Source organism: Rhodoferax mekongensis, assembly GCF_032191775.1.
GTDB classification, from domain to species: domain Bacteria; phylum Pseudomonadota; class Gammaproteobacteria; order Burkholderiales; family Burkholderiaceae_C; genus Allorhodoferax; species Allorhodoferax mekongensis.
This window is the reverse complement of the sequence record NZ_CP132507.1, coordinates 306523-416404: the sequence shown is the minus strand read 5'-3', so window position 1 is coordinate 416404 and position 109882 is coordinate 306523. Positions and strand designations below refer to the sequence as shown.

Annotated in this window: 116 protein-coding genes and 2 pseudogenes (2 of these 118 running past the window's edge); 87 read left to right on the top strand and 31 right to left on the bottom strand. The window is 60.4% G+C overall.

Annotated elements, in window-relative coordinates:
• Window positions 1-29, top strand: partial view of a hypothetical protein gene (locus tag RAN89_RS02030; RefSeq protein WP_313868008.1) — the 3' end only. Its footprint begins 493 nt before the window's first position; the window shows 29 of its 522 coding nt (coding positions 494-522); its start codon lies beyond the left edge, outside the window; it ends in the stop codon at window positions 27-29.
• 189 nt (window positions 30-218) lie between these two features.
• Window positions 219-518, top strand: coding sequence for a pilin (locus RAN89_RS02025; protein WP_313868007.1), 300 nt, complete (start codon window positions 219-221; stop codon window positions 516-518).
• A gap of 166 nt (window positions 519-684) precedes the next feature.
• On the opposite strand, the gene RAN89_RS02020 is transcribed toward RAN89_RS02025, so the two are convergent.
• Together RAN89_RS02020 and RAN89_RS02015 are read right to left on the bottom strand one after the other, a co-directional pair.
• A complete protein-coding gene (locus RAN89_RS02020) occupies window positions 685-1596 on the bottom strand; it encodes a tetratricopeptide repeat protein (protein ID WP_313868006.1) in 912 nt (303 codons plus the stop codon).
• 20 nt (window positions 1597-1616) lie between these two features.
• Complete coding sequence (locus RAN89_RS02015) at window positions 1617-2795, bottom strand: O-antigen ligase family protein (RefSeq protein WP_313868005.1); 1179 nt, start codon at window positions 2793-2795, stop codon at window positions 1617-1619.
• 167 nt (window positions 2796-2962) lie between these two features.
• Here RAN89_RS02015 and RAN89_RS02010 point away from each other — a divergent pair, with 167 nt between their 5' ends.
• The 12 genes from RAN89_RS02010 to RAN89_RS01955 all read left to right on the top strand — a co-directional run bounded on the left by RAN89_RS02010 (window position 2963) and on the right by RAN89_RS01955 (window position 14902).
• Window positions 2963-3445: a pilus assembly FimT family protein gene (locus RAN89_RS02010; RefSeq protein WP_313868004.1), complete on the top strand. Its 483-nt coding sequence runs from the start codon at window positions 2963-2965 to the stop codon at window positions 3443-3445.
• Window positions 3438-3872, top strand: a complete 435-nt coding sequence (locus RAN89_RS02005) for a type IV pilus modification PilV family protein (protein WP_313868003.1) — start codon at window positions 3438-3440, stop codon at window positions 3870-3872. Before RAN89_RS02010 ends, RAN89_RS02005 begins: the two co-directional genes overlap by 8 nt.
• 2 nt (window positions 3873-3874) lie before the next feature.
• Window positions 3875-4789 carry a PulJ/GspJ family protein gene (locus tag RAN89_RS02000; protein ID WP_313868002.1) on the top strand — a complete coding sequence of 305 codons (915 nt, stop codon included), beginning with the start codon at window positions 3875-3877 and terminating at the stop codon, window positions 4787-4789.
• Window positions 4786-5181, top strand: coding sequence for a hypothetical protein (locus RAN89_RS01995; protein ID WP_313868001.1), 396 nt, complete (start codon window positions 4786-4788; stop codon window positions 5179-5181). Before RAN89_RS02000 ends, RAN89_RS01995 begins: the two co-directional genes overlap by 4 nt.
• A gap of 29 nt (window positions 5182-5210) precedes the next feature.
• Entirely contained in the window at window positions 5211-8171 is a 2961-nt protein-coding gene (locus tag RAN89_RS01990; protein WP_313868000.1) for a DUF6701 domain-containing protein, read from the top strand.
• Between the two features lie 163 nt (window positions 8172-8334).
• Window positions 8335-9390 carry a hypothetical protein gene (locus RAN89_RS01985; protein ID WP_313867999.1) on the top strand — a complete coding sequence of 352 codons (1056 nt, stop codon included), beginning with the start codon at window positions 8335-8337 and terminating at the stop codon, window positions 9388-9390.
• A gap of 12 nt (window positions 9391-9402) precedes the next feature.
• The gene (locus RAN89_RS01980) at window positions 9403-10074 is read left to right on the top strand and encodes a PilN domain-containing protein (RefSeq protein WP_313867998.1); all 672 of its coding nucleotides are present in this window, start codon (window positions 9403-9405) and stop codon (window positions 10072-10074) included.
• Window positions 10071-10694 (top strand): hypothetical protein, encoded by a 624-nt coding sequence (locus RAN89_RS01975; RefSeq protein WP_313867997.1) that lies wholly within the window; start codon window positions 10071-10073, stop codon window positions 10692-10694. Before RAN89_RS01980 ends, RAN89_RS01975 begins: the two co-directional genes overlap by 4 nt.
• Window positions 10691-11149, top strand: a complete 459-nt coding sequence (locus RAN89_RS01970; RefSeq protein ID WP_313867996.1) for a hypothetical protein — start codon at window positions 10691-10693, stop codon at window positions 11147-11149. Before RAN89_RS01975 ends, RAN89_RS01970 begins: the two co-directional genes overlap by 4 nt.
• An 11-nt stretch (window positions 11150-11160) precedes the next feature.
• Complete coding sequence (locus RAN89_RS01965; RefSeq protein ID WP_313867995.1) at window positions 11161-12909, top strand: secretin N-terminal domain-containing protein; 1749 nt, start codon at window positions 11161-11163, stop codon at window positions 12907-12909.
• Complete coding sequence (locus RAN89_RS01960) at window positions 12909-13826, top strand: ExeA family protein (RefSeq protein ID WP_313867994.1); 918 nt, start codon at window positions 12909-12911, stop codon at window positions 13824-13826. The genes RAN89_RS01965 and RAN89_RS01960 overlap by 1 nt, the downstream gene beginning before the upstream one ends.
• On the top strand, window positions 13823-14902 hold the full coding sequence (locus RAN89_RS01955) for a tetratricopeptide repeat protein (RefSeq protein WP_313867993.1): 1080 nt from the start codon (window positions 13823-13825) through the stop codon (window positions 14900-14902). Before RAN89_RS01960 ends, RAN89_RS01955 begins: the two co-directional genes overlap by 4 nt.
• A 91-nt stretch (window positions 14903-14993) precedes the next feature.
• On the opposite strand, the gene RAN89_RS01950 is transcribed toward RAN89_RS01955, so the two are convergent.
• Window positions 14994-16547 (bottom strand): YifB family Mg chelatase-like AAA ATPase, encoded by a 1554-nt coding sequence (locus tag RAN89_RS01950; RefSeq protein WP_313867992.1) that lies wholly within the window; start codon window positions 16545-16547, stop codon window positions 14994-14996.
• A 248-nt stretch (window positions 16548-16795) separates the two neighbouring features.
• Between RAN89_RS01950 and glnK the strand changes: the two genes are divergently transcribed.
• From glnK to RAN89_RS01915, 7 genes are all read left to right on the top strand, one after another.
• The gene (gene glnK, locus RAN89_RS01945; protein WP_087495551.1) at window positions 16796-17134 is read left to right on the top strand and encodes a P-II family nitrogen regulator; all 339 of its coding nucleotides are present in this window, start codon (window positions 16796-16798) and stop codon (window positions 17132-17134) included.
• A 13-nt stretch (window positions 17135-17147) separates the two neighbouring features.
• The gene (locus RAN89_RS01940; protein ID WP_313867991.1) at window positions 17148-18662 is read left to right on the top strand and encodes an ammonium transporter; all 1515 of its coding nucleotides are present in this window, start codon (window positions 17148-17150) and stop codon (window positions 18660-18662) included.
• 149 nt (window positions 18663-18811) lie between these two features.
• A complete protein-coding gene (locus RAN89_RS01935; protein WP_313867990.1) occupies window positions 18812-19690 on the top strand; it encodes an aldose 1-epimerase in 879 nt (292 codons plus the stop codon).
• Entirely contained in the window at window positions 19687-20598 is a 912-nt protein-coding gene (locus tag RAN89_RS01930; RefSeq protein ID WP_313867989.1) for an SMP-30/gluconolactonase/LRE family protein, read from the top strand. The genes RAN89_RS01935 and RAN89_RS01930 overlap by 4 nt, the downstream gene beginning before the upstream one ends.
• A gap of 105 nt (window positions 20599-20703) precedes the next feature.
• Window positions 20704-21858 (top strand): glycolate oxidase subunit GlcE, encoded by a 1155-nt coding sequence (glcE, locus tag RAN89_RS01925; protein ID WP_313867988.1) that lies wholly within the window; start codon window positions 20704-20706, stop codon window positions 21856-21858.
• A gap of 1 nt (window position 21859) precedes the next feature.
• The gene (glcF, locus tag RAN89_RS01920; RefSeq protein ID WP_313867987.1) at window positions 21860-23095 is read left to right on the top strand and encodes a glycolate oxidase subunit GlcF; all 1236 of its coding nucleotides are present in this window, start codon (window positions 21860-21862) and stop codon (window positions 23093-23095) included.
• Between the two features lie 70 nt (window positions 23096-23165).
• Window positions 23166-23915, top strand: a complete 750-nt coding sequence (locus RAN89_RS01915) for a FecR family protein (protein ID WP_313867986.1) — start codon at window positions 23166-23168, stop codon at window positions 23913-23915.
• A gap of 72 nt (window positions 23916-23987) precedes the next feature.
• Here the strand turns inward: RAN89_RS01915 and RAN89_RS01910 are convergent, their stop codons facing one another.
• The 3 genes from RAN89_RS01910 to RAN89_RS01900 form a co-directional block, all read right to left on the bottom strand.
• A complete protein-coding gene (locus tag RAN89_RS01910; protein ID WP_313867985.1) occupies window positions 23988-25826 on the bottom strand; it encodes a hypothetical protein in 1839 nt (612 codons plus the stop codon).
• Between the two features lie 161 nt (window positions 25827-25987).
• Window positions 25988-29281 carry an autotransporter family protein gene (locus RAN89_RS01905; RefSeq protein ID WP_313867984.1) on the bottom strand — a complete coding sequence of 1098 codons (3294 nt, stop codon included), beginning with the start codon at window positions 29279-29281 and terminating at the stop codon, window positions 25988-25990.
• Window positions 29282-29441: 160 nt separating this feature from the next.
• Complete coding sequence (locus RAN89_RS01900; protein WP_313867983.1) at window positions 29442-29927, bottom strand: glutathione peroxidase; 486 nt, start codon at window positions 29925-29927, stop codon at window positions 29442-29444.
• Between the two features lie 108 nt (window positions 29928-30035).
• Here RAN89_RS01900 and RAN89_RS01895 point away from each other — a divergent pair, with 108 nt between their 5' ends.
• The gene (locus tag RAN89_RS01895; protein ID WP_313867982.1) at window positions 30036-31262 is read left to right on the top strand and encodes a GGDEF domain-containing protein; all 1227 of its coding nucleotides are present in this window, start codon (window positions 30036-30038) and stop codon (window positions 31260-31262) included.
• A 19-nt stretch (window positions 31263-31281) separates the two neighbouring features.
• Here the strand turns inward: RAN89_RS01895 and lplT are convergent, their stop codons facing one another.
• Window positions 31282-32565 (bottom strand): lysophospholipid transporter LplT, encoded by a 1284-nt coding sequence (gene lplT, locus RAN89_RS01890; protein ID WP_313867981.1) that lies wholly within the window; start codon window positions 32563-32565, stop codon window positions 31282-31284.
• Window positions 32566-32691: 126 nt separating this feature from the next.
• Here lplT and alr point away from each other — a divergent pair, with 126 nt between their 5' ends.
• The gene (alr, locus tag RAN89_RS01885) at window positions 32692-33786 is read left to right on the top strand and encodes an alanine racemase (RefSeq protein ID WP_313867980.1); all 1095 of its coding nucleotides are present in this window, start codon (window positions 32692-32694) and stop codon (window positions 33784-33786) included.
• Window positions 33787-33792: 6 nt separating this feature from the next.
• Window positions 33793-35004: an HD-GYP domain-containing protein gene (locus RAN89_RS01880; protein WP_313867979.1), complete on the top strand. Its 1212-nt coding sequence runs from the start codon at window positions 33793-33795 to the stop codon at window positions 35002-35004.
• Here RAN89_RS01880 and RAN89_RS01875 read toward each other — a convergent pair whose 3' ends face one another.
• Window positions 35005-37584 carry a cation-translocating P-type ATPase gene (locus RAN89_RS01875; RefSeq protein WP_313867978.1) on the bottom strand — a complete coding sequence of 860 codons (2580 nt, stop codon included), beginning with the start codon at window positions 37582-37584 and terminating at the stop codon, window positions 35005-35007.
• 178 nt (window positions 37585-37762) lie between these two features.
• Here RAN89_RS01875 and radA point away from each other — a divergent pair, with 178 nt between their 5' ends.
• From radA to RAN89_RS01815, 12 genes are all read left to right on the top strand, one after another.
• A complete protein-coding gene (gene radA, locus RAN89_RS01870) occupies window positions 37763-39214 on the top strand; it encodes a DNA repair protein RadA (RefSeq protein WP_313867977.1) in 1452 nt (483 codons plus the stop codon).
• A gap of 39 nt (window positions 39215-39253) precedes the next feature.
• Window positions 39254-39589 carry a hypothetical protein gene (locus RAN89_RS01865; RefSeq protein WP_313867976.1) on the top strand — a complete coding sequence of 112 codons (336 nt, stop codon included), beginning with the start codon at window positions 39254-39256 and terminating at the stop codon, window positions 39587-39589.
• 69 nt (window positions 39590-39658) lie between these two features.
• Window positions 39659-40090, top strand: a complete 432-nt coding sequence (locus RAN89_RS01860; protein WP_313867975.1) for a DUF1924 domain-containing protein — start codon at window positions 39659-39661, stop codon at window positions 40088-40090.
• A 27-nt stretch (window positions 40091-40117) separates the two neighbouring features.
• Entirely contained in the window at window positions 40118-40645 is a 528-nt protein-coding gene (locus tag RAN89_RS01855) for a diheme cytochrome c (protein WP_313867974.1), read from the top strand.
• 15 nt (window positions 40646-40660) lie between these two features.
• Complete coding sequence (locus RAN89_RS01850) at window positions 40661-41422, top strand: cytochrome b/b6 domain-containing protein (protein WP_313867973.1); 762 nt, start codon at window positions 40661-40663, stop codon at window positions 41420-41422.
• 89 nt (window positions 41423-41511) lie between these two features.
• Entirely contained in the window at window positions 41512-42180 is a 669-nt protein-coding gene (locus RAN89_RS01845) for a winged helix-turn-helix domain-containing protein (RefSeq protein WP_313867972.1), read from the top strand.
• A gap of 2 nt (window positions 42181-42182) precedes the next feature.
• Window positions 42183-43532: an ATP-binding protein gene (locus tag RAN89_RS01840; protein ID WP_313867971.1), complete on the top strand. Its 1350-nt coding sequence runs from the start codon at window positions 42183-42185 to the stop codon at window positions 43530-43532.
• A gap of 58 nt (window positions 43533-43590) precedes the next feature.
• The gene (locus tag RAN89_RS01835) at window positions 43591-44049 is read left to right on the top strand and encodes a glycerate kinase (protein ID WP_313867970.1); all 459 of its coding nucleotides are present in this window, start codon (window positions 43591-43593) and stop codon (window positions 44047-44049) included.
• Window positions 44050-44099: 50 nt separating this feature from the next.
• Complete coding sequence (locus RAN89_RS01830; RefSeq protein ID WP_087495534.1) at window positions 44100-45050, top strand: branched-chain amino acid transaminase; 951 nt, start codon at window positions 44100-44102, stop codon at window positions 45048-45050.
• A 2-nt stretch (window positions 45051-45052) separates the two neighbouring features.
• Window positions 45053-45259 (top strand): zinc-finger domain-containing protein, encoded by a 207-nt coding sequence (locus RAN89_RS01825; protein ID WP_087495533.1) that lies wholly within the window; start codon window positions 45053-45055, stop codon window positions 45257-45259.
• Complete coding sequence (gene waaF / locus RAN89_RS01820; RefSeq protein ID WP_313869328.1) at window positions 45252-46253, top strand: lipopolysaccharide heptosyltransferase II; 1002 nt, start codon at window positions 45252-45254, stop codon at window positions 46251-46253. Before RAN89_RS01825 ends, waaF begins: the two co-directional genes overlap by 8 nt.
• 120 nt (window positions 46254-46373) lie before the next feature.
• A complete protein-coding gene (locus tag RAN89_RS01815; RefSeq protein WP_313867969.1) occupies window positions 46374-46541 on the top strand; it encodes a hypothetical protein in 168 nt (55 codons plus the stop codon).
• Here the strand turns inward: RAN89_RS01815 and RAN89_RS01810 are convergent.
• Entirely contained in the window at window positions 46538-47167 is a 630-nt protein-coding gene (locus RAN89_RS01810) for a nucleoside/nucleotide kinase family protein (RefSeq protein ID WP_313867968.1), read from the bottom strand. The genes RAN89_RS01815 and RAN89_RS01810 overlap by 4 nt on opposite strands.
• Window positions 47168-47349: 182 nt before the next feature.
• Here RAN89_RS01810 and RAN89_RS01805 point away from each other — a divergent pair, with 182 nt between their 5' ends.
• The 5 genes from RAN89_RS01805 to RAN89_RS01785 all read left to right on the top strand — a co-directional run bounded on the left by RAN89_RS01805 (window position 47350) and on the right by RAN89_RS01785 (window position 51983).
• A complete protein-coding gene (locus RAN89_RS01805; protein ID WP_313867967.1) occupies window positions 47350-48342 on the top strand; it encodes a substrate-binding domain-containing protein in 993 nt (330 codons plus the stop codon).
• Window positions 48343-48511: 169 nt separating this feature from the next.
• Window positions 48512-49471, top strand: a complete 960-nt coding sequence (locus tag RAN89_RS01800; protein WP_313867966.1) for an ABC transporter permease — start codon at window positions 48512-48514, stop codon at window positions 49469-49471.
• On the top strand, window positions 49471-50259 hold the full coding sequence (locus tag RAN89_RS01795) for an ATP-binding cassette domain-containing protein (RefSeq protein ID WP_313867965.1): 789 nt from the start codon (window positions 49471-49473) through the stop codon (window positions 50257-50259). The genes RAN89_RS01800 and RAN89_RS01795 overlap by 1 nt, the downstream gene beginning before the upstream one ends.
• Before the next feature lie 15 nt (window positions 50260-50274).
• On the top strand, window positions 50275-50727 hold the full coding sequence (locus RAN89_RS01790; RefSeq protein ID WP_313867964.1) for an RbsD/FucU family protein: 453 nt from the start codon (window positions 50275-50277) through the stop codon (window positions 50725-50727).
• 101 nt (window positions 50728-50828) lie between these two features.
• A complete protein-coding gene (locus tag RAN89_RS01785) occupies window positions 50829-51983 on the top strand; it encodes an ROK family transcriptional regulator (protein ID WP_313869327.1) in 1155 nt (384 codons plus the stop codon).
• A gap of 5 nt (window positions 51984-51988) precedes the next feature.
• Here the strand turns inward: RAN89_RS01785 and RAN89_RS01780 are convergent, their stop codons facing one another.
• The 3 genes from RAN89_RS01780 to RAN89_RS01770 form a co-directional block, all read right to left on the bottom strand.
• Entirely contained in the window at window positions 51989-53233 is a 1245-nt protein-coding gene (locus RAN89_RS01780; protein ID WP_313867963.1) for a HAMP domain-containing sensor histidine kinase, read from the bottom strand.
• 2 nt (window positions 53234-53235) lie between these two features.
• Window positions 53236-53952, bottom strand: coding sequence for a response regulator (locus RAN89_RS01775; protein ID WP_313867962.1), 717 nt, complete (start codon window positions 53950-53952; stop codon window positions 53236-53238).
• A gap of 104 nt (window positions 53953-54056) precedes the next feature.
• Window positions 54057-55400: an AmpG family muropeptide MFS transporter gene (locus RAN89_RS01770; RefSeq protein WP_313867961.1), complete on the bottom strand. Its 1344-nt coding sequence runs from the start codon at window positions 55398-55400 to the stop codon at window positions 54057-54059.
• A gap of 40 nt (window positions 55401-55440) precedes the next feature.
• On the opposite strand from RAN89_RS01770, the gene RAN89_RS01765 reads away from it, so the two are divergent.
• Window positions 55441-56298 (top strand): M48 family metallopeptidase, encoded by an 858-nt coding sequence (locus RAN89_RS01765; RefSeq protein WP_313867960.1) that lies wholly within the window; start codon window positions 55441-55443, stop codon window positions 56296-56298.
• Here RAN89_RS01765 and RAN89_RS01760 read toward each other — a convergent pair.
• Window positions 56288-57079 (bottom strand): exodeoxyribonuclease III, encoded by a 792-nt coding sequence (locus RAN89_RS01760; RefSeq protein WP_313867959.1) that lies wholly within the window; start codon window positions 57077-57079, stop codon window positions 56288-56290. The genes RAN89_RS01765 and RAN89_RS01760 overlap by 11 nt on opposite strands.
• A gap of 10 nt (window positions 57080-57089) precedes the next feature.
• Between RAN89_RS01760 and pyrE the strand changes: the two genes are divergently transcribed.
• Window positions 57090-57761, top strand: a complete 672-nt coding sequence (pyrE, locus tag RAN89_RS01755) for an orotate phosphoribosyltransferase (protein ID WP_313867958.1) — start codon at window positions 57090-57092, stop codon at window positions 57759-57761.
• A gap of 3 nt (window positions 57762-57764) precedes the next feature.
• Window positions 57765-58427 (top strand): DUF4124 domain-containing protein, encoded by a 663-nt coding sequence (locus tag RAN89_RS01750; RefSeq protein ID WP_313867957.1) that lies wholly within the window; start codon window positions 57765-57767, stop codon window positions 58425-58427.
• A gap of 3 nt (window positions 58428-58430) precedes the next feature.
• Here the strand turns inward: RAN89_RS01750 and gatB are convergent, their stop codons facing one another.
• Genes gatB through gatC form a run of 3 tightly spaced genes read right to left on the bottom strand, consistent with a single transcriptional unit; the run spans window position 58431 to window position 61755 of the window.
• The gene (gene gatB / locus RAN89_RS01745) at window positions 58431-59921 is read right to left on the bottom strand and encodes an Asp-tRNA(Asn)/Glu-tRNA(Gln) amidotransferase subunit GatB (RefSeq protein ID WP_313867956.1); all 1491 of its coding nucleotides are present in this window, start codon (window positions 59919-59921) and stop codon (window positions 58431-58433) included.
• 2 nt (window positions 59922-59923) lie between these two features.
• Window positions 59924-61441 carry an Asp-tRNA(Asn)/Glu-tRNA(Gln) amidotransferase subunit GatA gene (gene gatA, locus RAN89_RS01740; protein ID WP_313867955.1) on the bottom strand — a complete coding sequence of 506 codons (1518 nt, stop codon included), beginning with the start codon at window positions 61439-61441 and terminating at the stop codon, window positions 59924-59926.
• 14 nt (window positions 61442-61455) lie between these two features.
• Window positions 61456-61755, bottom strand: a complete 300-nt coding sequence (gene gatC / locus RAN89_RS01735) for an Asp-tRNA(Asn)/Glu-tRNA(Gln) amidotransferase subunit GatC (protein WP_313867954.1) — start codon at window positions 61753-61755, stop codon at window positions 61456-61458.
• Between the two features lie 201 nt (window positions 61756-61956).
• On the opposite strand from gatC, the gene RAN89_RS01730 reads away from it, so the two are divergent.
• The 4 genes and pseudogenes from RAN89_RS01730 (at window position 61957) to mrdA (ending at window position 66441) form a co-directional block, all read left to right on the top strand.
• Window positions 61957-63000: a rod shape-determining protein gene (locus RAN89_RS01730; protein WP_313867953.1), complete on the top strand. Its 1044-nt coding sequence runs from the start codon at window positions 61957-61959 to the stop codon at window positions 62998-63000.
• A 32-nt stretch (window positions 63001-63032) separates the two neighbouring features.
• A pseudogene (gene mreC / locus RAN89_RS01725) lies at window positions 63033-63955 on the top strand (rod shape-determining protein MreC).
• A complete protein-coding gene (gene mreD / locus RAN89_RS01720) occupies window positions 63952-64482 on the top strand; it encodes a rod shape-determining protein MreD (RefSeq protein ID WP_313867952.1) in 531 nt (176 codons plus the stop codon). The pseudogene mreC and the gene mreD overlap by 4 nt, the downstream one beginning before the upstream one ends.
• A 12-nt stretch (window positions 64483-64494) precedes the next feature.
• Window positions 64495-66441, top strand: coding sequence for a penicillin-binding protein 2 (mrdA, locus tag RAN89_RS01715; protein WP_313867951.1), 1947 nt, complete (start codon window positions 64495-64497; stop codon window positions 66439-66441).
• Here the strand turns inward: mrdA and RAN89_RS01710 are convergent.
• The 4 genes from RAN89_RS01710 to RAN89_RS01695 form a co-directional block, all read right to left on the bottom strand.
• Entirely contained in the window at window positions 66438-67202 is a 765-nt protein-coding gene (locus tag RAN89_RS01710) for a sulfite exporter TauE/SafE family protein (RefSeq protein ID WP_313867950.1), read from the bottom strand. The genes mrdA and RAN89_RS01710 overlap by 4 nt on opposite strands.
• Window positions 67203-67493: 291 nt before the next feature.
• Window positions 67494-69233, bottom strand: coding sequence for a GMC family oxidoreductase (locus tag RAN89_RS01705; RefSeq protein ID WP_313867949.1), 1740 nt, complete (start codon window positions 69231-69233; stop codon window positions 67494-67496).
• A complete protein-coding gene (locus RAN89_RS01700) occupies window positions 69230-70495 on the bottom strand; it encodes a putative Na+/H+ antiporter (protein ID WP_313867948.1) in 1266 nt (421 codons plus the stop codon). The genes RAN89_RS01705 and RAN89_RS01700 overlap by 4 nt, the downstream gene beginning before the upstream one ends.
• 5 nt (window positions 70496-70500) lie before the next feature.
• The gene (locus RAN89_RS01695) at window positions 70501-71286 is read right to left on the bottom strand and encodes an enoyl-CoA hydratase/isomerase family protein (RefSeq protein ID WP_313867947.1); all 786 of its coding nucleotides are present in this window, start codon (window positions 71284-71286) and stop codon (window positions 70501-70503) included.
• 62 nt (window positions 71287-71348) lie between these two features.
• On the opposite strand from RAN89_RS01695, the gene RAN89_RS01690 reads away from it, so the two are divergent.
• Genes RAN89_RS01690 through RAN89_RS01670 form a run of 5 tightly spaced genes read left to right on the top strand, consistent with a single transcriptional unit; the run spans window position 71349 to window position 75714 of the window.
• The gene (locus tag RAN89_RS01690; protein WP_313867946.1) at window positions 71349-72512 is read left to right on the top strand and encodes an MlaE family ABC transporter permease; all 1164 of its coding nucleotides are present in this window, start codon (window positions 71349-71351) and stop codon (window positions 72510-72512) included.
• Entirely contained in the window at window positions 72509-73306 is a 798-nt protein-coding gene (locus RAN89_RS01685; protein ID WP_313867945.1) for an ABC transporter ATP-binding protein, read from the top strand. The genes RAN89_RS01690 and RAN89_RS01685 overlap by 4 nt, the downstream gene beginning before the upstream one ends.
• Before the next feature lie 12 nt (window positions 73307-73318).
• Window positions 73319-74326, top strand: a complete 1008-nt coding sequence (locus RAN89_RS01680) for an MlaD family protein (RefSeq protein WP_313867944.1) — start codon at window positions 73319-73321, stop codon at window positions 74324-74326.
• 56 nt (window positions 74327-74382) lie between these two features.
• On the top strand, window positions 74383-75048 hold the full coding sequence (locus RAN89_RS01675) for an ABC-type transport auxiliary lipoprotein family protein (protein WP_313867943.1): 666 nt from the start codon (window positions 74383-74385) through the stop codon (window positions 75046-75048).
• Between the two features lie 15 nt (window positions 75049-75063).
• A complete protein-coding gene (locus tag RAN89_RS01670; RefSeq protein ID WP_313867942.1) occupies window positions 75064-75714 on the top strand; it encodes an LON peptidase substrate-binding domain-containing protein in 651 nt (216 codons plus the stop codon).
• 17 nt (window positions 75715-75731) lie between these two features.
• Here the strand turns inward: RAN89_RS01670 and RAN89_RS01665 are convergent, their stop codons facing one another.
• Window positions 75732-76367, bottom strand: coding sequence for a MarC family protein (locus RAN89_RS01665; RefSeq protein WP_313867941.1), 636 nt, complete (start codon window positions 76365-76367; stop codon window positions 75732-75734).
• Between the two features lie 119 nt (window positions 76368-76486).
• On the opposite strand from RAN89_RS01665, the gene RAN89_RS01660 reads away from it, so the two are divergent.
• Window positions 76487-77392, top strand: coding sequence for an amidohydrolase family protein (locus RAN89_RS01660; RefSeq protein ID WP_313867940.1), 906 nt, complete (start codon window positions 76487-76489; stop codon window positions 77390-77392).
• A gap of 13 nt (window positions 77393-77405) precedes the next feature.
• On the opposite strand, the gene RAN89_RS01655 is transcribed toward RAN89_RS01660, so the two are convergent.
• Complete coding sequence (locus RAN89_RS01655) at window positions 77406-78152, bottom strand: SDR family oxidoreductase (RefSeq protein WP_313867939.1); 747 nt, start codon at window positions 78150-78152, stop codon at window positions 77406-77408.
• 93 nt (window positions 78153-78245) lie between these two features.
• Between RAN89_RS01655 and RAN89_RS01650 the strand changes: the two genes are divergently transcribed.
• Together RAN89_RS01650 and RAN89_RS01645 are read left to right on the top strand one after the other, a co-directional pair.
• Window positions 78246-79265 carry a Bug family tripartite tricarboxylate transporter substrate binding protein gene (locus tag RAN89_RS01650; protein WP_428984471.1) on the top strand — a complete coding sequence of 340 codons (1020 nt, stop codon included), beginning with the start codon at window positions 78246-78248 and terminating at the stop codon, window positions 79263-79265.
• A 28-nt stretch (window positions 79266-79293) separates the two neighbouring features.
• Window positions 79294-79977 (top strand): dienelactone hydrolase family protein, encoded by a 684-nt coding sequence (locus RAN89_RS01645; protein WP_313869325.1) that lies wholly within the window; start codon window positions 79294-79296, stop codon window positions 79975-79977.
• Between the two features lie 31 nt (window positions 79978-80008).
• On the opposite strand, the gene RAN89_RS01640 is transcribed toward RAN89_RS01645, so the two are convergent.
• A complete protein-coding gene (locus RAN89_RS01640) occupies window positions 80009-81127 on the bottom strand; it encodes a magnesium transporter CorA family protein (protein WP_313867938.1) in 1119 nt (372 codons plus the stop codon).
• Between the two features lie 72 nt (window positions 81128-81199).
• Window positions 81200-82213, bottom strand: coding sequence for a porphobilinogen synthase (gene hemB, locus RAN89_RS01635; protein WP_313867937.1), 1014 nt, complete (start codon window positions 82211-82213; stop codon window positions 81200-81202).
• Between the two features lie 416 nt (window positions 82214-82629).
• On the opposite strand from hemB, the gene RAN89_RS01630 reads away from it, so the two are divergent.
• From RAN89_RS01630 to RAN89_RS01530, 21 genes are all read left to right on the top strand, one after another.
• Window positions 82630-83058 (top strand): CopD family protein, encoded by a 429-nt coding sequence (locus tag RAN89_RS01630; RefSeq protein WP_313867936.1) that lies wholly within the window; start codon window positions 82630-82632, stop codon window positions 83056-83058.
• A 12-nt stretch (window positions 83059-83070) separates the two neighbouring features.
• Window positions 83071-84165, top strand: a complete 1095-nt coding sequence (locus RAN89_RS01625) for a VanZ family protein (RefSeq protein WP_313867935.1) — start codon at window positions 83071-83073, stop codon at window positions 84163-84165.
• Between the two features lie 9 nt (window positions 84166-84174).
• Window positions 84175-84525 (top strand): (2Fe-2S) ferredoxin domain-containing protein, encoded by a 351-nt coding sequence (locus RAN89_RS01620; RefSeq protein WP_313867934.1) that lies wholly within the window; start codon window positions 84175-84177, stop codon window positions 84523-84525.
• Window positions 84526-84589: 64 nt separating this feature from the next.
• On the top strand, window positions 84590-85222 hold the full coding sequence (locus RAN89_RS01615; protein WP_313867933.1) for an alpha/beta hydrolase: 633 nt from the start codon (window positions 84590-84592) through the stop codon (window positions 85220-85222).
• A gap of 62 nt (window positions 85223-85284) precedes the next feature.
• Entirely contained in the window at window positions 85285-86469 is a 1185-nt protein-coding gene (locus RAN89_RS01610; protein WP_313867932.1) for a D-alanyl-D-alanine carboxypeptidase family protein, read from the top strand.
• Window positions 86470-86582: 113 nt separating this feature from the next.
• Window positions 86583-86960 carry a 30S ribosomal protein S12 gene (gene rpsL / locus RAN89_RS01605; RefSeq protein WP_076196147.1) on the top strand — a complete coding sequence of 126 codons (378 nt, stop codon included), beginning with the start codon at window positions 86583-86585 and terminating at the stop codon, window positions 86958-86960.
• A 162-nt stretch (window positions 86961-87122) separates the two neighbouring features.
• Entirely contained in the window at window positions 87123-87596 is a 474-nt protein-coding gene (rpsG, locus tag RAN89_RS01600) for a 30S ribosomal protein S7 (RefSeq protein WP_293662282.1), read from the top strand.
• Window positions 87597-87742: 146 nt separating this feature from the next.
• A complete protein-coding gene (gene fusA, locus RAN89_RS01595) occupies window positions 87743-89845 on the top strand; it encodes an elongation factor G (protein WP_313867931.1) in 2103 nt (700 codons plus the stop codon).
• A 109-nt stretch (window positions 89846-89954) separates the two neighbouring features.
• Complete coding sequence (tuf, locus tag RAN89_RS01590; protein WP_313867780.1) at window positions 89955-91145, top strand: elongation factor Tu; 1191 nt, start codon at window positions 89955-89957, stop codon at window positions 91143-91145.
• Window positions 91146-91166: 21 nt separating this feature from the next.
• Window positions 91167-91481: a 30S ribosomal protein S10 gene (rpsJ, locus tag RAN89_RS01585; RefSeq protein ID WP_068674876.1), complete on the top strand. Its 315-nt coding sequence runs from the start codon at window positions 91167-91169 to the stop codon at window positions 91479-91481.
• Window positions 91482-91678: 197 nt separating this feature from the next.
• The gene (rplC, locus tag RAN89_RS01580; RefSeq protein WP_313867930.1) at window positions 91679-92353 is read left to right on the top strand and encodes a 50S ribosomal protein L3; all 675 of its coding nucleotides are present in this window, start codon (window positions 91679-91681) and stop codon (window positions 92351-92353) included.
• On the top strand, window positions 92353-92973 hold the full coding sequence (gene rplD, locus RAN89_RS01575) for a 50S ribosomal protein L4 (protein WP_087495492.1): 621 nt from the start codon (window positions 92353-92355) through the stop codon (window positions 92971-92973). Before rplC ends, rplD begins: the two co-directional genes overlap by 1 nt.
• The gene (gene rplW, locus RAN89_RS01570) at window positions 92970-93296 is read left to right on the top strand and encodes a 50S ribosomal protein L23 (RefSeq protein WP_087495491.1); all 327 of its coding nucleotides are present in this window, start codon (window positions 92970-92972) and stop codon (window positions 93294-93296) included. The genes rplD and rplW overlap by 4 nt, the downstream gene beginning before the upstream one ends.
• Window positions 93297-93298: 2 nt before the next feature.
• Window positions 93299-94123 carry a 50S ribosomal protein L2 gene (gene rplB / locus RAN89_RS01565; protein WP_087495490.1) on the top strand — a complete coding sequence of 275 codons (825 nt, stop codon included), beginning with the start codon at window positions 93299-93301 and terminating at the stop codon, window positions 94121-94123.
• 11 nt (window positions 94124-94134) lie between these two features.
• A complete protein-coding gene (gene rpsS, locus RAN89_RS01560; RefSeq protein ID WP_087495489.1) occupies window positions 94135-94413 on the top strand; it encodes a 30S ribosomal protein S19 in 279 nt (92 codons plus the stop codon).
• A gap of 10 nt (window positions 94414-94423) precedes the next feature.
• On the top strand, window positions 94424-94753 hold the full coding sequence (gene rplV, locus RAN89_RS01555) for a 50S ribosomal protein L22 (RefSeq protein WP_075585605.1): 330 nt from the start codon (window positions 94424-94426) through the stop codon (window positions 94751-94753).
• A gap of 16 nt (window positions 94754-94769) precedes the next feature.
• Window positions 94770-95651 (top strand): 30S ribosomal protein S3, encoded by an 882-nt coding sequence (rpsC, locus tag RAN89_RS01550; RefSeq protein ID WP_087495488.1) that lies wholly within the window; start codon window positions 94770-94772, stop codon window positions 95649-95651.
• Between the two features lie 2 nt (window positions 95652-95653).
• Window positions 95654-96070, top strand: coding sequence for a 50S ribosomal protein L16 (gene rplP, locus RAN89_RS01545; protein WP_087495487.1), 417 nt, complete (start codon window positions 95654-95656; stop codon window positions 96068-96070).
• A gap of 16 nt (window positions 96071-96086) precedes the next feature.
• Window positions 96087-96296 (top strand): 50S ribosomal protein L29, encoded by a 210-nt coding sequence (gene rpmC / locus RAN89_RS01540; protein ID WP_087495486.1) that lies wholly within the window; start codon window positions 96087-96089, stop codon window positions 96294-96296.
• A gap of 10 nt (window positions 96297-96306) precedes the next feature.
• Window positions 96307-96576, top strand: a complete 270-nt coding sequence (gene rpsQ / locus RAN89_RS01535) for a 30S ribosomal protein S17 (RefSeq protein ID WP_313867929.1) — start codon at window positions 96307-96309, stop codon at window positions 96574-96576.
• Between the two features lie 92 nt (window positions 96577-96668).
• Window positions 96669-97175, top strand: coding sequence for a peroxiredoxin (locus RAN89_RS01530; RefSeq protein ID WP_313867928.1), 507 nt, complete (start codon window positions 96669-96671; stop codon window positions 97173-97175).
• 16 nt (window positions 97176-97191) lie between these two features.
• Here the strand turns inward: RAN89_RS01530 and RAN89_RS01525 are convergent, their stop codons facing one another.
• Window positions 97192-97686, bottom strand: a complete 495-nt coding sequence (locus RAN89_RS01525) for a GNAT family N-acetyltransferase (RefSeq protein WP_313867927.1) — start codon at window positions 97684-97686, stop codon at window positions 97192-97194.
• 122 nt (window positions 97687-97808) lie between these two features.
• Entirely contained in the window at window positions 97809-98306 is a 498-nt protein-coding gene (locus RAN89_RS01520; RefSeq protein WP_313867926.1) for a TlpA disulfide reductase family protein, read from the bottom strand.
• Between the two features lie 15 nt (window positions 98307-98321).
• Between RAN89_RS01520 and RAN89_RS01515 the strand changes: the two genes are divergently transcribed.
• From RAN89_RS01515 to ptsP, 6 genes are all read left to right on the top strand, one after another.
• A complete protein-coding gene (locus RAN89_RS01515) occupies window positions 98322-99026 on the top strand; it encodes a DUF4197 domain-containing protein (protein ID WP_313867925.1) in 705 nt (234 codons plus the stop codon).
• Window positions 99023-99544, top strand: a complete 522-nt coding sequence (locus RAN89_RS01510) for a hypothetical protein (RefSeq protein ID WP_313867924.1) — start codon at window positions 99023-99025, stop codon at window positions 99542-99544. The genes RAN89_RS01515 and RAN89_RS01510 overlap by 4 nt, the downstream gene beginning before the upstream one ends.
• Complete coding sequence (locus RAN89_RS01505) at window positions 99541-100764, top strand: MFS transporter (protein WP_313867923.1); 1224 nt, start codon at window positions 99541-99543, stop codon at window positions 100762-100764. Before RAN89_RS01510 ends, RAN89_RS01505 begins: the two co-directional genes overlap by 4 nt.
• 22 nt (window positions 100765-100786) lie before the next feature.
• A complete protein-coding gene (locus tag RAN89_RS01500; RefSeq protein WP_313867922.1) occupies window positions 100787-101233 on the top strand; it encodes a PTS sugar transporter subunit IIA in 447 nt (148 codons plus the stop codon).
• A complete protein-coding gene (locus RAN89_RS01495; protein ID WP_313867921.1) occupies window positions 101202-101471 on the top strand; it encodes an HPr family phosphocarrier protein in 270 nt (89 codons plus the stop codon). The genes RAN89_RS01500 and RAN89_RS01495 overlap by 32 nt, the downstream gene beginning before the upstream one ends.
• 85 nt (window positions 101472-101556) lie before the next feature.
• Entirely contained in the window at window positions 101557-103338 is a 1782-nt protein-coding gene (ptsP, locus tag RAN89_RS01490) for a phosphoenolpyruvate--protein phosphotransferase (RefSeq protein WP_313867920.1), read from the top strand.
• A gap of 75 nt (window positions 103339-103413) precedes the next feature.
• Here ptsP and RAN89_RS01485 read toward each other — a convergent pair whose 3' ends face one another.
• Together RAN89_RS01485 and mgrA are read right to left on the bottom strand one after the other, a co-directional pair.
• Window positions 103414-104259, bottom strand: a complete 846-nt coding sequence (locus tag RAN89_RS01485) for a DMT family transporter (RefSeq protein WP_313867919.1) — start codon at window positions 104257-104259, stop codon at window positions 103414-103416.
• Between the two features lie 46 nt (window positions 104260-104305).
• Entirely contained in the window at window positions 104306-105352 is a 1047-nt protein-coding gene (mgrA, locus tag RAN89_RS01480; protein ID WP_313867918.1) for an L-glyceraldehyde 3-phosphate reductase, read from the bottom strand.
• A gap of 140 nt (window positions 105353-105492) precedes the next feature.
• Here mgrA and RAN89_RS01475 point away from each other — a divergent pair, with 140 nt between their 5' ends.
• Complete coding sequence (locus RAN89_RS01475) at window positions 105493-105987, top strand: hypothetical protein (RefSeq protein WP_313867917.1); 495 nt, start codon at window positions 105493-105495, stop codon at window positions 105985-105987.
• 67 nt (window positions 105988-106054) lie between these two features.
• Here the strand turns inward: RAN89_RS01475 and lipA are convergent, their stop codons facing one another.
• The 3 genes from lipA to RAN89_RS01460 form a co-directional block, all read right to left on the bottom strand.
• A complete protein-coding gene (gene lipA, locus RAN89_RS01470) occupies window positions 106055-107161 on the bottom strand; it encodes a lipoyl synthase (protein ID WP_346432728.1) in 1107 nt (368 codons plus the stop codon).
• On the bottom strand, window positions 107121-107768 hold the full coding sequence (gene lipB / locus RAN89_RS01465) for a lipoyl(octanoyl) transferase LipB (RefSeq protein ID WP_313869324.1): 648 nt from the start codon (window positions 107766-107768) through the stop codon (window positions 107121-107123). The genes lipA and lipB overlap by 41 nt, the downstream gene beginning before the upstream one ends.
• A 61-nt stretch (window positions 107769-107829) precedes the next feature.
• A complete protein-coding gene (locus RAN89_RS01460) occupies window positions 107830-108132 on the bottom strand; it encodes a YbeD family protein (RefSeq protein WP_313869323.1) in 303 nt (100 codons plus the stop codon).
• Between the two features lie 252 nt (window positions 108133-108384).
• On the opposite strand from RAN89_RS01460, the gene RAN89_RS01455 reads away from it, so the two are divergent.
• The 3 genes and pseudogenes from RAN89_RS01455 to atpE all read left to right on the top strand — a co-directional run.
• Window positions 108385-108885, top strand: coding sequence for an ATP synthase subunit I (locus RAN89_RS01455; RefSeq protein ID WP_313867915.1), 501 nt, complete (start codon window positions 108385-108387; stop codon window positions 108883-108885).
• A gap of 13 nt (window positions 108886-108898) precedes the next feature.
• Window positions 108899-109778, top strand: a pseudogene (gene atpB, locus RAN89_RS01450) (F0F1 ATP synthase subunit A).
• A 60-nt stretch (window positions 109779-109838) separates the two neighbouring features.
• On the top strand, window positions 109839-109882 hold the 5' end (the start) of the coding sequence (gene atpE, locus RAN89_RS01445) for a F0F1 ATP synthase subunit C (protein ID WP_019429175.1). Its footprint extends 205 nt past the window's final position; the window shows 44 of its 249 coding nt (coding positions 1-44); its start codon is at window positions 109839-109841; the stop codon falls past the right edge of the window.

Genomic DNA, 109882 nt, shown 5'->3' with positions numbered 1-109882 from the left:
ACATGTGGGCGGGAATGCCCCTTGAATAGCCCGGTGCGCGCGTTAACGCGAGGAATACAAATTTGTGAAAAGCTTTGAAAAGACTTGCACTTATTGCATAAACCTCATGCACAGAATTACATCATTGGCCTAGAATTAGTCACGAAGCGAAGTCGGAACCGGTTCTTTTGACGGGCACCCGATCTCAGACTCACATATTTCCCTGAAAGGTGGACTCCATGAAACAAGTACAACGCGGCTTTACATTGATTGAGTTGGTGATGGTGATCGTGATTCTGGGCATCCTGGCCGCAGTTGCGATTCCGAAGTTTGTGGATTTGTCATCCGACGCGCGAGCAGCTTCTGTGGCCGGCGTTGCGGGTGCATTGTCGTCCGGCTCGGCAATTAACTATGCGGCCTATTCCGCCAAAGGCACCGCTACTGGCGGTGGCGTAACGGTGTCTTCTTGCGATGGGGCAAAGGCCACATTGCAGGGGGGGCCTATCCTACGAGCGGTGGCACCTATTCTGCCGCCATGACAACCGGCTCGTTTGTCACTACTGCAGGTACTTCCAATGGTTGCACCTTGACTCTGACACCAACCAGTGGTTCCGCTGTGACAGCAGCGTTTACAGCAATCGCAGTTCCTTGAGCATGGGCGGTCTTGACCGCTGAAAGCCATCAGAAAAGCCAGTGCGGGCGACCTCACTGGCTTTTTGTTTTCAGCTGCTCATTGCGACTGCGCATGCGCTCACGCCAAGGTTCGGGCGCTAACTTGACGGCATCTGCTTGGGCGCTCGTTTCAGCCGGCCAGCCTTGAACCCACAGCCGGAACGCCTGAACGGTCAAAGCTTCATCATTGTTTTCCAAGCCGATGGCCAGCGCGAACCGGACCAGGTCGTATTCCACTTTGCCTTGGGCAAAATAGGCGCGAAGTTGTTGGGCGGCTTGAGCATCTTGGCCAGCACGTCGCATCAGCAGAATGCCCAGCGCACGGGTACGTGGCGCATCGGGTTGCAGCGCTTCAAGCGCTTTCAATGCAGCTTGCGCTTCGCTGGGCCTCCTTAAGCCCGAATACAGCAGAACGCGGTTCGCGTGTACGTCTGGAATGTAGGGGCGCGATGCTGCAACGGAATTTTGGGCCCACAAGGCTGCTTCCAAATCGCCGGTCGCGGCAAACTGATCTGCAGCCAGGGAGGTGAGTTTGCGGTAGTGGGGATTGATGGCGACTCCTTCTTTCAACAAGGCAAACGCGTCTTGTTGTAGGGCACGACGTTGCGCCTCGGGTAATGGGGATGTCGCCATCAGCAGATTGAGTGTCTGCACACTGCGTACGATGCAGCTTTCTGCCTGCATCGCCTTGCCTCCGATCCACAAGGCCGCGAGCAAGACCAGCGCGAATCCTGCGATGGCAGCGCGGCAAACATTCCGCGGCACGGGCGCGGAGTCATGGGCATAGTTGCCCGCCACGAGCGCCAGGGCGACCATGAACAGAGCCCCCGTACTGGCCAGCCGCCACGGGAACCCCGCGTTGCTCACGATGAACAAAGCCAGCAAACTGCACAAGGCGACCGCCTGCAAGGCGCCCTGTTCCCCGGACGAGCCCGCTACCGGCAACTGCCATGTGCGTTGAGCGCTCAGGAGCAGGTAGGCCAGGAGTACCGCCAGGGCTCCCCCCCTACCGGCAGACCGTACTCCCCCATCAGTTGCAGGAACTCGTTGTGGGCATAGAAGTCGGTTTCCAGTGAGTTGTTCCAGCCCTGGTACAAGGGAATGTGGACCTCCCACGCACCGGCGCCCACACCCGTCCGGGGATTCGCCATCATCATGCGGGCGGTGGAGCGCCACATGCTGGAGCGGATGGAAAAAGAACCCACCGTGTATTCCGTCGTTTTGGCCATGGAGCCCGCGCGCAGCACGCTGCGCTCCAGCGGGGTGGTGCCGAAACTATCGGCCAAGAGCACCGGATGCCGAGTGGGCAGGGCACCCAGACTGAGCACGCCCGCCACCAGCACCAGGAGACAGGACCATCGCGAGCCCGTGCTCCACCCGGACACCGCCAAGGCATTCCGGAAGCGCCAGATCGCAAAAAGCAGTGCAGGACCCACCAGGCACGCCGCCACCAGCGCTGAGCGCGTGCCGCTCATCATGAGCGCCACGATGTTGAACGCCAGCGAGAGCGCCATGAGCTGCCGCCACCGTGGGGATTTGAGCTGTACCAGCAGGTAAGCCGAAAAAGGCAAGGTGCAGACCAGGTATTCCGCGAAGAAGTTGCGGTTGGCAAAGGTGGAGGCCGGCACTGCGGCTTGCGGAAACCAGTCCAGATTGCCCCAGAACTGTGCCGCCACCCAGGCTGACGCACCTACCGCCCCGATATGAATGCCGACCACGATGGAGAGCACGGTTTCCTTGCATACAACCTGCAAGGTCACCCACAGCAGCACACCCAGCAAGGCCCAGCGGCAGGCCTCCACGCCTGCAAGGTAGGTGTGGGACCATGCCATGCTTCCTAACGCGTAGGCACACAGCACGGTTGGAAAGAGCAGTATGCCGTGCAGCTTGAACCGGGGGGCGTCTTCGCCACGGAGCGCCATCCACCCCCATGCGATGGCGGCATACAGCACGCCCAATGCCAGCAATGTGGACTTCAGGGTGTCCTGGAGTACCCATTCCCCCGGGGCGCCAGCCATGGGCACCAGGGCCAGCGTCACCGCCAGAATTCTTGCCGCCAGTCGGGAACTTGCGGGTGCCAGCGGTCTCTCATCGCCGGAAAAGCGGTGGTTTTTGAGGGACTGGAGGGCCGGTGTTTCGGGCATAGTGCGAATAAGCTTGCGCAAGGACTACCGGTGCATGGCGTCAACGGCATTTGATGGTTAAATCTGCCTCTGGCGCCCATAAACATTGCGCAAAAAGCTCCTAAAAACATAGCGACTCTAAACCATCCATGGCACCAGAATGGACCGAAACACTTCCCAGGTTGAGGATGGCCGCCCGTTGCCGGAGCGGTCAGGCCGGTTTCACGCTGGTGGAGCTGGTGATGGTGATCGTCTTGCTGGGAATTCTGGCGGTTTACGCTGTGCCGCGCATTCTGAACTCTGGGGACTTTTATGCGCGGGGTTTTCATGACCAGTCGCTGGCCTTTTTGCGCTATGCCCAAAAAACGGCCATCGCGCAGCGTCGCACGGTGTGCGTGATTTTGAGCAGCAACGCCATCAATTTGCGGATTGCGAATGCTGCCGGTAGCAACACCTGCAGCGCAGCCCTGGCAGGCCCCGCTGGTGAGGCCGGCTTGAGTGCCCGCAGCGGTGTTGCGTTCAATGGCACGCCGCTCAGCTTCAACTTTGATGCATTGGGTCAGCCGGTCCAGACTAGCACCGGTGTGTCTGCCGCAACCCAGACCCTGCAGGTGGCAAACGTCAGCCCATCCATCACGATTGAAGCTGCCACGGGGTATGTGCATGAATAGCGCATCGCGTCATTCCGGCTTCACGCTGATCGAACTCATCATCTTTATTGTGGTCGTGAGTGCCGGTTTGGCGGGTATCTTGTCAGTGATGAATACCAGTGTGAAGTCCAGTGCCGATCCCATGGTGCGCAAGCAGGCCATTGCGATTGCGGAGTCCGTCCTGGAGGAGGTGTTGCAAAAAGCCTATGCCGACCCCGATGGCACCAACACCGGCGAGACAGGCCGTACGAATTGGGACAACGTGGACGACTACAACGGAAAGACCCAGGCCGATCTGGCGCTGCCTGCCGCTTTGTCGGCGTATGCCGTCACCATCGCAGTGAGCGACGGGAGCGCGGCGCTTGGCATTGCAGCCAGAAAGGTCACGGTGACGGTAAGCAGGGGCCCGGAGTCCATCACCCTGACCGGATACCGGACCAACTACTGACCATGACAGCGGTGACCATGCCCCCCCGTCAGCGCGGCTTCACTTTGGTGGAGCTGGTGATGGTGATCGTCATCCTCGGCATCGTGGGCGGCATGGTCGCGGTATTCATGCGCGCTCCAATTGAGGCCTACTTTGCCAGCGGACGGAGGGCGGCGTTGACGGACGTAGCCGATACCGCGGTACGTCGCATGTCCCGGGACCTGCGCAAAGCGCTGCCGAACAGTATCCGCACGTCAACCGTCAATGGTTCGGATAGTTGTCTGGAATTCATACCTACGCGCAACGGTGGGCGTTACCGTGAGCAGAACAGGGGGAGTTCTGACACCGCAGGCTTGGGGCTGAACTTTGCCGCAGCTGACGACAAATTCAATATGCTGGGCCGCAATGCCGATTGGAGCGCGGACCAGCAAATCAAGACCAACGACTTGATTGCCATCTACAACCTGGGCATCACCGGTGCCACCGCCTACAACGGCGACAACGTGGCCCGCGTCAGCATTTTGGCGTCTGACAACAGTAGCGGTTCGGAGGAAACAACCATTACCTTCGCTGCGGCGAAGCAGTTCCCTCTAGAGTCTGGCACCAAACGCTTCCATGTCATCCCGGTGGAAGAAAACGTGGTGGCCTATGTGTGCACCGGCGGCACATTGCGGCGCTTGGCGACACCGGGCCTCACCACGGGGAGTTCCCCCCTGTTCACGAGCAGCGCCACCAGCTACTGCGGCACCTCCGCCCAGCTTGCCAATGCCCCTGTGATTGCCTCCAATGTGGTTTGTGGCAGCAGTGGCTTTACCTATACGCCCGATACCGACTTGCAACGCAATGGCTTGGTGCAAATGACGCTGGTTATTTCTGACGTGAGCAACAATGAGTCTGTCAGCCTTTATCACCAAGTCAATGTGAACAACACGCCATGATTAACAGAGATGGAGCTCAACACGGTTTCGCTGCCATTGCCGCCATTTTTCTGGTGGTGATACTGGCTGCGTTGGGCGGATTCATGGTGACGTTCTCCAATACCCAGCAACTTACTGCAGCACAGGACTTGCAGGGGTCACGTGCTTACTGGGCCGCGCGGGCTGGACTGGGTTGGGGGATCGCGCAAGTCACGGCCAGCCCTGCGAACTGTCCCTCCGGTGCGCCAGCCAGTGTGGAGGGCTTTGCGCTTACTGTGACCTGCAGCCGGTCCAGTTACGCCGATGGGGCCAGTACTGTGGTGGTGTACCGGTTTGAGTCCAGGGCCAGCGCAGGTACCGCGGGCAGTGCCAATTATGTGGAACGCAGCGTCAGTGCTGCGGTGGAAATGTAATGTTCAATGTCCGATGCGGAGTGGGAAAGATGTCAGGCCGTGTGGTGTACTTGGTGCTTGGTTTTCTGTCGCTCCTGTGGTGCTCGTCGGCATGGGCGGTAACCATTGAGTTCAACAACACAGGCGGAACCTCGGCAAGCAACGGGCTTCGGTTTTTTATCGACGAAGACACCCAGATTCAGGTCAGGAGGCTTAACGGTACGGGTCAGGTCTATGAACCGAATACCACGCCACCGAGCAACTTGTTGGACAACGGCGTGTATTTGAGAGCCAACGGACTGGTGTACGGTCCTTCCCATTTTGCGCTAACGCCCAGCGGTGGGGCTTACGCTACCAGCACCATCACGGCCACGTCGCCTGCCAATCCGTCTTCATCGGGCGTGCAGCAAACGGCGACCTCCGCGTTGGGTATCAACTCCGGACCCCAAGTTTCGATTGTGTGGAAATACACAACGCCCCTGGATTTTCTTACCGCGGAGGTGACGGTCACCATTCCTTCGGGGTATCCCATCAGCGGGAGCAATCCGGTGCGCTACTACCACGTGTTCGACACCTATTTGGGGGGCAGTGATAACGGGTGTGGCGTGTCCTTTGTGGACGGCAATGGCAAGCGCGTCATCGGCACCTATCCCCCCGCCTCGGGAACCACCTGCCCGTCCAATACGGCCATCCCCACGGGGGTGAGCATTGTGGAGTCATTCCGAGAACGCTCTGGTTTGCCCTTTACCAAATATTGCGCCAGTGTCTGGTCCAATTTCTTCAACACGTCGACCTGCTCGGTTTCACAAGCGACCCAGATGTCGAATCAGGTGATCACTACCTATTCGGATACCGGCATCGGGATTGAGTACGACTTCACAGCGTCCGGTACCTACACCTTCAGTTACGATTTTGTAGTGGGGTCTCCGACCGTGCCCGCCTATGACCATCTGGAAATCCAGCATGACGGTAGCGCTACGCTGTGCCCCGAGACTATCAAGGTATTGGCCTGCACTTCTTCCACAGTTCCGTGTCCCGCTGCGAATATTGTGAGCACCGGCACGCTCACGGGCTCTATCACCACCACCCCCGGTACGCCCACAGTGACCAAAACGCCTGCCACATTCTCGGTGGGATCCGGCAACAACACGGCCAATGTGGTGCTGCAGGCATCCTCTGCCGGTTCGGTAGTGTTAGGCTCATCGGGCTTGAGCACGACCCCACTCAATGGCACCAAATGCTGGAACACCGCCACCTCCCTCCAGAGCTGTGCCATGACCTTCCTCGGCACGCCCTGCGTAGGCGGGTACGAGTGCATGGAGACCGGGGTAGGCTATACCAATCTGACAGCCACCCCATCAGGCCGCAATCCGCTTTACACCGAAATCAGCGGGCAGCCTTTCCGCTTTGATGTGGTGGCCTTGCAGGCTGACGGCAGTCAGTCAACCACCTACACCGCATCTTCCGGCGTAACGGTGGAGTTGTTTGACGATACGGCCAGCCCTGCGCCTTCATGCAGCAGCCGAACGGGGGCCATCGCCAGCCAGGCGCTGACACTGGCGACCACCGATTTGGGGCGCAAAACTCTTCCTACAGCGGTGACGGTGGCCAATGCCAGCCGCCAAGTCGTGTGTCGTGTCACCGATACCAATGTGACGCCCACGCTGTACAGTTGTTCGTCGGACCGGTTTGCGGTACGTCCTGCCCAACTTGCAGTGTCGACGCCAACGTTGAATAACACGGCGCAAACGGGGAGCCCCAGCGCGGTGGCTGGTACCACTTTTGTATTGAATGCATCTGCCGGCGTGACGACCGGTTACACCGGAACTCCAGCCATCGATGTCAGCAAGGTGGTGGATCACAATGGAGCCACCATTGCTGTGACAGCCTTGAGCGGCACATTTGCTGCAGGCACGGGAGCGCAAGCCACAGGCTCTTCCTTCAAATACCTGGATGTGGGAAACATCCAGTTCCAGGCGGATGCGGTGTCGGATTCCGGGTTTACGTCGGTCGACCAGGCCAACGGGGATTGCATTGTTGGCAGTACCTCCAATACGCTGAGCGGCGGCAAGTACGGTTGCAATATCGGGAGCCCGGCTTCCACCCGGTTCGGGCGTTGGTACCCCAGCCATTATTCATTTGCAGGCAGCCTCACCCCCAGTTGCGCAGCCGGCGGCTTTACTTATATGGATGAAGACGCTTTGGGTGTGCTGATGACTATCAAGGCCCACGCTTTCAGCGGGAGCGCTGCATCAGCCGCTGATCCCGTGACGAGTCGATATACCGCAGGCTACGGCACACTCGCTTCGCTGACACTCAGCGGCGACAACGCAGGCGCCAACGTGGCTGTATCGAGGCTTAGCAGCCCTGATTTTCCGATAATGCCTAACACGGCACTTTGGAGTTCCGGGCAGTGGGTCATCAATAACAGCTATGCCTTCAGCAAGCTGGTATCGCCGGACGGTCCCTATGACAGTTTCAAACTCAAAGCAACCATCGCAGACCCCGATGGGGGCACGTTCGTCAGTGCGACCAATGAGACCAATACGACCCGGATTCGTTCCGGGCAATTACGCATGTTCAATGCGTATGGTTCGGAACTGCTGTCTTTGCCCGTTCCCCTCGAGGCGCGGTATTGGAACGGTACCGCGTATGTAACCAACACGCTGGACAGTTGCACCACATTGAATCTCTCCAGCATTGCCATGTCCAACTACACCGGCAATCTCGCTGCGTGTGAAACCCAGATTTCGCCCACCACCACGCAAACCTTGTCAGCCGGCAAGTTGCCCGGCAACGGGCTGGTTTTGAGCAAGCCCGGACAGGGAAACAGCGGCAGTGTTCAACTGAGTATGAACGTGGGAAGCACGGCATCAGGTTCAACATGCGTGTCCAGCACATCCAGTGCGGCGACAGCAGCCAATCGCCCGTGGTTCGGCAGCAACCCCAGCGCCAGAGCGACTTTCGGGGTCTACAAGAGCCCCTTGATTTACCTGCGTGAAAATTACTGACGAAACCACAATTCGTACATTGACTTGAAAAACCTGCCAAATCGATGTCATCATTGCGCGACAAGCTATTAAAATGAGAGCAAGCGGTTCCGACTTTCAACAGATTCATGATTGAAGCCACGCACACACTGTCCAGCATTCACCCGTCCGGAGGCAGCTAAGCATGCGCTTGCCTTGGCGTCGTGCCTCCAGTGGAGAGCGATTGGTGGTTTCCTGGTCGGGCCAGGCCTTGGTCTACGTGCTGGCCACCGGCGCAGGCAACGATTTCACGATTGTCCGTTCCGGTGTGGAGTTGCAGGGGGCAGACAGCTTGGAGGACTTTTCGCGCCGATTGGTGCAACTGGGTCTCAAGGGCTACGTCACTGATGTGATGTTGCGGCCTGAGCAATACCAGTTGCTACAAATCGAAGCCCCTGCAGTTGCACCCGAGGAGCTACGCTCCGCCGCCCGTTACCAGATCAAGGAGATGGTCGATGTTCATCTGGACGATTTGACCATTGACGTACTGAAAGTGGGTGACGGACAAGGCCGGGCCGCATCCCAGTTGTTTGTGGTCGCAGCCAACAATGCCGTGGTGCGCGACGTCATGTCGCTGGCCAGCGTGCTGCAATGGGACGTTCGTGTGATCGATGTGCAAGACATGGCCCAGCGCAATTTGCAAAGCATCGAAGAGCCCGAGCGTGCCACCTGCGCACTGATGATTTCGGAGGGCCGACAGACCCTGCTGACCATCAGCGCCGGCACAGAGCTCTACTACAGCCGTCGTCTCGACTTGCCAGAAGGCTTTATGGGCATGACCTGGACGGCAGGCAGTTTGGCGCAACAGGCTCCTGTAGATGCCTACACGCCGGTCGAAGAATACGTACCCGGGTACGCCGCCGTTGGCTACGGGGGGGAGTTTTCGACGTCTGGCGCCACCCCCGCCAGTGCGGAGCAGTCAGATATTGACCGGGCGCAGCGTTTGTTGGTGGAAGTGCAGCGCTCCATTGATCTGTGGGAACGTACATGGACCAACCTTCCGCTGGCCGGAGTCAGGGTGGCTGCCGGTGAGCGCAGTGAGGAGTTGGCGCAATGGTTGAGCCGCGATACCGGGCAAGCGGTTGGGGTTCTTCATACTGGAGCGTCCTTCAAGGGCTTGGATCAGATATCAGTAGCGGACATGCCCTTGTGCCTTCCCTTGTTGGGCGTGTTGTTGCGTAACGAAGTGCGAAAGGCATGAGGAACTGAGACCATGCCTCAACAGATTAACCTTTGCTCTCCCACTCTGCAGGCGCCACGGCTGCCGTTTTCGGCCAATACTGTGGCGATGGCCCTCGGGGTGTTCGTCGTCTTGGGCGGAGGGCTGTGCGCGGCTTGGGTCTGGAACCTTCAAAACGCCAGTCAGGGTTTTGTAGCGGCCATGCAAACCCAGGCGCAGGAAATGCAAAGTCTGCAACTGGCCATAGACCGCAGCAGAGCCATGGCGCAGCCTCCATCTCCAGAGCTCGTTAAAGAGGCGCAAGACAAACGTGCAGAGATCGAAAGCAAAGAGCAGATCCTGCAGGCTCTGCAACAAGGCAATTGGAAGCCAGGCTACGGTCATTCCGACCGATTGGCTTTGGTCGCCCGCAGCATTCCGGCCCCGGTCTGGATCACCGAGGTCAAAGCAGACAGTGGGCGCATGGAAGTCAGCGGCTTCACACTGGAGCCTTCCGCCTTGAATGATTGGGTCGGTCGACTTTCCGGAAGTCCCTTGATGCAAGGCCTGCGCCTGGCTACCGTCAAGGTCCAGAGCACTGCAATCGCCAATGCGCCTGTGGCCGGCAACGCCCCGGTCACAGTGGGTCGTGAAGCCTGGTCCTTCAATTTGGTTAGCGCGCAGCCACAGTTGGCCGAATCGCCGACGTCAGGAGTCAAGCCATGACAGCATGGTGGGCCGCGCAGGCCGGGCGCATCAATGCCTTGAGTTTGCGCGAGCGTCTGTTTTTGTTCCTGTCGCTACTGGTCGTCATTCTGGCTATTGCGGATGTGCTCTGGCTCACGCCGGCACAAACGGCCTACAAGCAAACTCAACAGCGGTTTCTCAGTCAGAGTGCAGAAGTCAACCGCCTCCGTGCCGAATTGGCGGCGGTGTCCAAACCTGTGGACGGTAGTGCGGACTTGCGCGCTGAAGTAGCGCAGTCGCAGGCGCGCATTGAAGCTTTGCGCGCCGAGATTGCAGCCATCGCTCCGGGCACCTCTGCGGGTAGCGAAGCATTGGAACAGGTGCTGGTGCAGTTTCTCAAGCGAAGTCCGGGCCTGCGGCTGGTGTCGTCGGGTACGGTGCCTGCAGAGGCTGGTGCCAACGACGCTACGAACACTCCCGGAATCCAGCGCAGGGGTCTGGAGCTCAAGGTCGCCGGTCCGTATGCCGACCTGACACGCTATGTCCAGAGCCTGGAGCAGGCGCTGCCGCGCTTGCGCTGGGGAAGTATGCAACTGGCTGTCGATAAGCAAACCCCGGAACTGACATTGCGCGTGTATGTGCTGGAGGTGCAGCCATGAAGCGCATTCTCTCGTGCCTGTGTCTTGGCGCAGCAGCCTGGGCGGCGGCCGCAGACCGGGATCCGACCGCACCGCCGGCGGAAGCAGGAGTAGTTATGCCCTCGCAAGCAGCAGGCGGTGGCAGTGCTGCACCCCAAGGCAGTAGCGTGATCATGCAAAACGGGCGCCTCTATCTGGTGGTGGGAACACGGCTCTATGCCGTGGGCCAGAAAGTCGGCAATGCCAAGCTCGAGCGCATTACCGAAACCGAAATCTGGCTGCGTGAAGGCAGTCAACTCAACAAAATACAGCGTTTCGCCGGGATCCAGCGCTCTGTAGCCAAGCCTGCAGCTGCGTGCACGTCCCAACCCGCCGCATCGTCCGCGCGCGCCAAACGCAAAGCGTCCCCTACGCAATCTTCAGACTCCCCCCAAGCCGTGACCCCTGTGGCTCCTTGTGAAGGTGCACAACCGTGAAGTCCCGACCCATGAACTCTTCTGCTTCCATGTCTGTATTTCTGTTGGGGCGCTACGCGCCTCTTGTAGTTTCCCTGCTAGGGGGCGCGCTGCTCAGTGGATGCGGCGCGTTGGATCGACCCTTGCGTACCCCCGATGTCAGCGCGGCCATCAAGGCCGATTTACCTCCGGCGGTGGCACCCAAACCCAGCGCGGTAGTGCCGGCCAAGGTCAGCGAGGCACTGGCGGAGCCTCCCCCACCCGTGGTGGCCCCTGCGCCTGAGCCTCGCTTGGACCTGCTGGTGAACAACGCGCAGGCGCGGGAAGTGTTCCTCGCCATCGTGGCGGACACCCGTTACAGCATGCTCATGCATCCTGATGTCAGCGGCACATTGTCGGTGACCCTGCGCGGCGTTACCGTCTTGGAGGCGCTGGAGGCCATTCGCGATGTGTACGGTTATGACTTCAAGATAGAGGGGCGGCGCATCACCGTCTATGCCCCGACCCTGCAGACGCGTGTCTTTAGCCTGAATTACCCCACCTCACAGCGGCAAGGCAGCAGTGAGCTGCGGGTGTCTTCGGGCGCGGCGTTGCAGCAATCCTCATCGGGGGGTACGACAAACAACACCGCCAATGCGACCAATGGGACGTCTTCACAACCCGAAAACAGCCGGGTGTCGACCACCTCCAAATCTGATTTCTGGGGTGAGCTGACCGGGGCCATCAAAAGTTTGGTCGGCAACGGGGAGGGACGTAGTGTTGTCGCCAGTCCGCAAGCCGGAATTCTGGCCGTGCGCGCCATGCCGGAAGAATTGCGACAGGTGGACAAGTTCCTCAAAGCCACACAGGCCTCGGTGGAGCGTCAGGTCATGCTGGAAGCCAAAGTGGTGGAGGTCGAATTGCGTGACGGCTACCAGAGTGGTGTCAACTGGGGTGCATTCAACAACGATGGCAGCACCCAAGTGGCAGCCGGAGTAATCGGTAGTGGCGTGACCAGTACCAATGCATTTGTGCAAGGCACCACCACCATCAATGGCGCAGTGGCATTCCCCTCTGTCGCCACCGGTGGCGGCCTGTTCGGTCTCGCCTTGGCGACCAGCCAATTCGGTGCCGTGTTGGGCTTTCTCGAAACGCAGGGTGATGTACAAACTCTCTCCAGCCCGCGTGTAGCGACCTTGAACAACCAGAAAGCGGTCTTGAAGGTGGGCACGGATGAGTTCTTTGTGACCAATGTTTCAGGTGGCACCAACTCCACCAACGGAACTTCCAGCACCACCACGACCAGCACCTTGCCCACCGTGACACTAACCCCGTTCTTTTCGGGCATTTCTCTGGACGTGACACCGCAAATCGATGACGGCGTCAATGTCACGCTGCACGTGCACCCCTCGCTGACCACGGTCACTGAAAAGTCCAAGCAGATCGATCTGGGCAGCGCCGGCAACTTCAAGTTGCCCTTGGCTTCCAGCGCCGTGAATGAAACAGATACTTTGGTCCGGATCCAGGACGGTTCCATCGTGGCGATTGGTGGTTTGATGCAGTTGGAGTCCAGCCGCAACGCATCCGGCATTCCCGGCACGACCAGCATGCCCGGCTTGGGCGCGCTGTTCGGCAACCGTGCCACCCAGGGCCGCAAAAAGGAAGTGATTGTGCTGATCAAGCCTACCATCATCCGGTCTTCGGCGGACTGGGAGGCACAAGGCCGCCGGGCCCGTGCGGCCATCGATGACATGGACGCTACCCGCGCCCGCGTCATCCAGCTTGACGGCTCGGCGAAGTAATGTACCTGGGGCACTTTTCGCTGCGTGAGGCCCCGTTTTCCATCACGCCGGATACTGATTTCTACTTTGCTCACGAAGGCGCCCAAGCCACACTGAACACGCTCCTGGTGGCGCTGCGCAGCGGCGAGGGTTTCCTGAAGGTGGTCGGCGAGCTGGGCTGTGGCAAGACCGTGCTTTGCCGCCAATTGCTCAAAACGCTGCAGGACGAGTGCGTGACGGCCTACATACCGAACCCGGATATGGGCCCTGACGATTTGCTTCTGGCACTTGCAGCGGAACTGGGCCTGAAAGTGAGCCACCGCCAACACCGGCATCAGGTGATGACCACCATCGGTCGCTGTTTGTTGGAGCACGCTGTGCATGGCCGGCGCGTGGTGGTGTGCATTGACGAGGCACAGGCCATTCCGGTCCGGACCGTGGAGAGCCTTCGACTCCTGTCCAATCTTGAAACCGAGAAACGCAAACTGATTCAGCTAGTACTGCTGGGGCAGCCGGACCTGGACACCAAACTGGCGCGGCCGGAGATCCGGCAGTTGCTGCAACGCATTACCTTTAGCGAATACTTGGGCCCCATGGCCTCAGGGACGGTGGGCGACTATTTGCGTCATCGCTTGGCCCGTGCGGCATTGAGTGAACATACGGATCTGGATGTTTTTGAGGTGGATGCTGTGCAGCACATGGCCGCAATCAGCGCCGGCGTGCCTCGACTGGTCAATATTCTGGCCCATAAATGCCTGATGTTGGCATATGGGGAGGGTGTGCACCGGGTGAGCATGGCGCATGTGAAGTTGGCGGCAGTGGATACACCCGGGCTGACAAAGCCCTTTCGGGGACCTGCCCGCTGGTGGCGATGGTTACGTAGCGGTAGTTCTCGCCAAAGCACGGCGGTACGGACGGCAGGCGAGGTGTACGAATGAGTGTGATCAACAAAATGCTGCGTGACTTGGACCAGCGTACCGCCTCCACCCTCGATCCCGCCTTGCGGGCCGGAGTCCGCGCTGCCGCTGTGCCCCATATCACTACATCTGTGAAGGCCCGCCACCATCGGGCCCTGCTGTGGGGGGGCGGCTGCGCTGCATTGCTAGTGCTCGGGCTGGCAGCGTGGTGGTTGTGGCTCCGTCCATCGACGTCATTGCCTGAAATCGTGCCGGGCGTTGCGGGTCGTGCGCAAGTTGTGCAGCCGGAACTGCAGTCGGCGGTGCAGGCTCCGCCTGCGCAGCCGCCCGCCATGGCAACTTCGGTGCCTGTGAAAGAGTCTTCTGCACTTTCACACACAGACACAGCAGCGCCTGCCAAGCCGGCAGCTCTTGCGCCAGTGGTGACTGCGGAAAAGCCGCGGCCAATGGCTCCTTCGCCGGAGTCCGGGGGATTGAAGCTTGCTTCCTCCGCCAGTTTGGTGTCTTCTTCTTCGCCTGCTACAACCGCGCCAGTGGCGGTGGCGGTGGCGGCCGCAGCTTCTGGTCCTGATCCGGTTGTCGTTGCGCAGCGTCAACAAAATGCGACCCGCGATGTGCTTGCTCAAGCCCAGGCGCTCAGCAGCAGCGGATCTCAGGATACGGCCATCCAGCTTTTGCAAGACACACTGCACACGGCCGAACGTGCCAGCCCACCAGCTCCTGCCGCGACCCAGCTGCAACTGCTGCGCGAATTGGCGCGCATGGAACTGGCGCAAGGCAGGGCTGCGGCGGTTCTGGAATTGTTGGGCCGCTACGAGCCACTCATGGTCGCCCAGCCGGACCTGTGGGCCGTACGTGCCAATGCCGCACAGCGTTTGGGCCGGCATCAGGATGCGCTGCAGTTTTATGCCACTGCCTTGCAGGCCCGTCCTGCCGAGCAGCGCTGGTTGCTGGGGAGTGCAGTGTCCCAGGCAGCTTTGGGCCAGTTGGTTGCGGCGGCAGAGTTGGCAGAGAAAGCACGCGCCATTGCGCCGGTCAGCAAAGAGGTGCTTACCTACCTGCGACAGCAGGGGGTCACACTCAACGACAAACCTTGATCGTGTGCTGCCTACCTCGCGGCGGCAAGAAAATCAGGCTCTGGCGCTCGCTGATTGTGCGCAAGCAGCTATTAAAAATGTAGCGATTGCCTCAGCCTGCTGCCTTCAGGACGCGACGGTATTGCATGGCTTCGGCCACATGGGCCAGCTGGGTGGATTCCGCACCTGAGAGGTCCGCAATAGTGCGCGCAATCTTCAGGGTCCGGTGGGTGCTGCGGGCGGACCACCCCAATTGCGCTGCGGCAGTTTGCAAAAACTTGGAGGCTGCCGGATCCAGCGCCACAAACTGGTCAATGGCCTGGCCTGCGAGCGCCTGGTTGCTGCTGCCTTGGCGCTGGACAGCGCGCGCCCTTGCAATTTGGCTGCGTTCGCGGATGGCAGCACTGCCCTCGCCGGGTGTGCTGTTCAGCAGGTCTTCCGCAGCTAAAGCCGGTACTTCGACATGCAGGTCGATGCGGTCCATCAAGGGGCCGCTGAGTTTGCCCTGATAGCGCGAAACCTGGTCCGGCGTGCAGCGACAGGCCCGGATGCTGGAGCCCAGATAACCGCAAGGGCAGGGGTTCATGGCCGCAATCAACTGGAATCGTGCCGGAAACTCGGCACGCCGGGCGGCCCGAGCAATGGTAATGGTGCCGGTCTCCAGCGGCTCCCGCAGCGCCTCCAGGGCAGGGCGTGGAAACTCCGGGAGTTCATCCAGAAACAAGACACCGTGGTGCGCCAACGAGATTTCACCGGGGCGTGGAGGTGAGCCCCCGCCCACCAAGGCCACGGCGCTCGCAGAGTGGTGCGGGCTGCAGGTGGGGCGCTGCCCCCATCGTTGCATATCAAACCGTCCGCACAAGCTACCAATGGCTGCACTTTCCAAGGCCTCATCGGTATCCAGATCCGGCAACAAATGAGCAAACCGCTGCGCCAACATGGACTTTCCGGAGCCTGGCGGGCCGACCAACAGGAGACTATGGCCTCCGGCGGCAGCAATCTCCAAGGCACGTTTGGCGGCTACCTGCCCTTTGACATCAGCGAGGTCCGGGCCGATGCTGGCGCGCTGAGGAGCTGCAGCTTCTACCCGTACCCATCCGTCGGGGTCCTGTTCCAAGGGAGTGCCATCGGCATCCTTGGCTTGGCCTCCCGGTGCAAAGTGGTGCACCACATCCAGCAAATGCCTCGCACGGATGACCCTGGAGTCGGGTACCAGCGCTGCCTCCTCAGCGTTGCCGGGCGGTAATACCAATTGCGGGCGGGCGCTGGTCTTGCGCAAAGCCAGAGCCATGGCCAAAGCGCCTCGCACAGAACGCAATTCACCGGACAGTGACAACTCCCCCGCAAATTCAAATCCGGCCAATGCACCGGCATCGATCTGCCCGCTGGCCGCCAGAATGCCCAGCGCAATCGGCAAATCCAGTCGCCCGGAATCTTTGGGCAGGTCGGCCGGGGCAAGGTTTACGGTGATCCGCTTGTTGTTCGGGAACTCCAGACCACTGTTCTGGATGGCACAGCGCACCCGCTCGCGGGCTTCTTTGACTTCCACATCCGCCAGACCGACCAGGGTGAAGCTCGGCAAACCGTTTGCCAGATGCACCTCCACCGTCACTTGCACCGCTTCCAGCCCCAATAAGGCGCGACTTTGCACCAAAGACAAGCTCATAACCCTGACTTCCCAAAAAGGTGCGCAATAACTCGGTGCATTGCGCGACTCTGCACTAAAGCAGTGCATGCTGTGGTTTTATACAGGTATCTTAGCGTAAGCCCGCCTAATCGATGGGGATTTTTGCTAATGCAAGCTTTCAGACAACTTGGCACGGCTTCTGCTTTATCGACCCTAGCTCCAAAAACCTGGCAAGACCTGAGACCAGGCCCGGACTCTGTAATCAACTATCAAGCTGAGGTGAACACATGAAACTCGTGACGGCCATCATTAAACCGTTCAAGCTCGATGAGGTGCGCGAAGCCTTGTCCGGCATGGGTGTGCAAGGCATTACCGTGACCGAAGTCAAAGGCTTCGGCCGTCAAAAGGGCCACACAGAGCTGTACCGCGGTGCAGAGTACGTGGTGGACTTTCTTCCCAAGGTCAAGATTGAAGCAGCGATTGACGACGCTCTGGTGGAGCGCGTGATCGAGGCTGTTGAGGGTGCAGCCCGTACCGGCAAGATCGGTGACGGCAAGATTTTTGTCTACGACTTGGAACAAGTGGTGCGTATCCGTACCGGTGAAACCGGCAAAGAAGCGCTGTAAAAAGAAAGAGAGCATGAACATGAAAAAACTTCTCGCCACGCTGGCGCTCGGCATGAGCCTGCTGACAGCAGGAACATTCGCCCTGGCCCAAACCGCCGCTCCCGCCGCTGATGCGCCCGCGGCCACTGCCTCCGCTCCTGAAGCCGCTGCACCTGCAGCAGCCCCCGCAGCTGCTCCTGCCGCTGCTGAAGCGGCACCTGCTGCTGCACCTGCTCCCGTTCCCAACAAGGGCGACACCGCCTGGATGACTATCTCCACTGCGCTGGTTCTGTTCATGACAGTTCCCGGCTTGGCGTTGTTCTACGGCGGTCTGGTCCGCAGCAAGAACATGCTGTCCGTGCTGATGCAGGTGTTCGTAGTGACCGCACTGATCTATGTGCTGTGGGCTGTCTACGGATACACCTTGGCATTCGGCGGTGACGGTGCCTTCTTCGGTACTTTCGACAAGCTGTTCTTGAAGGGCATCACCGTGGACTCGGTGGCAGCTACCTTCAGCAAAGGTGTGGTGATTCCTGAGCTGACATTCGTCGCCTTCCAAGCCACATTTGCTGCCATCACCTGCGCTCTGATCGTGGGTGCATTCGCCGAGCGCATCAAGTTCTCTGCCGTGCTGGCTTTCTGCGTGCTCTGGTTCACCTTCAGCTACCTGCCCATGGCTCACATGGTCTGGTACTGGGCCGGCCCTGATGCGATCACTGACGCTGCTTCCCTGGAAAAAGTGGTGGCTGCTGCGGGTTACCTGTGGGCCAAGGGCGCACTGGACTTCGCTGGTGGCACTGTGGTGCACATCAACGCCGCGGTTGCCGGCTTGGTCGGTGCTTACGTAGTGGGCAAGCGTATCGGTTACGGCAAGGAACCCATGGCTCCTCACAGCCTGACATTGACCATGGTGGGCGCTGCCATGCTGTGGTTCGGCTGGTTCGGATTCAACGCCGGCTCCAACCTCGAAGCCAACGGCCTGACTGCTCTGGCCTTCATCAACACCTTGTTGGCAACTGCTGCTGCTACCTTGGCCTGGATTACCGGTGAAGCTTTGTCCCGCGGCAAGGCTTCCATGTTGGGTGCTGCCTCCGGTGCAGTGGCTGGCCTGGTTGCTATCACTCCTGCTTGCGGTTTCGTGGGCCCCATGGGTTCCATCGCCATCGGCCTGATCGGCGGCTTTGCCTGCCTGTGGGGTGTGAACGGTCTGAAGCGCCTGCTGGGTGCTGATGACTCTCTGGACGTGTTCGGTGTGCACGGTGTTGGCGGTATCGTCGGCGCTTTGTTGACCGGTGTGTTCGCATCGCCTTCCCTGGGTGGCACCGGCGTGTACGACTACGTGGCCAACAAGGTTGCTGATGGTTACTCCATCGGCGGCCAAGTGTGGATCCAGTTGCAAGGCGTGCTGGTGACCCTGGTGTGGTCCGGTGTGGTGGCATTCATTGCCTTCAAATTGGTGGACCTGGTGATCGGTCTGCGCGTCTCTGAAGAAGAAGAGCGCGAAGGTCTGGACATCTCCAGCCACGGTGAAACTGCTTACAACCGCTAAGCACTGAACGCAGCGCACTGCGCTGCAGTTTCAAAGTAGTTTCTTCTTGAGACTTGAGCCCGGTAACCGTGAGGTTGCCGGGCTTTTTTGTGCCCGGGCGGTGCACAATGCCACGCTGTTGCATTCACTCTTCTAAACGGAATCCCTCTATGAGTACGCCCCTGACCCTGCGCCATGGACCCTTGCGCTGCGACATCTGCCCCGAACTCGGCGGCTCCATTGCCGGCATGTGGATGAATGAGGTTCCGGTGATGCGGTCTACCCAGGGCACAGAGCTCACGAGCGTGCGCCAATCAGCGAGCTTTCCGCTCGTGCCATTTTCCAACCGCATCGGCTATGGGCAGCTGCAATGGTCCGGCACCAGCCACCCGTTGGTGAAAAACTTTGACCCCGAACCCCATACCATCCACGGCATCGGCTGGGAGCGGCCCTGGACGGTGTTGGAGAGCACGGAGAGCTTCGCTTTGCTGGCTATGGAGCACAAGGCAGACGCCGCCTGGCCGTTTGACTTTGATTGCTCGCAAGTATTCAAACTCGAAGGCGACGCCCTGGACATGAGTCTGAGCGTGACCAACCAGAGCCGGACCCCCGCACCAGTGGGACTGGGCTGGCACCCCTACTTCGTTAAGCGTCCCGACGCGACAGTGCAGTTCGCAGCCAGTGGCCGCTGGGAAATGGCGGCCGACAAACTACCTACCCATCGCGAGCCCCATGCCGGGCTGAGTCAAGCGACCGCCGCCTTAACGGTGGACCATTGTTTTGACGGCTGGGATGGTGTGCTCACGCTCAAGGACAGCCAACTGCAGGTCACCGTGCGCTCTGCGCTCAGCCGCCTGGTGGTGTTCACCACGCCAGAGCGCGACAACATCGCCGTGGAGCCGGTAAGCCATGTGAACAACGCGCTGAACCTGATGGGTGCCACCGGCGCCAGCGCAGAGAGCCTGGGGGTCGTCATCTTGCAGCCGGGTGAAAGCTTCAGTTGCAGCATGCGGGTGGAAGTGCGTTCTACCCAAGAGGTGCAGGCATGAGCTGGCAGGCCCTGAGCGACGACGTGTTCGAACTGGGTGAATCCCCGTTCTGGCATCCGAGTGAGCAGCAACTGTATTGGGTGGATATTCCCGGCAAGGCAATCTTGCGTGCCAATATTTACATGGGCTTTGTGCAGCGTTGGGACATGCCCAGCGAGCCCGGTTGCATTGCACCGGCTGCCAAGGGTGGTTTGGTCATCGCCCTGCGCGACGGGGTGTTCCGCGCGCAGGAGTGGGGCGGCGAGCTTGAGCGCATTGCCACCTTGCCCTACGACACCGCAGTGATTCGTGCCAACGATGGCAAGTGCGATGCACTGGGGCGTTTCTGGGTAGGCACCATTGATGAACCCAAGGCCGGCCGTGCAGCAGAGCTCTTTTCGGTGGACTGCCGCTCCGGCAGCCCCATAGTGCAGCGCCATGCCGGTGACGCGTTGACCGCCAACGGCTTGGCATGGAGCCCCGACAACGGCGCCGTCTACTGGTCGGATACGCCCAACCACCTCACCCACGCCTGGGACTATGACCTCGCGTCCAACCTCCTGAGCGCGCACCGGGTTTGGCGCACTTATGAGCCCAAACCCGCGGGATGGACGTTCGAAAACACGGCCTACGCCGGCCGGCCCGACGGTGCCGCCGTGGATGTAGAGGGTAACTATTACGCCGCGATGTTCGAGGGGCGGCGCATCTGCAAATTCGCGCCCGATGGCCGTTTGCTCGCCAGCTGGGAGACCCCGGCGCAGTGCCCGACCATGCCTTGCTTCGGGGGCGAGGACCTTAAAACGCTGTACATCACCACTGCGCGCCACGGCCGCAGTGCGGCCGAGCTGGTGCAGTTTCCCCTGTCGGGAGCGGTGTTTTTCATGCGGGTCGATGTGGCCGGTCTGCCGGTCCATTTTTTCGCGGATTGAGAGCCTGGCAAGTCGTGCGCTGCCAACGCGGGGCGCAAATTTCCGGCGCTTTTGCGTTCAAAAAATTCACACAAGGGGCAGGAGCGGCCGCTTACCATTGCCGCCATGTCCCCATCTTCCGACGCCCTTCAGCCCTTCGTTGACCAGATCCGCCAAGCCGCTGCGCAGCGCACGCCGCTGCAGATCCGTGGTGGCGGCAGCAAAGACTTTGTTGGCTGTCTGCAACCGGCAGCTTTGTTGGATACCCGCAGTTTGACCGGAGTGGTGGACTACGCTCCCAGCGAGCTGGTGGTCACCGTAGCTGCAGGCACGCCTTTGTCAGAGCTCGAAAAGCTTTTGCTCGCCCAAGGGCAGTGCCTGCCCTTCGAGCCGCCGCACTTCGGATGGTCCGGCAGTGCCAGCCAAGCCACCGTCGGGGGTATGGTGGCCAGCGGGTTGGCCGGTCCGGCCCGCGCCAGCGTAGGCAGTGTGCGCGACTATGTGCTGGGTCTCCAACTCATCAACGGTCATGGCGAGCTGCTCACCTTCGGGGGCCAGGTCATGAAGAATGTGGCGGGTTATGACGTGTCGCGACTCATGGCAGGCGCCATGGGCACGCTGGGTTTGATCACCGAGGTCTCCCTCAAGGTGCTGCCGCTTGCGCCCAGTGAGGCGACTTTGGTGTTCCCCCTGCCACAAGCGGACGCACTGGAGCACTTGCACCGCTGGGGCGGCGAGCCCTTGCCCTTGAATGCCAGTTGCTGGGTGCATGACGCAACTGCAGGGCAAGCGGGGCGGGATCTGTTGTTTGTCCGGCTGCGGGGTGCTGCAGCGGCTGTGGAAGCGGCGTGCGCTCGCATGCTGAAAGAGGTGCCCGGGGAGCGTATGGACACTGCGCAAGCGGCTGCAGATTGGGCCTTGTGCCGCGACCAGAAGCTCCCTTTCTTCACCGCTGGAGGCCAAGCCGACTACGTGCTGTGGCGCCTGTCGGTCGCCCAGACTGCGCCAGTGCTGGACCTGCCCTGGCCCCAGTTGGTGGAATGGCATGGCGGCCTGCGTTGGCTCTGGGCGCCCTTGCAGGCAGGCGCACGCTTGCAGGCGGCCGCCAAAGCTGCGGGCGGAAATGCTACTGTTTTTGTAGCTGCTGGCGCAGATACTACGGGCGCCAAGTGTCAAAATCATTCGCAATCTGCGGGGCAGGGCGCTTTGCTCAAGCGCTTGAAGGCTGCATTCGACCCGGGCGGCATTTTCAACCCCGGTCGCCTCTACTCCGACTTCTGACATGCAAACCCACCTCGCCCCCGAATACCAGAATACCGCCGATGGCCAGGCCGCAGAAGCCATTCTTCGCAAATGTGTGCACTGCGGCTTTTGCACCGCGACCTGCCCTACCTACCAATTGCTGGGCGACGAGCTGGATGGGCCACGCGGCCGCATTTACCTGATGAAACAGGTGTTGGAGGGGCAAGAACCCACCCGCGCAACCCAGATGCACCTGGACCGCTGCCTGACCTGCCGCAACTGCGAAAGCACCTGCCCCAGCGGTGTGGACTACGGGCATCTGGTAGACATTGGCCGCAAACTGGTGGATGCCAAAGTGCCCCGCCCCGCTGGCGAAAAAGCCCTGCGCTGGGCTCTCAAAGAGGGCCTGCCGTCTCCCCTGTTCGGGCCGGCCATGAAGCTGGGCCAGCTGGTGCGTCCGCTCTTGCCCCAGGCCCTGAAAAACAAGGTGCCGGTGCCGCAGGATGCAGGCGCCTGGCCCGCACGGACCCATGCGCGCAAAGCCTTGATGCTGGCCGGTTGCGTGCAACCCGCCATGTCGCCCAACATCAACAGCGCCACCGCACGCGTGCTGGATGCGGCAGGCATACAGCCTGTCGTAGCCCCCGCCGCCGGTTGCTGCGGTGCGGTGAAATTCCACCTGAACGACCAGGACGGTGGCAAAGCCCAAATGCGCGCCAATATCGATGCCTGGTGGCCCTACGTTGAGCAAGGCGTGGACACTTTGGTGATGAATGCTTCCGGATGCGGCGCCACCGTGAAAGACTATGGCCACATCCTGCGCGATGACCCGGTCTACGCGGAAAAGGCCGCCCGCATCAGCGCGTTGACCAAGGATTTGAGCGAGCTATTGCCGGAACTCGTGCCCGTGTTGAAACCACGCCTGCAGCTCGGCGCTGACACGCCTGCCTTGGTGTTCCACCCGCCCTGTACATTGCAGCACGGCCAGAAGCTCAAGGGTGGCGTCGAGACGCATATGGCCGCATTGGGCTTCGCCGTGCGGGTCGCTGCCAACGAGGCCCACCTCTGTTGTGGGTCGGCCGGCACCTATTCGGTGCTGAATCCTGAGATTTCCTACCAGCTACGTGACCGCAAACTGGGCCATCTGGCACCTGCCGCCCACGAGGTCATCATCAGTGCCAATATCGGATGCATCAGCCATCTGCAGAGTGGTACCGAAACCGCAGTCCGTCACTGGGTGGAAGTGTTGGATGCCGCATTGACTTCCACCGGCTGATCCTTGCTTTCATAATGCACGCTAGCGCCCCGACAAGAGGCGCCTGGTTTTCAACCAATTCAGGGTGCTTATGAATTCACACGACGACTTCGACGATCCACGCCGTCAATGGCTGGTGCGGGCTCTCGCGGCTGGATGGTTCGGTGCGGCGTTGCCGCAAGCCATGGCGCAGGGCCTCAACATTTTTGGTAGCAAGCCCGCAAAATTGCCACCCGGTCAATCCATCTATGGAATCACCGGTGATGTACGGGTGAATAACATTCCCGCGACTCTAAGCACAACCATCAAGCCCGGAGATACGGTGCAGACGGGCAAGAGCAGCGAAGCGATTTTCGTGGTGAATACTCACGCCATGATTCTGCGAGGTGACAGCAAGCTGGAGATTGAGTCGCCGAGCACCGCACCGGATACATCTGTGACGGGTTATGTGATTGGCGGCTTGCGGATGTTGACGGGCAAGCTGCTCTCTGTGTCGCGCAATTCCCCGATGTCGGTCAAGACATCGGCCTCCACCATCGGCATCCGGGGAACCGGGTTTTATATTGAGTCCGACCCGGACCTCACCTATTTCTGCACCTGCTACGGGTCAACCGTGGTCCAAGCCAATGACGATCCGGAAAGCCGGGAGGAAGTGGTTGCACGCCATCATGACCGGCCACTTTACATTGTCAAGGACGCGGCCAAAGGCAAGAACATTCGTAGCGCCCCGTTTGTGAATCACACGGACCAAGAATTGGCGTTGATTGAAACCTTGGTCGGCCGCACCAGTCCATTTGTGTTTTCCAAGGATAGCTACACCGGACCGCGGCGCTCGTATTGATAGGGATCGCCGCTATTCAATCATGAGTAAAGAGAAAGGGGGCTGATATCTCCCCCAACTATGTCTGCGGCCTTATTCCGGCGCGCCGTTCAGTATCCATGCCACGAACTTGTCGTAGTCAGTACGCGCCGCATCTCCCAATGCGGCTGATGTGTTGAAGCCACTGCGCAGCCCGCCATTGTGGTGATTGCCGGAGGGTTTGCGCAGCAAGGGACTGGCGACAATGTCGGTAAAGTTAATGCGTCCCCGTACCTCGGTGTAGAGCCAATTGCGGTTTGTAACGTCGGTGGCGTTTCCCGTTCCTGCCCGATCGAAATCGTTGTAATAGATCGGCGGCACCCCCGAAGTGGTGCTCACGTTTTGGCCACTGACGTGACAAGAAACACAATTGCCACCACTGGCTTGCTGGAGAATGGTCCGGATGTCCGGATTGAAAAGCAAAGCTGCAGGATCCCATGCCAGCACAGGGTCTACCTTGATGGTCAGTGTCTTGGCGGTGCTGGTACTACTGGCATTGGCCGTTACCAACTGAACGGTGTACGTCCCTGCACCACTGACGGTCAATATCGGATTGGCTGCAGTGCTGCTGCTCAAGCTGGCTGTCTGGCCACTCTGTACGGAGGTCACAGTCCAGCTGTAGCTCGTGGAGTACAGACTCATGCCGGCGGAGAGTGTGGGCGTCAGTGTCTTTACCACCCGGTCCGGACCGGGGTCCGCCACGGCGCGCCCGGGTTTGAGGGTGGCGTCAGCGTAACCTTTGCCGCTCAGGTAGTTGGCCATGGTGTTGTACATGTCCGGGGTACTCCAGTATTTGTCGTACACCAACTTGGCCAAAGGCATGTTGCCCCGATCGATCACGTGTGCCTTGATCCGGTCGGCATAGCCATCAAAAGCTGTAAATTCCTCGAAGTTGATGTCGGACTGGTTGCCCGTACCCCGGATGCCATGGCAGACACGGCATGCTTGGGTGACAGTTTTTTTATACAAATCCACTTGTCCAGCAGTGGCCCAGCTCGAAGGCACATAGCTGTCGGTGGTTTCGCTGCTGCTGTTGGGCAGGCCATTGCCACCGTAGATGTTTTTCAGGTGAGCTGCTGCCGCTCCCTGGTACTCGTTGGGATTGGCAACACGTCTGCAGCTGTCTTCAGAATAGCCCGTGGGTGTAGAGGTACCGTTGGGCAGGTTATGGGCGCACAGCACCATCTGGTTGATGGTCTTTATTTTTCCTTCCAAAGCTGCTCGTGTGTAGCCGGACAAGGTAGAGAAGTCAAAGGACGCAGGTTCAAATCCATGCAACTGTGCGCCCACATCGCCGCGCGCCCCTGATGCCGAGTTGCTGATCCTGGGGAACAGTCCGCTGGGCGTCAGTGGGTCGCCACGTCCGCCGTGGCAGGTAATGCAGATGGTGGGCAATGCCTTGTTTCCCCGCCCGTCCAAGTTCGCTGCAGTGAGCCGCGCGCCGGTGATCGGGTCGTAGGTGTAGAGCTTGACGAATTTGACTGAATTGGGCGTGGGATTGGAGGTACCGCTCTCCACTGCGCTGAATTCAATGGCATTGGTGCCCAAGTGCCATTTGTTTTCGCCCACGATGGCAGCCTGAAGGCTGAGGCTAGAGTAGCCGCCATAGCCACCCACCATGTAGTTTTCCACCACAAACGCAATGTTGCCGGTGTTGCTGTCCCGACGCGCGGTCATTTTGCGTCCGTATCCCAAATCCCGTTGGTCGCCGATGATGATGGTCTCTTCGGTGATGCCAGCGCCGGTGGTCCCGAATCCATTTTTGGCCTTGAACTTTGCCAGCGTGTCGCGCTCATTGTTGGGGTCAATGGCAGCGTAATAGGCGTTGGCGTAGGCGGCCGAATCTACCTGGTTGGTGCCATCGCTCTGGCGCTGCGGGTTGGGGAAGAGCAAATAACTGTCCGGACCGCTGGTTGCCGCTGTTGCTTTGGATGTGGGGTCTACGTCGCCCCCGGAACTGTTCCCGCTGCCTCCGCCACCACATGCCTGGAGCAGGACGCTGATGCAAAAGACACAACAGACGAGAAGAGGGGGTGTGTGGCGTATCGGCATATTCAGAAACGCATCAAATAGCTGGCCGACAGCTGGTTGGCCGTGTAGCTGCGCGGGGAGGTCGCCCAGGTGGGGCGCAGTGTTGGGGTGGACTCCACGTAGCGCCAGGAGAAATCCATGGAGTCTCTGGCACCCAGCCCGATGTTGTAGCCCAAGGTAGCCAACACGGTACTGCCGCCAAAGCGGTAGCTGAAGAACTTGCCACCCATGTACGCATCATCTTGCACCAAGACCTTGGCGAGCGTGATGTTTTCGAGAGACGAGAGACCTGTGGATACGATGTCGCCCTCACGGTATTCACCGCTGAGGTAGAGCGTGCCATGGTTTCTAAGGCTGTAATCCATGTTGAAGCGCAATGCGGTGTCCGCTGTCTGGAACACGGCACTGTTGGCAGAGCGGCGGTTGGTGGAAAGTGCACCGAATACCGTGATGCGGTCCGTCAGTGGGCGTGATGCCGTCAAGCCCATCGAATATTTGTAGCCATCCCGCAGGCTCGACTGGTGTTTGAGCGCTGTAGCCTTGAAGAGGAGTCCATAAGTCGGGGTGTCATATTCAGCGTCAGCGCGGTATTGGAGAGCAGCCTCCCCCGTCAGGTTGAGATTACTCAAGCCGTTGTAGGTTTGAAAGCGTTCCCCGCCTGCCGCACCGGTCAGTAGCAAGCGGGAGTTGCCACCCAAGAAGAACATGCGGGTTTGGCTGGCATTGAAGGTGTAAATGCTGTCGGCACGGATGTCGGAATTGAGTTTGGCCCGGGTAATGTTGTCGTCCCAGGTGTACCCGGCATCCACTTGAATGTCATTGCCATTCTCAAATTCCTGTTCGACGCCTTGGAGCAGATTCGGCAAGCCCTTGGCACCGAGTTCTTTGACGAGCTTGAGCCGCAATGCATAGCTGGATTCGTAGTTCGCAATCTGGGTCAATTGGTAATCCAAGCCGAAAGCCCACCCGTCGCGGAAAATGAATTCGCTACCCACCCCCAACACAAAAGCACCCCGCTGGCTGCCGCTGGAGGAGATGGCATAGCGGGTGCCGTTGATCTGGTCGGCATACGCCATGGCCGCCTCACTCCTGTTGCTCAGGTCTTGCCGCCACTCCACGCGGGCCCGTGGTATCGCCCAACCAAAGGGGGTCGCATGGGTTGACTCCCCGCGCAAGCCCAGAGTGCCTTGCAGGGCCGAGTTGGTTTGGTCAAAGTAGGTCAGCGAATAGGTGCCTGCACCGGTCTCCGTGTTTTCTCCGAGTTTGTCGGTCGAGAAGTCCAAGCGAAGGTAGGGGGAGATCATGTTGGATTTCTCCCGGAACTCCAGGCCCGTTCCCAGGGATCCGAACACTTGGTATCCCTTTCGGTTGCTCACTGCATAGGCATTGGCACCTGACACATAGCGGCTCATGTCGAAATCCATCACTCCCACGCCGAGCATGCCTTCTACAAACCCGACAGTGCCCGTTTGGTAACTGCCGTACACCGCGACCGAAGTTCCCCGGGCTTGGGTGCGGGTTCCGTCCGTTCCGATGTTGGTGGTGTTTTTGGCCAGACCAAGTCCCATGCCTACAGTCAGCTTGTCGCTGATGACCAGGTCAGTCCCTACCGTCACCCCACTGGAGCTGAAGTCGGTGGCACTCACAGTACCGGAGGCATCGCGGCTACCGAAGCTGATGACACCCTCCAGCCACATTTTGGTGGCGGATGGCGGGTTGGCGGACAGGTCATCACTCAGCCCTCTGGATAGCCGGCCCAGGTCCAATTGGCCGCTCTGCACCAAACCCGTGGCAACAGCGTAAAGGGGATGATTTCCCAGTCCCGACTCTCTGGCCGCGAACGCCAGTCCCGTGGCCAATGGCAGCGACGCTGGCGTCGTTCCGGGAGCCAGCTGGGTGGCGTTGTTGACGCCCAGATTCGCGAGCCGTTCCGAAGCTTGTAGCGTAGCGGGGCGGTCAGCCTGTGTGCGTGCAAACCCCGAGGATTGCACCATGGCGTCGGTCCGTTTGTTGCGGGCTCTGAGGTTTTCCAGATGCAAGCTGTAATTGAACGCTTGTGTTCTGGAAAACCGCAGACTGGTTTCAACCAGTGCATTCTGCAGCCCCGTCACAGCCGCATCTTTGGTCGGGTCGGGACGCCCCGTAACCGTGATATTGACGGTACCTGTGGAGGAGAGGCCTACACCCTGGAAGTTCCCCTTCGCCGTAAAGCTGTCGGTACCAAAATACCCGTTGGCCGGCGTGTAGGTGACGTTGTTGCCCGAAATGCTAGCCGAACCATGCGTCGGCGTGGATAGCAAAGTCATGCCTGTGACCGTGTAGTGCGCTGTGTCGGTAAATCCAAAACAGCTGCTCAGGTCAAAGGTTGTGGCAGTGTTGAACGTTGTAGACACATTGCATACGCCGGGCGCGGGTGTGCCCACAGTGAATGACACCACCCGCGTACCGGTCCCGTTGGCATTCGTGGCAGACAGGGTGACACTGGTCGTGCCCGGTGTAGTGGGCGTACCAGAGATAACGCCTGTCGTCGTGTTCAAACTTAACCCATTGGGGATTGGTGTCATGCCGTAGGAAGTGGGCGTGTTTGAGGCCACGATCTGGACATTGCTCGACATGGTGACACCCGTCTGCAGATTGACAAACGTGGGACTCGAGATCACCGGAACCGGGGCCACGGTCATTGTGATCGTCTTGGTGGTGGATCCCGCAGCGTTGGAGATGGTGAATGTGAAACTGTCTGATCCCGAGTAGCCGGGAGCGGGGATGTAAGTGATGTTGTACTGCACCGGAACCGTGGCGGTATTGATGGCGACAGATGTGGTTCCGTGCGCAGGCGTGCCGGCAGAGAGACCGTTGTCTGCGGCTACCCCGCTGGAACCGTCGATTAACAGCAAAGGATAGACATCAATAACTTTGGCGACCCCTTGGGGGGTAGATGCAGAACTGTTGGCTGCAATCGGTGCTTTGTACTGCCCGATGTACATGGACAAGGTTCGGATTTGGTCGTCTGTAGGTAATGTGCCGGGAATTTGGGCATACATCAGACCCCCGGGAGACATCGCGGACTTGAGGAACGCGAAGTTGTTGGATGCAGTCAGATGGTTGGGGTACGGATTGGTGCTTGTGTCCGGCGCAGGGTTGGAGAGGTGGCAGCCTGTGCATGCGGACCACGTGCCGTTTACATTGCTGTTGTAGAGGGCCGCAGCGGTGGCTACCGATTGAGCATGAACGGGCTGAAACGCTGTACCTAACAAGACAGCTGCCAGCAGACCTTTCGCAATAGACCGCGCGTACTGAAGCAAGCGGTGATGCATCATCCCCAGACCCCAAAGAATGCCTAACCAAATCCGGTCAGTTTGTAGGGACTTTACAGAAATGTCCTGATTTGGTGGGGCTTACCCAGACAGTTGGTTGGTGGAAGCACCTGCCAGTGTTGCGTTCTCTCAACATCTCCCCGCAATTGCGCCGCAAGTGACATCAACCGGCGAGTGTTGCCTCGATATCCTTGGCCAGGCTGGCGGGTGTGTCCGTCGGCGCATAGCGCTTGAGGACCTGCCCGTCTTTGCCGATCAGAAACTTGGTGAAATTCCATTTGATGGCCTTGGTGCCCAACAGACCCGGCGCCTCTTTCACCAGCCACTGGTACAGGGGGTGGGCCCCACTGCCGTTGACCTCAATCTTCGCCATCAAGGGAAAACTCACGCCATAGTTGAGTTGGCAAAACGAAGAGATTTCATCGTTGCTGCCACTATCCTGGGCGCCGAACTGGTTGCAGGGGAAGCCCAGCACCACCAACCCGCGGTCGCCATAGGCTTTGTGCAGCTCCTCCAGCCCGGCGAACTGCGGGGTAAAACCACAAGCGCTGGCCGTATTGACGATCAGCATGGTCTTGCCTTCGAACTCCTTCAATGAAACCGTCTTTCCCTGGATGGTCTGGGCTTCAAAGTCGTAAACGCGCGTCATAAAAACTCCTCGGTGGACAAACTTTGATCTCAACCATACCAGTTGCGCAAAGAGCTTGTGCTGGCATGCCAATGCTGGGAAGATTTGCTGTGGGGAAGGAGACCATGCGTGGAACCATCACAAGGGATTGCCGGATTTCTCGCCCGCTGGCGCGCCTCGCAAGAAGCCAACCGACAGGTGCAGGGCGAGGCCACCATGGAGTCGCTGCGTCGCTTCCGTGCAGTTGCATGTTTTACTGCGCCTTTGCACGCCATCCTTGCGCTGTTGTTTGCGGCCTACTCGCCACCCGCCGCGCATCCTGAATTGGCGCAATGGGCCCGCGCCCTGGTCGGTGCCCAACTGGCTGCATTTGTGGGTGTGGTGATTGCCGGTTTGCTGACACATGCGCTGTTGCGCCGGCGGCAGCGCGCCAATGCTGCCGCGATAGCGCTGCAGATTGCGGTATCAGGTTTGTACCTTTACTTCGGCGCCCATGTCACCTTGATTGACCTGGTGTTCAACGCCGGGGCCGGGCTGGCCAGCTACCTCATGATTTGCATCATGTTCGGTGTTCTCTCGCTGACGCGGCCAGCCATTTCCGTACCCGTATTCGGCATGACCTACCTGGTATTCGCCTACATGTTGGAGCATGCACCGGTGAACCCCATGCAGCGCACCAGCTTGCACGTCATTGCCGCGGTAGCACCGGCTTTGGCTTTGGTGACGGCGTGGATGAACTGGTCGCAATATGCCAAGTCTGTACTGCTGCGCCGACAACTCAAGCGCAGTAACGAAGCCCTGGTGGTCCAGCAGCAGGAGCTGGCTTTTCTGGCCGACCACGACGCCCTCACCGGGCTCTACAACCGACGCGAGTTCATCCGTCTGGCGCAGATGGAGCTCCTGCGCGCCACGCGTGTGCCTTGTGAAACCGCCGTGATCATGGTCGACCTGGATTTTTTCAAGAAAATCAACGATCGCTACGGCCACCCCGGAGGCGATGCCGTGCTCAAGGCCACTGCTGCCTGCCTGAACCAGGCATTGCGCGCCACGGATACGCCGGCCCGCTTGGGAGGTGAAGAGTTCATAGTGCTTCTGCCGGCCACGGGCCGGGAGGGCGCACTGCAGGTGGCAAACAAGCTACGGGATGCCGTGCGAAGCACCACCATTGAATTCGACGGCGGGCGCATCGCCATCACCGCAAGTTTCGGCGTCAGCAGCGTTGCTGCACATGCAAATGCCACTGTCGATGCCATTTACGCCGCCGCAGACCGGGCTTTGTATGTCGCCAAACAACTGGGGCGTGACCGTGTGGAGTACGCTGACCCGGAGGCTTCGGAGTTCAAGCCCGAGTCCTGAAGGTTGGGAGGATCGTGGATCAGCCGTGCAGGTTGTCGTTGCGTGCGATGTCCAGCAAATGGTTCACCACTGCTGGGTGCTCGCGGCAATTGCGCTCATGCCAGCGTTTGATGAGCCACATAAAGCCGGCCACCACCATGCCGAACGCGCTGATGGCGCCAAATGCTGAGAGGCCCAGGCTGGTCGACAAGGCGTAGAACCCGCCCAGGCCGAGGATGCACGCCTGCTCATTGAAGTTCTGTACCGCGATAGACCGACCGGCACCCATCAGATTGTGGCCCCGGTGCTGCAGCAAGGCATTCATGGGAACCACCAAAAAGCCGCCCAGGCCACCCAGCAGAATCAAGAACGGAGCGGCCACCCAGACGTTGCTGATGAAGTTCAGCAAGATCACCAGCAGGCCCATGGCGATGCCCAGGGGGATCACGTTCACCGCATGTTCGAGCCGCATCCGCAAAGAGGCCACCACCGCACCGACGGCAGTGCCTATGGCTACCACTCCCACCAGCGCGGAGGCTTGGGTAACGTTGTAGCCCAAGGCTGCCGCCGCCCAGGCCAGCACGATGTAGCGCAGGTTGCCGCTCACGCCCCAGAACAGCGTGGTCGTCCCCAAGGAAATCTGCCCCAGCTTGTCTTTCCAGAGCTTGCTGTTGCAAGTCCAGAAGTCCGGCAACAGGCTCAGCAGGTTCTTGGGCATGGGCCGCATGCTCACGCCGGTTTCAGGGATGCGGGTATTGAACCAGGCGGCTATCAGGTAGACAAAAATCAGCACACTGATGGCCGCTTCCGGTGCGGTGTCAATGCTGGTGTCTATCAATGGAAAGTCCAATGACAGCAGCGCGCCCGAAATCATTGGGCCCACCAGTTGTCCACCCAGCAAGACGCCCAGAATGATGGACGCGATCGTCAGCCCTTCAATCCATCCATTGGCCTTGACCAGTTGGGAGGCGGGCAGCAGCTCGGTCAGGATGCCGTACTTGGCCGGCGAGTAGGCTGCAGCACCCAGACCCACGATGGCGTAGGCCATGAGTGGATGGGTGCCAAAAAGCATCAACAGGCAGCCCACGATCTTGATGCTGTTGCTGATCAGCATGACTTTGCCTTTAGGCAGGGCGTCCGCAAAAGCACCCACAAAAGGAGCCAAAACGACGTAAAACAAGGCAAACATGGGGACCAGCGCAGCTTGCTGCCACTCCGGGGAACCGGAACTACGCAATAGCTGGACGGCTCCCACAAACAAGGCGTTGTCGGCCAGCGAGCTGAAGAACTGCGCTGACATGATGGTGAAGAAGCCGCGTTTCATGGGTGGGGTCAAGGCGTATTAGCGGGGCTAATGCGCAGGGTATTGTTGTGAGTCTCCAAACGTGCGACGGTTATAGCACGGCGCGGAATGTCAAAATCTTCGCAGTCCCTTCTTGCCTCTCACTCCATGCCACGTCCCATACTAGCCACGATCCACACCCAGGCCCTGCGCCACAACCTGGAAATCTGCCGCCGCGCCGCGCCGGATGCCCGCATCTGGGCCGTGGTCAAAGCCAACGCCTATGGCCATGGCATCGAGCGTGCGTTCGAGGGCTTGCGGGGTGCCGACGGCATTGCGCTGCTGGACCTGGAGGAAGCCCAGCGGGTGCGCAACCTGGGCTGGCGCGGGCCCATCCTGTTGCTCGAGGGCGTGTTTGAACAACGCGACCTGGAGTTGTGCTCCCGCCTGGGGCTGTGGCACACGGTGCACTGCCAGGAGCAGATCGACATGCTGGCCATCCACAAAACCAACGAGCCACACCGGGTGTTCCTCAAGGTCAACTCCGGCATGAACCGTCTGGGCTTCCAGCCGGAGCAGGTGCGCTCGGCCTGGACCCGCCTGAATGCGCTGCCCCAGGTGGACGAAATTTCGCTCATGACCCACTTCAGCGACGCCGACGGCCCCAAAGGCATTGCCGGCCAGATGGCCGTGTTCAAGCAGGCCACTGACGACCTGCCCGGTGAGCGCACCGTCAGCAACAGCGCGGCCACCCTGCGCCATTCCGGCCCCGGCCTGGTGTCAGACTGGGTGCGTGCCGGCATTGCCACGTATGGCAGTGCGCCGGACTACCCGGAGCATGACATTGCCCACTGGGGCCTGCAGCCCACCATGACACTTGCTGCAAAAATCATAGCTACCCGCGCACTGTCTGCGGGCAACACAGTGGGATATGGTTCCACATTTGTTGCCGACAAACCCATGCGCATCGGCGTGGTGGCTTGTGGATATGCCGACGGCTACCCCCGCATCTGCCCGACCGGCACGCCGGTGCTGATCAACGGTGTGCGCAGCCGCGTGGTGGGCCGCGTCAGCATGGACATGATTACCGTCGACCTCGACCCGGTGCCTCAGGCCGGCATGGGCTCCGAAGTCACGTTGTGGGGGCGCGCGGCCAACGGTGCGGTACTGCCGATTGACGAAATTGCCGCGGCGGCCGGCACCGTGGGCTATGAACTGATGTGTGCACTCGCGCAACGGGTACCGGTGGTCGTGGCAGACTAGCGCCCCATGAAATATGTGCCCATTCCGATTGCCATGCTGGAAGTGGGCCGGCCTTTGCCTATTGATATCTGGAGCGACACCGGTCAGCTGCTCTTGAAGAAAGGGCAGCCCATTGTGTCCGAGCAGCACCGGCACAAGCTCCACGCCTTCAACGCCAGTTCCACACCCGGCGACGCCATGGCCTGGCAGCGCGCCTACGAGCGCATGGTGCACGAGATGCTGCGCGATGGTGTGGATGTGCAAACCATTGCCAAAGCGCCCATGCCCTCCCGCATCCGCGAGGTGGACTATGTAGTGGGTACCCCGCTGAGCGGCGGTTGGCCGGATTTGCAGGACGTGCTGCGCGGCATCCTTTACCAAGGTGGCTTGGCCATCAACCCGCTTTCACGGCTGGACGGCATCGCGCGCACCGTACTCAAGCTGCTGGCGGCTGATGCGGACGATGCCTTGTTTCGCCTGTTCCAGATGCTGGGTGATAACAGCCTGGGCTACTGCTCCACCCATGCGCTGCTCACTGCAGCCATCAGCCTGCTCACCGCGGAGAAACTGGGTCTGGACGCGAGCCTGCGACGCAGCCTGCTGGACGCAGCCCTGACCCAGAACATCGGCATGGCCCGCGACCAGGACAGCCTCTCCCGCCAAAACAGTGCGCCTACGGAGTGGCAGCGCAAGCTGATTGCTGAGCATGCAAGCCTGAGTGCCGACACCTTGCGCAACCTGGGGTTGGAAGACGAGGACACGCTGGATTTGGTCCGCTGGCACCACCACCCGCAGAGCACCGAGGCTTTGCCCCGCAACCGCATGGCGCGCCGCGTGCTGGCCACGGCGGACGCCTTCGTCGCCAAAATGGCGGCCCGCAAAACCCGCTCGCCCTTGCCGCCGATTGCTGCCGCCAAATCGATATTCGCAGGTACGGAGGGCGATGCAGCCAATGTGGGTGCTGCGATGGCCACCACCACGGGCTTCTACCCCCCGGGCACGTTTGTCTTGCTCGCCAATGGCGACACCGCGGTCGTCGCCCAGCGGGGCACGCGGGCCAATGCCCCCTGGGTGGTACCGGTGATGGACAAGAACAGCATGCCCGTGGTGCAGTACATCTGTCGCGACACCAACGACCCGACTTGGGCTTTGGTGACGCCCCTGAACTTCCAGTCGGTGAAGATAGCCGTCAGTGCCGACCGGGTGCAGCGCGCCCGCAGCCGGCTGCCCAAGGCCTGATCAGGCTCCCGCCAGATTGGGGTCTTGGCGGCCTGCCCATTTCAGACCCGCGCAGGCCAGCAAGGTAAGCGCTACCAAGCCTGCGCACACCGCCCATTGCTCGGTATTCAGTGCCGCGAAAGCTGCCAATTGCCGTATCCACGGTACGTACACCATGGCCAGCAACACACCCAGTGCCACCGCACATACGCCCCACAACACGCCATTGGGACGCAGCAACCAGGCGCGCGGGTTCAGCTGCGCGCTGCGGTTCATGAAGATCAGGCTCAGATTGACCAGCAGCAGGGTTGCAAACGCGAGCGTGCGCGCATGCTCCGGGCTGGCATGGGCCAAGCCCCAGGCCATCGCACCCATGATCGCCATCAGGCCGACCACGCCCTGGGCCAATGCCTGCCAGAGCGTGCTGCGGTCCAGCAAAGCGGCCTTTACATCGCGCGGGGGCTGTTGCATGCCGTTCTGCTCGGCGGGCTCGTTTTCAAACACCATGGAGCAGGCCGGGTCGATCACCAGCTCCAGAAAGGCAATGTGCAAAGGGAGCAAGGCGGTCGGCCAACCCAGCAGTACCGGCAGCAGCGCCATGCCGGCAATCGGCACATGCACCGCCAGCACATAGGCCATGGACTTGCGCACGTTGTCGAAAATGCGCCGGCCCAAGCGCACCGCGGCAGTGATGGACGCAAAGTTGTCGTCCAGCAGCACCAGCGCGGCGGATTCGCGCGCCACATCGGTACCGCGCTGGCCCATGGCAATGCCCACATGGGCCGCTTTGAGGGCAGGGGCGTCGTTCACACCGTCGCCGGTCATGGCCACGATCTGCTCTTCGGCCTGCAAGGCCTGCACGATGCGCAGCTTTTGCACCGGCGCCACCCGGGCGCACACCCGGGTGTGGCGCATGCGCTCGCGCAAGGCTGCGTCGTCCAGCGTGTCAATGTCGTCTCCACTGAGCACTTCATGGGCCGCCGTGTTACCCGGCCCTGTGGTTGCGGTGAGGATGCCCGCGTGTTTTGCGATGGCAGTGGCCGTGCCGGTGTGGTCGCCGGTGATCATCACCACCCGGATACCTGCCTGTAAACACTCCGCCACCGAGTCGGCAATACCCAGGCGCAGCGGGTCTTCCAACCCGATGAGGCCGAGCAAGGTGAAGTCGAAATCGTGCTCCTGCCCCGGCAGGGTGATGGTGCCCGCCGCACCCGGCACCCGGCTGGAGGCCACACCCAGCACGCGCAGCCCTTGGTCTGCCAATGCAGCGGCTGCCGCTTGGGCACGGGCCAATTCGGCGGGTGGCAGGTGGCAAAGGTCGTACACCGCCTCGGGCGCGCCCTTGGCGGCCACGATGTGGGCATCGCCGTCATCGGCCGTCCACACATGCGACATGGCCCTTAGTTGCGGGCTCAGGCCGTATTCGCGCACCAAGGTCCAGTCGCGGTGCAGGTGCTCGGTGTCTTGCAGGGTCTGGGCGCCCAGCCGGTGGAAGGCCTGTTCCATCGGGTCAAACGGCTCCTCCACACTGGCCAGAATGGCGTACTCGGCCACGCGGTGAAACGCCTCCGGCAGCGCGTGGGGTTCGCCGTCAGGGAGGGCCAGAATTTGATCTGCTGCCGTGCCACCATAGGCCAACAAGGCGGCCACCCGCATGCGGTTTTCGGTCAGGGTGCCGGTCTTGTCCACACACAGCACCGAAGTCGCCCCCAGAGTTTCAATGGCGGCCAGGCGGCGGGTCAGCACCTGCTGCTTGGCAAGCCGCCAGGCACCCAATGCTGGCAGCACGGTGAGGATGACGGTGAACTCCTGCGGCAGCAAGGCCATGGCCAGCGCGATCCCCGAGAGCAGTGCGGCTGTCCAGTTGCCGTGCATCAGCCCGCTGGCCAATATCAGCAGCAAGCTGGCAACACCGGCCACCACCGCCAGGCGTTGGACCAGCACGGTTGTTTGCTGCTTGAGCGGAGAGTCTTCCGGGCCCAAGCCGTCCAAGGCGCTGCCGATGCGCCCCATGGCCGACGCCGCGCCGGTCTGTTCCACCCGCGCCAGCCCGTGGCCGCGCACCAGCAGGGTGCCGCCGAAGAGGGCGGCGTCGCCCCCGCTGGCGGCCTTTTCAACGGGCACCGATTCGCCGCTGAGCATGGACTCGTCCGCCATCACATCGCTGCCGCTCAAGAGCGCGGCATCCGCGGCCACCCGGTCGCCCTCGGCCAGCACCAGCACATCGCCGGGCACCACCGTGCTGCCCGGTACGGCTTGGGCTTTGCCGTCGCGCAGCACCTGGGCCTGCGGGCTGGCGAGTTGGCGCAGGGCCTGCATGGCGTGTTCGGTTTTGCCCTCTTGGTAGAGCGTGAGCGCCACCACCATCACCACCAGCCCGAGCAGAATGCCGCCCTCCTGCCAGTCGCCCAGCAGGCCGTAGAACACGGCAGCCCCCAGCAGTAGCAGGAACATCGGCTCGGTGAGCGTTTCGCGGGCGATGGCGGTCCAGCGCCGTGCGCCGGTTCCGGGCAGGGCGTTAGGGCCGTGGGTGGCCAGCAACTCGGCGGCTTGTGCGCTGCTCAGGCCTTGGTGGGCAGTGCTGTCGGCAGTGGGGGCCATTGTTTCAGGTGAAATTGGCATGTAGCCCTTTTGGAATGTGCGCGAGCAGCTCCTGATTTAGTAGCAAACTCCCGGGGCACTTTTCACCATGCTAGAGATGCAGGGCGTTGCCGTCTGTGATCTGGCGCATGGTTTGCGCAGTTCGGTATCTGTGGTTTTGTACAGTATTATTCCCGCCATGGCCAAAGACAAAACCATCTACACCTGCAACGAGTGCGGCGGCACCAGCCCCAAGTGGCTGGGCAAATGCCCGCACTGCAGTGCCTGGAACACGCTGATCGAATCCGTGGCCAGCAGCGACAGCCCGGCCAAAAACCGCTTCGCCTCGCTGGCCAAGACGGCCGAGGTCACGGTGCTGTCCGACATCGAAGCGCAGGACGTGGAACGCACCCCCACCGGCCACGAGGAGCTGGACCGTGTGCTGGGTGGTGGCATGGTGGAGGGCGGCGTGGTGTTGATTGGCGGCGACCCTGGCATCGGCAAGTCCACGCTCTTGCTGCAGGCGCTCGATTCGATGGAGCGCGCCAGCAGAAACACGCGGAGCGCCGCCGGGCCGTCCCAAGGCGCGAAAGTCCCCTCGGGGGGCAGCGGACCTCGCGCAGCGGGGGAGCGTGGGGGCTTTCTGTACGTCACCGGCGAGGAGAGCGGGGCGCAAGTGGCTTTGCGCTCGCGCCGCCTGGGGCTGGACCACTCGCAGGTGAAAGTGCTGGCCGAGATTCAGCTCGAAAAAATCCTCGCCACTCTGGAGGCCAACCGCCCGGACGTGGCGGTGATCGATTCCATCCAGACCGTGTACTCCGAGCAGCTCACCAGCGCGCCGGGCTCGGTGGCACAGGTGCGCGAGTGCGCCGCCCACCTGACCCGCGCGGCCAAGGCCAGCGGCACGGCCATCGTGCTCGTGGGACATGTGACCAAAGAAGGCGCGCTGGCCGGGCCGCGGGTGTTGGAGCACATGGTGGACACGGTGCTGTACTTCGAGGGTGACACGCACAGCCAGTTCCGGCTGGTGCGCGCCATCAAAAACCGCTTTGGCGCGGTGAATGAGATTGGCGTGTTCGCCATGACCGAAAAAGGCCTGAAGGGCGTGAGCAATCCGAGCGCCATCTTTTTGAGCCAACACGCCGAGCCGGTGCCCGGCAGTTGTGTGATGGTCACGCTGGAAGGCACCCGCCCGCTCTTGGTGGAAATTCAGGCGCTGGTGGACATGGGCGGACCTTCACCGCGCCGACTCAGCGTGGGCTTGGACAAAGACCGCCTGGCCATGCTGCTGGCGGTGTTGCACCGCCACGCGGGCGTGGCCTGTATGGACCAGGATGTGTTCATTAACGCCGTGGGCGGCGTGCGCATCGGCGAGCCGGCTGCAGACTTGGCGGTCATGCTGTCCATCACCTCGAGCTTGCGTGGCAAGCCGCTGCCCAAAGGCTTTATCGCGTTTGGCGAAGTGGGGCTGGCCGGTGAGGTGCGTCCGGCACCGCGCGGCCAGGAGCGCCTGAAAGAAGCCGCAAAGCTCGGTTTCACCATGGCGGTGGTGCCCAAGGCGAATGCGCCCAAAAAGCCGATTGAGGGCATGACCATCCATGCGGTGGAGCGGGTGGAAGAAGCCATGAATGTGGTGCGAGGCTTGACCTGAGGCAAGGCGCCCCGGCCCGCAACTGCCTACACTGCAGCCATGCGCTGGCTGAACAAACTGCCCCATTCGATCCGCTCGGCCTCCGGCCTGGAGTGGGCCTTATGGCGCAAGCTGCCGCTCATTGCCCTGGCGGGCACCGCGCTGCCTTTGTTGGGGCTGGCGCTCTACCACGCGGGCGCGGATGCCGGTAACCCTGCAGAGGCGCGGGCATTGCAGCTGGCGGATTTCATCGTGGTCGGGGTCATCGTGTTCCACTGGACGCTGGTGATCACAGCGGCCATCGGCTGTGTGGTGGTCATGGTGATGAAGGGCCCCGCCTATGTGGCTGACGGGCTGGACGTCAGCCACAGTGAGCAACCGCGCCCCGACTTGTAGCGCGCCGCAGCGCAGCGCTTAAGACCTGCTTAATCTTCGCGGGCCACCATGCAGGTCATGGAGGTCACCATGTCACGCATCGCCGTCACAGCAGTTCCTGCAGCCTGCATTGCACGCACTTTTGTCTTCGCCGCCGCGCTTGCCGTCACCCAGGCTGGAACTGCCTGGGCCGGCACCCCCCAAGAGCAGCTGGGCGCCTTGAGTGCCCAAGCGGGCCGCAGCCCGAATGGGGCGCAGGGCCAGCAGTTTTTCAATGCCAAACATGGCCGCGAATGGAGCTGCGCCTCCTGCCACAACGCCCAGCCCACGGGCGAGGGTAAGCACGCGAATACGGGTAAATCCATCTCCGCGCTTGCGCCCGCTTTCAACCCCGAGCGCTTCACCGACCCCGCCAAAAGCGAGAAGTGGTTCCGCCGCAACTGCAATGACGTGCTGGCCCGCGAATGCACGGCCGCCGAGAAGGCCGATGTGCTGGCCTGGCTGATGGGCCTGAAGCGCTGAGTTGTGCCCCTTCGCAAAGGAATAACGATGAAAAACAAGCCCCTGGCGCCCGTCCGATATGCGCGAGCTGCTATGAAATGGATAGCAATTGCGCTGCTGGCCGGCGCTGGCCCGGCGCGCGCAGACAGTCCGCAGCGCGTTACGCCGCTTCCCAAGTACCAGCAGGAGTGCGCTGCTTGCCACTTGGCGTATCCGCCCGGCATGCTGCCCGTCGCATCGTGGAAGCGACTCATGGGATCGCTGTCCACCCATTACGGGACCGACGCATCACTCGACGAAGCCAGTGTGCGGGAAATCAGTGGCTGGCTGCAAACCCATGCCGGCACGTACAAGCGGGTGTCTGAAGAGCCACCGCAAGACCGCATCACCCGGTCGCAATGGTTCGTGCGCAAGCACAACGAGGTGGATCCGCAAATCTGGAAGCAGGCGTCTGTCAAAAGCGCTGCTAACTGTGCGGCCTGTCACAGCGCGGCCGACAAGGGCAGCTTCCGCGAATCCGAAATCCAATTTCCCAAAGGCCTGGACGCGCGCTTTCGCCGCAACGGGTCTGATTGATGGAGAGTTAAGTTCATGTCTTCCACTTCATTGCCCGGCCCGGCAGCCATGGCCCCTGCCGGAAACCCCGTCCCCGCCACGCGTAGCCGCCGCATCGTGGATACGCCCACCCGGGTCTTCCATGCCTTGTTTGCACTGTGTTTTCTGGGCGCGTACCTCACCGCGGAGGGTGAGGCTATGCGGCTCTTGCACGTCACGCTGGGTTACAGCATGGCCGGCTTGCTCGTGTTCCGGTTGGTGTACGGCTTGGTCGGGCCCCGCCATGCGCGCTTGAGCCTGCTGGCAGGCAAGCTCCGGTCGCTGCCGAAGTGGCTGGCATCCGTGGCCCAAGGCACCGCAGACCGGACATGGGCTGCGGTGAACTGGCGCCAAGGGCAGAACCTGGCGCTTGCGGTGGCGGTCGTCGCCTTGATGGTGCTGGTGGTGCCGCTCACGCTGTCGGGCTACGCCACGTACAACGAATGGGGCGACTGGCTGGGAGACGTGCACGAACTAGCTGGCAATGCGTTCCTGGTCGTGGTGCTGGCGCATGGGGGCATTGTGCTGCTGCTCAGCCTGCTGCGTCGCAAGAATATGGCGATGCAAATGGTGCACGGCCGCGGGCAAGGGCCGGGCCCCGACGTGGTGAAACGCAACCACGCGTGGCTGGCGGTTTGGATCCTGGTGGCGGTGCTGGGCTACTGGAGCTGGGAGTGGCAGCAGTCTCCTAATGGCTTGATCTCTGCGCAGGCTGTCACTGACCTTCTGAGCGGGCGGGAGTCCGGCGATTCCGATTGAGCAACACGCAAGAGTTACGCGCACTCGGTGCGTGCAAAATGACAAGGCGCACTTCCTGTGCCACTCCCTGAGTTTTGATGGAATGACCCATGCGTATCCTGCTGGCTGAAGACGACTCCATGCTGGGCGATGGCCTGCGCGCCGGCCTGCGGCAGATGGGTTTTCAGGTGGACTGGGTGCGCGACGGCGTGGCTGCCGAGCGCGAGCTGCGCGCCGTGGACTACGCCGCTGCAGTGCTGGATCTCGGCCTGCCCGGCAAAGATGGCATGGAGGTTCTGCAGGCTCTGCGCGCCGCACGGAACACCACCCCGGTGCTGGTGCTCACGGCCCGTGACGCGGTGCCCGACCGCATCCGTGGGCTGGACGCCGGTGCTGACGACTATGTGCTCAAGCCGGTGGACCTGCACGAGCTGGCCGCGCGTTTGCGCTCCCTGGTACGCCGCTCGCACGGGGTGGCGCAAGACATGTTGCAGGCCGGCGCGCTGAGCCTGGACCCGTCGGCCCGGCAGGTCAGTTGGATGGGCGAGGCCGTACCGCTGTCTACCCGCGAGTTTGATTTGCTGCATACCTTGATGCGCAGTGCCGGCCGCGTGCTGTCGCGCGAACAGCTGGAGCAGCAGATGTACAGCTGGGGCCTGGAGGTCGAGAGCAACACCATCGAAGTGCATATCCATCACCTGCGCCGCAAGCTGCAGGCAGATGTCATCCAGACCGTGCGCGGTGTGGGCTACATGCTCAACCCTCGGGCGGGCGTTTGACCATGTCTCGCCTGCACTCCATGCAACTGCGCCTGCTGGCCTATCTGTCGGCCGGCGTGGCACTGGTCTGGCTAGCTGCTGCGGCCTGGACCTGGGTGGACGCCCGGCATGAACTCGATGAGCTGCTCGACAGCCACCTCACCCAAGCGGCCGCTTTGCTGGTGGTGCAGCAGTCGCATGTGGACGATGAGGTGGACGACGAGGAAGCGCCTGTCCTTCACAAATACGCACCGCGTGTCGCGTTTCAGGTCTTCCACGAAGGCGTGTTGGTGGCCCGCTCGGGCAACATCGGAACGACGCCGATGAGCCGCGAAACCCGCGGTTTCGATACGGTGGCCCTGGACAACGGCGAACGCTGGCGGGTGTTTGCCACCCGCGGCAGCAAGCGCGATATCCAGGTGTATGTGGGTGAGCAACTCGATTCGCGCAACGGCATCCTCAAGGCCGTGTTGCGCGGCATGTTGCTGCCGTCGATGTTGGCCTTGCCCCTGTTGGCGGCCCTGATGTGGTGGGCTGTGCGCAAAGCCCTGGCGCCCTTGGACGCCTTGGGTCAGAGCTTGCGCAGCCGCGCCCCGGACAGCACGGTGCCGGTACCCCGCGACGACTTGCCCACGGAAATGCGGCCCATGGTCGATGAGCTCAATGCCTTGTTGCAACGCATCGAGGGCATGGTGGCGTCAGAACGCCGCTTTACGGCCGATGCGGCCCATGAGCTGCGCACGCCCATCGCCGCCATCCGCACCCAGGCCCAGGTGGCCATGGGCGCGGTGGATGATGCGGACGAGCGCCGCCATGCCCTGCAAAACACCCTGGCCGGATGCGACCGGGCGGCCCGCCTTGTCGACCAACTGTTGACCCTGGCGCGGTTGGATGCCCCCGTGGCCGCTGCTGCCACCGGGGCGACCGACCTGAGTGCCCTTGCCCGCAGTGTGGCAGCCGACATGGCTCCCCAAGCCTTAGCCCAAGGACAGGATTTGGAGTTGCAAGCGCCCTCGGCCTGCATGGTGGCTGCCGATGAAACCCTGCTGCGCATGCTGCTGCGCAACCTGCTGGACAACGCGAGCCGGTACTCCGGCCCCGGAGCGAGCATTTGGGTGGAAGTGACGGCCTCCGGCGGCATGGCGCATTTGACGGTACAGGACGGCGGACCCGGCTTGACCGATGCGGAGATGTCTCGCTTGGGCGAGCGCTTCTTCCGGGTACTAGGGTCGGCCCAAACCGGTAGCGGCTTGGGCTGGTCCATCATGCGGCGCATTGCCGAGGCTACGGGTGCCCACGTGCAACTCGGCCGTTCAGGCACGCTGGGAGGCCTGCAAGTCCAGGTGCGCTGGCCACTGGCGACAGCGGGATAAGACCCGATTTTCGGCAGGGCGTCTCTGGAAAGGACCGCGGAGCCTGCCAGAATTACGCATGTTTTTTCAAAAAATCCAACGTTTCGTGATCCCCTTGGCTGCGCTGGCGGCCTTGGTCTTGAGTTACCGCCACTACGGCTGGCCGGGTGTGGCCCTGGTGGGCGGCGCTCTGGTGATGTGGCAGTTGCTGCATTTCACCCGCATGCTGCAGGTGCTCAAGCGGGCGGCCAACCGGCCCATCGGACATGTGGACAGTGCCGTGATGCTGCACGCCAAGTTGCGCCCCGGGGTGCCCCTGCTGCACGTGGTGGCCATGACCCGCTCGCTGGGCCAGCTCGAATCCCCCAAAGACACCCAGCCGGAGCGCTTCCGTTGGTCCGATACCTCCGGCAGCAGCGTGTTGTGCGTGTTTCTGGGTGGCAAGTTGCAAAGCTGGGAGCTGTTCCGTCCCGAGCCGCCAGCCTCTGAGGAGGCCGCAGGAACCCCGGCGGCCTTGACGGTGGACGTCGCCCCGTAAAATCTTGCTTTTTGCATGACCTGCAACCGAATTACTTCAAGGACACCCTGATGAGCGTACTACCTCCCTCCATGTCTGATCGCGACGGAAAAATCTGGATGGATGGCCAGATGGTCGAATGGCGTGATGCCAAGATCCACGTGCTGAGCCATACGCTGCACTACGGTTGCGGTGCTTTTGAAGGTGTGCGTGCCTACAACACCGTGAACGGCCCGGCCATTTTCCGCCTGCAGGAGCACACCGAGCGCCTGTTCAACAGCGCCAAGATTCTGCGGATGGCCATTCCTTTCACCCAGGAGCAAGTCAACGACGCCCAGTGCGCCGTGATTCGCGAAAACAAGCTGGAATCCGGTTACCTGCGCCCCCTCACCTGGATCGGCGACAAGAAGCTGGGCGTGTCCCCCAAGGGCAACACCATCCACTTGATGGTGGCCGCATGGGCATGGGGCGCGTACTTGGGCGAAGAGGGTATGCGACGTGGCATCCGCGTCAAAACCAGCAGCTATACCCGCCACCACGTCAACATCACCATGACGCAAGCCAAGGCGGTGAGCAACTACACCAACTCCATTCTGGCCAACATGGAAGCCACGGATGATGGCTACGACGAGGCCCTGCTGCTCGACAGCTCCGGTTTCGTGTCCGAAGGTGCGGGTGAAAACATCTTCGTGATCAAGAACGGCGTGATCTACACCCCTGACTTGTCCGCTGGCGCCCTCAACGGCATCACCCGCAACACCGTGTTCCACATTGCCAAGGACTTGGGCCTGGAAATCGTGCAAAAGCGCATCACCCGCGATGAGGTCTACATTGCAGACGAAGCCTTCTTCACCGGCACCGCTGCAGAAGTGACCCCTATCCGTGAACTCGACCGCATCGAACTGGGCAAGGGCGACTATGTGGGCAGCCGTGGCCCGATCACCGAAAAAATCCAAACCGCGTTCTTTGACATCGTCAACGGCCGCAATCCCAAATACGCCCACTGGCTCACGAAAGTCTGATCATGTCCAAAGCTGTTGTTGAACTCCTGGCCAAAGACCTGAACCACCAGGGTGGTGTGTTTTGCCCCAGCCCGGTGGCAGGCATGCAAACCTGGAACACCCACCCCAAGGTCTACCTCGACGTAGGCCGCGCCGGCGAAGCCAAGTGTCCTTATTGCGGCACGGTGTACAAGCTGAAGGACGGCGAGCATTTCGACGGACATCATTAAGGCCCTGGTCATCGCGCCCCAATGGATAGGGGACGCGGTGATGACCGAGCCGCTGCTGCGTCGTCTGGCGGCGCGGGGCGAGCGCATCACGGTGGCGGCGGTGCCTTGGGTGGCACCGGTCTACCGTGCCATGCCCCAGGTTGCCGAGGTTTTGGTCTTGCCCTTTGCACGCGGTGGCGTGCAGTGGGCCGCCCGCCGGGCGTATGCCGCTGCCTTGCGCGGCCAATTTGCCAGGGCCTACGTCTGCCCCAACTCCCTCAAAAGCGCGCTGATCCCGTTTTGGGCGGGCATTCCTGAGCGCATCGGCTACACGGGGGAGCTGCGGTTCGGCCTCCTGAACCGGCGCCTCCCGAATCCGCCCGAAGGCAGCCGCCCGCCCATGGTGGCGTTTTACTCCGCCCTGAGTGGTGAATCCGGCGTGGATGCAGACCGGCCTGCTTTGCAGGTGGCAGCGGATGCCATTGCCGCCGTGCTGGCACCGCGTGGCTTGCAGGCGCAGGGCTTCTATGTGGTGGCGCCTGGTGCTGAATATGGCCCGGCCAAGCGCTGGCCCGCAGGCCATTTCGCTGCCATGGCCGCACGGCTGGAGCAGCCGGTTTTGTTGCTGGGCTCGGCCAAAGATGATGCGGTGTGCAACGAGATCGCGGAAGCGGTGAATTCCGTCCGCCCCGACCACTGTGTGAATCTTGCCGGACGCACCAGCCTGGACGAAGCCGTGGCGCTGATTGCCGGTGCCCATGCGATGGTGAGTAACGATTCCGGCCTCATGCATGTGGCGGCAGCATTCGGCGTGCCGCAGGTCGCGATTTTCGGATCCTCCAGCCCGCTGCACACGCCGCCGCTGAATCCGGCCGCCACGGTCCTGTGGCTGAAGAACGACCCTTCCTACCAGCCCCCTCTGGACTGCGCGCCCTGCTTCAAGCGGGACTGCCCGCTGGGCCACACCCGATGCCTGAACGACATCACCCCGGACAGGGTGCTATCGGTTTTGTAGCTGCCCGCGCATATTCCGTGAGCGCCAGAGCCAGATTTTGCACAAAAAAAAGCCACCCGAGGGTGGCTTTGTAAAGTCCCCGGAGGGACGTCGTTGGAACCTGTTGAAGGAGGCCTATGCTTGGCCTTCTCTTCTATCCTTGTGAACTGTGACAGCAGCTGGGATGAATTTTCGTGCGGCGCAGCACAAAGCGGTATCCCCCATTCGGGTGAATTTGCAGCTTTTTGCAAAGTTTTTGCCAATCTTCAGAATTTTTCAGGTCGCGCCGCAGCGCCCACGGCGGCCTAGAACCCGGCAATAGTCCAATCTGCGCGGTGCCGGGTTCTTGCAATGCGTACGGCGTTAGGCTCGTCGGTATCGCGTATCCAGTCGCGGGCGGCTTGTTCACTGCGGCCAAAGCGCATATGCCGCGCCAACAAGCGTTGGTATCGCGTCTCAGGGTCCAGGTCCAGGTACCAGGCTTCGTCGAGCAGGGCACGCACTTCGGCCCATGGGCCCTCTTCCAACAGCAGGTAATTCCCCTCGGTGATCACCAGGGGCTTATCACTTTTCAGCGCAATGCAGCCTGCAATCGACTCTTCCAAGCTGCGGTCAAAGTCGGGCGCGTAGATGGTCTCGCCCGGATCCTGCTTTCGCAGGCGCTTGAGCAAATCCACATACCCGGCACTGTCGAAGGTCTGTGGAGCACCCTTGCAATGGCGCAGCCCCAAGCGTGTCAACTCCCGGTTGGCGAGGTGAAAGCCGTCCATGGGCAGGTATTGGCTGCGGTCGTGAAAGTGGCGTTGCAGTGCCTGGGCCAGTGTGGACTTGCCGGCGCCCGGCCCGGCAGCAATGCCGAGAATGACCCTGCGTCTTTTCTTCAGCAGAGCCTCTACGCGTGCAACGGCCTCGCGTGGCGGGGTGAGCGCGGGCATCGGGTCGTTTTCCGGGATCGAGATATTTGCGGCCTGATTAGGGTTTTCCATAATTAAAGTAACTTGATTTAGTTGGTCGCTGAAGTTTATAGTCCGGTCACGCCGAAACCAGAGCGTAGTTCCCCGGGGCCCATTCCCGGGGTTTCATGACCACCAGTGTCGTACCGACCGAGGAGACTTGAATGAAAAAATCCACCACCCTGGCGCTGACCGCCATCGCATTTGCTGCTTCCGCCGCCACTTCTGCATTTGCTGCAGAACCCGTGATCGGCTTGATTACCAAAACCGAAAGCAACCCCTTCTTCGTGAAAATGAAGGAAGGCGCTGAAGCCGAAGCCAAAAAGCTGGGCGCCAAGCTGCTGAGCGCAGCCGGCAAGCAAGACGGTGATACTGCCGGCCAGATCGCCGCGATGGAAAACATGGTTGCCGCTGGCGCCAAGACCATCCTGATCACTTCCTCCGGTGACGCCATTGTCCCCACCATCAAGAAAATCAAGGCCCAAGGCGTGCAAGTGATTGCTTTGGACAGCCCCGTTGACGAAGCTGATGCTTTGTTCGCCACCAACAACTACAAGGCCGGCGAGCTGATTGGCGCTTATGCCAAGGCCGTGATGGGTGGCAAGAAGCCTGTGATCGCGACCATGGACTTGTTCCCCGGCCACCCGGTGGGCGCACAGCGTCACAACGGTTTCCTGGCAGGCTACGGCTTGAAGACCCTGGACGCCAAGAGCAACGAATTGGCCCAACCCGCAGAAGTGGTCTGCATGGCTGACAGCTACGGCGACGCAGCCAAGGGCCAGACCGGCATGGAAAACTGCTTGCAGAAAAACAGCAACATCAACGTGGTGTACGCCATCAATGAACCCGCTGCTGCCGGTGCGTACAAGGCGCTGAAGGCCGCTGGTAAAGAAAAAGATGTCGTGATCCTGGGTGTGGACGGCATGTGCTCCAACGGTGTGGGCAACGTCGAGAAGGGCGTGATCGCTGCGACCAGCATGCAATACCCCCTGAAGATGGCTGCAATGGGCGTGGCTGCCGGCGTGAAATACGCCAAAGACGGCAAGCGTCAGACCGGCTACACCGACACCGGTGTGGACCTGGTGGTGGGCAAGCCTGTGGCTGGCATCAAGAGCATCGACACCAAGACCGCTCGCGGTCAGTGCTGGGGCGATTAATCGTCTCCAACTACCGGAAAGGCGCCGAGCCTGTACCGGTAAAGGGTCAGCACCCGCTGGCCCTATCTCCGAAAGCCCCTGATTTGGGGGCTTTCGTTTCCTCTTCCCTTTGTGCATAGTCCGGTGGCACTGACTGTTCCTTGCCGCAGATCTAGCAAAGTTGACTTCCATGAATACGCTCAAAGCCAAACTTCCCCCGATGGGAACCCTGGGTCCGGCCATTGCCCTCGTGCTGGCCTGCGCCTTCTTTTCTTTCCAGCATGAGAACTTTCTCACGCTGAAGAACTTTTCCCTGATCTTGCAGCAAGTCATGGTGGTTGGCACGATTGCAATTGGCCAGACCCTGATCATTTTGACCGCCGGCATCGACCTTTCGTGTGGGATGGTGATGGCACTAGGCTCCATCGTCATGACCAAATTCGCTGCCGACTACGGGCTGAGCGCTCCGGTCGCGATCCTGTGCGGCATTGCCGCGACTACCTTGTTCGGTCTGATCAATGGTTTGTTGGTCACCCGCGTCAAGCTTCCTCCCTTTATTGTGACCCTGGGGACATTGAACATCGCGTTCGCAATCACCCAGCTCTATTCCCGCGCCCAAACAGTGACCAACATTCCCGAAGGCATGAACCTGTTGGGCGAAACCTTTACCCTCGGTGCGGCCCGCGTACCCTTCGGTGTGGTGCTCATGCTGACTTTGTATGTAGCTGTATGGGTTTGGCTGCGTGACACTGCCCAAGGGCGCCATGTATACGCTGTGGGCAACAGCCCTGAGGCCACCCGTCTTACGGGTATCTCCACCGAAAAAGTGTTGTTAGGCGTGTACGTGCTCGCCGGAGTGTTCTACGGCATCGCATCCACATTGGCAGTAGCCCGAACCGGTGCCGGCGACCCGAATGCCGGACAAACCGAAAATCTGGACGCCATCACCGCAGTGGTCTTGGGCGGCACCAGCCTTTTCGGCGGACGCGGCATCATTCTCGGCACCCTGGTCGGCGCGCTCATTGTGGGTGTGTTCCGCAACGGCCTGACGCTGATGGGGGTGTCCTCGGTCTACCAGATTTTGGTAACCGGTATCTTGGTAATTCTGGCTGTCGCCACGGATCAAATGTCCCGCAAAGGAGCACGTTAATGAGCGCCCCGCAAATCGTGATGCAGGCCAAGGGCCTGGTCAAACGCTATGGTCAGGTGACTGCTTTGGATGGCGCTGACTTTGAACTCCGCGCTGGTGAAATCCTCGCGGTGATAGGCGACAACGGCGCAGGCAAGTCATCGCTGATCAAGTGCCTTTCCGGCGCCACTATTCCGGATGAAGGTGAAATTCTTCTCGACGGCAAAGTGATTCACTTCAAGAGCCCCATCGACGCCCGCATGTCAGGCATTGAAACGGTGTACCAGGACCTCGCTGTGGCGCCCGCCATGACGATCTCTGAAAACCTGTTTCTCGGCCGTGAACTGCGTCGTCCGGGCCTTCTGGGCAAACTGGGTTTCATCGACAAGAAACGCATGCTCTCTGAGAGCATTACCCGCATGAACGACCTCAAGGTCGGTATCCGTTCCATGACGCAAGCGGTGGAAACGCTGTCTGGCGGGCAGCGCCAGTGCGTTGCGGTGGGCCGGGCGGCCGCTTTTGCGCAGCATGTGGTGATCATGGATGAGCCGACGGCCGCTTTGGGCGTCAAAGAAGGCAATATGGTGCTTGAGTTGATTCGCCGAGTGCGCGACAAAGGCTTGCCAGTCGTGCTGATTTCTCACAACATGCCGCACGTGTTTGAGGTGGCGGATCGCATTCACATTGCCCGACTGGGCAAACGCGCAGCGGTGGTCAACCCCAAGAAAATCAGCATGAGTGATACCGTGGCGGTGATGACAGGTGCCAAATCGGTAGATGAGTTGCCTGAAGAAGCGCTAGCTTTTTAAGAAAGAGGAACGACCTTGCTCAAGGGAATCGATCCGGTGCTGACACCGGAATTGCTCAAGGTGATGATGGAAATGGGCCATGACGACACCATCGTGCTGGCCGATGCCAATTTCACCGCTGTGCGGTATGCCAACGGCAAACCGCTTATCCGTTTGCCGGGCATTGGCATGGCACGCGCTGTCGCGGCGGTGACATCGCTAATGCCTTTGGTTGCGGACGAACGCCATCCGGTGGGCTTCATGCACGTGACCGGACAAGCGCCGGGCTACCGTTCAGCACTTCAGCGTGAGGTACTGGAAAGCTTGGAACCCGGCTTTCTGCAAGGGCAAACGGCCGAAGCCATTGAGCGTTATGCCTTTTATGAACGCACGGCATCTGCTTTCGCGATTGTTCTGACTGGCGAGCTGCAGCCATTCGGGAACTTCTTGTTGCGCAAGGGAGTGATAGGTGACAATCTCCGTCCATGAGCATTGTCGAATCCCTGCTGAACGCGCGCGCTGAGGCGCTGGCACCGCCGGTGGTCACGGCGCCCCCGGTACTGCGGCCGCGTGGTTCCAACCACGTGGGTATGCGCCAGTTCAATGAGCGCGTGGTTCTGCAGGCGGTTCGACTGAACGGAAGTTTGCCCAAGGCCGACTTGGCCCGACTGACCGGGCTGACCGCCCAAACCATCGGGCTCATTACCACCCGGCTTGAAGACGACGGGCTGTTGCTTCGGCAAGACCGGGTGCGCGGCCGTATTGGCCAGCCGTCTGTTCCCATGGCCCTGAATCCGGATGGCGCATTCTCCCTCGGCATCAAGATCGGCCGGCGCAGCGCCGACTGGTTGTTGGTGGACTTTACCGGCGCGGTCCGCGCCCGTGAAACTCTGCCGTATGACTTTCCGGATGCGGAAGCGTTGTTGCCCGAAGTGCAAAAACGCATGCGGGCCATCCAGGATGGCATGGGCCCCTTGGCACAGCGTGTTGTCGGCGTGGGGGTAGCGGCCCCTTTCAACTTGGGCGGCTGGCACAAGATGCTGGGTTTGTCGGAAACCGTGTCCGATCAATGGAACCACATTGACTTGGCTGCCCAAGTGCAGGCCATGACGGAAGTCCCGGTGAGTTTTGCCAAAGACACGCAAGCTGCCTGTGTGGCCGAACTGGTATCCGGGCGTGGGCGCGATCTGAAAAGCTTTCTATACCTGTTCGTCGACACCTTTGTAGGCGGAGGATTGGTGTTGAACTCGCATTTGCACGGCGGCATTCACGGCAATGCGGGTGCGGTAGCGTCTTTGCCCTTGCAAGTGGCGAGTGGCGGTGCGGTCCCCGAGCAACTGTTGGCCCACGCTTCTTTGTGGGAGCTGGAGCAACACTTCAAAGGAAAAGGCCTAGACCCTACGGCGGCCTACGATGATCGCGCGCTGGAGGGGCCCTATGCCCCTCTGACAGACGCATGGATTGCCAGTGCAGCGCAAGGTTTGGCCCAATGCGTAGTCAGCGGGACAGCCTTTCTGGATCTGGACGCGGTGGTGATTGACGGATCGTTCTCCCGCACCATGCTCAAACGGCTGATTGAGCAGACGACCCTGGCGCTTCGCAATTACAACTGGGAAGGCTTGTGGCCCGCAAAAGTCATCGCCGGAAGCATCGGCTCCGACGCCCGTGCGCTGGGTGGGGCCCTTTTGCCCTTGCACGAAAACTTTGCACCGGACCGCGACCTGTTTTTGAAGGTCACGTCCTGAATCACTTAGCCCTTGCGCATGGGCAGACGGATTTCAAAGCAGGCACCGCCTTCAGGCCGGTTGCTGCACTTCACGTTCCCCCCATGCCGCTCGGCAATAGACTTCACCAAGGCCAAGCCCAGACCGACGCCGCCTTCCCGTTCAGAAGCGCCGGGCAGCCGGTAAAAGGGCTCGAAGATGCGCTCTTGTTGTTCCGGCGGAACTCCGGGCCCCGCATCACATACCTGCAACACCGCCCAATCGCCGTCCTGTCGCAGAACTAAACGGACTTCACCTGCGCCATAGCGGCGGGCATTCTCCAGCAGGTTGTGCACCGCGCGCCGCAACAACTTGGCCACACCGGGTACCGCAAGCTCAGCCGCTTCCACATCCAGTTGCGCCTGATTGCGCGCACATTCTTCTGCTGCCAGACCGATTAACTCTACTTGCTCAATCGTGCCGAGATCTGCTTCTTTGGCATCCAGGCGGCTGGCAAGCAGGATCTCTTCGATCAGCTGATCCAGCTCGCTGATGTTGCGTGAGATCTCTTGTTTGAACGCGGGGCTGGGCGAACTGCCCATGAGCTCCAGGCCCATGCGGATGCGCGCAAGCGGCGACCGCAACTCGTGGGAGGCATTTGCCAGCAGAGATTTCTGGGATGCCAGCAAGGTATCGCGGGATCTGACCAATGTCTCTATCTGCTCCGCAGCATGGTTGAATCGCGAAGCCAGAAAACCCACTTCGTCGTCGCCTTGCATGGCCACACGTGCACTCAGGTCGCCACTGCCCCATCGTTCGACGCCATGTTGCAAGCTCTCCAGGCGCCGCGTGAGCCGCCGGATAATGGGGTAGGTGCCCAGTGCTACTGCGAGGGCCACCAGAGCCAAAGTCCAGCCAAAACCGAAGGGTGCACGGAAACTGCTGTTGGGCGGGCGCGGAAGATGCAAATGGATGGTCTGGCCGTCTTGCATGCGCACCAGAAACTCGGGGCCACGACCGAACCGTCCCGGGCGATTTTCGTCCGGACCGTCTGCGTTATCGTCTTTGTTGTCAGCGGGTCCGTCGCCCATCCCCAACCCTGGCATGGGAGGTGGCCGGCTCAGGCGGGCGCGGCCGTTGCCTATCACCTCGCCGTATTCATTGCGGACTACCACCTCCCGCAGGGGCGGTTCGCTGGTCATGCGCCAAGCCCAACCGGCCAGCAATGTCAGCACGATCACCGCCAGAATGACGGCGAGCCAAATGCGGACATAGAGCCGGTGCAAAAACATGGTCAGTCCTGCTGGCGGGCGAACACATAGCCGACGCCGCGCACCGTCAGAATCCGCTTGGGGTCTTTGGCGTCCACCTCAATCGCCGCGCGGATGCGGCCCATGTGCACGTCAATGGAGCGGTCAAAGGCCTCCAGCTCGCGCCCCCGTACGGCTTCCATGATCTGGTCGCGGGTAAGCACACGGCCGGCGCGTTCAGCCAGGGCCACCAACAGGTCAAATTGGTAGGAGGTGAGGTCACAGGGTTTGCCACCCACAGTGACGGTACGCGCATCCCGGTCAATCTCCAGAGTGCCGAAGCGCAGGGCTTTGCTATTGCTTGCAGGTGCCTCGCCCTTGCGACGCAGGATGGCGCGTATGCGGGCCAGCAATTCGCGGGGTTCAAAAGGCTTGGGCAGATAGTCGTCAGCGCCGATTTCCAGACCGATGATGCGGTCCATGGCATCGCCTTTGGCGGTCAGCATGAGTACCGGCACGTGGCCCATCGCACCGGGGAGGGCGCGGATGCGGCGGCAGATTTCCAGGCCGTCCATGTCGGGCAGCATCAGGTCCAGGATGACCAGATCTGGTGCATCAAGTCCGGTGTCAGGTGCCAGCCGGGCGAGCCCGCTGTGCCCGTCACCGGCATGGGCCACGGTGAATCCGGATTGGTCCAGATACTCGGCCACCATGGAGGCCAGCCGGGCATCGTCTTCGATCATGAGCAGGTTTTGGCGCATGCCCGCAGTCTAGCCGCGGACTGCCCAGAGGCGATGCGGCGGGTCTAAAGTTTCCGTAAAGTTGGGTAAACTTTGCTACGTTATTGATAGCTACTTGCGCACATTCAATGGGCGTCCGGGCCTGTTTTTATTCTGGATGCACATGCAATCAGCAGCAATACTGGAACTCCCAGGCAGGCCGTACCTATGAAGAATTGGGTATATCCGAATGCATTGACAAAGTCGCCTGAAAACCCGGCCAGAAATTTTGGCAACAACACCATCATGGAGCTGAACAAAGCGTACTGCGTGGCAGAGTAACGCACGTTTGTCAGGGATGAAAGGTAGGCCACAAAAGCCGCAGTCGCAATGCCGCTGGAAAAGTTGTCGGCAGAAATAACAGCCATCAGGGCATGCACATCATGCCCGCGGCTGCCCAGCCAGGCAAACAGCAAGTTGCTGCCGGCGCTTAGTACTGCCCCCAGCATCAGTATCCGCAATACCCCCCACCTCAAAGCCAGTGCCCCCCCCACAAAGGCGCCCACTAGCGTCATGATCACCCCGTACACCTTGGTCACCGTAGCGACCTCGCCTTTGGTGTATCCCATGTCCACATAGAAAGGGTTGGCCATGATGCCCATGACGACGTCACTGATCCGGTAGCTGGCAATCAGGGCCAGGATCAGGGCGGCATGCCAGCGGTGCCGCTTGAAGAATTCGGCAAAGGGCTCAATGAGCGCACTTTGCAACCACTCCGCAGCGTTGCGCGCGGGCGCCAAGGGCCGAGGAACAGGCTCGTTGGAAAACAGCACCGTCAACATGCCCGGCAACATGCTGAGCGCCATGACCAGGTAGGCGGTGCGCCACGCAGCGTATTGGTACAGCTCCGCATTGGGCGTTTCGCTGGCGGCCGCAATCCACAGAGCGCCCGCACCGGCCCATATCATGGCCAAGCGGTAGCCTGCCATGTAGGTCGCAGACAAGGCAGCTTGGTGCTGGCTGTCCCCCGACTCAATGCGGAAGGCATCCAGTGCGATGTCTTGCGTGGCGGAGGCAAAAGCCAATGCAATCGCGCACCACACCACGGGCGCCAAGGCCTGCTTTGGATCGGTGAATGCCATGATGCACAAAGCCAGCATGATGGCGCTTTGCGCCAGGATGAGCCAACTGCGGCGACGGCCCAGCAAACGCGTTAATACCGGAATGGGCAGGCGATCCACCAGCGGTGCCCACGCCCACTTGAAGCCGAAGGCGATGCCCACCCAACTCATGTGGCCGATGGTGCTGCGGTCCACCCCCGCTTCACGCAACCAGAAACTCAAGGTACCGAACACCAGCAAAAAGGGGAGCCCTGCGGAGAAGCCCAGAGAGAGCATGCGCAAGGACGCTGGTTCTGTGTATACCTTGAGGACGTCCCTCCAACGGGGTTTGTCATCGGGGCGCGGGGTGTCAGGCGTTACAGAGCTCATCGGGGAATAATACCTGTCCACTCAGGAGTCTTAGCCAGCCATGCCGACCGTTTACCTGCATTCGCCAGTCACCCGCAGCTCGTTTCGCAGTTGCATCTTTGCCCTGGTATGGGCCTTCGTCGCGCTGGGTGTCGAACCCGCCATGGCGCGTGAGGGGGTGGATGTGGGCGGCAACTCGGCTTTCAGCAAGCTGGTGCCTGCGGAAGAAATAGAGCAATCCGCCGCCCAGCAGTACGCGCAGATGTTGGCCAAGGCGGATCAGCAACGGGCGTTGGCGGGCAAAGAGCACCCTCAGCTACAGCGCCTTCGCGCAATTGCCCGGCGCATCATCCCTTACGCCAACGAATGGAATCCGCGTGCCAAGAACTGGCAGTGGGAGGTCAACCTCATCGGATCCAAACAGATCAATGCGTTTTGCATGCCGGGCGGCAAGATTGCCTTCTACACCGGCATTCTGGACACCCTCAAACTCACCGATGACGAGGTGGCGATGGTGATGGGTCATGAAATAGCCCATGCCTTGCGCGAACATGCCCGCGAGCGCATGGGCAAGACGGCGGCGACCGGCTTGGGCGCGAACTTGCTGAGTCAGGTATTGGGGCTGGGTCAGGTCGGGCAAACCGTGACCCAATACGGCGCCCAGCTATTGACCTTGAAGTTCAGCCGCGAAGACGAATCAGAGGCCGACCTCGTAGGGCTGGAGCTGGCGGCCCGGGCAGGTTACGATCCGCGCGCCGGCATCAGTCTGTGGCGCAAGATGTCCGCCGCCAACAAAAATGCCCCCCCGCAGTGGCTCTCCACCCACCCCGCGGGGGAGACCCGCATCGCCGATATGGAGGCCGCCATGCCCCAGGTGGTACCCCTGTACAACAAGGCGCAGAAACCGTCTACAAAGTGAAGTCGTAGCCCACGGTGATGGGCGCGTGGTCAGAGAACTTTTCGGTCTTGTAGATGGCAACCTCTCTGGCTGTCGCAGCCAGGGCAGGCGTAGCCAAGTGGTAATCCAGACGCCAGCCTACGTTCTTCGCATAGGCCTGTCCGCGGTTGCTCCACCATGTATAGCAGTCGTCGGTGGCCGTAGGTTCCAGCTGGCGATACACGTCGACCAAGCCGCCTTCGCTGAGGGCCTTGCTCATCCAGGCGCGCTCTTCCGGCAAAAAGCCAGAGTTCTTCTTGTTGCCTTTCCAGTTTTTCAGGTCGATTTCCTGGTGCGCAATATTCAGGTCACCGCACAGCACAAATTCACGTTCTGCCCTGAGCTGCTGGAGGTGAGGGTAGAACTCCGCGAGAAAGCGGAACTTGGCCGCTTGTCGATCTTCGCCTGAAGAGCCGCTGGGAAAGTACGCGCTGATGATGGAAAACTTGCGCGATGGGGTGTCGAAACGCAACTCAACATAACGGCCTTCGGCGTCAAATTCGGTGGAGCCGTAGCCGATGCGCACATCGCTCGGGGCATGTCGGGTGTAGACCGCGACGCCGGAGTAGCCCTTTTTCTCGGCAAAGTGAAAGTGTCCCTGGAGCTGACCGAAAGACTCGAAGCGCCCGGCGACATCAGGCGCCTGCGCTTTCACTTCCTGCACGCAAATACAATCAGGTCGCGCCTGCGTGAGCCAGGCTTCCAGACCTTTGCTGGTGGCGGAACGGATGCCGTTGAGATTGAGGCTGGTTAATTTAAACAAGGAATTCCCCATGTCGGATAAAGACCCGTTGGCCCAAGAGTTTGTGCAGTTTGCAATCGAGTGCGGGGTGCTGCGGTTCGGCGAATTCAAGACCAAGGCCGGCCGCATGAGCCCCTACTTTTTCAATGCCGGGCTGTTTGACGACGGGGCCAAACTCGGACGACTCGCCGGATTCTATGCGCAGCGTTTGCTGGCGAGTGGCATCGAATTCGATATGGTGTTCGGCCCGGCCTACAAAGGCATTCCCTTGGGCGCGGCCGTGGCGATCGAGCTGGCGCGTCTCGGTCGCAATGTGCCATTTGCCTACAACCGCAAAGAAGCCAAAGACCACGGCGAAGGCGGCACTCTGGTGGGCGCGCCACTCCAAGGCCGGGTGTTGATCATTGATGACGTGATGTCTGCTGGAACCGCAGCACGTGAGTCCATCGCCATCATTCAGGCCGCTGGTGCGACCCCCCATGCTGTCTGCATCGCCCTGGATCGCCAAGAAATGGCCACCGAGAACGGCCAGGATGTGCCTTACAGTGCGGTGCAGTACGTGCGCGAGCAGTTGGGCTTGAAGGTCTGTGCAATTGCGAAGCTGGGGGATTTGATGCAGTATCTGGATCAAAGCACGGGCTCTACCCAAGATGCCCAGCGCGTGTTGGCTTATCGCCAACGTTACGGGGTTGAAGAAAGATAATTCATGAACAAGGCAACGATCGCAGTCCACCTGGCCCTTGCGGCATGGGTGGCCGGTACCTCCACCAATGTCAGTGCGCAGGCCGTTGCGCCTGTGCAAGGCGGGGTATACACCTGCGTAGACGCCAAGGGCCGCAAATTGACATCAGACCGGCCCATCGTGGAATGTATTGATCGGGAGCAGAAGATTCTGAATCCCAGCGGTACGGTACGTGCCAAAGTCGGCCCCAGTCTTACCGCCAAAGAGTTGGCCGATATCGAGGCTAAAGAAAAACGCGAAGCCGAAGAGCGCAACCGCACTGCCGAAGAAAAACGGCGTGACAGGGCGCTGCTTACCCGGTACCCCAGCAAAGCGGTGCATGACCAGGAGCGCGCAGATGCGTTGTCTCAAATCACGGTGGTGATCAAGGCCGCGACCAACCGGCTCGAAGAGTTGGGCAAGCAACGCCGATCTATCGACGAGGAGATGGAGTTCTATAAAAAGGACCCCACCAAAGCCCCGGCATATGTGCGTCGTCAGCTCGAAGAAAACATCCAGAGCCAGGCGGTGCAGCGCCGTTTTATCGGCGAGCAGGAGGCTGAAGTCAAACGCGTCAACGAGCGCTTTGACGATGAACTGGGGCGGCTGAAACAGCTCTGGGCTGCTGCAGCCGCGGTGCCGAAATAACCGTCAGTTGGCGAGTTTGCTGCGCAGCAGGTCGTTGACTTGTTGCGGGTTCGCCTTGCCTTTGCTGGCCTTCATGATTTGACCCACCAGGCCGTTCAAGGCCTTTTCGTTCCCCGCCTTGAACTCGGCGACGTTCTTGGCGTTGGCAGCAATCACGTCGTTGACAATGGCCTCCAGCGCGCCAGTGTCGTTCATTTGCTTGAGACCCTTGGCGTCAATGATGGCATCTACCTCAGCACTGCCATCCCACAGGGCATCAAATACTTGCTTCGCTGCACTATTGGAAATCGTGCTGTCGGCAATTCGCCCAACCAGCTTAGCCAACGTTGCAGCGGCAACGGGCGATTGCTCAATAGACAAGTCTTGTCCATTCAGGCGACGTGCCAGCTCTCCGGTGATCCAGTTACTGACCAGTTTGGCCTGCCCGCTGGCTTTGGCCGCAACTTCAAAGTAAGTGGCCAATGCCAGGCTTTGCGTGAGCTGCGTCGAGTCGTATTCACTCAGGCCGTAGTCCGCCTGGAAGCGTGCAGCCATATTGCGGGGCAATTCGGCCATTTGCGCACGTACCGTCTCGATCCACTGCTCTGAAATACATAGCGGCGGCAGGTCGGGGTCGGGGAAGTAGCGGTAGTCGGCCGCATCTTCTTTGGTGCGCATGGCGCGGGTCTCGCCCGTGTCGGGGTTGAAGAGCACGGTGGCTTGTTGGATCTCGTGGCCGTCTTCAATCTGTTCGATCTGCCAGCGCACCTCGAAGTCGATGGCTTGCTGCATGAACTTGAAGCTGTTCAGGTTCTTGATCTCGCGGCGGGTGCCCAGGGGCTGGCCAGGTTTGCGCACCGACACGTTAGCGTCGCAACGGAACGAGCCCTCCTGCATGTTGCCATCGCAGATGCCGATCCACGTCACAATTTTGTGCAACTCTTTGGCGTACGCCACGGCCTCGGCGCTGGAGCGCATGTCGGGCTCTGTCACGATTTCCAGCAGGGGCGTACCCGCGCGGTTCAGGTCGATGCCGCTTTGTCCGATGAAGTCTTCGTGCAGCGACTTGCCGGCGTCTTCTTCCAGGTGCGCGCGCACCAAGCGTACGGTTTTCTTTTCGTCACCCAAGAAAAACTCCACGGCTCCGCCTTGCACCACCGGAATCTCAAACTGGCTGATCTGGTAGCCCTTGGGCAGGTCAGGGTAGAAGTAGTTCTTGCGTGCAAAGATGCTGCGCGGAGCGATATGTGAGTTGATGGCCAGGCCGAACTGGATGGCGCGCTCGACCGCGCCTTTGTTCATCACGGGCAAGGTGCCGGGCAGGGCCAAGTCCACGCTGCAAGCTTGGGTGTTGGGCTCCGCGCCGAAGGCCGTGCTGGCGCGCGAGAAAATCTTCGACTGGGTCGAAAGTTGGGCGTGGGTTTCAAAGCCGATGATGACCTCGTAGCCATGCACCAGCGGGCCGGTGGGGCGGCCTTGTTGTTGTGCTTCGAATGTGTTCACAGTCTCACTCATGTTCAGAATCCTGCGGGCTTGGCCAGGTGGTAATCGGTGGCTTGCTGGAAGCGGTGGGCTGCGTTGAGCAGGCGCGCTTCGTCGAGGTAATTGCCCAACAACTGCATGCCGATGGGTAGACCTTTGTCCGCTTCAGACTTGGCAAAGCCGACGGGGATGCTCATGCCCGGCAGCCCGGCCAGTGAGCCGGACAGCGTGAAGATGTCGGTCAGGTAGTTGGCGACCGGGTCATCTGATTTTTCGCCGATCTTCCACGCCACGGTAGGCGCTACAGGGCCGGCAATCACATCGCATTCCTTGAAGGCGTTCTGGAAATCGTCCGCAATCATGCGGCGGATCTTTTGCGCTTGCAGGTAATAGGCGTCGTAATAGCCATGGCTCAGCACATACGTGCCGATCATGATGCGGCGTTTGACCTCATCGCCAAAACCTTCAGCGCGGGTCTTTTTGTACATGTCGGCCAAGTCGCCGTAGTCCCTGGCGCGGTGGCCAAACTTCACGCCGTCAAAGCGGCTCAGGTTGCTCGAGGCTTCTGCGGGCGCAATGATGTAGTAGACGGGAATAGACAACTCAGTGCGTGGCAAGGCAATAGGCACCAGCTTGGCACCGAGTTGTTCGTACTGTTGGAGCGCGGCATCCACGGCACTGCGCACATCGTCGGACAAACCTTCCCCGAAAAACTCTTTCGGTACGCCTATGCGCAAGCCTTCGATGCTGTCGTTGAGTTTGCGAGTGAAGTTCTCAGCGGGCGCGTCCAGAGAAGTGGAGTCACGGTCCGGGTCCGGTCCGCACATGGCAGACAACAGCAAGGCGCAGTCTTCGGCACTGCGGGCCATGGGACCTGCCTGATCCAGGCTCGAGGCGAATGCCACCATGCCGTAGCGGGACGCACGGCCGTAGGTGGGTTTGATGCCGGTGATGCCGCAAAACGCAGCGGGTTGGCGGATGGAGCCGCCAGTGTCGGTGCCCGTTGCTGCGGGCGCCAAGCGGGCGGCCACAACAGCGGCGCTGCCACCGGACGATCCACCAGGGATACGTTTGGTGTCCCACGGGTTGCGCACTGGCTGAACGGTGTCGCTGCCCACTGCCGCAACCGCCGTGTTTTCGTTGCTAGAACCCATGGCGAACTCGTCGCAGTTCACTTTGCCCAGGGTCACCGCACCTGCTTCTGCCAGTTTGCTCACCACGGTGGCATCAAACGGTGAGCGGTAGCCCTTGAGCATGCGGGAGCCGGCGGTGGTGGCGAAGTCGCGGGTCACAAAGATGTCTTTGTGGGCCAATGGCAGGCCTTCCAGCGCACCAGCGGTTCCGGCAGCAATGCGCGCGTCGGCGGCCTTCGCCTGCGCCAGGGTGGTTTCTGCGTTGAGGTCCACGAACGCCGCAAGGTTGGCGTGTGCTTGGCTGCGGTCGAGAAAGTGCTGGGCCAACTCAGTGGCCGAAACTTGTTTGTCCGCAATCGCTTGCACCAGTTCCTGAACACTCAGGTCGTGCGGCGCGCGGGTGGAGAGAGGAGTCGTCATAACTTTACGTGGCTTTACTCAATGACCTTGGGGACCAGGAACAGGCCCCGCTCGACGGCAGGGGCACTGCGTTGATTGGCTTCACGGTTGTCTGGCTCGGAGACGGCGTCGTCCCGCAGGCGCAACGTGATGTCCTGGATGGCGGCTACCGGGTGTGCCAGGGGTTGAACACCCGTGGTGTCCACAGCCCGCATGGCCTCGACAATCCCAAAAAAACCATTCAATTGTGTGAGCATGCGCTCACTTTCATCGGGCTGCAATTCAAGGCGCGCCAAGTTGGCAATGCGGGCGATGTCGGAAGATGTCAGTGACATGGGTGTAGAAGAGTTGAAACCAAGGGTAATTCGTGTGAAACCACGGTTTCCCCTGAGAGTTATTCACAGGCGATGGGTTATTATCCTGCCTTTGGCCGAGAGACCGGAAAACCCCGGACTTTGACGTCAAGCTTACGATTTCAAATTGTTAAAACCGGTGATGCAGCGCCGAAGCGTGCTGTGTGCCTGAGAGGATATGTAATGTTTGGAGCTTTCCGTCAGTATTTTTCTACTGACCTGGCGATTGACCTCGGTACCGCCAACACCCTGATTTTTGTGCGTGACAAGGGTATTGTTCTTGACGAACCCTCCGTCGTCGCCATCCGCCACGAAGGCGGCCCCCAAGGCAAGAAAACCATCCAGGCCGTAGGCCGCGAAGCCAAGGCCATGTTGGGCAAAGTGCCCGGCAACATCGAGGCGATCCGCCCGATGAAAGACGGCGTGATTGCCGACTTCACGGTGACGGAGCAGATGCTCAAGCAGTTCATCAAGATGGTGCACCCCCGCGGCGTGTTCAAGCCCAGCCCCCGTATCATCATTTGCGTGCCTTGCGGCTCCACCCAAGTGGAACGTCGGGCTATCCGTGAATCCGCGCTCGGCGCAGGCGCCAGCGACGTGTACCTGATTGAAGAACCCATGGCAGCAGCCATCGGTGCCGGTTTGCCAGTGGCTGAAGCCAGTGGCTCCATGGTGGTAGACATCGGTGGTGGTACGACCGAAGTGGGCGTGATCTCCCTGGGCGGCATGGTCTACAAGGGCTCGGTCCGTGTCGGCGGCGACAAGTTTGACGAAGCCATCATCAACTACATCCGCCGCAACTACGGCATGCTGATCGGTGAGCCCACTGCGGAAGCCATCAAGAAGCAAATCGGCTCTGCGTTTCCCGGTTCTGAAGTCAAGGAAATGGAAGTCCGCGGTCGCAACCTGTCGGAAGGTGTGCCACGCAGCTTCACCATCTCCTCCAACGAAATCCTGGAAGCACTGACGGACCCGTTGAACAACATCGTGTCCGCTGTCAAGAACGCCCTGGAACAAACCCCGCCTGAATTGGGTGCCGACATTGCCGATCGCGGCATGATGCTGACCGGTGGTGGCGCCTTGTTGCGCGACCTGGACCGTTTGTTGGCCGAGGAAACCGGTTTGCCGGTGTTGGTCGCTGAAGACCCGCTGACCTGCGTGGTGCGTGGTTGCGGCATTGCACTGGAGCAGATGGAATGTTTGGGCTCCATTTTCACCAGCGAATAAACGCTTCGAGTCACTGAACGCCGGACGCAGCGATGCCACTCGGTACGCTGGACAGAGATCCTCCCCCTTCTTCCGTCAGGGCCCTTCGGCCCTGTCCAAGCTGGCCGTCTGTAGTGCCTTGGCACTGCTCTTGATGGTGGCCGACGCGCGTTTCAAAGTCATGCAGCCCTTGCGCGTTGCATTGGCCGCAGTGCTGTATCCGGTGCAGTGGTTGGCTTTGCAGCCCGTGGAATTGGCGGGTCGCATGGGCAATTATTTGTCCACCCTCGCCACCGCAGAGACCGCGCAGGAGGAAGCTCGCCGCAAACTCAGCATTCAGTCGCAGCGGGCCAACCAGGTCGAGCAGCTGGAATTGGAAAACCAACGACTGCGCAAATTGCTGGACCTGTCGCAACGCCTGTCCACCGATTTCCGCGCTGCACAGGTCATCTATGACGCTGCGGACCCTTACACCCGCAAGGTGATCATTGACAAGGGCTTGATGCACCGCGTCGTGGTCGGCTCTCCGGTGCTGGATGAGGCCGGTGTGATTGGACAGATCACCAATGTGTATCCCCTCGTGAGTGAAGTGACCCTGATCACGGACCGTGACCATGCTATTCCGGTGCTGAACGTCCGCACGGGCGCGCGGGGCGTCGCCTTTGGCGACACATCGACCCATGCCGATGCTTTGGAGCTGCGCTACATGGCGGCCAATGCAGACGTGGCCGTGGGCGACCTGTTGACCACCAGCGGTGTGGACGGTGTGTACCCCCCGGGCCTGCCGGTAGCCCGTGTGGAAAAAGTGGAGCGCAAGGTGGATGCCGTGTTCGCCCGCATTTACTGTGTCCCGCTAGGTCTGGTATCGGGGGCTGAACACGTGATCGTATTGGATCCTCTGGGAGACAAGGTGCCTGCGCGTCCCGTGCCAGAAGCGCCGGTGCCTGCCGCCAAATCAAGGGGGGCGCGACCATGATCATGCGTCCGGGTCAACAATTGTTGCTGCCGGCTAGGCCGCTGTTCATCTGGGGCAGTTTGCTGGCTGCGCTCTTGCTGAACATGTTGTTGAACATGGGTTTGTGGGGCCGTGCCGCGTGGACGCCGGACATGCTGGCCCTCGTTTTGGTTTTCTGGACGGTCCATCAACCCTTGCGCATTGGTATCGTCGCTGCGTTCTTTTTCGGTTTGCTGATGGATGTGCACCAGGGCGCATTGCTCGGTCAACACGCCATGTCCTACACGGTGCTCAGCTTTTTGGCGATCACGGTGCATCGCCGTTTGTTGTGGTTTACCGTGCCTTCTCAATCTGCGCAGGTATTGCCTTTGTTTGTGGCTGCGCACGCTTTGGAGTTGCTGTTGCGAATGTCCGGCGGAGGTGCTTTCCCCGGCTGGTCATTGCTGTTGGCGCCGGTGTTGGAGGCCGCTCTATGGCCTGTGGCCAGCGTGGTGCTCTTGGCGCCACAGCGCCGCGCTCCGGACCCCGATGAAAACCGCCCGTTGTAAGGCGCAGGCTGCATGACCGAGTTACGCAACGTCCAGGCGGATCTGGCGCGCTTCCGGACCCGGGTGTTCGTGGTCAGCGTGCTGGTGCTGGTGTGCTTCTTTCTGTTGTTTGCACGTTTGGTGTATCTGCAGATCTTCCGGCACGAAGACTTGCGCGCCCAAGCCGAAAGCAACCGTACCTCCATTGTGCCTATCGTGCCCAACCGGGGCCTGATCGTGGACCGCAACGGCGTGGTGTTGGCCACCAACTACTCCGCTTACACCCTTGAAATCACACCCTCCAAAAGCGGTGGTGTGGAAGAGACCCTGGACGAACTCTCCAAGGTGGTGGATATCACGCCCCGCGACCGCCGGCGGTTCAAAAAGCTGATGGAAGAGTCCAAGAGCTTTGAATCCCTGCCGATTCGCACCCGTTTGACAGACACCGAGGTTGCGCGCTTTGCAGCCCAACGCTTTCGCTTTCCCGGCGTGGAGATCAAGGCCCGGCTGTTCCGAAACTACCCATACGGGGATCTTGCGAGTCACGTGATCGGTTACATCGGTCGTATCAACCGCGCGGAAAAAGAAAAGATCGATGACAGCGAGGACCAGGCCAACTACCGTGGTACCGAATACATCGGCAAACTGGGGGTGGAGCAAAGTTTTGAGTCGGTGCTGCACGGTATTACCGGTGTGGAACGCATTGAAACTTCCGCGGGCGGGAGGGCTGTGCGAAAGCTCGCCAGTAACCCGTCCACCCCCGGCAACGTGGTGGTGCTGTCCATCGACATCAAGCTGCAAAAGCTGATCGAGGACATGTTCGGTTCCCGCCGTGGCGCTCTGGTGGCCATGGACCCGAAGACCGGCGAGGTGTTGGCATTTGTGAGCAAGCCCACGTTTGACTCCAACCTGTTCGTGGAGGGTATCGACCAGGAAAACTGGCAGATGCTCAATGAGTCCATTGACAAGCCGCTGCTCAATCGGGCCTTGCGCGGTACGTATCCGCCCGGCTCAACGTACAAGCCCTTCATGGCGATGGCCGCCCTGGAGACTGGCACCCGCACACCACAGACACTGATCAACGATCCGGGCTTTTACATGTTCGGTGGCAACCGCTTCGGCAGCCCGGAAAACGAACGCGGCGGCATCATGGACATGCGCCGCGCCATTGTGGAGTCGAGCAACGTGTATTTCTACTCGCTGGCCAATGAGCTGGGCGTAGACACCATGCACGATTTCATGGCGCCACTGGGTTTCGGCCAGATCACCGGCATTGACATCAATGGCGAAGTGCGCGGTGTGCTCCCCAGCCAAGAGTGGAAGCGCAAGTACTACAAACGCCCGGAGCAGCAAAAATGGTACGCCGGTGAAACCATTTCCCTGGGTATTGGTCAAGGCTACAACAGCTTCACGATGTTGCAGATCGCGCAGGCCGTGTCAACGCTGGCGAACAATGGTGTCAAACACAAACCTCAATTGGTTATCGCCACCCAGGACGCCACCACGCGGGTGCGCACGCCGGTAGCGCCTGAGCCGCCGATTGATCTGGCCTACAAGCCGGAGAACCTCAAGGTCGTCAAAGATGCCATGGTCGGAGTGACCCAGGGCGGCACCGGAACCCGCGTGTTCGCCGGTGCAGGTTATGTGAGTGGAGGCAAGACCGGAACGGCACAGGCGGTGAGCCTGGGCAAAAACCAGAAGTACAACGCCTCCACCATGGAGGAGCACCAGCGAGACCATTCGCTGTACATCGCATTCGCGCCCGCCGATGACCCCAAGATTGCTCTGGCAGTGATTGTGGAGAATGCGGGTTTTGGTGCTGCATCGGCGGCGCCCATTGCGCGGCGCACGTTTGACTATTGGTTGCTCGGCCAGTACCCCAGCGAGGAAGACATGGCCGCAGTCAGCCAAGGCAAAGCCACTGCGCCCATCGGCAAGCCACGTGTGGCTGCCGAACTGCCTTGGCCACCTCCGCGCTAGAGGCCTCGCAGAAAAGCGTCATACGCTGTCTTGAGAATCAGCGCCGACACCACGGCGATGAATACCGAACGTACAAAGCCCGTGCCGTGCTTGAGGGCCAGGTGGGTTCCGGCGAAGCTACCCAAGATGTTGGCGACTGCCATGACAAGCACATAGTGCCACCAGACGTGCCCGGTGAAGGTAAACAGGACCAGGGCGGCGGAATTGGAGGCTGTGTTGAGCAGCTTGGCGCCGGCCGAGGCATGCAAAAAGTCGTAACCCAGCACCCGGACCAACAGAAACACAAAAAAGCTGCCGGTGCCAGGGCCGAAAAACCCGTCGTAAAAGCCGATGCTGCCCCCGATGGCGCATGCCATCAGCACTTCCTTGCGGCCACTGAACTGTGGCAGGTGGTGCCGGCCGAGCTCTTTTTTCGCCAAGGTGTAACCCAGTACCAGTACCAGAATGAAGGGCAGCGCTTTGCGCAGGTACTGGGGGGAAATCTGGGTCACCAGCCATGCGCCCGACAGTGCAGCTGCAAAGCACACCAGCGTGGCGGGTAACAAAGCGTGCCAAGGCAGACGCACCTGACGGTTGTAGCGCACAGCGGCGAATGCGGTTCCTGCCACTGCGGCACCTTTGTTGGTGCCGAACAGGGTCGCCGGATGGGCAGTAGGAAAAAGGGCGAACAAGGCTGGCGTCAGGATCAAACCGCCCCCGCCCACAATCGAATCAATGAATCCGGCCAGTCCGGAGGCGAGCGAGGCAATGAGCAATTCCATGCAAGGATTGTCGCATCTACCTACTGGAGCTCTCTGCTATGAAATCAGGAGCTGGTCGCGCATATCTGGCGAGCGCCAGCAAAGGATTTGGCTCTGGAAATAAAAAAGCACCGGGGGCGCCGGTGCTTTTGTGAAGCTGCATCGTTATGTGCAGAGTTATTGGTGGTGTTCTTAGCCGTCTCCTCGGCGTCGTTTCAAGTCCGGCCTTGTGGGCCTCGCAGTTGCTGTTCGATTCAGCGTTGGCACGAACTGTATCCGCCCTTGTTGGAGTCCGGCATCAGGAGAAACCCTTCATTGGCGCAGCTCGGCATCTTCGGCAATCCATTGCGCGGCCTTCTCCGCAATCATCAAGGTGGGGGAGTTGGTGTTGCCGCTGGTAATGAGCGGCATGACGCCCGCATCGACCACCCGCAGGCCGGCCACGCCCCGCACTTTGAGGCGGCTGTCCACCACCGCCATGGGGTCGTGGTCCGGACCTTCGACCCGTCCCATCTTGGTAGTGCCCACCGGGTGGAAGATCGTGGTGGCAATGTCGCCTGCCAGCTGGGCCAGCTCAGCATCCGACTGGAACTGCACACCCGGCTTGTATTCTTCCGGTTGGTACTTCCGCAAGGCGGGTTGCGCGACGATGCGGCGTGTGATGCGCAGGGAGTCTGCGGCCACCTTGCGGTCTTCGTCGGTGCTCAGGTAGTTGGGGGCAATTTTCGGGGCACTCCGAAAGTCCTTGGACTGGATGCTGACGGCGCCACGGCTGGTCGGGTTCAGGTTGCACACGCTCGTGGTGAACGCGTTGAAGCGGTGCAGGGGCTCGCCGAATGCTTCCAGGCTCAAGGGTTGCACGTGGTACTGGATGTTGGGGTACGCCTGGTCCGGGCTGCTGCGGGTAAAGGCGCCGAGCTGGCTGGGCGCCATGCTCATGGGGCCACTGCGCTTGAGCGCATATTCCAACCCGATTTTGGCTTTGCCCCACAGGCTGTTGGCCTGGGTGTTCAGGGTCGTGGTGTTTTTGACCTTGAAGACGGCGCGAATTTGCAGGTGGTCTTGCAAATTCGCGCCCACACCGGGCGTGTCCTGCACGACTGGAACGCCATGCTCTTGCAGAAGAGCCCCCGGGCCGATGCCGGAGAGTTGCAGGATCTGTGGGGAACCTACCGCGCCCGCACAGAGCAAGACCTCGCGGCGAGCCGTGGCAGTAATCATCTCTGTGCCGTCCCACACTTGGACACCGGTGCAGCGCAAAGGCGCGTCAAGCGGGCTGTTTCCGCCGTTCGACTCCACCACCAATTTGGCCACTTGGGCGCTGGTCCACAACTCGAAGTTAGGTCGGGCGTAGCACATGGGGCGCAAAAATGCTTTGGCAGTGTTCCAGCGCCAACCGTCGCGCTGGTTCACCTCGAAGTAACCCACGCCTTCGTTGCTGCCGCGGTTGAAGTCGTCGGTGGCCGGTACCCCGGCCTCTGTGGCGGCTTGGGCGAATGCATCCAGCACGTCCCAGCGCAGGCGTTGTTTTTCCACCCGCCATTCGCCACCCGCCTGGTGGTGGCGAAGCACCTTGCCGTAATCGGTGCTGTTGTGCTGGATCAGCGGGGAGGCTGTTCCCTTGGCGCCGTGCAGTGCGTTGGCGCCCTTGTAGTGGTCTTCATGGAGCTTGAAATAGGGCAAGCTGTTTTCCCAAGTCCAGCTGGCATCGCCGGTGAGCTGGGCCCAACGGTCGTAGTCGCGGGCCTGGCCGCGCATGTAAATCATGCCGTTGATGCTGCTGCAGCCGCCCAGCGTTTTTCCGCGCGGGTAGCGCAGGCTGCGCCCGTTCAGGCCGGCTTCGGCAGCAGTCTGGAACAGCCAGTCAGTGCGCGGGTTGCCGATGCAGTACAGGTAGCCCACCGGGATGTGAATCCAGTGGTAATCATCTTTGCGCCCTGCCTCGATCAGGAGCACGCGCTTGGATGCATTGGCGCTCAGCCGGTTCGCCAGCAGGCAACCTGCCGTACCCGCGCCGATGATGATGTAGTCGAAAGTGGTGTCGTTGTTCATAGCATCAGGAAGCAGGCCGCAGCCACTGCGGTGGGGAGCAAGGCGCCAAGCAGCAAGCCGCCCGCGCCAATCGATTGGTCTTCAAAGCCCTGACGCAGCAAGGCCGCGCCGGCCGGGTTGGGCGCATTTGCGATGACGGTGAGTCCACCACCCGCCACCGCGCCGGCCACCAGCATGTACTGCGCAGCAGGCGTGATGCCCTGAATCAGCGAACCCAGGTAGGTGAGCGCGGCGTTGTCGGTGACCGCAGTCAAAACCAGAGCACCGAAGAAAAGTTCAGTGGGTGCGAGGCTGGACACGATGGGCTGCAGCCACCACTGCTGCATGCCGCCGAGAACGACGAGACCGGCGAGAAAGAAGCCGACCAGCAGGCCCTCTTTGAGGATCAGCGGACTCTGGAACCGGGTATAGGCCTGGGTGTAGCCAAGGAAGAACAGGAACAGGCCCAGGAACAGCACAGGGTGGTGGGCCAGCACGACGACACCTGCCAAAAACGCCAGGTGCACCAGACTTACGATCCAGGGCACCGACTCCGTTGCAGAAGCCGTGTCCGCTGTCCCGCCGGAGGGCAGGTGTTTGCGCAGAACCCATGTCACTGCGCTGGCGTTGATGATGACTGCCAGCGCAGCTTTCCATCCGAATTGGCTGGCCATGAAGGCCGTGTCCCAGTTCCAGGTGGCAGCGACCATCAAGACGGGTGGTGCGGCATAAGAAGTGAGTGTGCCGCCGATAGAGACATTCACAAACAACACGCCCAAAGCGGCGTACTTGAGGCGCTCCGGCATGTCCGGCCGGAAGATCTGGGGTGCCAGCATCAGGGCTGCCAGGGTCATGGCTGCGGGCTCCGTAATCAGCGAGCCCAGCAGCGGCACCACTGCCAAGCCCAGCCATGCCAGTACCAGCGGCGCAGGCAAAGGTACTAGGTGGCTGATGCCGGCCAACAGGGAGCGCACCGCTTCCAACACCGGCCGGGATGCGGCCACCACCATGACCACGCATACAAACAGCGGCTCGGTGTACTGTCGCGACTCGGCGTAATCAATGGCTTCTTTGCTTCCCGCTATCAAGGCCATGGCTGCCACCAGCACGAACGCCCAGAAGCCGAACACCACTTCGACTTCCCCCAGCAAATGCCAAAGACCTGCATGGGCGGGATGGCGGTGCGCGAGCGATTCAAAAAATTTGGCACAGAAGGTGTGCACCAGCGCTATGCCAAAGAGCACGGCACCGACGATATTCAACAGGGAAGGGGCGTCAGTCATGGTGATCATTGACCCGTCCAAACGGGTTTGCGCTTTTCCTGAAAGGCTTTCTGGCCCTCCTGAGCGTCTTCGGTCAGCGTGAAAAGCGCAATCTGGCTTTCCGTAAAGGCCATGGACTCTTCGAACGCCATGGTCTCTACGGACTTCATGGTGTAAAGCCCGCGGCGGATGGCGGCCGGCGACTTGTCCAGCAAGCGTTCCAGCAGCCATTGCAGCTTCTGGTCCACATCATCCGCCACATGGTTGACCAGCCCATATCTCAGGGCTTGTGCGCTGGTGATGGGCTCACCGGTAATGCACATCTCGGTCAATACCCGGCGTGGAATCAAGTGCTGCAGCACCGTCAGCACCTGCGCGGGAAATACCCCGACCTTCACCTCCGGTAACCCGAAGGTCGCATGCGTGGACGCCACCGCCATGTCACACATGGACAGCAGGCCCATGCCACCGGCCAGGCAAAAGCCGTTGACCCGTGCAATCAGGGGAATGTGGCTGGCCCGCGCAGCACGCAGCAGCTGCGCCAAGTGGGCGTGGGGTTCAGAGAAGTTCCCTGTGAACACTTTGGAGGCTTGCAAATCCGCCCCCGAGCAAAAGGCCTTGGGTCCTGCGCCGGTAATGACGATGGCTCGAATATCCCGCTGCTGCTGGGCTGCGCGTATGGCCTGTGCCATTCCGGCAATGACGCCATGGCTCATGGCGTTGCGGCGCTCTTCGCGCTGGATGGTGAGCCACAACACGCCTGTGCGTTGCTCAATGGCCAGCTCGTCGGAAATGGGGTCTTGTTCTTGCATGTTCTGTCGGTCTCCTGCCGGTATTTTGCGTGGTTTCCTGACTGCCATGGTGAGCAGGTACCATGCGCACCTTAGTCACTCTCTATTGCAGCCTCGTGGAGGATACCCAGCCCGGACTTCAGCTCGCCCAAGACCCCGAGGGTCCCCGGGTGATCCTGCGTGGCCGCTGGACGGCCGATGCGCTCTCTGCGAAGCACGTCTGGCAGCCCCTGGAGAAGGCACTCCACGGCGTACCGGGTCATGGGGGGAGCGCAGTAGCATGGGACCTGCGTGAGGCCCAGCGGATCGACCACACTGGTGCCCAGGTGCTGTGGAATGCATGGGGCCGCCAATGGCCGGCCAAGCTCCAGGCCGAGCCGCTGCAAAAGGCGCTGTTGGACCGGGTCGCCAAATTCACGGTACCGACCCCACCCGTTGAGCGTCTCGACTGGCATGCCCTGTTGGTTTCGCTCGGGCGCAAGCTGGCCCGCGTGGAGAGTCACCTCGGTGGCATGGTGCGCCTGATCGGGCAGTTGATGCTGGATGTGCTGCAGCTGCTGCGACACCCCCTTCAAGGGCCATGGCGCGATGTGTCGGGGCACTTGTACCGCATAGGTGCTACCGCTTTGCCTATCACCGCCCTGGTGGGCTTTTTGATCGGTGTGGTGCTGGCCTATCTGATGTCCAAGCAGCTGCGCCAATACGGGGCCGACAGCTTCATCGTCAATATTCTGGGCATGTCGCTGATCCGCGAGTTGGGTCCGGTGCTGGCTGCCATTCTGGTGGCGGGGCGATCGGGTTCCGCCATTACTGCGCAGATCGGCGTCATGCGGGTGACGGAAGAGCTGGACGCCATGCGCGTCATGGGCATACCCAAGGGTTTCCGCCTCGTCATGCCCCGTACGTTGGCAATGGCCATTGCCATGCCTCTAGTGGCGGTCTGGACCACGATGGCGGCCCTGTTGGGTGGCATGCTGGCTTCTGACTTGTCCATGGGACTCACCCCGGCTTATTTCTTTACTGCCTTGCCCAAGACGGTGGAAATTTCCAACCTCTGGCTGTCCCTGGTCAAGTCCTGTGTGTTCGGGGTGTTGATTTCCCTGCTGGCCTGTCACCACGGTTTGCGTGTCAAGCCCGACACCCAAAGCCTGGGCGAGGGCACCACGGCTTCGGTGGTGAGTTCCATCACCATGGTGATTCTGGTGGACGCGCTGTTTGCGGTGATTTTCAAATCGGTGGGCCTATGAGCGACGCATTGGAGCCCATGGTCCGGATTGAAAAGCTCTGGTCGGTGTTCAAGACGGCGGGTGTGTCTACGGTCATTCATCAGGACCTGGATCTCATGGTAGCCCCCGGTGAAATGTTGTCCATCGTGGGTGGCTCAGGCGGTGGCAAAACAGTGTTGCTGCGCCAGATGCTGGGCCTTGAGACGCCCGCGCGGGGCACGGTCACCGTGCAAGGCCGTCCGGCTGCTGAGCTGGGCCGGGCCGGTGCATCCAGCCGGGTGGGCATGTTGTTCCAGCATGGGGCTTTGTTCTCTGCCTTCACCGTATTGGAAAACATTGCTTTCCCTCTGCGTGAGCTGGGCACTTTGCCGCCTGCGCTGGTGCGCGATGTGGCCATGGTCAAGCTACAGATGGTGGGGCTGGATGCCAAACACGCCCACAAAATGCCGGCGGACTTGTCAGGCGGCATGATCAAGCGGGTGGCTTTGGCCCGCGCCTTGGCCATGGACCCGCCCTTGATTTTGTTGGACGAACCCACTGCAGGTCTGGACCCTGACAGTGCGGATGGCTTTTGCGCGCTGCTGAAAAGCCTACATCAAGAGTTGGGTTTGACCGTGGTCATGGTGACACACGACCTCGATACCATCTTTGAGTTGAGCACCCGTATCGCGGTAGTGGCCGACAAGCATGTGGTGGTGGATGCCTCACCCGATGTGGTGGTAGCGTTTGACCACCCCTTTGTGCAGGACTTTTTCCGCGGCGGTCGGGGTCACCGTGCGCAAGTGCTCTTGCATTCCGCTGCCAATGCAGGTTAGATAGAACGACGTATGGAAAACAAATCCCACGCTTTTGCTGCCGGCGCCTTCGTTTTGGTGCTGTTGGCCTTGATGACAGCACTGGCCGTCTGGCTGACCCGCGACACCACCGAGCAACGCGTGTTCGAAATCTCCAGTCCCGAAGGGGTGACTGGCCTTCAGCCTCAGGCAGCTGTGCGCTACAAAGGCGTGCTGGTGGGCCGGGTGATCGAGATCGCGCTGGACCCGGTGCAACGCGGCAATGTGCTGCTGCGCATTGCCGTCAATGAGACGGCACCCATCACCCAAAGCACCTTTGCGGCATTGGGCTTTCAGGGCGTGACCGGCCTGGCGTTTATCCAGTTGGATGACAAGGAAGAGGGCAGCGCGGCCTTGGTGGCGCAAGGCGATGCGGTGCCCCGCATCCCCATGCGGCCCAGCATGGTGTCCCGCCTGTCAGAGCAAGGTGGAAACCTGCTCACCCAACTGGAGCAAGCCAGCATCCGCATGAACAGCTTGTTGGCCACCGACAACCAGAAGCAGCTCATGGGGGCCATCGGCAACCTGAGCCAGGCGGCCGCCAATATCAGTGCTTTGACGCAGCGTGCCGGTGCTGTTTTGGGTGCCGAGGGTGCCCCGGACGCGGTGAACCTGCCCCGTATGGTGCAGCAGGCCGACGTCACCTTGAAAAGCATGCAATCCACAGCTGAGCGTTTAAGCACCAGCGCAGAAGCGGTGCGCAACTCTGCCGACGAGTTCCGGCGGACCAACCGCCGTCTGAATGAGCCGGGCGGCACCTTGGACAAAATTGCACAAAGCACCGAGGCGCTGGCCACCACCAGCCGGCAAGTGCAGAGCCAGTTGCTGCCACGCTTGAACCGCACAGTAGAAGACACGGGCCGCACCGTGCGCCAGGTGGGCCGCGCAGCAGAAACGCTGGGCGACAATCCGCAAAGCGTGCTGTGGGGTCGCAGCAGCACGGCGCCGGGCCCCGGTGAACGGGGCTTTGTGGCACCACCTGCTGCGGCGACTGCCCCATGAGCTGCACCGTCCCTCACGCCCCCGCGCATATGGAATCACGAATGTTGAGATTTGCTATGAAATCAGGAGCTGCTCGCGCATATTCCACGGGCGCCAAGGCCTTGTTGGGCTTGATGGCGGCGGGTGTGCTTGCGGGGTGTGCCGCACCGCGCGCCGGTACGGCGCTCGTCTATGACTTCGGTCCCGGTGCGCAAGCGTTGGCGCCCGCCAACCGCATGGCACCGCTACCGCCCCTGGTGCTGGCAGAGGTGCAAGCGCCGCAAGCACTGGACAACACCTCGGTGCTATACCGGCTGAATTACAGCGATGCCCACGTGCTGCAGCCGTATGCCCAGGCCCGCTGGAGCATGCCGCCGGCCCAATTGCTGCGCCAGCAACTGCGTGCCGCCTTGAGCGGGCAGCGCGCCGTGTTGAATGCCCATGAAGGTGTCCAGTCGCCGGCGGGCGCCTTGGTTCTGCGCTTGGAGCTCGAAGAGTTCAGCCAGATTTTTGACTCCCCCCAAGCCAGCAGCGGCTTGCTGCGCTTGCGCGCCACGCTCTCCCAGTCGGCCCCCGGAGGCGAGGCGCTGGTCGCCCAGCGTGTGGTGCTGGTGAAGAGCCCCGCCGCAAGCCCGGATGCCGCGGGTGGCGTGCGTGCCTTGGCCGCAGCAGCGGCCCAGGCCGTAGAGCAGCTGGACCAGTGGGTGCAGCAAACCCAGGCCGCTTTGCCGGCCAAACTCTGAGCACCGGGCCGCTGTATGCCCGAGTTGCTGACCCTGCAGTCCCTGCCGCTGTTTCCCCTGAACACGGTGCTGTTTCCGGGCGGGAGCCTGCAGCTGCAGATTTTTGAAGTCCGCTACCTTGACCTGATCGGTCGCTGCCACAAAACCGGTGCGCCTTTCGGTGTGGTCTCATTGCTTCAGGGTGACGAAGTGCGCCGGGCAGAGCCGGCTGGCGAGGGGTTTGCCCAAGAGGACTTTGTCGACATAGGCACCCTGGCCACCGTGACCGAGTTTGCGGCCCCGCAGGCCGGGCTCATGCTGGTGCGTTGCACGGCCGGAGAGCGCTTTCGCATCACCCGCCGCGAACGGCTCAAACACGGTTTGTGGGTGGCCGATGTGCAAGGCTTGCAACCGGACAGAGTGATGCCGGTCCCCGACGACTTGAAAGTGGTGGCGCAGGCCCTGGAGTCTTTGCTGGACAACCTGCAGCAGCGCACGGATGCCGCCCAACTACCGGTGCAGCCGCCCTACCGGTTTGACGACTGCGCCTGGGTGGCCAACCGCTGGTGTGAGCTGCTGCAGCTCCCGCCACCACTGCGCCAGGGGCTGATGCAACTGGACAATCCGCTGTTGCGTCTGGAGCTGGTGGGCGATTTCCTGAGCCGCAACGGCATCGCCGGCGCCTGAGTGTGGGCCGGACGGGTTTAGTGCCCGCTCAGCACCGGGAACAGTTTGGTCAGGCCGTCACTCATCACTTCCACCGCGAGGGCTGCGAGGATCAGGCCCATCAAGCGGGTCATCACATTGATGCCGGTCTTGCCCAGCACGCGCGCAATCGGCTGCGCCAGTGAAAAGCACAAGGCGGTGGCCAGCGCCACCATCACGCCATAGCCCACCAGGGTGCTGAGCTGGAAAAAGGTTTTGGCCTTGTCGGCATAAATCACCACGGTGGACATGGTGGCCGGGCCGGTCAGCAATGGAATGGTCAGGGGCACCACGGCAATGCTGGCGCCCATGGCGGCTTTCTCCGCGCCGTCCTGCAATTCATGGGTGCTGGTCTTGGCTTCGGCGGGTTGGGCGTTCAGCATGTTGAGCGCACTGGTCAGCAGCAGCATGCCGCCGCCCACCTGGAAGCTGGCCAGCGAGATGCCGAAGAATTCCAGAATCTGCAGACCCAGCAGGGCGCTGACCGCAATCACCACAAAAGCACTGAAGGACGATACCCAGATGGTGTTGCGCCGCTGCGCGCCGGAAAAGCCCTGGGTGTAGTGGATGAAAAACGGCACGATGGCCAAAGGGTTCACGATGGCCAGCAAGGTCACCAGAGGTTTGAGATCCATAGCAGGGTCCGGTTGAGGCTGCCGGTGCGGCAGAGCGCGCATGGTAATGCACCTTGGCAGTGCGCGCCTCCGTAAAAACCGCTACAAAGCAGCTTGAAACTCTCACTGGAGCAAACACCATGACACAGCGGGTTGGGACATGGCTGGCAGTTGCAGGCTGGTGGGCCGCGTCAGCTGCTTACGCGGCAGACTATGCTGGGCCCATTTTTGATGCGCACTTGCACTACAACGTGGAGGCCCAGCAGGCGCACCCTGTGGACGACGTGCTGGGCCGCATGCAACGCAGTGGCGTGCGTGCCGTGCTGGCCAACTCCCGCCCGAATGACGGCACCCGCACGCTGGCAGATGCCGGCGCCCAGACTCGCGCTGCTGGCGTCACGGTGGTGCCCCTGGTGCGCCTGTACCGCGACCGGGCGGATTACGACAACTGGTTCCGCGACCCGAGCATTGCCACCATGGTGGATACCGAACTCCGCCGTGGCACCGCAGCCGGGCCCTACCGGGGACTGGGTGAATTCCATCTGTACAACAGCGCCCATGCTGCCGGCCCGGTGGCGGTGCAGCTCATGGCCCGCGCCGAGCGCGAGGGGCTGGTGGTGCTTGCGCATGTGGACGATGTCGCCATTGACGGCTTGCTGCGTGCCACGCCATCGGCCGGTGCCCGCAGCCGGCTTGTTTGGGCCCACACCGGCATAGGTGGAGTGCCGGTAGAGCGGGTGCGTGCGCTATTGCGCCAATACCCGGGCTTGATGGGCGAGCTGTCTTACCGGCCGGGGCTGACCTGCTCTGCCGGGGGAGCTCCGGTGCTGTGCCCCGAGTGGCGATCTCTGTTGCTGGACTTTCCGGGCCGCTTTGTGATCGGTTCAGACACCTGGGTCAACCAGCGCTGGCAGTACTACGAGGCTTTGATGCAGGAGTACCGCAGCTGGTTGGGGGACTTGCCCCCGGTGGTGGCGCGCCAAGTGGCATGGGGCAATGCGGCGGGCTTGTTCGGCCTGCCGGCAGAGCCCGCCCCGCGCCCTTGAGGCGACGCAGGCTTTAGCGCCCGCCTGCCACGTCGATCAGCGCGCCGGTGGTGTAGCTGGCCTGCGCGCTCATCAGCCAGAGGATGCTGGCTGCCACCTCTTCGGCACGGCCGGGGCGCTGCATGGGCACCTGCGGCGCCAAGCGCTGGGCGCGGTCCGGCTGCCCGCCGGAGGCGTGGATGTCGGTGTCGATAATGCCCGGGCGCACCGCATTCACCCGCACCCCTTCACCCGCCACTTCCCGGGCCAGGCCCACGGTGAAGCTGTCAATCGCCCCCTTGCTGGCGGCGTAGTCCACATACTGCCCGGGCGAGCCCAGCGTGGCCGCAACGCTGGAGAGATTGACGATGCTGCCACCTTCTCCGCCGTAGCGGGTGCTCATGCGGCGCACCGCTTCGCGGGCGCACAGCATGCTGCCCAGCACGTTCGTGTCCAACATGCGGCGCAGGCGCGGTAGTGTCATGTCGGCTACCCGGCAGGCCTGGTCCACCACGCCCGCACTGTTCACCAGCGCGCTGATGCGGCCAAGCTTGGCGTCCACTTTGGCAAACATGGCCAGTACTTGGGCTTCATCAGCCACATCCGCTTGCACGGTCATGGCATTGCCACCTTGCTGGCGGATGTGCCTGACCACCTCATCGGCAGCGAGGGAGTTGCTCGCGTAATTCACGGCGACGGCGTAGCCGGCCTCTGCGGCAGCCAGGGCGGTGGCGGCGCCAATGCCACGGGAACCGCCGGTGATGAGAACAATGGGTTGCATGCGTCCATGGTACCGGTGTGGCCCGGTTTTGGCTTACGCTCGCAAATTGCGGCCGCACGGATGCGGCATTCCCCTTTGAATTCGGAGAGCTTTATGACAACTTGGTTGACTCAGGCAGTGGCAGGCGCGCGCAGCGCCTTTTCCCACAGCGTTCGCACTGCTTCAGTCGCAACAGCGGCTGCATGGATGGCGCTTGCGTGTGCCGGCGCGGCCCATGCCCAAACCGGGCCGGTGCGTATCCTGGTGGGTTTTCCGGCAGGCGGCGGTACTGACGCGATTGCCCGCACCCTGGCCGACAAACTCAAAGACCAGCTGGGCGTGGCCGTGGTGGTGGAGAACAAAGCCGGAGCCGGCGGTCAGATTGCAGCCCAAGCCCTCAAGGCCGCAGCACCGGACGGCAACACCCTTTTTCTGAGCCACGACCACACCATCTCCATCCTGCCGCAGGTCGTCAAAAATCCCGGATTCGAGCCTGCCAAGGACTTTGTGCCTGTGGCTGGTTTCGCCACTTTTGTGAATGCGCTCGCTGTCTCCGGGGGTACGCCTGCCAAGACCACCGCCGAGTACTTGGCCTGGGTGCGCACCCAAGGCGGCAAAGGCACGCTGGGCGTGCCGGCACCGGCCTCGACACCGGAATTCCTGGTGAAGGTACTGGGCGAGAAATACAAGCTGGATCTGGTGGCCGCCCCTTACCGTGGCAGCGCCCCCATGATGGCCGACATGCTGGGCAACCAGATTGCAGCGGGTGTGGGCTCGGTGCCGGACTTCATCGAGAACCACAAGGCCGGCAAGATCCGCATCGTGGCCGTGCTGGGCGGTAGCCGCCAAGCCATCCTGCCAGATGTACCGACCTTCAGTGAGCTGGGCCTGGCCGGTCTGGAAGACATGCCGTACTACGGCCTGTTTGCGCCGGCCGGCACGCCAAAGGCCACGCTGGACAAGTTGTCGGATGCCTTGGCCAAAGTCATTGCACAGCCGGATGTCAAACAGCACCTCACCTCCATGGGCCTGACCGTGGGCTTTATGAATCAGCAGCAGCTCGCCAAGCGCGAGCAGGCGTATACCGACGTTTGGGCCAAGATGATCAAGGCCAGCGGTTTTCAGGCCCAGTAAATTGATGTCTCGTATGCAGGACACCCCCATGGGCAGCACCATCACTCTCACCGCCGCCGACGGCACTTCCATTCCCGCTTACCTTGCCACTCCGGTGGGGGCGCCCAAGGGCGGGCTCGTGGTGTTGCAGGAAATCTTCGGGGTGAATGCCCATATCCGCGCGGTGGCGGATGGCTATGCGGCGGACGGATATCTGGTGGTGGCGCCCGCCACTTTTCAGCGCGTGCAGGCAGGTGTGGAGCTGGGCTACACCAAAGACGACATTGCCGCCGGCGCCGCCTTGAAAGCGCAGGTGGAGGCTTTGCCGGCACCCGGCGTGATGCAGGACGTGCAGGCCGCGGTGGACTACGCAGCCCGTGCCGGCAAAGTGGCGGTGATGGGTTACTGCTGGGGCGGTTGGCTCAGCTGGCGGGCTGCTGAGCAGGTACGGGGCTTGGCCGCTGCGGTGCCTTACTACGGTGGCGGCATGACCACGCCGGTCGAAGCCGCACGGGTGCCGGCCTGCCCCGTGTTGGCGCATTTTGGCGAGCAGGACCACGCCATTCCGATTGACACGGTGCATGCGTTTGCCAAGGCCCAGCCCGGCGTGGGGGTGCAGATTTATCCGGCCCTGCACGGTTTCAACTGCGATCACCGAGCCGCCTACAACGCAGAGGCTGCGGCCTTGGCCCGCCAGTGGACGCTGGCATTTTTGAAACAGCACGTAGGCTGAGCGGAAAAGGGCAGGGCAGACCCCGATAGTGTCAACGGGTGGTGCGGGCGAGGTAGCGCTTACGCCAGAAGACGAGCGCCAGCCCGGCCGCTGTCAGGCCCATGGCGCCCAAGGTCCACCAGAAGCCGCTTTGCTGGTGCAGCAACGGGATGAAGTCGAAGTTCATCCCGAAAATGCCGGCCATCAGGTTCAGCGGCAAAAAGATGGCGGTGAGCACCGTCAAGGTGCGCATGATGTCGTTGGTGCGGCTGCCTTGCACGCTGAAGTGCATTTGCACCGCGGTTTCCACGCTCTGCTCCAGCCGGCGCACGTGGTGCACCACACGCTCTATGTGTTCCAGCACATCCCGGCTGCGCACTTGCAGCAGTTCGCGCTCTCGGGCTTCCAGGGGGCTTTCCGGTTCCGGCCAGGTTTTGATGGCCTCAATCCAGTCCTGAATGCTGGAGCGCTGCTCCTCGCACACGTCGTCCAGTTGATGCAGTGCCATGCGCGCTTCCAGCAAGGCGCTCCAGTTGGCAAAGCGTGCACGCGGGCTCAGCAACTCACTCTGCCAATGGTCCAGCTGCTGGGTCAGTTCGCGCCGCAGGGCGAGGTAACCGTCCACCATGGAGTTCACGATGCGCAGCATCAGGTCTGCAGGGCTGGTGGGCAAGCGTGCACCCGCGGCACGGGATTCAGCGCTGGCGGTTTGCAGCAGCTTGTCGGCGTAGGTGTCGCGCACCGTGCAGTCGTCGGGGTGCACCGTGAGCAACACGCGGTCAAACACGGCAAAACCCACGGGGCTGGTATCTATGCGCCGCAGAATCGGCGGCCCGCTCAGGCGACCGGCCGGTGCACCGCTCACTGGCGCCGCCCCCGGTTTTGCCGTGGAACTCGCCGCCAGGCGGCGGAACACCAGCACGTCGTACTGCGAGGTGTAGTCGTAATGCGAGGGCAGCTGCTTGTTGATCAGGTCGGAGATGTGCAGATCCACCAACTGCACGCCGCACAGGGCTTGCAACGCGGCCTGCACGCGCATCTGCTCGGCCTCAAACTCCGGGCGTCCACAGGCGATCCACACATAGCCCTGCTGTTCCAGTCCTTGTGCGGACAGAGCTTCCAGGTCGACGCTTTCGCGGATGTTCCCCGGCTCGATGTGAAAGATGCGCATGGCGTGCCTTGTGGGTAAAAAGTGCCGCTACTGCTCGTGGAATGAGCGCGGGCAGCTCCTGATTTGATAGCGTCAGGCCTTCAGGGCGCGAGCTGCGTCGAGGGCGAAGTAGGTCAGGATGCCGTCTGCCCCAGCGCGTTTGAAGGCCAGCAAGCTCTCCATCATCACCGCGTCATGGTCCAGCCAGCCGTTCTGGGCGGCGGCTTTGAGCATGGCGTATTCGCCGCTCACCTGGTAGGCAAAGGTAGGCACCTTGAACTCGTCTTTCACGCGGCGCACCACGTCCAGGTAGGGCATGCCGGGTTTGACCATCACCATGTCAGCGCCTTCTGCAATGTCCATCGCCACTTCGCGCAGCGCTTCGTCGGTATTGGCAGGGTCCATCTGGTAGACCTTTTTGTTGCCCTTGCCCAGGTTGCCGGCAGAGCCGACTGCGTCACGGAAGGGGCCGTAGAAGGCCGATGCGTACTTGGCGCTGTAGGCCATGATGCGGGTGTGCACCAGCTTTTCGGCTTCCAGGGCGTTGCGGATGGCGCCTATGCGTCCGTCCATCATGTCGCTGGGCGCCACGATGTCCACGCCGGCACGGGCCTGGGTCAGCGCCTGCTGCACCAACTGGGCGGTGGTTTCCTCGTTCAGGATGTAGCCGTTTTCTTCGGGGCGGGTGTCGGGGATGCCGTCCTGGCCGTGGGTGGTAAACGGGTCCAGCGCCACGTCGGTCATCACCCCAAGCTCGGGGAATTCTTTTTTCAAGGCGCGCACCACACGAGGTACCAGACCGTCAGGGTTCAGGGCTTCGGCGCCGTCATAGGTTTTGAGGGACTGATCGACCACCGGAAACAAGGCCATGACCGGGATTTCCAGCTTCACGCACTGCTCGGCCACCGGCAGCAGCAAATCCAGGCTGAGCCGCTCCACGCCGGGCATGGATGCAATTGGCACGCGCTGTGCTTGTCCGTCCACCACAAAGACCGGATAGATCAGGTCATGGGCGGTCAGGGCGTTTTCACGCACCAGGTTGCGGGTGAAGGTGTCGCGGCGCAGGCGGCGCGGGCGTCCGGCGGGGAAAGGTGCGTAAGGGGTCATGCCCAAAATTGTGCCCGAAAGCCGTGCGGCCCCGTGGTCTGACGGTTTGGTCAATTTGCTGAATACCTCAGCGAATAGGAAGGGTATTGCCAAAAAACGCTTGTCACACGCCGGCAACATTGCTAAATTCCGCTTCGGGTAGCTTGCTATCCCCCGCTTTCCTCCCTGAGCGGGGCCTTGATGTGTGACAGCAAAAAAGGCTTACCACCCCAGCCGTGTGCTGGGGTTTTTTTTGCCTGTACGTTTCGCTGATTTCGCTGAGCTTGATGGTTGTCGGTCGGGGCGGGTGTTCTGCGTAAGTCAAGGAGGAGGCCGAAGGCCGGGGGACATGGAGCAGAACGCCCGCCCCGACCGGCAGCCTGTCCCCCAGCGAGCAAGCCCCCACACGCTGTACAGACGCGACTACACTTTGTCGCATGCTCTGGATCAAAGCCCTCCACATCGTATTTGTTGCCAGCTGGTTCGCCGGCCTGTTCTATCTCCCTCGCATTTTTGTGAATCTGGCCATGGTGCCCGCAGGCTCTGATGCCGAGCGGGCGCGATTGCTGTTGATGGCGCGCAAGCTGCTGCGCTTCACCACCTTGCTGGCCGTGCCAGCCTTGGGTTTGGGTCTGTACCTCTGGGTGGGCTACGGCATTGGTATGGGACCCGGCAGCGGGTGGATGCACGCCAAGCTCATGCTGGTCTTGCTGGTGATCGGTTATCACCAAGGGTGCTCCGTGATGCTGCGCAAGTTGGAAGCCGGTATCAGCCAGCGCAGCCATGTGTTTTATCGCTGGTTCAATGAGATTCCGGTGCTCTTGCTCACGGCCATCGTCATCCTTGTGGTGGTGAAGCCTTTCTGACGAATTTTCGCCATGCACAAGTCCACCGCATGGCCCTTGGCTGCGCTGTACGCGGCGCTGGTGGTTTACGCGAGCCTGTTTCCATTTGTGGAATGGCGAGATCAGGGAATCGCCAGTTGGGAGTTTTTGCTCGCTCCAACACCCCGCTACTGGACCGGGTTTGACGTCGCAGTTAACGTTGCCGGATACGTGCCATTGGGCGGCCTGGTCGCGCTCAGTGCCTTGCGTTCGGGGTGGCGGCGCTCTTCCGTTTGGTGGGCGCCCGTAGGCGTGATGCTGCTCTCCCTGTGCATGGAAGGGCTCCAGAGTTACTTGCCGTCGCGGGTGCCCTCCCGGGAGGACTTTTTGTTGAATGCTGCGGGGGCTTGGGTGGGTGCGTTAGCGGCCTTTGTGCTGCAAAAGGCGGGTGCGATTGATCGCTGGAACCAGTTGCGCAGCCGGTGGTTTGTGCCGCATTCCCGTGGTGGCATCGTGCTTTTGTCGACCTGGCCGGTGGGCTTGCTCTTTCCCGCATCGGTGCCCTTGGGGCTGGGTCAAGTGGTGACCCGGCTGGAGGCGCTGCTGCAGTCCTATGTGGAGGATTCGAGTTTCGAGGCGTGGTTGCCGGTGCGTGATACCGAGTTGTTGCCGCTTGCGCCCGGCACAGAGCTGTTGTGCGTGGCCTTGGGTTTGTTGATTCCCTGCCTCTTGGGCTTTTGTGTGGTGCGTCCGGTGTGGCGGCGCATGGTGGTGGTGGGGGTGACCACCGGGTCTGCCATTCTGGTTTCAGCCTTGTCCGCCGCGCTCAGCTGGGGGCCGCTACATGCCTGGGCGTGGTTGGATGTGCCGGCCCAAATCGGCTTGTTCACCGGGGCTTCGCTGGCGCTGCTGTTTGTCTTCGCCTCCTGGCGGGCCAGTGCCGCATTGGCTTTGCTCTCTCTCGGGGTGTATTTGAGTTTGTTGAACCAGGCGCCGGAGAGTCCGTACTTTGCGCAGACCTTGCTGCTGTGGGAGCAGGGGCGCTTCATCCGCTTCAATGGTTTGGCGCAGTGGGTCGGCTGGTTGTGGCCCTATGTGGCATCGGTTTATCTGCTCGGACAAATTGGCCGCCGGGATGCTAAAAACTAGAATCCCGCCATGACCGACACCACACAAACCACCACCTCTTACTACGAGCGCCACATCTTCTTCTGCCTCAATGAGCGCAAAAACGGGGAAGACTGCTGTGCACACCACAATGCCCAAGAGGGTTTTGACCTTTGCAAGCAGCTCGTCAAAGAAGCCGGTTTGTCCGGCCCTGGCCAAGTGCGGGTCAACAAGGCGGGTTGTCTGGACCGCTGTGCAGCCGGCCCGGTGGCGGTGGTGTATCCGGAGGCCGTTTGGTATACCTTTGTGGATGCCCAAGACATTGAAGAAATTGTCGAGTCGCATCTGAAGAACGGCAAAGTGGTGGAGCGCTTGTTGACGCCCGCCCACCTCGGCCGCTGATTTGAATAAAAAGTGCCGGTAGCGCCCGCCGAATGTGCGCGAGCAGCTACTGAATCCATAGCAAATGAATTCTTCTACCCAAAAGTTCCAGATCGCGGGTCCATCCGGCGTGCTGGAAGGGCTCATCGATGAGCCTGTTGATATCCCTGCGCAGGCCTGGTGCGGTACCGCGGTGATTGCCCACCCTCATCCGCTGTTTGGCGGAACCATGGACAACAAAGTGGTGCAGACGGTAGCGCGCGCCTTCGTGCAGACGGGGTGGCGTGCCGTGCGCTTTAATTTTCGAGGCGTGGGTGGCAGTGAGGGCACTTACGACAACGGCACTGGCGAACTGCAAGACATGCTGGCTGTGGTGGCGCACGCCGCCCCAGACGGGACGCTCGCGCTGGCCGGATTTTCCTTCGGGGCGTTTGTAACGAGCCACGCGGTGGCCGCCATGGCGGAGCGCGACCTTGCCAAGCTTGTGCTGGTGGGCACTGCGGCGAGCCGCTTCGAGGTAGCGCCCGTGGCGCCTGACTTGCACGACCGCACCCTGGTGCTGCACGGCGAGCAGGATGACACCGTGCCCTTGGCTGATGTGATGCACTGGGCCCGTCCCCAAAGCCTGCCGGTGATGGTGGTGCCTGGGGGCGGCCACTTCTTTCATGGACAATTGCCCTTGTTGCGCAGCCTGGTGGCGCGTCATCTCCGGGCCTGACTCTGCGGGTTCGACCGCAAGGCCCGCGCCTCTTTCTCTTTGATTCCCAACTTGACTGACTTATGAAATTCTTGATTGCCTCCGTTTTGGCGGCCCTGAGCTTTGCCGTTGCCGCACAGGCTCCGCGTCCTCCTGAAGTGGCTGCCCGTGCTTATTTGCTGCTGGACGTGACTTCCAACCAAATCCTGGCATCCAAGGACATGGATATGCCGGTGGAGCCCGCCTCGCTCACCAAGTTGATGACGGCTTACCTCGTGTTCGACGCGTTGCGATCCAAAAAAATCGACTTGAAGCAGACATTCCCCGTCAGTGAGCGTGCCTGGAAGATGCCAGGCTCGCGCATGTTCATCGACCCCAAGATGCAGGTGCCCGTCGAAGATCTGATCAAAGGCATGATCGTGCAAAGCGGCAATGACGCCACGATGGCGCTTGCCGAAGGCGTGGGTGGATCGTTGGAGCGCTTCGTCCAGATGATGAACGACCAAGCCAAGGTGTTGGGCATGAAAAACACCGGTTACAAAAACCCGGAGGGTTTGACAGAGGCCGGCCACATCACGACTGCCCGTGACCTCAGCATCCTCGCCACGCGGCTCATGAGCGATTTCCCGGACTACGTGGGTTATTACGCGATCAAGAAATACCGCTATCCCGGTACACCCGCTGCCAATGACAGCAACCGCAACCTTTTGTTGTTTCGCGATCCCACGGTCGACGGTCTGAAGACGGGCCACACGGATGCCGCCGGCTATTGCCTGGTGGCCACCGCCAAACGTGATTTCCCTGCGCTGGCAATGGCGGGCGCACCTGCAGGTACTCCGGCCGCCACGGGAAGCCGCCGACTCCTGTCCATCGTGCTGGGAACCGAGAGTGAAAATGCCCGTGCCAACGAATCCCAGAAGCTCTTAAACTGGGGTTACACCGCTTTTGAAGCGGTAAAGCTGTATGACGCCGGCGCCGCCGTTGTTACCCCCAAGGTCTGGAAAGGGACCCACTCCGAAGTCAAGGCCGGCCGTGCGCAGGGTGTGATCGTGGCAGTGCCTGCGGGTACCGCCGCTCAACTCAAGACTGAAGTCGTCCGCAATGAGCCTATCGTGGCGCCTGTGGCCAAGGGTCAGGTGCTCGGTACCTTGAAGGTGCGTGCTGGCGACCAGGTGGTGGCTGAAGTGCCGCTATTGGCGCTCGATGGCGTGGAGCAGGCGGGGGTCATCGGCCGTGCTTGGGACGCTTTACGCCTCTGGATCCGCTGATCGCCGCGAGCAGTTTGCGTGAAAACCCTCGATCTGCTACATTAGAAGGCTTTTCGGAAATTCCGAAGGGATTCACGTTTTCGTAATATTCAAACGTTTAGGGACGTTTTTCAATGCCAACCATTAACCAACTCGTGCGTCAAGGCCGTGAGGTCGAGACCATCAAGTCGAAGAGCCCTGCTATGCAGAACTCTCCGCAGCGTCGCGGTGTGTGCACCCGTGTGTACACCACGACTCCTAAAAAGCCTAACTCCGCTCTGCGTAAAGTCGCCAAAGTGCGCTTGACCAACGGTTTTGAGGTGATCTCTTACATCGGCGGCGAAGGCCACAACCTGCAGGAACACAGCGTGGTGCTGGTTCGCGGCGGTCGTGTCAAGGACTTGCCCGGTGTGCGTTACCACATCGTCCGCGGTTCTTTGGACTTGCAAGGCGTGAAAGACCGCAAGCAAGCCCGTTCCAAGTACGGTGCCAAGAAGCCCAAGGCCAAGTAAAGCCTGCCGGTTTGAATTTTTCGGTGCTGTTCCCCGCGTGGCGCGAGGTGCAGCGAAGTGACCCGAAGCCCGGAATTGTCCGTGTGGGTCGAGTAAGTGGGAGTTTTGAATAACTCTCGCGGTGTCTGAAAAGATGCCAACTGAAGCAATATGAGGTGAAATATGCCACGTCGTCGCGAAGTCCCTAAACGTGAAATCCTGCCGGATCCCAAGTTCGGCAACGTCGAGCTGTCCAAATTCATGAACGTGATCATGGAAGGCGGCAAAAAAGCGGTTGCAGAGCGCATCATTTACGGCGCGCTGGAGCTGATCGGCAAGAAGCACCCTGACAAGGATCCTCTGGAAGCCTTTACGGTTGCTATCAACAACGTCAAGCCCATGGTGGAAGTGAAGTCCCGCCGCGTGGGTGGTGCCAACTACCAGGTGCCCGTTGAAGTGCGTCCTGTCCGTCGCTTGGCTTTGTCCATGCGCTGGATCAAGGAAGCTGCCCGCAAGCGTGGTGAAAAGTCCATGGCGCAGCGTCTGGCCAACGAAATGTTGGAAGCTACTGAAGGCCGCGGTGGCGCCATGAAGAAGCGTGACGAAGTGCACCGTATGGCTGAAGCCAACAAGGCCTTCTCTCACTTCCGTTTCTAAGCAACGGAAATCGCGGCTTTCAGAGCTTGGCAGGTCCTGGCAGCGCAATTGCGCTGTCATGTGGGCTGGCCATACTCTGAAAGTCGTTTGTCTTGCTGCATGGTGCAGCAGACCCCCTCAAGAATTTGATCAACCAAGGATCCATCATGGCTCGCACTACCCCCATTGAGCGCTACCGCAATATCGGTATTTCTGCGCACATTGACGCCGGCAAAACAACCACGACCGAGCGTATTCTTTACTACACCGGCGTGAACCACAAAATCGGCGAAGTGCACGATGGCGCGGCCACGATGGACTGGATGGAGCAAGAGCAGGAGCGTGGCATCACGATTACTTCTGCTGCTACAACATGCTTCTGGAAAGGCATGGACTCCTCCTTCCCCGCTCACCGCATCAACATCATTGACACTCCAGGACACGTGGATTTCACGATTGAAGTGGAGCGTTCCATGCGCGTGCTGGACGGCGCTTGCATGGTGTATTGCGCAGTGGGTGGCGTGCAGCCACAGTCTGAAACCGTATGGCGTCAGGCTAACAAGTACAAAGTGCCACGTTTGGCATTCGTGAACAAGATGGACCGTACCGGTGCCAATTTCTTCAAAGTCGTAGACCAGATGAAGTTGCGCCTCAAGGCCAACCCTGTGCCCATCGTGATCCCGATTGGCGCTGAAGAAAACTTCACCGGTGTGGTGGACTTGCGCAAAATGAAGGCCATCATCTGGGATGAAGCCTCCCAGGGCATGAAGTTCACATTTGAGGACATCCCTGCTGATCTGGTTGGAGCTGCCAAAGAGTGGCGTGAAAAGATGGTGGAAGCTGCTGCCGAAGCTTCTGAAGACCTGATGAATAAGTACCTCGAAGAAGGTGACCTCACTGAAGAGGAAATCACCGCGGGTCTGCGCGCTCGCACCATCAATGGAGAAATCCAGCCGATGTTGTGCGGAACTGCTTTCAAAAACAAGGGTGTTCAGCGCATGTTGGACGCCGTGATTGAACTCATGCCCTCTCCTTTGGATGTGAAAGCGATCAAGGGATACGACGAAGACGAGCAGGAAACAACCCGCAAGGCTGATGACGATGAAAAGTTCGCAGCGCTGGCATTCAAATTGATGACCGACCCGTTCGTGGGTCAGTTGACTTTCGTTCGCGTTTACTCTGGCGTCTTGAAGAAGGGCGACACCGTGTACAACGCTGTGCGGGGCAAGAAGGAGCGTATCGGTCGTATCGTGCAGATGCACGCCAACAACCGCGAAGAAGTAGATGAAATCCGCGCGGGCGACATCGCTGCTTGCGTGGGCCTGAAGGATGTGACGACCGGAGAAACTCTGTGTGATCCGAATTCTGTGATCACGCTCGAGCGCATGGTGTTTCCTGACTCCGTGATTCGCCAGGCCGTCGAGCCCAAATCCAAGGCTGACCAAGAGAAGATGGGTATCGCGCTGAGCCGTTTGGCCGCAGAAGATCCTTCTTTCCGTGTGCAAACCGACGAAGAGTCTGGTCAGACCATCATCGGCGGTCAAGGTGAACTGCACCTTGAAATCATTGTGGATCGCATGAAGCGCGAATTCGGCGTGGAGGCGAATGTCGGCAAGCCCCAGGTGGCCTACCGCGAAACCATCCGCAAGGGCGTTGCCGATGTAGAAGGCAAGTTCGTGCGCCAGTCCGGCGGTAAGGGTCAATACGGCCACGTTGTGTTCCGCGTGGAGCCTAACGAAGCTGGTAAGGGTTTCGAGTTCCTGGACGAAATCAAGGGCGGTGTGGTTCCTCGTGAATACATCCCAGCTGTGGAAAAAGGTGTGATCGAAGCCTTGAACCAGGGCGTTCTGGCGGGCTACCCCGTGGTTGACGTGAAGGTCGCATTGACATTCGGTTCTTACCACGATGTGGACTCGAACGAAAATGCGTTCAAGATGGCTGCTATCTTCGGCTTCAAGGAAGCTTGCCGCAAGGCAAACCCCGTGATTCTGGAGCCCATGATGGCCGTGGAAGTCGAGACCCCTGAAGACTATGCCGGTAACGTGATGGGTGACTTGTCTTCCCGCCGCGGTATGGTCCAGGGTATGGACGACATGGTGGGTGGAGGCAAAGCCATCAAGGCGGAGGTTCCACTGTCCGAAATGTTTGGTTATTCGACCACGCTGCGTTCCATGTCCCAAGGCCGCGCCACCTACACGATGGAATTCAAGCACTACGCGGAAGCCCCACGTAACGTGTCTGAAGCCATCATGGCAGCTCGCGCCAAGTAATTTTTGTTGTCTGCGACGGTGTGCCGCCCTGTTCCCGTGCGGGGCGAACCAGCAACATCGTGCAGACGTAAAACCAACACACGGGATTAGCTCTTTGGAGATTTGAAACATGGCAAAAGAAAAATTCACCCGTACCAAGCCCCACGTGAACGTGGGCACGATTGGTCACGTGGACCACGGCAAGACAACCCTGACAGCTGCTATCACCACCGTGTTGGCTGCCAAGTTCGGCGGATCTGCCAAGGCTTACGACCAGATCGACGCTGCTCCTGAAGAAAAAGCACGCGGTATTACCATCAACACCGCTCACGTCGAATACGAAACCGCCAACCGCCACTACGCTCACGTGGACTGCCCCGGCCACGCTGACTATGTGAAGAACATGATCACAGGCGCAGCCCAAATGGACGGCGCTATTCTGGTGTGCTCCGCTGCTGACGGCCCCATGCCACAAACCCGCGAGCACATCCTGTTGGCTCGCCAAGTGGGTGTTCCTTACATCATCGTGTTCCTGAACAAGTGCGACATGGTCGATGACGAAGAATTGCTCGAACTGGTGGAAATGGAAGTTCGCGAACTCCTGTCCAAGTACGAATTCCCCGGCGACGACACTCCCATCGTGCGTGGTTCCGCCAAGTTGGCCATGGAAGGCGACAAGGGCGCTCTGGGCGAAGAAGCCATCATGAAGCTGGCTGACGCACTGGACACCTACATCCCCACCCCTGAGCGTGCAGTCGACGGCGCATTCCTGATGCCCGTGGAAGACGTGTTCTCCATCTCCGGTCGTGGTACCGTGGTGACAGGTCGCGTGGAGCGCGGCATCATCAAGGTCGGCGAAGAAATCGAAATCGTCGGTATCAAAGACACCCAGAAGACCACCTGCACAGGTGTGGAAATGTTCCGCAAGCTGCTCGACCAAGGTCAAGCTGGCGACAACGTCGGTATCCTGTTGCGCGGCACCAAGCGTGAAGACGTCGAGCGCGGCCAAGTGCTGTGCAAGCCCGGCTCCATCAAGCCCCACACCCACTTCACCGGCGAAATCTACGTTCTGTCCAAGGACGAAGGCGGCCGTCACACTCCTTTCTTCAACAACTACCGTCCCCAGTTCTACTTCCGTACCACGGACGTGACCGGTGCGATCGAGTTGCCTGAAGGCAAAGAAATGGTGATGCCTGGTGACAACGTGTCCATCACTGTGAAATTGATCAACCCCATCGCCATGGAAGAAGGCCTGCGTTTCGCTATTCGCGAAGGTGGTCGTACCGTGGGCGCTGGCGTGGTTGCCAAGATCATCGCGTAATTCGCACATTAAGGAATTACGATGGCCGCCAAGCAAAAAATCCGCATTCGCCTGAAGGCGTTCGACTACAAGCTGATCGATCAATCGGCAGCTGAAATTGTTGACACTGCTAAGCGCACCGGCGCGATTGTCAAAGGCCCCGTGCCTTTGCCAACACGCATGAAGCGCTTCGACATTCTGCGTTCACCTCACGTGAACAAGGCAAGTCGTGACCAGTTTGAAATCCGCACCCACCAGCGTTTGATGGACATCGTGGATCCCACGGATAAAACCGTGGATGCATTGATGAAGCTCGACCTGCCTGCTGGCGTGGACGTGGAAATCAAGCTGCAATAAGCAGACCAGCCCGGCGTGAAAATGCCGGGCAAATAATGTGAGAGGGTTGAGGCTTGCACGAAAATCGAGCCTCGGCTATACTCGCTGGCTCTGCTCCGAGGCCGATGGCTTTGGGGCTGAGTTTTATTAACAGTCTTTCATCATCAAAACACAGCAGCCAATTGAAGTTGCTGTGGGTGGAAGTTACGGAGAAAACAATGAGTCTTAGCAATCACTTAGGGTTGCTGGGTCGCAAAGTTGGCATGATGCGTCTATTCACGGACGACGGGGACGCAGTTCCCGTTACCGTGGTGGATGTGTCGAACAACCGTGTGACACAGGTGAAAACCCAAGAGAACGACGGCTATGTGGCCTTGCAGGTCACTTTCGGTGCGCGCAAAGCTTCGCGTATCACCAAGCCCGTCGCTGGCCACTTGGCCAAAGCTGGTGTCGAAGCCGGCGAAATCATCCAAGAATTCCGCGTGACTGCTGAGTCCGCTGCGAAATACGCAGCAGGCGCAACTGTGCCTGTGACCGACGTGTTTACAGTGGGTCAGAAAGTGGACGTGCAGGGTACTTCGATTGGTAAAGGCTACGCTGGCACCATCAAGCGCCACAACATGTCTTCCCAGCGCGCATCCCACGGTAACAGCCGCTCGCACAATGTGCCCGGCTCTATCGGTATGGCTCAAGATCCAGGTCGCGTTTTCCCCGGAAAGCGTATGACTGGTCATTTGGGTGATGCCACTGTGACGACTCAAAATTTGGACGTTATCCGTGTTGACGAAGCTCGCCAGCTCCTGTTGATCAAGGGTGCTATCCCCGGATCCAAGGGTGGTTTCGTGACCGTTCGTCCAGCTGTCAAAGCCAAAGCCTCTAAAGGAGCGAACTGATGCAAGTCGAACTCCTGAATGAACAAGGTCAGGCAACTTCCAAATACGACGCTCCTGAAGCTGTATTCGGTCGTGACTACAACGAAGATTTGGTGCACCAAGTGGTTGTGGCCTTCCAGGCTAACGCCCGTCAAGGTACACGTGCCCAAAAAGACCGTGAACAAGTCAAGCACAGCACCAAGAAGCCTTTCAAGCAAAAAGGAACCGGTCGCGCTCGCGCTGGTATGACATCCTCGCCACTGTGGCGTGGCGGCGGTCGTATTTTCCCGAACATGCCTGATGAAAACTTCGGCCAGAAGATCAACAAGAAGATGTACCGTGCAGGTATGGCATCCATCTTGTCTCAGCTGGTGCGCGAAGGCCGTTTGGCCGTGGTGGATTCCCTGAAAGTGGAGTCGCCCAAGACCAAGGCCTTGGCTGCAAAGTTCAAGGCAATGAATTTGGAATCCGTTTTGGTGATCGCTGATGAGGTTGATGAGAACCTGTATCTGGCATCCCGTAACCTGGTGAATGTTCTGGTGGTTGAGCCCCGTTATGCTGACCCCCTGTCTTTGGTCCACTACCGCAAGGTGTTGGTGACTAAGGCTGCCATGGACACACTCAAGGAGATGTTTGCATGAGCCACGGTCCCAATCTGACCAAATTCGATGAAGGTCGTTTGATGCAAGTGCTCGTCGCTCCCATCGTGTCCGAAAAGGCCACCATGGTTGCTGAAAAGAGCAATGCTGTGACTTTCAAGGTGCTGCAAGACGCTACCAAGTATGAAATCAAGGCCGCAGTGGAATTGATGTTCAAGGTCGAGGTAAAAGGCGTTTCTGTGGTGAACACCAAGGGCAAGACCAAGCGTTTCGGTAAGTCTGTTGGCCGTCGCGACAACGTTCGCAAAGCCTATGTGACCCTGAAGCCCGGTCAAGAGCTGAACCTCGGCGGGGAGGCTGCGTAATCATGGCTGTCATTAAAATGAAACCAACTTCCCCAGGCCGTCGTGGCGTGGTGAAGATTTCGCGTGACCACCTGTACAAGGGTGCGCCTCATGCAGCTTTGTTGGAACCCCAGTTCCAGCAAGCCGGCCGTAACAACAACGGCCACATCACTACCCGTCACAAGGGTGGTGGTCACAAGCATCACTACCGCGTAGTGGATTTCGTCCGTAACAAGGATGGCATCCCCGCGAAAGTCGAACGCATTGAGTACGATCCCAACCGGTCCGCACACATCGCATTGGTGTGCTATGCAGACGGCGAACGCAAGTACATCATCGCCCCACGTGGCTTGGAAGTCGGCGCAACCATTCAAAACGGTTCCGAAGCTCCTATCCGCGTTGGCAATACATTGCCTATCCGCAACATTCCAGTGGGTTCCATCATCCATTGCGTAGAGTTGCAAGTGGGCAAGGGCGCTCAGATCATCCGCTCTGCCGGTACTTCCGCCACACTGTTGGCTCGTGAAGGCACATACGCCCAAGTGCGTGTGCGTTCCGGTGAAGTCCGCAAGATCCACATCGACTGCCGCGCGACCATCGGTCAAGTGGCCAACGAAGAGCACAGCCTGCGCCAGTTGGGCAAGGCCGGTGTGAAGCGTTGGATGGGTATTCGCCCAACCGTCCGTGGTGTGGTGATGAACCCTGTTGACCACCCGCACGGTGGTGGTGAAGGCAAGACCGGTGAAGGCCGTCATGCAGTCGATCCTTGGGGTAATCTGACCAAGGGCTACCGTACCCGTAACAACAAGCGCACGCAGGTCATGATCGTGTCGCGTCGCAAGAAGTAAGGGGTAGGTAAATGACTCGTTCACTGAAAAAAGGTCCTTTCGTCGACCATCACCTGATTGCCAAGACCGAAAAGGCCGTGGCAACCAAGGACAAGAAGCCGATTAAGACTTGGTCCCGTCGCTCCATGATCCTGCCCGAGTTCATCGGCTTGACCATCGCCGTTCACAACGGCAAGCAGCACGTGCCTGTCTATATCACCGATCAAATGGTTGGCCACAAGTTGGGTGAGTTCGCGCTCACACGTACTTTCAAGGGTCACCCTGCGGACAAAAAAGTCCAGAAGAAATAAGGAGGTGACCATGGAAACTCGTGCAACCCTTCGTGGCGTCCGTTTGTCTGTTGACAAGGGTCGTCTGGTCGCGGACCTGATCCGCGGCAAGAAAGTTGATCAAGCTCTGAACATCTTGCAATTCACACAGAAAAAAGCTGCTGTGATTATCAAGAAGGTTCTGGAGTCCGCTATTGCCAATGCTGAACACAACGACGGCGCTGACATCGACGAATTGAAGGTGAAAACCATCTACGTTGAACAAGGTGCTTCTTTGCGTCGCTTCACAGCCCGTGCAAAGGGCCGTGGCAATCAAATCCGCAAGCCCACGTGCCATGTGTACGTGACGGTTGGAAACTGAAAGAGGCCAGGAAGATATGGGACAAAAAATCCACCCAACCGGCTTTCGTTTGGCGATCAGCCGTAACTGGTCTTCTCGCTGGTACGCAAGCAACCGTGATTTCGCCGGCATGTTGTCGGAAGACATCAAGGTTCGTGAGTACCTGAAGGCCAAGCTCAAGAACGCTTCTGTGTCTCGCATCCTGATCGAGCGTCCTGCCAAGAACGCACGTATCACCATTTTCTCGGCACGTCCGGGCGTGGTGATCGGCAAGAAGGGCGAAGACATCGAAAACTTGAAGCGCGACCTGGGCAAGCAATTGGGCGTGCCAGTGGCAGTGAACATCGAAGAAGTGCGCAAGCCTGAAATCGATGCAAAGCTGATTGCTGACAGCATCACTCAACAGCTCGAAAAGCGCATCATGTTCCGTCGCGCCATGAAGCGCGCCATGCAAAACGCTATGCGTTTGGGCGCTCTGGGCATCAAGATCATGTCGTCTGGCCGTTTGAACGGTATTGAAATTGCACGTACCGAGTGGTACCGTGAAGGCCGCGTGCCTTTGCACACACTGCGTGCTGATATCGACTACGGTACTTCTGAAGCCAAGACAACATACGGCATCATTGGCGTGAAGGTTTGGGTCTACAAGGGTGATACCTTGGGACGCAACGATCTGCCAGCAGCCGTTGAGCCTCGCGCTGAAGAAGAGCGTCGTCCACGCGGTCCCCGCCGTGACGATCGTGGTGCACGCCCAGGCGCTGCTCCCCGTGGTGCACGTCGTCCCGCAGGTGGCAACGCCGCTCCTGCTGATGGCAGCGACAAACCCGCTGAAGCACTCGGTGCTGACGCTAAACCCGCCGTTAAGCGCGTTCGCAAAGTCGCCGCGCCAGCTGCAGCAGCTGACGGTAAAGGAGAATAATCATGTTGCAACCCGCTCGCCGGAAATACCGCAAAGAGCAAAAGGGCCGTAACACCGGTATCGCAACCCGCGGAAGCTCGGTTGCCTTCGGTGACTTCGGTCTGAAATGTACTGACCGCGGCCGTCTGACGGCTCGCCAGATCGAAGCTGCACGTCGTGCAATTTCCCGTCACGTGAAGCGTGGCGGTCGTATCTGGATCCGCGTGTTCCCTGACAAGCCGATTTCCCAGAAGCCTGCTGAAGTGCGTATGGGTAACGGTAAGGGCAACCCCGAGTACTACGTGGCTGAAATTCAGCCCGGCAAGATCGTTTTCGAGATCGTCGGCGTGCCCGAAGAACTCGCTCGCGAAGCTTTCCGTTTGGCCGCTGCGAAGCTGCCACTGCGTACTACATTTGTCAGCCGCATGATCGGCCAGTAATTCAGGAGATATCGAAATGACGAAAGCTGCTGAACTGCGCCAAAAAGACGTTGCTGGCCTGCAAAACGAAGTCAAAGAGCTGCAAAAAGCCCACTTTGGCCTGCGTATGCAAAAAGCCACGCAACAGATCAACAACACCGCTTCGGTGCGCATTGCGCGCCGTGACATTGCTCGCGCCAAGACCATTCTTGTCGAGAAGCAAAGCGCTGAAAAATCCGCCAAATAAGGAGCGATAAATGACGGAAGCTAAAAAATCCCTCAAGCGCACCTTGATCGGCAAGGTGGTCAGCGACAAGCGTGCCAAGACAGTGACCGTGCTGATTGAGCGCCGTGTAAAGCACGAGCTCTACGGCAAGATCGTTGCTAAGACCAGCAAGTACCACGCCCACGACGAAAAGGGCGAGTACAAGTTGGGTGATGTGATCGAGATCACTGAGAGCAAGCCCATTTCCAAAACCAAGAACTGGGTTGCTACCCGCTTGGTGGAAAAGGCGGTTGCGGTTTAAGTCTATAAGAATTGGTCACTGCAGTTGAATAAGAAACGGCCCACAATGTGGGCCGTTTTCATTGGTACTTACACATTGCATAAGGAGCAAACATGATTCAAGTAGGCGACACCCTTCCCGCGACCACGTTGATGGAGTATTCCGAAGTGGAAGGCGAAGGCTGCAGCATTGGTCCTAACCCCGTGGATGTTGCAAAGGCTACAGCTGGCAAGACGATCGCTCTCTTTGCCCTTCCTGGCGCCTTTACACCTACATGCTCTGCGAAACACGTTCCAGGCTATGTGGAAAGCGCAGAAGCCTTCAAGGCTGCGGGTGTGGATGAGATCTGGTGTGTCAGTGTGAATGACGCCTTCGTGATGGGCGCTTGGGCACGCGACCAGAAGACCGGTACCAAGGTCCGTATGCTGGGTGATGGCGATGCAACCTTCACCAAAGCCACCGGCCTCACCCTGGATCTGACAGGCAAAGGTCTCGGCTTGCGTAGCAACCGCTACTCCATGTTGGTCAAGGATGGAAAGGTGGCTACTCTGAATGTGGAAGCTGCGGGTAAATTCGAGGTGAGCGACGCCGGCACCTTGTTGGCCCAAGCGAAAGCCTGATGACTTGACGCAGGGCCTAGAGCTCTGCCTTCAAGTAGTGCGCCCCCGCTATCGGGTTGAAATAGTAGGGGGGCACTTCTTCAAAGCCCAGCTCCGCATACAAAGCTCGGGCAGTTTCCATATCATCCAGGGTATCCAACAGAATGCAGTCGTAGCCTCTGGCGCGGGCAGCATCCATGATGGCCTCTGCGAGCATTCGACCAATTCCGAGACGTCGAAAGTCGGGTCTGACATAGAGCCGTTTCATCTCTGCGGCATTGGGATAGTCCGTTGTGTCAAGCGGCCTGAGAGCACAGCATCCGGCCCAAGCACCATTCACCTCGGCCAATAGCAAGCAGCCTCTATTCGCTTCGTAATCTCCCGGAAGTCCGCTCAACTCCGCAGCGAAATTCTGAAAACACAAGTCGACCCCCAACTGGCCGGCATATTCCTGAAACAACGCGCGAACTGCGTCGAGCTCAATAGCGGTTTCAGCGGGAAGAATCTTGGGGATGGGCAAAAGCGACGACATGAAGCGAAGAAAACCCTGAACAACTGCGCCGAGCGCTTCGCCTCACTTTATCACCTCCGCCATCAACCCACTAAGTGCCGGATGGCGAAATTAATTCGGTGGCGCATACATCGCAAACAACGTCAGGTTTCTTGCAGCAGCTTTTCGATCAAGCGGTGCAACTCGGCGAAGTCCGGCTGGCCGACATAGCGCTTTACGATCTCCCCATGCTTGTCCACGAGATAACTGGTGGGCGTTAAAGCCACCTCGCCCCACGACTTTGCCACAGCGCCCGTGTTGTCAATGGCCACACTGAAGGGCAACTTGCGTGTCTGCGCGAAATTAACAACATAGCTGGGCGGGTCGTACGCCATGGCCACCGCGACCATGTTGTAGCCTTTACCCTTGTACTTTTCATAAGTCTCGACCATGTGCGGCATCTCGGCCACACAAGTCGTACAGCTCGTCGCCCAGAAATTTACCAGGGTGACACGCCCGCGTAAATCCTTAGTTTGCAACTGGCTACCATCGAGCAGAACAAAGGTGGACGCAGGTGCATCGTGTTTACTGGTGGTCAAAAAAGCGGCTACGCCTACGACGCAAGCCGCTACGATGCTACCCAACACCCAATGTTTTTTCATACGCAGGAACTTCTCATGGATCGTCGCCAGTTTAATTCTTTCTCACTCAGTGCAGTCGGCTTGTGGGCCACCTTGGCACACCAACACGCCTATGCGTTGACATTGGCAGACCTGACCAACACCGATGCCACCAAGGGACTGAAGGCCGCGCTCGACAAAGGCGCCACCGCAGCCATTTCTCAACTTGGAGTGGTGGATGGATTCCTCGGAAACGAAAAAGTTCGCATCAACCTGCCTTCATATCTGGAAGATGCTGCGAGGCTCTTGCGTACCTTCGGACAGGGCGCTCGCGTGGACGAGCTGGTTACCTCCATGAATCGCGGCGCAGAAGCGGCCGTCCCGATGGCCAAAGATGTGTTGACCAAAGCCGTACAAGGCATGACCGTTCAAGATGCCAAAGGCATTCTGGGCGGCGGAGACACCGCCGTCAGCCAGTTCTTCGCTGAAAAGACGCGAGCTCCCTTGGCAGTTAAGTTCCTGCCCATCGTGACGCAGGCAACCGCCAAGGTGGGTATGGCGGACAAATACAACCAACTGGCGGGCAAAGCGTCCGAACTCGGATTGATGAAAAAGGAAGATGCCAATATCCAGCAGTATGTGACGGGCAAAACACTGGACGGCCTGTATTTCATGATTTCCGAGGAAGAAAAGAAAATCCGTCAGAACCCGGTCGCCTACGGCAGCAGCATCTTGACCAAAGTGTTCGGCGCGTTGAAATGACAGGGTGGTCCGGAGTATGCCTGCGCATGGTGGGGCTGCTCACGCTGGCGGCCTTGCAAGCATGTACGCCGGCGTTGAATTGGCGTCAGGTCCAATTGCAGGACTTGAAGGCGCGCCTTCCTTGCAAGGCCGACACAGCGACCCGTCCGGTCCCTCTGGCCGCCACGCCACTTGATTTGCAGATGATGGGTTGCGAGGCGGATGGGGCCCTATTCGCCATCAGCCATGTACGCGCTCAGGACACCGAGGCAGCCACCCAAGTAGTGCAGCAATGGAGAGCCTTTGCAATGCAGGCGCTGCGCACGGAGGCTTCCCAACCTGCATCGTGGCAAGCACCGGCGTGGGCCACGCAAGCCGTGTCGCTGCGTGCAGATGGCCAAAATCCGAAAGGAGAGCCCGTGCAAGCCCGCCTGACATGGATACGCCGTGGCGCAGATGTCTATCACCTCGCGGTGTATGCAGAGACGCTGACGGAGTCCATTACGCAACCCTTTCTCGAAGACCTGCAAACCCCATGAATCTTCTAACGCGCCAGCGCGCCATTGCCGTGTTCGTCGCGTTTGCGCTGGCGTATTTCTTGTCGGCCTTGATCCGCGCCATCACTGCCACCATTGCACCTTCCCTGGTCGCTGAATTCCAACTCCGCTCGGCAGACCTCGGTCTGCTCGCAGGCGGTTACTTCCTGGGCTTTGCCGCCATGCAACTCCCCTTGGGGCGATGGCTCGACCGCCATGGCCCGCGCAAAGTCGAACTCGCCTTTCTGGGTGCGGCTCTCGCAGCTTGCATAGCCTTTGCAAAGGCAGACGGATTCCAGGGGCTGTTGCTCGCGCGCATCTTGTGTGGTGTGGGCGTGTGTGCCTGCCTGATGGCACCGCTGACCGGTTACCGCCGCTGGTATGCCCCGGAGCAGCTCATGCGTGCGAACTCATGGATGTTGATGGTCGGCGCTTTCGGCATGGTTGCGTCAACCCTGCCGGTTCAGTGGCTGTTACCCGCCATCGGATGGCGAGGCATCTTTTTGCTGCTCGCAGCTTTGGTTGCCATCAGCATGGCCGTGATTGCATGGCAGGTACCGTCTTGGACAAATCAGAGAGATAGCGAAGCACCCAGTGCCAAGACCAACACCGGGTACGGCGAGGTGTGGCGCAACCCCTATTTCAGATCGCTGGCCCCTTTGGGATTCTTCAACTACGGCGGACTCGTTGCCATGCAAACCCTGTGGGCCGGCCCCTGGATGACCAAGGTGGCGAGCTACACCGCGGCCGAGGCAGCCACAGGACTCTTCTGGCTCAATGTGGCCATGCTGCTGGCGTACTGGGTGTGGGGCATGGCCAACCCTTGGCTCGCCCGCAAAGGACATGCAGCCGAAATCCTGATTCGACGGTGGACGCCCTTGACCTTCGTCCTCCTTGCTATATTAATCATAGCTACTCCCGCATATCCGGTGGGCGCCGCTGCCCTATTTACTTTGTATTGTGTGGCTACGACAGTCGTGGCACTGGCGCAGCCTGCCGTGGGCATGGCCTTCCGCTCCGAGCTGGCCGGTCGCGCCCTCTCGGCTTACAACCTCGTGATCTTCGCCGGTGTTTTTGCCGTGCAATGGGGGATAGGCCTGTTGCTCGATGCGTTCAAGGCGGCGGGCCTTGCAGAGCCGGCTGCGTACCAATCGGCTTTCGGTGTTTATGGCCTTGCATGTGTGCTTGCTTATCTGGTGGCATGCCGGGCAAAGGCGCCATAATCAAAGCCCACTCTGACTTTGTATGAACACAGGCATCCTCATCATCGCCCATGCACCTCTGGCCAGCGCGTTGCGAGCCTGCGTGTTGCACGTCTATCCGGACGCCGGAGATGGCGTAGTTGCCCTGGATGTGCCCCCGAGTGAGAATCCTGAAATCACGCGGGCTGCCGCCAAAGCCTTGCTCAGCCGATTCGACACCCGTCAAGCCCTGGTGCTGACCGATGTGTTCGGTGCCACCCCCTGCAACGTGGCGCAGAAAGTCGTGGACGGGCATATGTCCAAGCTCGTGGCGGGCGTGAACCTGCCCATGCTGTTGCGCACCGTGAACTACCGGAACGAAGCTCTGGACGTGCTCGTCACCCGGGCGCTCGCCGGAGGGACCCAGAGCATCATGCAAGTCGCCGTGACGGCACCCCAGAACCAACATCGCAAAACCCATGATCAGCACCAACACGACCATAGTCAATAAACTGGGACTGCACGCACGCGCTTCCGCCAAATTCACCAAGTTGGCCGGCAGCTTCCCTTGCGAGGTTTGGATGTCCCGTGGCGAACGCCGCGTGAATGCCAAGAGCATCATGGGCGTCATGATGCTGGCAGCCGGCATCGGCTCCGAGATCACGCTGGAGACCCACGGCGAGCGCGAACAGGAAGCCATGGACGCGCTGCTGGCACTCATCAACGACAAGTTCGGAGAAGGCGAATGACTTCCACAGGCGGTGTAGGGCCGTCCCAAGCCGCTTGCGCCCCCTTGGGGGGCAGCGAACCACGCGTAGCGGGGAGCGTGGGGGCATGACTTTCTCTATCCACGGTCTGGCCGTCTCGCGCGGCATTGCCATCGGCCGTGCCGTGCTGGTGGCGTCCAGTCGCGTGGACGTGGCGCACTACTTCATCCAACCTGAAGAGGTCGAGGCCGAGATTGCCCGCGTCCGTGCAGGGCGCGACGCCGTGGTTGAAGAAATCGCTCGCCTGCAGGCCAGCATCAGCCGCATGGGCCCCAAAGAGGCGCCTACCGAATTGGCAGCCTTGCTCGACGTGCACCTGATGCTCTTGCAGGACGAAGAGTTGGTGAGTGGCGTCAAGCATTGGATTACCGAGCGCCTGTACAACGCTGAATGGGCGCTGACCACCCAGCTGGAGATCGTGGCCCGCCATTTCGACGAGATGGAAGATGCCTACCTGCGCGAGCGCAAGGCGGACATGGAGCAAATCTGCGAACGCGTGCTGCGCGCCATGAAGGGCGCACAGTCTTCGGTCGTACAACCCGCCCAACGTGGTAGTCGCAAGGGCTCTCAGCAGGACCTGTTGCTGGACGACACCGTGGATGTGCCCTTGGTGCTCATTGCGCATGACCTGTCCCCGGCCGACATGTTGCAGTTCAAGCAAAGCGTGTTTGCCGGCTTCATTACCGATGTGGGCGGAAAAACTTCGCACACCGCCATCGTGGCGCGCAGCATGGACATTCCCGCTGTGGTGGGAGCCCGCACCTGCAGTCAATTGGTGCGGCAGGATGACTGGGTCATCATCGATGGCGACGCCGGCGTGGTTATCGTGGACCCGTCTCCCATCATCCTGGCCGAATACGGCTTCAAGCAGCGTCAAGGCGAATTGGAGCGTGGGCGCTTGCAGCGTTTGTTGCATACCCCGGCCGTCACCATGGATGATGAAAAAATCCAGCTGCTGGCCAACATTGAAATGCCGGAGGACGCCCAACACGCCCTCAAAGCCGGTGCATTGGGTGTGGGCCTGTTCCGCAGCGAGTTTTTGTTCATGGGGCGCCACGGCAAACTGCCGGATGAAGAAGAGCAGTACCAGGCCTACAAAAAAGCGGTCGAAGGCATGCAAGGCCTGCCGGTCACCATCCGCACCGTGGACGTAGGTGCCGACAAGCCGCTGGACGAATCGGTGCGCGACGATGCCCACCTGAACCCCGCGCTGGGCTTGCGGGCCATCCGCTGGAGCTTGGCAGACCCCGCCATGTTCCTCACCCAGCTCCGCGCCATTTTGCGGGCGGCGGCCCACGGCAAAGTGCGTTTGCTCATACCCATGCTCGCGCATGCCAGCGAAATCCGGCAGACGCTGGCGCATGTGGATCAGGCCCGCGCGCAACTGGACCGTCGCGGTCTGGCCTACGGCCCCGTGCAGCTGGGTGCCATGATCGAGATTCCGGCCGCGGCGCTGAGTCTGCAACTGTTCCTGAAGTATTTTGACTTTCTCTCTATCGGCACCAACGACTTGATCCAGTACACGCTGGCGATTGACCGGGCCGATGAGTCGGTAGCCCATTTGTACGACCCCTTGCATCCGGCCGTGCTGCGTCTGGTAGCCGACACCATTGCCGAATGCCGTGCCCAGGGCAAGGACGTGAGCGTGTGCGGTGAGATGGCCGGGGACGTGACCCTGACCCGCCTGCTGCTGGGTCTGGGCCTGCGCAGCTTCTCCATGCACCCCGCACAGATTCTGGCCGTCAAGCAGGAAATCCTGCGCTCGGACACCAGCAAACTGGCGGCATGGGCCCAGCGGGTCCGAACGGCGGAAGACCCAGCCCTGGAGCTGGCAGGCGGCTACGTGTGAGTGCTGTGCGCGGCGCTATGTTTTTCATAGCTGCTCGCGCATATTCCATGGGCGCTAGCGTCGCATTTCATTGAATCATGGTTTGGCGCGTGAACCCAAAATAGCAGCCCCTACGATCATCGCGGCAGCCAACGCCACACTGGCGCTAGGCCACTCGCCCCGTATCCAGAGCAGGCCCAAGGTGGACAGCAGCGGCGTTAGAAATGACAACACGCCAATGGTGCGAGCATCCCCGCGTTTGAGCGCCGCATCCCAGAGGTAAAACGCGCCGCCCAAAGGGCCCAGGCCTAACGCCGCCAGAAGCTGCCAATCGTGTGCACTCAGTGTGACGGATGGCTCCAGGAGCGCGTGGCACAGCAGCGAGAGCAGCCCCGACACCAGCCCGAACAAGCCGATGGCCGCATTCGGGAAAGGCGGCACCCGCCGCGTCATTAGCGAATAACTTGCCCAGACGAATGCAGAGGCCATGGCCGGCAGGTAACCCCAGGCCCATCCGCCCATGTCGCTACCCGCATCGCGGCCCCCCAATATGGCGAGCGCAGCACCGGCAAAGCCCAGCAAGGCTGCGGCTACGTGCAGCGCACGCAGACGCATACCGGGCAGAAACAGCGGTGCCATCAACACAATGCCCAACGGCCACAGGTAATTCACCAGATTGGCCTGGACCGGCGGCGCATGGCGCAGGGCGATAAACAGCAAAAAGTGAAATCCGAACAGCCCATACACCCCCAGTGCCAAGGTGGGGGCGGGCACCTTCCATTCGCTTACCCGCCCGCGCGATAGCACCAGGCCGATCCCGCTGCCGATGACCAGGCCCACTCCCGTGAGCAAAAATGGCGGCACGTGGCCCAGAGAAACCCCCAAGGGGGCCAGGCTGCCCCAGAGGGCGATAGCGGCAAGCGCGAGAAGAGAGGCGTTCATTCGCTGAAGCTTAGCCGCACCCTATTCGCAATCCGGGGTATGCGGTTCAGGCCAGTCGCTGGTCAGTGGAGGGGCGCTTCCACAGGTTGATGCCGCCGTCCACCGCGTGGCTGTCGATGGCAGCCAGTTCTTCCGCGCTGAAGTTCAGATGGCTCATGGCGCCCACCAGGTCCACGATCTGTTCGGGCTTGCTGGCGCCTATCAGCGCGGAGGTGACGCGTGCATCGCGCAACACCCACGCCGTGGCCATCTGGGCCAGGCTCTGGCCGCGGGCTTGGGCTATCTCGTTGAGGGCGCGCACATGCTTGAGGTTTTGCTCGCTCAAATGGTCCTGCTTGAAGGAGCCACCGCCGGGGCGGTTGATGCGCGCGTCTGCGGGCACGCCGTTGAGGTACTTGTTGGTTAGCAGGCCCTGTGCCAGCGCGCTGAAGGCGATGCAGCCCATGCCGGTTTCATCCAGCGCGTCCAGCAGGTCTTCCTCTATCCAGCGGTTCATCAGGCTGTACGACGGTTGGTGAATCAGCATGGGCACGCCCATGCTCTTCAAGATGGCTGCAGCTTCGCGGGTTTTGGTGCCGGAGTAGCTGCTGATGCCGGCGTAGAGGGCCTTGCCCTGTTGCACGGCGGTGGCCAGCGCGCCCATGGTTTCTTCCAGCGGGGTGTCAGGGTCAAAACGGTGGCTGTAGAAGATATCCACGTACTCCAGGCCCATGCGCTTCAAGCTCTGGTCCAGGCTGGCGAGCACGTATTTGCGCGAACCGCCGCCCTGACCATAAGGGCCAGGCCACATGTCGTAGCCGGCCTTGCTGGAGATGATCAGCTCATCGCGGTAGGGCATGAAGTCGCGGCGCAGGTGTTCGCCGAAATTGGTTTCCGCGCTGCCATACGGGGGGCCGTAGTTGTTGGCCAGATCAAAGTGGGTGATGCCCAAATCGAAGGCAGTACGCAGCATGTCGCGCTGAGTCTGGAAGGGTGTGGCGTCGCCAAAGTTGTGCCACAGGCCCAGCGACACCGCTGGAAGTTTGAGGCCGCTTTTGCCGCAAGTGCGGTAGGGGACACGTCCGTCGTATCGGTCAGAGGCTGCGTGGTACATGGTGTGTTGGATGGGTGAAATTGACAACTGGGGATCGCTATTGTTGTTCATTTTTTATGCGCTTAAATTCAGAAGCGGAATGCCCTGATTTCTGACGATGTCACGGGGGTTGGAGTCGGTCACCCGGCATACTCCACGCCATGAACTTGAACGAATCCGACATGAAGACCCAGGAGCCCCGTCTCTGGATCAGCGACGGCTGGACGGCCCGCGTGGTGAAAAACGAAGACGACGATGGATGGGCGGTTGCGATGACGGCCAACGGTGCCTCGGAGCCCGCGCTGGTCGGCCCCTGGACCATGGGGCGCGACAAAAAGAACCCCAAGCCGCTGGACCAGAGTGCCTTTTTGACCTTGGTGAAAACGGCGCGTGAATTCGTGCGCCGCAGCGAACAGCAGTTGCACGCCACCCTTCATCAGAGTCTGGAAGTGGCGGCTGGCGCGGGGCGGGTGAGGGTCTATCTGGACATCGAACCCGATGACGAAAATCCTAGCGCCACACTGACTGCCCGTGACGAAGGTGACGAAGGTGACGAAGGTGACGATCTGTTGGCGCAGGTCAAAGTGTCCCCTGCCTTCAAGCTGAGCCGTGCCAGCGCAGTGGCCTGGGTGGAGAGTGGCTACGCCAAGCCTTGAAGCAAAAATAGCTGCTAGCGCGCAGTGCGTGTGCGCGAGCAGCTATTGAATTGGTAGCGCTTTGGGTTCAGACCGCGGGTGCACTCATGGCGTGACCGGCTTGCACGTCTGCGTGGTAACTGGAGCGCACCATGGCGCCGACCGCCGCGTGTTTGAAACCCATTTTGTAGGCCTCTTCTTCGAACATCTTGAAGGTGTCGGGGTGCACATAGCGGCGCACCGGCAGGTGGCTGGTGCTCGGGGCGAGGTACTGGCCAATGGTCAGCATCTCGATGTTGTGGGCGCGCATATCGCGCATGACTTCCAGAATTTCCTCGTCGGTCTCGCCCAGGCCGACCATCAAGCCGCTCTTCGTGGGCACGTCGGGGAACAGCGCCTTGAATTTCTTGAGCAGGTTCAGTGAAAATTGGTAATCCGACCCGGGGCGCGCTTCCTTGTAGAGGCGGGGAATGGTTTCCAGGTTGTGGTTCATCACATCGGGCGGCGCGGCCTTCAGAATTTCGAGCGCGCGGTCGTCGCGGCCGCGGAAGTCGGGTACCAGCACTTCGATTTGTGTCTTGGGGGACAGTTCGCGCGTTTTGCGGATGCACTCCACAAAGTGGCCGGCACCGCCGTCGCGCAGGTCATCGCGGTCCACGCTGGTGATCACCACGTAGTTCAGCTTGAGCTGGGCAATCGTCTTGGCCAGGTTGTCGGGCTCGTTCACATCCAGCGGGTCGGGGCGGCCGTGGCCCACATCGCAGAAGGGGCAGCGGCGGGTGCACTTGTCACCCATGATCATGAAAGTGGCTGTGCCCTTGCCGAAGCATTCGCCGATGTTGGGGCAGCTGGCTTCCTCGCAAACGGTAACCAGCTTGTTGGCGCGCAGTGTCTCCTTGATTTCGTAGAAGCGGGTCGTCGGGCTGCCGGCTTTGACGCGGATCCAGTCCGGCTTTTTCAGTACTTCACCTTGCTGCACCTTCACCGGGATACGCGCTAATTTCGCCTGGGCCTTTTGCTTGGCCAGGGGGTTGTAGTCCGCGGTCGATTGGGCTTCGCGCACGGTGGGGTTGGCGGTGCTGGAATCGCGGGTGGTGTCGCTTTGGCTCATGGTGTGGCGTAGGTTCTGGGAGGCAGTTGCCCCGGTGGCACCCTCAGGGTGCAAGGTAAGTGGCGAGCTTGTGGCCCAAAACATCAGCGGCGTCCTGCCAGCTGACTTGGACCCCGATTGTAGAAAGGTCCACCGTTTGGAGCTTGGCATAGCCGCAAGGGTTGATACGTGAGAAGGGTTCCAGGTCCATCGCCACATTCAGCGCGACACCGTGGTACGTACAGTTGCGGCTGACCTTGATTCCCAATGCCGAAATCTTGCCCAGCCCGGTGAAATCCGGGTCGGAGCGGGTGGCGGCGCCGTGCTGTGGGCGTTGCACCAAGGGCGCGTGTCCGGTGGGGTCGTCCAGTCGCACGTAAATGCCGGGCGCACCTGCGACGCGGTGCCCGGTCACGCCAAAATGGGACAACGTTTTGATCACCGCCTCTTCAATGCGGTACACATATTCTTTGACGAAATAGCCTGCGCGCTTGAGATCAATCATGGGGTAGCCCATCACCTGCCCGGGGCCGTGGTAGGTCACCTGTCCGCCCCGGTTGGTCTGCACCACCGGAGTGTCGCCGGGCATAAAAATGTGCTCCGGCTTGCCTGCAAGGCCTTGTGTGAAAACGGGAGGGTGCTCACAAATCCATAGCTGGTCGCGCACTTCCGACGAGGGCCCCACGTCTCTTTCGTTGGTAAAACTTCGCATGGCTTCATAGGTTGGCACATAGTCCAACCGGCCACGCTGCTGGAGGTCGATGTCCACCGCTTTACAGCACCACTTTCACCATGGGGTGCGTGCTCAGCGTGCGGTACAGCTCATCGAGTTGCTCGCGGCTGGTGGTGGTGATGGTGATGGTCACGCCGAGGTAGTTGCCGCCCTTGCTCTCGCGCAATTCGATGGTGGACGCGTCAAAGCCGGGGTCGAATTCCTTGGCGATCATGGTGATGGCATGCACCAATCCATCCACCTTATGCCCCATCACCTTGATGGGGAATTGGGAGGGGTACTCGATCAAGGATTCAGCGCGTGAGATTTCCGGAAAGTTGCCGGGTGTCGGTGGGGTGGCCATGGATGCGCCTTTCAAATGAGTGGTCATGCCGTGCCTGTCACAGCACAGTCATAGATGCCTGTAACAAAGCGCCAGGCAACCGTGTTTGCGCATTATCGCCGCCGCGGTTTTGCCTGCGTGGCGCCTGACTGCGCATCCTTACAGAGAACTGATGCTGTGGGGATTTCGCGGATTTGCTGGTGAAAGCGGGTTTCTACGTATAATCAGAGGCTGTGCATTGAACTGGGTAGCAGTCTGAGCGCTAATTTGACAATGACAAACACGCACGCAGCCCCTGTTTCCGCAGACTCTGACAACCCAGATGGGGTGGCAGATGAGGAGTTCAAGCCCCTGACGGCTGAAGAAGCCCGGCAATGGCGTCAGCGCAACCCTCCGGTATCCCCTTGGCGGGTCATCGGTATGCAGATTGCAACCGCTTTGGTGGTTGCAGCGATTGCGGGTTGGAGCTTCGGTCGTGCAGCAGGAATGTCTGCGGCGTACGGAGCGTTGGCTGTGATTGTTCCTGCCATGGTGTTGGCCCGCGGATTGCGCAGGCAAGCATTGTTGAAGGACTCAGGGGCGGCCTTTTTGAGTTTTGTGGTGTGGGAAGCAGTGAAGGTGGTTTTGACGGTGGCATTGCTGCTGGCGGCCCCCAAACTGGTTCCCGCGCTGAATTGGCTGGCCCTCGTGGTTGGCTTCGTGGTGACGATGAAGGTGTACTGGGTAGCCGCGTGGCTGCAATCCAAGCACCGGCATCCCGCTGTAAACCTTTGAATTTTGGTGACATATGGCTTCTGAACACGCTGAAACCCATGCCCCATCTGCTGGTGAGTACATTCAGCACCACCTGCAGCACTTGCAGAAAAACTTTGACTTCGAAAGCGTCAAGCAAACGAGCATTGTTGACTTCAGCCTGTTCAACCTGGACTCCGTCTTTTTCTCGGTGGTCCTGGGTGTTTTGGGATGTTTCCTTTTGTGGAGTGCCGCCCGCAAGGCAACTTCAGGAGTTCCCGGTCGCTTCCAGGCAGCTGTAGAAATCCTGTCCGAGATGGTGGAGAACCAGGCCAAGGGCGTGATTCACAACGCCACCAGTCGCAAGTTGATCTCCCCGCTGGCTTTGACCGTGTTTGTCTGGATTTTCCTGATGAATGCCATGGACATGTTGCCGGTCGACCTGATTCCTGCCATCTGGCACAGTGCCGGTCCTGCGATGGGCTTCAAAGACTACATGCGCGTGGTTCCCACCGCTGATCTGTCGACCACATTGGGCTTGTCCTGCTCTGTTTTGTTTGTTTGCCTGGTTTACAACATCAAGATCAAGGGTCTGGGTGGCTGGGCGCACGAACTGATTGCTGCGCCATTTGGTGATCACTGGGCTTTGTACCCCGTGAACTTCCTGATGCAGATGATCGAATACCTTGCCAAAACCGTGTTCTCATGGCATGCGGTTGTTCGGCAACATGTTTGCAGGTGAGTTGGTGTTCATGTTGATTGCCCTGATGGGTGGCGGCTGGGCGCTGTCGGCAACCGGTGTTGGTTTGGCCATTGGTCACATCGTCGCCGGAACCGTGTGGACCCTGTTCCACATCCTCGTGATCACCTTGCAAGCCTTCATCTTTATGATGTTGACGCTGATCTATACCGGTCAAGCGCACGACGCACATTGATGTAACTTTTTCTCTGTTTCGTTTTTCTTTTTCTTTTCCACTAACTTTTAGGAGCTTCTCATGGAAAACATTCTCGGCCTCGTGGCACTGGCTTGCGGTTTGAT

What these genes read in the sequence shown, in the direction of transcription:
- RAN89_RS02025 (WP_313868007.1), top strand. Translation starts at nt 219, where the DNA reads ATGAAACAAGTACAACGCGGCTTTACATTGATTGAGTTGGTGATGGTG.
- RAN89_RS02015 (WP_313868005.1), bottom strand. Translation starts at nt 2,795, where the DNA reads ATGCCCGAAACACCGGCCCTCCAGTCCCTCAAAAACCACCGCTTTTCC.
- RAN89_RS02010 (WP_313868004.1), top strand. Translation starts at nt 2,963, where the DNA reads ATGGCCGCCCGTTGCCGGAGCGGTCAGGCCGGTTTCACGCTGGTGGAG.
- RAN89_RS02005 (WP_313868003.1), top strand. Translation starts at nt 3,438, where the DNA reads ATGAATAGCGCATCGCGTCATTCCGGCTTCACGCTGATCGAACTCATC.
- RAN89_RS02000 (WP_313868002.1), top strand. Translation starts at nt 3,875, where the DNA reads ATGACAGCGGTGACCATGCCCCCCCGTCAGCGCGGCTTCACTTTGGTG.
- RAN89_RS01995 (WP_313868001.1), top strand. Translation starts at nt 4,786, where the DNA reads ATGATTAACAGAGATGGAGCTCAACACGGTTTCGCTGCCATTGCCGCC.
- RAN89_RS01990 (WP_313868000.1), top strand. Translation starts at nt 5,211, where the DNA reads ATGTCAGGCCGTGTGGTGTACTTGGTGCTTGGTTTTCTGTCGCTCCTG.
- RAN89_RS01985 (WP_313867999.1), top strand. Translation starts at nt 8,335, where the DNA reads ATGCGCTTGCCTTGGCGTCGTGCCTCCAGTGGAGAGCGATTGGTGGTT.
- RAN89_RS01980 (WP_313867998.1), top strand. Translation starts at nt 9,403, where the DNA reads ATGCCTCAACAGATTAACCTTTGCTCTCCCACTCTGCAGGCGCCACGG.
- RAN89_RS01975 (WP_313867997.1), top strand. Translation starts at nt 10,071, where the DNA reads ATGACAGCATGGTGGGCCGCGCAGGCCGGGCGCATCAATGCCTTGAGT.
- RAN89_RS01970 (WP_313867996.1), top strand. Translation starts at nt 10,691, where the DNA reads ATGAAGCGCATTCTCTCGTGCCTGTGTCTTGGCGCAGCAGCCTGGGCG.
- RAN89_RS01965 (WP_313867995.1), top strand. Translation starts at nt 11,161, where the DNA reads ATGAACTCTTCTGCTTCCATGTCTGTATTTCTGTTGGGGCGCTACGCG.
- RAN89_RS01960 (WP_313867994.1), top strand. Translation starts at nt 12,909, where the DNA reads ATGTACCTGGGGCACTTTTCGCTGCGTGAGGCCCCGTTTTCCATCACG.
- RAN89_RS01955 (WP_313867993.1), top strand. Translation starts at nt 13,823, where the DNA reads ATGAGTGTGATCAACAAAATGCTGCGTGACTTGGACCAGCGTACCGCC.
- RAN89_RS01950 (WP_313867992.1), bottom strand. Translation starts at nt 16,547, where the DNA reads ATGAGCTTGTCTTTGGTGCAAAGTCGCGCCTTATTGGGGCTGGAAGCG.
- glnK (WP_087495551.1), top strand. Translation starts at nt 16,796, where the DNA reads ATGAAACTCGTGACGGCCATCATTAAACCGTTCAAGCTCGATGAGGTG.
- RAN89_RS01940 (WP_313867991.1), top strand. Translation starts at nt 17,148, where the DNA reads ATGAACATGAAAAAACTTCTCGCCACGCTGGCGCTCGGCATGAGCCTG.
- RAN89_RS01935 (WP_313867990.1), top strand. Translation starts at nt 18,812, where the DNA reads ATGAGTACGCCCCTGACCCTGCGCCATGGACCCTTGCGCTGCGACATC.
- RAN89_RS01930 (WP_313867989.1), top strand. Translation starts at nt 19,687, where the DNA reads ATGAGCTGGCAGGCCCTGAGCGACGACGTGTTCGAACTGGGTGAATCC.
- glcE (WP_313867988.1), top strand. Translation starts at nt 20,704, where the DNA reads ATGTCCCCATCTTCCGACGCCCTTCAGCCCTTCGTTGACCAGATCCGC.
- glcF (WP_313867987.1), top strand. Translation starts at nt 21,860, where the DNA reads ATGCAAACCCACCTCGCCCCCGAATACCAGAATACCGCCGATGGCCAG.
- RAN89_RS01915 (WP_313867986.1), top strand. Translation starts at nt 23,166, where the DNA reads ATGAATTCACACGACGACTTCGACGATCCACGCCGTCAATGGCTGGTG.
- RAN89_RS01905 (WP_313867984.1), bottom strand. Translation starts at nt 29,281, where the DNA reads ATGATGCATCACCGCTTGCTTCAGTACGCGCGGTCTATTGCGAAAGGT.
- RAN89_RS01900 (WP_313867983.1), bottom strand. Translation starts at nt 29,927, where the DNA reads ATGACGCGCGTTTACGACTTTGAAGCCCAGACCATCCAGGGAAAGACG.
- lplT (WP_313867981.1), bottom strand. Translation starts at nt 32,565, where the DNA reads ATGAAACGCGGCTTCTTCACCATCATGTCAGCGCAGTTCTTCAGCTCG.
- alr (WP_313867980.1), top strand. Translation starts at nt 32,692, where the DNA reads ATGCCACGTCCCATACTAGCCACGATCCACACCCAGGCCCTGCGCCAC.
- RAN89_RS01880 (WP_313867979.1), top strand. Translation starts at nt 33,793, where the DNA reads ATGAAATATGTGCCCATTCCGATTGCCATGCTGGAAGTGGGCCGGCCT.
- RAN89_RS01875 (WP_313867978.1), bottom strand. Translation starts at nt 37,584, where the DNA reads ATGGCCCCCACTGCCGACAGCACTGCCCACCAAGGCCTGAGCAGCGCA.
- radA (WP_313867977.1), top strand. Translation starts at nt 37,763, where the DNA reads ATGGCCAAAGACAAAACCATCTACACCTGCAACGAGTGCGGCGGCACC.
- RAN89_RS01865 (WP_313867976.1), top strand. Translation starts at nt 39,254, where the DNA reads ATGCGCTGGCTGAACAAACTGCCCCATTCGATCCGCTCGGCCTCCGGC.
- RAN89_RS01860 (WP_313867975.1), top strand. Translation starts at nt 39,659, where the DNA reads ATGTCACGCATCGCCGTCACAGCAGTTCCTGCAGCCTGCATTGCACGC.
- RAN89_RS01855 (WP_313867974.1), top strand. Translation starts at nt 40,118, where the DNA reads ATGAAAAACAAGCCCCTGGCGCCCGTCCGATATGCGCGAGCTGCTATG.
- RAN89_RS01850 (WP_313867973.1), top strand. Translation starts at nt 40,661, where the DNA reads ATGTCTTCCACTTCATTGCCCGGCCCGGCAGCCATGGCCCCTGCCGGA.
- RAN89_RS01845 (WP_313867972.1), top strand. Translation starts at nt 41,512, where the DNA reads ATGCGTATCCTGCTGGCTGAAGACGACTCCATGCTGGGCGATGGCCTG.
- RAN89_RS01840 (WP_313867971.1), top strand. Translation starts at nt 42,183, where the DNA reads ATGTCTCGCCTGCACTCCATGCAACTGCGCCTGCTGGCCTATCTGTCG.
- RAN89_RS01835 (WP_313867970.1), top strand. Translation starts at nt 43,591, where the DNA reads ATGTTTTTTCAAAAAATCCAACGTTTCGTGATCCCCTTGGCTGCGCTG.
- RAN89_RS01830 (WP_087495534.1), top strand. Translation starts at nt 44,100, where the DNA reads ATGAGCGTACTACCTCCCTCCATGTCTGATCGCGACGGAAAAATCTGG.
- RAN89_RS01825 (WP_087495533.1), top strand. Translation starts at nt 45,053, where the DNA reads ATGTCCAAAGCTGTTGTTGAACTCCTGGCCAAAGACCTGAACCACCAG.
- RAN89_RS01810 (WP_313867968.1), bottom strand. Translation starts at nt 47,167, where the DNA reads ATGCCCGCGCTCACCCCGCCACGCGAGGCCGTTGCACGCGTAGAGGCT.
- RAN89_RS01805 (WP_313867967.1), top strand. Translation starts at nt 47,350, where the DNA reads ATGAAAAAATCCACCACCCTGGCGCTGACCGCCATCGCATTTGCTGCT.
- RAN89_RS01800 (WP_313867966.1), top strand. Translation starts at nt 48,512, where the DNA reads ATGAATACGCTCAAAGCCAAACTTCCCCCGATGGGAACCCTGGGTCCG.
- RAN89_RS01795 (WP_313867965.1), top strand. Translation starts at nt 49,471, where the DNA reads ATGAGCGCCCCGCAAATCGTGATGCAGGCCAAGGGCCTGGTCAAACGC.
- RAN89_RS01785 (WP_313869327.1), top strand. Translation starts at nt 50,829, where the DNA reads ATGCGCCAGTTCAATGAGCGCGTGGTTCTGCAGGCGGTTCGACTGAAC.
- RAN89_RS01780 (WP_313867963.1), bottom strand. Translation starts at nt 53,233, where the DNA reads ATGTTTTTGCACCGGCTCTATGTCCGCATTTGGCTCGCCGTCATTCTG.
- RAN89_RS01775 (WP_313867962.1), bottom strand. Translation starts at nt 53,952, where the DNA reads ATGCGCCAAAACCTGCTCATGATCGAAGACGATGCCCGGCTGGCCTCC.
- RAN89_RS01770 (WP_313867961.1), bottom strand. Translation starts at nt 55,400, where the DNA reads ATGAGCTCTGTAACGCCTGACACCCCGCGCCCCGATGACAAACCCCGT.
- RAN89_RS01765 (WP_313867960.1), top strand. Translation starts at nt 55,441, where the DNA reads ATGCCGACCGTTTACCTGCATTCGCCAGTCACCCGCAGCTCGTTTCGC.
- pyrE (WP_313867958.1), top strand. Translation starts at nt 57,090, where the DNA reads ATGTCGGATAAAGACCCGTTGGCCCAAGAGTTTGTGCAGTTTGCAATC.
- RAN89_RS01750 (WP_313867957.1), top strand. Translation starts at nt 57,765, where the DNA reads ATGAACAAGGCAACGATCGCAGTCCACCTGGCCCTTGCGGCATGGGTG.
- gatB (WP_313867956.1), bottom strand. Translation starts at nt 59,921, where the DNA reads ATGAGTGAGACTGTGAACACATTCGAAGCACAACAACAAGGCCGCCCC.
- gatA (WP_313867955.1), bottom strand. Translation starts at nt 61,441, where the DNA reads ATGACGACTCCTCTCTCCACCCGCGCGCCGCACGACCTGAGTGTTCAG.
- gatC (WP_313867954.1), bottom strand. Translation starts at nt 61,755, where the DNA reads ATGTCACTGACATCTTCCGACATCGCCCGCATTGCCAACTTGGCGCGC.
- RAN89_RS01730 (WP_313867953.1), top strand. Translation starts at nt 61,957, where the DNA reads ATGTTTGGAGCTTTCCGTCAGTATTTTTCTACTGACCTGGCGATTGAC.
- mreD (WP_313867952.1), top strand. Translation starts at nt 63,952, where the DNA reads ATGATCATGCGTCCGGGTCAACAATTGTTGCTGCCGGCTAGGCCGCTG.
- mrdA (WP_313867951.1), top strand. Translation starts at nt 64,495, where the DNA reads ATGACCGAGTTACGCAACGTCCAGGCGGATCTGGCGCGCTTCCGGACC.
- RAN89_RS01710 (WP_313867950.1), bottom strand. Translation starts at nt 67,202, where the DNA reads ATGGAATTGCTCATTGCCTCGCTCGCCTCCGGACTGGCCGGATTCATT.
- RAN89_RS01705 (WP_313867949.1), bottom strand. Translation starts at nt 69,233, where the DNA reads ATGAACAACGACACCACTTTCGACTACATCATCATCGGCGCGGGTACG.
- RAN89_RS01700 (WP_313867948.1), bottom strand. Translation starts at nt 70,495, where the DNA reads ATGACTGACGCCCCTTCCCTGTTGAATATCGTCGGTGCCGTGCTCTTT.
- RAN89_RS01695 (WP_313867947.1), bottom strand. Translation starts at nt 71,286, where the DNA reads ATGCAAGAACAAGACCCCATTTCCGACGAGCTGGCCATTGAGCAACGC.
- RAN89_RS01690 (WP_313867946.1), top strand. Translation starts at nt 71,349, where the DNA reads ATGCGCACCTTAGTCACTCTCTATTGCAGCCTCGTGGAGGATACCCAG.
- RAN89_RS01685 (WP_313867945.1), top strand. Translation starts at nt 72,509, where the DNA reads ATGAGCGACGCATTGGAGCCCATGGTCCGGATTGAAAAGCTCTGGTCG.
- RAN89_RS01680 (WP_313867944.1), top strand. Translation starts at nt 73,319, where the DNA reads ATGGAAAACAAATCCCACGCTTTTGCTGCCGGCGCCTTCGTTTTGGTG.
- RAN89_RS01675 (WP_313867943.1), top strand. Translation starts at nt 74,383, where the DNA reads ATGAAATCAGGAGCTGCTCGCGCATATTCCACGGGCGCCAAGGCCTTG.
- RAN89_RS01670 (WP_313867942.1), top strand. Translation starts at nt 75,064, where the DNA reads ATGCCCGAGTTGCTGACCCTGCAGTCCCTGCCGCTGTTTCCCCTGAAC.
- RAN89_RS01665 (WP_313867941.1), bottom strand. Translation starts at nt 76,367, where the DNA reads ATGGATCTCAAACCTCTGGTGACCTTGCTGGCCATCGTGAACCCTTTG.
- RAN89_RS01660 (WP_313867940.1), top strand. Translation starts at nt 76,487, where the DNA reads ATGACACAGCGGGTTGGGACATGGCTGGCAGTTGCAGGCTGGTGGGCC.
- RAN89_RS01655 (WP_313867939.1), bottom strand. Translation starts at nt 78,152, where the DNA reads ATGCAACCCATTGTTCTCATCACCGGCGGTTCCCGTGGCATTGGCGCC.
- RAN89_RS01650 (WP_428984471.1), top strand. Translation starts at nt 78,246, where the DNA reads ATGACAACTTGGTTGACTCAGGCAGTGGCAGGCGCGCGCAGCGCCTTT.
- RAN89_RS01645 (WP_313869325.1), top strand. Translation starts at nt 79,294, where the DNA reads ATGGGCAGCACCATCACTCTCACCGCCGCCGACGGCACTTCCATTCCC.
- RAN89_RS01640 (WP_313867938.1), bottom strand. Translation starts at nt 81,127, where the DNA reads ATGCGCATCTTTCACATCGAGCCGGGGAACATCCGCGAAAGCGTCGAC.
- hemB (WP_313867937.1), bottom strand. Translation starts at nt 82,213, where the DNA reads ATGACCCCTTACGCACCTTTCCCCGCCGGACGCCCGCGCCGCCTGCGC.
- RAN89_RS01630 (WP_313867936.1), top strand. Translation starts at nt 82,630, where the DNA reads ATGCTCTGGATCAAAGCCCTCCACATCGTATTTGTTGCCAGCTGGTTC.
- RAN89_RS01625 (WP_313867935.1), top strand. Translation starts at nt 83,071, where the DNA reads ATGCACAAGTCCACCGCATGGCCCTTGGCTGCGCTGTACGCGGCGCTG.
- RAN89_RS01620 (WP_313867934.1), top strand. Translation starts at nt 84,175, where the DNA reads ATGACCGACACCACACAAACCACCACCTCTTACTACGAGCGCCACATC.
- RAN89_RS01615 (WP_313867933.1), top strand. Translation starts at nt 84,590, where the DNA reads ATGAATTCTTCTACCCAAAAGTTCCAGATCGCGGGTCCATCCGGCGTG.
- RAN89_RS01610 (WP_313867932.1), top strand. Translation starts at nt 85,285, where the DNA reads ATGAAATTCTTGATTGCCTCCGTTTTGGCGGCCCTGAGCTTTGCCGTT.
- rpsL (WP_076196147.1), top strand. Translation starts at nt 86,583, where the DNA reads ATGCCAACCATTAACCAACTCGTGCGTCAAGGCCGTGAGGTCGAGACC.
- rpsG (WP_293662282.1), top strand. Translation starts at nt 87,123, where the DNA reads ATGCCACGTCGTCGCGAAGTCCCTAAACGTGAAATCCTGCCGGATCCC.
- fusA (WP_313867931.1), top strand. Translation starts at nt 87,743, where the DNA reads ATGGCTCGCACTACCCCCATTGAGCGCTACCGCAATATCGGTATTTCT.
- tuf (WP_313867780.1), top strand. Translation starts at nt 89,955, where the DNA reads ATGGCAAAAGAAAAATTCACCCGTACCAAGCCCCACGTGAACGTGGGC.
- rpsJ (WP_068674876.1), top strand. Translation starts at nt 91,167, where the DNA reads ATGGCCGCCAAGCAAAAAATCCGCATTCGCCTGAAGGCGTTCGACTAC.
- rplC (WP_313867930.1), top strand. Translation starts at nt 91,679, where the DNA reads ATGAGTCTTAGCAATCACTTAGGGTTGCTGGGTCGCAAAGTTGGCATG.
- rplD (WP_087495492.1), top strand. Translation starts at nt 92,353, where the DNA reads ATGCAAGTCGAACTCCTGAATGAACAAGGTCAGGCAACTTCCAAATAC.
- rplW (WP_087495491.1), top strand. Translation starts at nt 92,970, where the DNA reads ATGAGCCACGGTCCCAATCTGACCAAATTCGATGAAGGTCGTTTGATG.
- rplB (WP_087495490.1), top strand. Translation starts at nt 93,299, where the DNA reads ATGGCTGTCATTAAAATGAAACCAACTTCCCCAGGCCGTCGTGGCGTG.
- rpsS (WP_087495489.1), top strand. Translation starts at nt 94,135, where the DNA reads ATGACTCGTTCACTGAAAAAAGGTCCTTTCGTCGACCATCACCTGATT.
- rplV (WP_075585605.1), top strand. Translation starts at nt 94,424, where the DNA reads ATGGAAACTCGTGCAACCCTTCGTGGCGTCCGTTTGTCTGTTGACAAG.
- rpsC (WP_087495488.1), top strand. Translation starts at nt 94,770, where the DNA reads ATGGGACAAAAAATCCACCCAACCGGCTTTCGTTTGGCGATCAGCCGT.
- rplP (WP_087495487.1), top strand. Translation starts at nt 95,654, where the DNA reads ATGTTGCAACCCGCTCGCCGGAAATACCGCAAAGAGCAAAAGGGCCGT.
- rpmC (WP_087495486.1), top strand. Translation starts at nt 96,087, where the DNA reads ATGACGAAAGCTGCTGAACTGCGCCAAAAAGACGTTGCTGGCCTGCAA.
- rpsQ (WP_313867929.1), top strand. Translation starts at nt 96,307, where the DNA reads ATGACGGAAGCTAAAAAATCCCTCAAGCGCACCTTGATCGGCAAGGTG.
- RAN89_RS01530 (WP_313867928.1), top strand. Translation starts at nt 96,669, where the DNA reads ATGATTCAAGTAGGCGACACCCTTCCCGCGACCACGTTGATGGAGTAT.
- RAN89_RS01525 (WP_313867927.1), bottom strand. Translation starts at nt 97,686, where the DNA reads ATGTCGTCGCTTTTGCCCATCCCCAAGATTCTTCCCGCTGAAACCGCT.
- RAN89_RS01520 (WP_313867926.1), bottom strand. Translation starts at nt 98,306, where the DNA reads ATGAAAAAACATTGGGTGTTGGGTAGCATCGTAGCGGCTTGCGTCGTA.
- RAN89_RS01515 (WP_313867925.1), top strand. Translation starts at nt 98,322, where the DNA reads ATGGATCGTCGCCAGTTTAATTCTTTCTCACTCAGTGCAGTCGGCTTG.
- RAN89_RS01510 (WP_313867924.1), top strand. Translation starts at nt 99,023, where the DNA reads ATGACAGGGTGGTCCGGAGTATGCCTGCGCATGGTGGGGCTGCTCACG.
- RAN89_RS01505 (WP_313867923.1), top strand. Translation starts at nt 99,541, where the DNA reads ATGAATCTTCTAACGCGCCAGCGCGCCATTGCCGTGTTCGTCGCGTTT.
- RAN89_RS01500 (WP_313867922.1), top strand. Translation starts at nt 100,787, where the DNA reads ATGAACACAGGCATCCTCATCATCGCCCATGCACCTCTGGCCAGCGCG.
- RAN89_RS01495 (WP_313867921.1), top strand. Translation starts at nt 101,202, where the DNA reads ATGATCAGCACCAACACGACCATAGTCAATAAACTGGGACTGCACGCA.
- ptsP (WP_313867920.1), top strand. Translation starts at nt 101,557, where the DNA reads ATGACTTTCTCTATCCACGGTCTGGCCGTCTCGCGCGGCATTGCCATC.
- RAN89_RS01485 (WP_313867919.1), bottom strand. Translation starts at nt 104,259, where the DNA reads ATGAACGCCTCTCTTCTCGCGCTTGCCGCTATCGCCCTCTGGGGCAGC.
- mgrA (WP_313867918.1), bottom strand. Translation starts at nt 105,352, where the DNA reads ATGTACCACGCAGCCTCTGACCGATACGACGGACGTGTCCCCTACCGC.
- RAN89_RS01475 (WP_313867917.1), top strand. Translation starts at nt 105,493, where the DNA reads ATGAACTTGAACGAATCCGACATGAAGACCCAGGAGCCCCGTCTCTGG.
- lipA (WP_346432728.1), bottom strand. Translation starts at nt 107,161, where the DNA reads ATGTTTTGGGCCACAAGCTCGCCACTTACCTTGCACCCTGAGGGTGCC.
- lipB (WP_313869324.1), bottom strand. Translation starts at nt 107,768, where the DNA reads ATGCGAAGTTTTACCAACGAAAGAGACGTGGGGCCCTCGTCGGAAGTG.
- RAN89_RS01460 (WP_313869323.1), bottom strand. Translation starts at nt 108,132, where the DNA reads ATGGCCACCCCACCGACACCCGGCAACTTTCCGGAAATCTCACGCGCT.
- RAN89_RS01455 (WP_313867915.1), top strand. Translation starts at nt 108,385, where the DNA reads ATGACAAACACGCACGCAGCCCCTGTTTCCGCAGACTCTGACAACCCA.